Genomic DNA, 115,343 nt, shown 5'->3' on the forward strand with positions numbered 1-115,343 from the left:
TTTCAATCCACGCTCTCCGTGAGGAGAGCGACAGGCTATCACGTTGTCCGGGCCGACACCATTCCCATTTCAATCCACGCTCTCCGTGAGGAGAGCGACGTCCCGTGGCGGAATTCAATATCTTCACCGATCCGCGCATTTCAATCCACGCTCTCCGTGAGGAGAGCGACCCGKTKTGAGTCGTCCGCAAGGTATGTATCATATCATTTCAATCCACGCTCTCCGTGAGGAGAGCGACCGACCTCATCGACGCAAGCAGCCAATGGCTCGCAATTTCAATCCACGCTCTCCGTGAGGAGAGCGACGTCTGTGGAAACTCGCTGTTGAATGTCATGCTGATTTCAATCCACGCTCTCCGTGAGGAGAGCGACTTGCGTGACCCATGGAGCGTTCATACCCTCGGTATTTCAATCCACGCTCTCCGTGAGGAGAGCGACTGTGATGAGTCCATCGTCCTCGGCCTTGCCTTCATTTCAATCCACGCTCTCCGTGAGGAGAGCGACGTGGCCAACCTGCTCAACCATGGCGTGGATCCGATTTCAATCCACGCTCTCCGTGAGGAGAGCGACGCTGTTGGTTCAGATACTTGTGGTATTCGTCGATATTTCAATCCACGCTCTCCGTGAGGAGAGCGACCCAAATACGCGAACCTCAACAATCCAGTCAAGGAGATTTCAATCCACGCTCTCCGTGAGGAGAGCGACGTCGGCGGACGGCTGACAAAAAGGAAACTATCATGATTTCAATCCACGCTCTCCGTGAGGAGAGCGACTGGTGCTTGCAGTCGTACCGGCAGTTTTCGGATGATTTCAATCCACGCTCTCCGTGAGGAGAGCGACGAACATTTATGGACATTCATTCTCAATAATAAACATTTCAATCCACGCTCTCCGTGAGGAGAGCGACCCTTAACAACGCCAGTCAAATAGTCAGTGACAATATTTCAATCCACGCTCTCCGTGAGGAGAGCGACGGCATCAACATGCATTTTGACTAAAATTGCGCATATTTCAATCCACGCTCTCCGTGAGGAGAGCGACTGCACAGATGGACAGCATGTTTCACATTGTGGAACATCTATCCTTCGTACGAGTCCAAGAGTAGCAGGGTTTGAGGTCAAAACCTGTTATTCTAATCACTCGACCAAAAAATAATAACGATTCTTCTCTCTGAAATTATCAAACAGCAAAGGAAAGTCGACTTACTTTTCGATTCCAAGTTCTATCCAAGTGCGAAGCTCGCCTTATCCGATGAGAGCTTCCACTTCGCACAACGGCGGACTTCGGTGCCTAGATCATCATTACATCGTCCACAGGAAGATGCCGTTGCACACCATAATATTCAATCTTCTCAGAATATTTCGTTCCTAATTTATATAAGCGTAGGCTATCCTTCTCTTGATCCATGATTTTCATCACTTCATTTATTAGAGTTAGATAATCTGCTGGAGTGACCGAGCACTCGAACACACTATTCTGCACTCGCTGCCCGTACTTCATACAAGTCTTCGCAACGTTACGCAATCGTCTCTTTCCCGCAGTTGTCTCGGTATTGACATCATATGCCACGACCACCATCATGTCTTATCACTTCCACATAAATGGTGGATAAGCGTCTATGTCCCCGCGTAGGAAGCGCGTTAATAAAAGTGCTTGTACATATGGAACCAGGCCCCAAGAAATTCTTTCCTGCAGATATGGATGAACAATTTGTTCAGTTTTCTTCCTTTGCCAAGCTCCGAGCACTGCCTTTCTTCCTGTTTCTGAGAGGAACACGCCTCCATTTTCACGTTCTTCAAAGTCTTTCGCCTGTATCACACCGGTATTGACCAGAGTCAGAGCAAATCTATCAGCTATCACCGGACGGAACTCTTCCACTAAGTCCAAGGCAAGCGATGCACGTCCAGGTCGATCGACATGCATAAAACCCACGTAGGGGTCCAATCCCACTCCCTGTAGAGCCGCACAGCAATCATTGGTAAGTACGGAATAAATGAATGACAATAATGCATTCATTCGATCAAGTGGAGGTCTCCTTGTTCTCTCTTCAAAGAAAAAATCATCCTTACTTTTCAAAATCAGATCATCAAAAGCATAAAAATATTCTTTAGCTGCCATTCCCTCCAGACCACGCAGCGCACCCATGGAATTGCATTGATGGATTTCAGGTAGTCGTTGTGTCAGTCGATCACTTTGCTGAGAAATCCGTTCCACATTCACTCGCAAAGCATGATCCCGTTTTGTTCGTTCCAGTACCCACTTTGCGTTAAAGATCTTGCCAATAATAAATGATTTAGCGACAGGGAGAGCATCCATCTCATTATCTGCTCGACGGAATTGCTCCCTCCTCAACAGAACATTACGATTCTTCTCCCCCCATGATTGAACAATAATAATGCCCCCTCGGCGAATAGAAGGACATGTTAACGCCCATCTCTCCACAACGTCCCATAAGTGACGGAGATGCTCCCTTATATGAAAAGCATAGTATTGATTCAATGGAACGAAGTGGTATTTTCGCCAGAATCACATCTTCTCGATGCACAGCTACATTGTCATTTTCCAGTGCTAAGTATGCATCTTCGGTCATTACGAACAATGTGTTGAGAAGCTGTTTCATCGCAATGCCTCGATTCAGGAATTCATACCGTTAATTTGGAGATCAATATATTTCTGCGCAGACCTAGTTTTTGTTAACTCGGGTAAACACCAATTTCGCAAGGAGCATGCTGAGCACGCTTTTGTAGGTCTCACTTGTGGCGTATGAGCACGAGTATTCTATTATGCAATTCCTACTGAGCCATAGCCGGCATATTGAGACCTTGTCGAACGGCCCCAACGAAAACTCGGGACTAAAAGAAAACCGGAAGGGCGGGTTGCCGCAGGAATGAACCCGCGATAACCCGCACCTCCCGGCAACGCGACTGCTTCTCATAATGTGTGCTTGACTCACATGGATGGTACTGAGAACCATTCGCTCAACGATCTGCTCCCGCATGCATGACCGAACATACGCGCGGAATACAAATCAAGTCGTAGGGCTTAAAGCCAATGCATAACTGTAGCCGCACGGTTGAATAATCACAAATCCAGCCAACAGGCATGCAGATAGATGGCAAATACGTACATGCGAAGCCCCTATGTGAAAGGCGGCAAGCCACGCCCACACGGAACACGGCTTGCCGCCTAGATATGAGGTACATCTCACAGTCCAGTTCAGGCTTTGGCAACCTCAACTGCCAGTTCGGAGCCTTCGGCGCCGGCCACAATCTCGAAGGAGGTGGCGAGCGTTTCGGAAGCCACGAGGTCCTTGAATTGCTCGACCTTCGCCACGTCACCCGCCGGAACGGTGAGCTTCAGGGCGATGCGGTCGGAGATCTCCAGATCGGCGGCCTTACGGGCATCCTGTACGGCGCGGATTACGTCGCGGGCGTAGCCTTCGGCGATCAGGTCGTCGTTCAGCTCGGTGTCGAGGATTACGAAGCCACCGGTCGGCAGTGCGGCGGACACGGAGTTGGCGGCCTCGTCGGCGTTCTTCTCCTCCACGCTGTTGATTAGTTCGTATTCGCCCTCCTCCAGCGCAATGTCGCCGTTCGGGGTCTCGCACACCGGAACACCGGAAGCGTCAACATGCCAGGCACCGGACTTGGAGGCCTTGATGGCAAACTGTACGTCCTTGCGCAGGCGCTTGCCGGCAACGCGGGCGTTCACGCGCAGCTCGTTGATGATCTTCAGACCACGGGATTCGGCATCCTCAAGCGTGCACAGCTCAACGTCCTTGACGTTGAGCTCGGACTTCAGGATTTCGGCATAGGCGGCCACGGCATCCGGATCAGACACGATCACGGTCAGCTTGCTCAACGGCTGGCGCACGCGGATCTGCTTCGCCTTACGCATGGACAGGGTGCTGGAAACGACCTCGCGCACCTTCTCCATGGCGTCGACCAGAGCCGGATCGTCGACGAGCACGCGACCGAGCTCGGTCGCCTCACCGGAAGTCGGATCGGCGAGGAACGGCCAGTCGGCCAGATGCACGGATTCGCCGCCGGTCAGGCCACGCCACACGGCCTCGGCCTCCATCGGGGCGAGCGGGGCGATCACACGCATGAACGCCTCAAGCACGGTGTACAGCGTATTGAACGCGTTCTCGTCTTCGTTCCAGAAGCGGTCGCGATTGTTGCGGATGTACCAGTTGGTAAGCATGTCGATGAAATCGGACACCGCTTCGCAGGCATCGGAGATCAGGAAGTCATCCAGAGCGGACTGGGTCTTCTCGATCAGACGGCGGGTACGTGCCAGCAGGTAGCGGTCCATTTCCGGCAGCGAAGCCACTTCGTCGGCACGCAGCGAACGTGCATCGAAACCGGCGCCGCCCTTGGCTGCATTGGCATACAGGGTAAAGAAGTAATAGGAGCTCCATACCGGCAGCATGACCTGGCGCACGGTATCGCGGATGCCTTCGGCTGTCACGATGAGGTTGCCGCCGCGCAGGATCGGCGAGCTCATGAGGAACCAGCGCATGGCGTCGGAACCGAAGTCGTTGAACACACCGTTCACGTCCGGGTAGTTGCGCAGGTGCTTCGACATCTTCTGACCGTCGGAGCCGAGCACGATGCCGTGGCAGATCACGTTCTTGAACGCCGGCTTGTCGAACAGGGCGGTGGCCATGATGTGCAGCACGTAGAACCAGCCACGGGTCTGGCCGATGTATTCCACGATGTAGTCGCACGGGAAGTGCTGTTCGAAGGTTTCCTTGTTCTCGAACGGATAGTGGTACTGGGCGAAGCTCATGGAACCGGATTCGAACCAGCAGTCCATCACATCGGTGATGCGGCGCATGTGGCTCTTGCCGGTCGGATCGTCCGGGTTCACGCGGGTCAGCTCGTCGATATACGGGCGATGCATGTTGACATTACCCTCGTGGTCGCGCGGATAGTCGCCGAAGTCGGCCTTCAGCTCCTCGAGCGAACCATACACGTCAACGCGCGGATATTTCGGATCGTCGGACACCCACACCGGAATCGGCGAACCCCAGAAACGGTTACGGGAGATGGACCAGTCGCGGGCGTTCTCCAGCCACTTGCCGAACTGGCCGTCCTTCACGTTGCTCGGAATCCAGTTGATCTGCTGGTTGAGCTCAAGCAAACGGTCCTTGATCTTCGTGACGGACACGAACCAGGAGCTCACCGGCTTGTAGATCAGCGGGGTGGCGCAACGCCAGCAGTGCGGGTAGGAGTGCACGTAGCTCTTCTCCTGGAAGAGGATTGCGCGCTGCTCTTCCGGCACACGTGCCAGCGGACCATCGCCGGCGCGCAGATTGCGCAGGATCGGCAGATTCGCGTCGAACACGTACTGGCCTTCATAATCCGGGCACAGCGAGGTGAACTTGCAGCCAGCGTCGAGCACGTCCACGCTCTTGATGCCCTTGGCGTTGAGCGTGTTCATATCGTCCTCGCCGTACGGCGCCTGATGCACCAGGCCCGTACCCTCGACGGTGTCGACATAATCGGCGGTGAAGATCTGGTAGCCTTCCGGCCCTGGAACCTGGCCTTCGGCCGCATGCTCTTCGCCGGCGAAGTACGGGAAGACCGGGTAATAGCGCCAGCCTTCCATTTCGGAGCCCTTGAGTTCGCGCACGATCTCGTAGTTCTCGCCGAGTTCCTTGGCGTAGGAGCCGAGCAACGGCTTGCCGAGATAGAACTTCTTGCCGGCGAACCTGCCTTCGGTCGGGCGCACTTCGACATAGTCGATGTCGGCGCCGACCACGATGGCGAAGTTGGTCGGAACGGTCCACGGGGTGGTGGTCCAGAACACGGCGTAGGCGTCTTCCTCGTCACGCAGCTTTACGGCCACGGACACGGTGGTGTCCTGGCGGTCCTGGTACACGTCGGCATCCATGCGCAGCTCATGTGCGCTCAGCGGCGTCTGGTCCTTCGGGCAGTATGGCAGCACGCGGTAGCCCTGGTAGGCCAGGCCCTTGTCGTACAGCTGCTTGAAGGCCCACATCACGGATTCCATGTACGGAATGTTCAGGGTCTTGTAGCCATGCTCGAAATCGACCCAGCGCGCCTGACGGTGCACGTAGTCCTTCCACTCGTTGGTGTACTTGAGCACGGAGGCACGGCAGGCATCGTTGAACTTGTCGATGCCGATCTCCTTGATCTGCTCGACGGAGTCGATGCCCAGTTCCTTCTGCGCTTCGAGCTCGGCCGGCAGGCCATGGGTGTCCCAGCCGAACACACGGTTGACCTTGCGGCCCTTCATGGTCTGATAGCGCGGAATCACGTCCTTGGCGTAGCCGGTCAGCAGGTGGCCGTAATGCGGCAGGCCGTTGGCGAACGGCGGGCCGTCGAAGAAAACGAATTCGTTCTGGCTGTGGTCTCCGGACGGACGGCGCTCGACGGACTTGGCGAAGGTGTCGTCCTTCTCCCAATAGTCAAGCACGGACTCCTCCAGCTTCGGGAAGCTGGGGTTCGGCGCGACGTTGGCGCTCTGCTCACCGGCAGCAGCCTTCGGATACACATGATTGGTGGTTTCGCTCACCGTATGCTCCTCGTTTGGCAGATTTCCTGTTCTTCTTAACTACCTACGAGGACGACGACTTCCGTACGGCTTGCCGCACGTCCGCCACCGCGGTACCACCTCGCTTGCCGCTCTCCCCTGCGTACTGCGCAGTGCGATTACGACCGCTTGCGTTCGGCTGTTCGGGCCGATCCCGCCGGTTCTACTGGGCCTGCGACTGCTTCTGAGGGTTCGTACCCTGCAATCGCCGCCGTTCTTCCGGAAGCTCCCCGCTGATAACGGATCACAGCTATGCATTTCAGCAGTTTAGCCTAGCACGCAGTGCGAACGTTACCTATGGAAGGAGCCGCATGGCGTCCACCATGCGGCTCCTTCAACCCACGAATCGCATACCGGTTGCGATCAGGATTCGGACGGCTCCCCCTGCGCGAGCTGCGATTCGAGCTGCCTGACGATGTCATCGTGCATCTTTTCGCTGATCTTCACCTTGAAAAGGAAAACGAGCAGGCTCAGTACGATGACGGCCAACGGCACGTAGAAGGCGCAGATCTGGAAGGTATGGATGTTGGAAGCGGTCATGTCGGCGGCCGTGGCGTTGCCGATCATGCCGGCGGCCACGGCCACGAAGCCGACGATGCCGTTGGAGCAGGCGCCTGCGATCTTGTCGAGCATCGGGCGCACGGACAGGGTCACGGCCTCGTTGCGCTTGCCGTTCTTCAGCTGACCATATTCGATGGAGTCGGTCAGGGACAGGATGGCGGTCATCTGGATGAAGGTCTGCGGCAGGTAGAAGAAGACCAGTCCGACGGTGACCATCGGCAGGCTGGACGAGCCGATGATGAACAGCAGATAGCCTATGATCATAAGCGCCATGCCGCCGAGATACAGGTAACGGCGCGGAATGCGCTTGTTGAGGATCGGGTATGCCGGAGCCATGATCAGACCGGTGATGACCGGAATGACGCCCACGATGGAGTATGCGCCGGAATTGTTGAGGATGTACTTGAACAGGTACATGAGCACGCCGGTGGTGGCCACGTTGGCGATGGCGTACAGCAGGTAGCTCAGGGCGACCCACAGCAGCTGGTCGTTCTGGGCGAGGGCCTTGAACGCGGCGAGCGGGCCGCCGTTCTCCTCGGCGTTGGTTCGCAGCGTGCTGGAGCTTTCCTTGGTGCCGAACGCCACGGAGCATACGGTCAGAATGCCGAGAATGGCCACGATGATGGCGAAGCAGGTCCAACCGCTCTGGCTTTCCGTCCGATTGCCGGTGAACACGAAACTGAAGTAGGTGACGATCGGGATGACGATGATGGTCAGGCCGTTATAGCCGATGGAACCGCCGAAAGAGCCGAGCGCGGTATAGGTGGAACGCTCATGGGAGTCATTCGACAGCGCTGGGATCATGCCCCAGTAGGAGATGTCTCGCAACGAGTAGAACACGTCGAGCACGACGAACACCACCACAAACAGCACGATGAACCAAGTGGTGTTGACATTGACCAGACCGAACAGGCCGGTGTACACCACGACGAGCAGCAACGCGGAGACCGTGCCTCCGATGAGCTGCCATGGCTTGAAACGGCCCCACTTGGTGTTGGTGTTGTCGATGATGTTGCCCAGCAGCGGGTCGATGAAGATCTCCGCAATGCGGATGATCACGACGAGGCTGGTGATGATGCCGATGAGTTTGGTGGCGATGCCCTTGTCGACGCCCGCGAACAGCGAACTGGTCACATACACGATGAAGTATGTGCTCAGGGCGTTGTAGAACGCGGACTGGCCGACATTGCCGAACGCATATGCCATACGGGATTTCAGGTTTGAGCTCTGCTTATCCACGGTGAGGGTTTCTTCCATCGTTACTTCTCCTTAGAAGTTTCCGTGCAGTCTTCCTTCGACTCATGTGTCAGTATATGGCATAACCCCTGTTTAGTAAAATATGACACTAATCATTACGCATCGTCGGCGTGTCGCATTTTGTTCGATAATGGTAGAAAAGACCACACATCATGCGCGTTACACGATTGATTCGACCATCGAAGCAAACATGGACGCACCATGCCACACATACGACGCAACGCACTTGCATGTTTCGATAACGAAAGTTACTATTTATTAGTAAAGGATTTTACATCCTTCGCACAGAGCCGTGACATCACAGAAAGAGGGCAGGCAGATCATGTCGCATATCTTTTCCGCAACCGAAGCACAGGAATCGTGGCTGACCGATCCCACCGTTTTCGCGGTCAACCGCCTTCCGGCGCATTCCAGCCATCGTTGCTACGATCATGAACCGCTCATGCATGAACCGTCAGGACTCAAACAACGGCTCGACGGGCAGTGGCAGGTCAAGGTCGTCGATATGGCCGAAGCGGGATTTCCCACCGGCTTCGCCCAGGCCCGATGCGCCGAATCCGGATTCTCATCCATCGAGGTGCCATCGAATCTGGAGACCAAAGGCTTGCTGAAGCCGCAATACGTCAACGTGCAGTACCCATGGGACGGCCATGAGGACCCGCAGCAGCCGAATGTTCCACGGCATAACCATGTGGCGCTGTACCGCAGGGAATTCACGCCGTCCGCATCCGTGGCCCGCGCCATCCGAGAGGGTCGTCAGGTCACGCTTACCTTCCATGCCGCCTCCACCGCCATCTATGTGTGGCTGAATGGTGCATTCATCGGCTATGCCGAAGATTCCTTCACGCCGAGTGAATTCGACGTGACCGACGCCATCCGGGAAGGTCACAACACCCTCGCCGTCGCCTGCTTTGAATTCAGCAGCGCCGCATGGCTCGAAGACCAGGATTTCTGGCGCCTGCACGGACTGTATCGCAGCGTCGAACTCACCGCCATCCCCGCCGCGCACGTACGCGACTGGAAGATCGACCCCGATTTCGACGCCGCGACCGGCAATGCGGCACTCGCCTTCGTCGCGTCCATCAGCAATGCGGACGTTGCGTCCAAGGCCGTCGCGACGCTGTACGACGCCGACGGCGCCATCGCATGGCAGTCCGAACGGCTGCCGGTGAACGAAACGATCACCGCGGAAGCCGCAATCGCGAACATCAGGCCATGGAGCGCGGAGGAGCCGAATCTGTACACGCTCGGCCTGACGCTGTACGGCACGGACGGCGCAGTGATCGAAGTCAGCCGCGAGCGCATCGGCTTCCGGCATTTCGCCATCGAAAACGGTGTGATGAAGCTCAACGGCAGGCGCATCGTGTTCAAGGGCGTGAACCGTCATGAGTTCGACGCCCGTCGCGGCCGTGCGGTGACCGAGGAAGACATGCTGTATGACATCACGTTCTTCAAGCGGCACAACATCAACGCCGTGCGCACTTCGCACTATCCGAACCAGGAACGCTGGTACGAGCTGTGCGATGAGTATGGCATCTATATGATCGATGAGACCAATATCGAGACGCATGGTTCATGGACCGCACCGAGCGACTCGGTCACGCCGGACACCAACGTGCCGGGCAGCAAATCCGAATGGCAGGAGGCGTGCGTGGACCGCATCGAGTCGATGATGCGCCGCGACTACAACCATCCGGCCGTGGTGATCTGGTCGTTGGGCAACGAATCGTATGCGGGTACGGTGTTCAAGGCGATGAGCGATTTCGTGCATGCCAACGATCCACTGCGTCCGGTGCATTACGAGGGTGTGTTCTGGAACCGTGAGTTCGATGGCATCTCCGATATGGAAAGCCGTATGTACGCCAAGCCGGCGGAAATCGCGGAGTATCTCGAATCCAATCCGAAGAAGCCGTATATCTCGTGCGAATACATGCATGCCATGGGCAATTCCGTGGGTGGCATGCATCTGTACACCGAGCTGGAGCGTTACGAGCAGTATCAGGGCGGCTTCATCTGGGATTATATCGACCAGGCGCTTTTCCAGCGTCTGCCGGACGGCACCGAACGCCTGACGTATGGCGGCGACTGGGACGACCGCCCGAACGATTACGAATTTTCCGGCGACGGCATCATCTTCGCGGACCGCACCGCCTCTCCCAAGGCGCAGGAGGTCAAGCAACTGTATGCGAACGTGAAGATCGAGCCGGATGCGCACGGTGTGACGATCCGCAATGAGAATCTGTTCATCTCCACCGCCGACTACGTGTTCACGGCACGCGTGCTGGTCAACGGCGAGGAGCGCTGGCAGGCCGATTACCGTTTCGACGTGGCGGCCGGTGCGAGCGGGCGCTTCGACATCGCGTTCCCGACCGCGGACGATCTGATGGCGGGCCGTTGCGGCGAGGCGTTGCCGAACGGCTCGATCGAGGTGACGTACGAGGTCGACCAGCGGCTGGCCGGGGCCACCGCCTGGGCTCCCGCAGGATTCGAGCTGACGTTCGGACAGTACGTGCAGGTCATCACCGATGCCGCCAACACGGATGCCACCGATCCGGTAACCGCCATTCATGCGCATGACGTGACGGTCACCGACGGCCGATGGAACGCCGGGGTGAAGGCGGGCGGCCGCGAGGCATTGCTGTCCAAGGCACAGGGAGGACTCGTCTCCTTCACCCGCGACGGCCGTGAAATGCTGTCGCGCAGGCCGAGCCTGCTGACCTTCCGCCCCCTGACCGACAACGATCGCGGCAACGCCTCCGGCTTCGACCGTGCGCAATGGTTCGCCGCCGGCCGTTACGCCAAGACCGTCGGCGCCGAAATCGTCCGCAATGGCGATACGGTCGTCGGCACGTACACGTATGAGCTGGCGATTGCGCAGCGTACGAAGGTCACCGCGCGCTACGAGCTGTCGGGAGACGGACGCATCCATCTGACCCTCACCTATCCGGGTGGCATCGAGGCGGCTTCGCTGCCGGCGTTCGGCATGGAGTGGATGCTGCCGGTCGAGTATTCGAATCTGCGCTTCTACGGTCTGGGACCGGCCGAAACCTACCGCGACCGTCTGCACGGCGCCAAGCTCGGTGTATTCGAGAGCACCGCCGAAGCGGACAACGCACCGTACCTGGTGCCGCAGGAAACCGGCAATCATGAGGCGCTGCGCTGGATCGAGGTGACCGACCGGTACGGCCACGGCCTGCGTGTGAGCCAGGCTGGCGAGGAACACTTCTCGGCAAGTCTGCTGCCCTACAGCACGCTGATGTTGGAGGAGGCGACCCATCAGGAGGAGCTGCCGGCCCCACGCCACATGTTCCTGCGTCTGCTCGCGGCGCAGATGGGCGTCGGCGGCGACGATTCGTGGGGTGCGCCGGTGCATGGGCGGTTCCAGCTGCCGGCCGACCGACCGCTCACGCTTGACGTGATGCTGGAACTGTTCTGATGTTCCGCAACCGCTGAAAAACTCCGAACGTCACCGTTCCGCCGGCACGAAGCTGTCACGCACGACCAACGAAGTCGACAGATAGGCGTGCTGGCGGATGGTCCGCTTGCCCGCGATGGCATCCGCCAACGTCAGGATCGCCACGCGGGCGAGTTCGCTCTGGTCGATGGCGAACGTGCTCAACGGCGGCGACGTAAGCTGGGCGATTGTCTGGTTGTTGATGCTGATCACGCTGATGTCACGCGGCACGAGCACCCCGGAGGCATGGAAGGCCTGCAGTACGCCGACCGCGATCACATCGGCGGCGATGATCACCGCATCCGGCAGCGCACCGTTGTGGTCGTGCACGAACCGTTCGCCAAGCCTGCGTCCGTTTTCCACGGTGAACAGGCCATCCGAATAGATCAGTCCCTCGGCGTCCAATCCAAAATGCTTGATTTCACGCTGAAAATAGGTGGCACGGTTCTCCTCGTCCAGCTCATAGAAGTTCATCAGGCAGCCTTTGCCGCCAATGAATCCGACGCGTTCCATCCCCTTCGCCGCACAAGCCGCAACGGCATCGTGCACGGTCTGCTGCAGATCAGGCTGTACGGAGTCAAACAGGCTCGGCGCCGGATTCACATCGATGAACACGCCATACGGCATGGCGTCATGCAGCCGTTCCAGATCGTCTTCGACGATCCTGTCGGCACCGATCGCCATGAAGCCGTCGAATCTGTCGCTGTCGGCAATCATGTCATCAAGATTGCGGAACACGGTCAGTTCCATACGCTGCTGCCCCGCATTGCGCTCAAGCGCCGCACGCAAATCGGTGAAATAGGAATCACGCAACGTCTCATCGGATTCCTCGTTGTCAAGCAGGGCCACCTCATGCGGAATCACGATGCGTTTGGTCTGCATACTGTAGCCCAGTTCCTCGCTGACCTGAATGATCCTGCGACGCGTCTCCTCACGGACGGACAATGTGGGATCTCCATTGAGCAACCGGGATACCGTAGCTTGCGAGAATCCCGTCCGTCTTGCGATTTCCTTGATGGTCGCCATTGATGCCCCTCATTCAGTGAAGTAAAAGCTTTACCAAATCAGGGTACCTCATCTTCCTATCAAAATGGTAATCAAAAGCACCCTAACGCATGGTCGCACCGCGGGCCGCACATTGCCGGTCATCGACCTTCAGCAGCACCGTCATCAGCACCGCCAACGCGGCGAAAACGGCACCGACCGGACCGAGCCAACGCAATCCGACGGTATCGTAAGCCACGCCACCAACCGCGGAACCAAGCGCGATGCCGAGATTGCAGGACGTGGAATTCAGCGATGAGGCAAGCGTGCCGCAGCCGGGATAACCGGTTTCGGCCACATATGAATACAGCACCTGCGAAGGCGAGTTCTGCAGATAGATCGTAAGGCCCAGAATCACCAGCAGCACGGCCCCGAGCACTGCGTTCGCCGCGGCAAGGGGAAGCAGCAGCATGCATACGAACTGCAGCGCGTAGGCCTTGCCCATGCCGACAAGCGGCCAGATGCCGGTGCCGCGCGTGGCGAGCCTGCCGCTGTACAGGTTGCTCCACAGGCAGCAGGCGCCGAATGCCACGAGCGCGATGCTCACGTAGGCCGCGGGCACATACAGCTCGTTGGTGAACATGGGGGTCAGGTAGGTGTACCACACATAGCTTGAGGCGAGACCGAACACCACGGTGAGCACGCCGAGAATGATTCGGCGGTCGGAGAACAGTTTGAACTGGCTGAGAATCCTCACCTGCGAGGGCACCGAACGCTTCGGCAGCACCACGAACATGACGCCGATCATGGCCACCGTCAGCACGTCGATGATGACGAAGCTGGTGCGCCAACCCGCCAGTCCCGCAATCCACGTACCCATCGGCATGCCGAACACGGAGGCGATGGAAAATCCGGAGAACACCCACGACATGTATTTCGGCTGGTTTTCACGGCTCGTCACGTCCGGCCCGAAGGTGAGCGCCACCGCCACGAGCACTCCCGAAACGGAGGCGGTGACCACGCGAGCCAGCAGCAGCATCGGATAGTTCATGGCGAAGGTGCAGAGCACATTGCCGGCGAGGAATACGAGCAGCAATGCGATCAGCGCGTGGAATCGTTGGAATTTCGAACAGATCGCGGCGCCGATCGGCGTGAGCGGCGCATACACGAACGCGAAGATGGCCACAAGATTGCCCACCATGGTCACGGCGATGTTGAGATCGGCGGCGATGTCGGGCAGCACGCCCACGATGATGAATTCGCTGGTGCCGAGCAGGAAGCTCTGAAAGACCAGAATGGCCACAGGAAGCGTGAAAAAGTGGCGCGATGCCATATTCGTATCTCTCCATCACTATAGAAAATCTTCTTCTTTATATGGAGAGAGTAATATTTATCAGTATTCGGAACACACAATGCGATATCATTGCATTGTGTATAAATAGCAAAATCGTATCGTATTGCACGGAAGACTCCTCGAAAGCGGGAATGGATGAAGCAACGTCAACCGTTACAACCTTTGGCGGTATTCTCGGATCTTTCCGAACGCATCTACTACAATCAGCCCGATCTGCCGCTGTATACACGCAATGATGCGCTCTCCCGCTTCGACTTCAGCATGGCCTGCCACTGGCATCGTGACCTGGAGTTCGTACATGCGCTCACCGGATCGATGAAGTACTTCGTCAACGGCGCGATCGTCGACATTCCGACCGGCGACGGACTGTTCGTCAATTCGAATCGGCTGCATTACGGATTCTCACCGACCCGTGAGGAATGCCATTACCCGGCGGCCGTAGTGAATCCTTCGCTGTTCGAATCATTATGGCGACCGGCGAGCGCTGAACTGGACATGCTATGCGGGCCGGGCGCACCGGATTACATGTTTTTGGATCATACCGACTCGCGGCATTGGCGCATTCTGCAACTGATTGACGATACCGTGCGGTTCAACGTGCCGAATGCCGATGAAGCCGCCAATCCACGGTCCGATACGATTCAGGCGATCGGAACGGCGATCCAATTGTGCGGCGCGGCTTTGGCGTTGGTTCGGGAAAGCATGGCGAAAGCGTCCGGTCGTCCGGCTGCCGGACGACCGGAGCCGGCACAGGACCGGCGATCACCATCCTCGGATCATTCGGTCGCGCACTCCCCCGCCAATAATCGTGATTTGATGAGTGCGTTGACCATGACCGGCTTCATTCATCAGCATTTTCCGGAACGGATTACCTTGGCCGACATCGCGGCGGCGGGTACCATGAGCCGCAGCCAATGCTGCATCGTGTTCCGCGAGTATGTGAATCGCACGCCGAACGAATATCTGACCGACTATCGCATTGAGCAGGCCATGCACATGCTTTCCGGCACTGCCTCCGACGTGGCCGAGGTGGCCCGTGCCTGCGGTTTTTCGACGTCCAGCTACTTCATCCGCGTATTCCGCAGGCGCACGGGCCTCACCCCGCAGCAGTGGCGGCGGGCGCACTGAACCCATACTTGTCCGTATGATCCGCCATCCGCCGTTGGCAGACGGCCGATGACGGAACACAAACGTCGTTGTGGCTCGATTGGGGCAAACCCAATCGGGCCACAACGACGTGAGCGGTCAGAGGGGTCGTCGGAGTCCGGTCCCGTGGGAATCCGTCCAATCCATCCGGACGGGCAATCAGCCTTCCATGTCCTCCAAGGCGACGCCCTTGGTCTCCTTCATGAACTTCAGCACGAAGAAGAAGGATACGAAGGCGAAGAAGGCGAACAGTCCGTAGATCAGGCCGACGTTGAAGGCCAGCAGCACCGGGAAGCTCACCGTGACGATGAAGTTCGACGTGTACTGCACCGCGGTGCCGACGGACATGCCGGCCGAACGCATGGAGTTCGGGAACATTTCGGCGAGCATGGCCCACGAGACGGTGCCCCAGGTCAGGCCGAACGCGATCACGAATCCGTTGGCGCACACCAGTGCAAGCGGACCGGTGATGCCACCGAGCTGCGGAGCGCCGTTCACCAAGGGCGCGGTGCCGAAGAGCAGCGCCAGGCCGCCCTGGGTGATCACCATGCCGATGGAGCCGGCCAGCAGCATCGGACGGCGGCCGACGCGGTCGATCAGGAACGTGCCGCCGATGGTCGCGGCGATGTTGATCAATGAGGTGATGGCGGTGATGGTGAAGGAGTCCTTCTCGGTGAAGCCGACCGCACCCCACAGGGTGTTGGAGTAGTAGAAGATGACGTTGATGCCGGTGAACTGGTTGAGGATCATGAACCCAATGGCCACCCATACGATCGGCTTCAGGCGGCCGGCCGGAGTGATGAGGTCGCGGAACGACGGCCTGTGGTCGATGCCGATGGAGTAGCGGATGCGCCCGATCTGATCGGGGATCGGTGCCGGGTCGATGCTGATGCGGCTCAGCACGGCGGCCGCCTCCTCATCGCGATGTTGCGCCACCAGATAGCGCGGCGATTCGGGGATGGTCATGGCCAGCAGGAAGTACAGCACGGACGGCACGGCCATGCACAGGAACATCCACTGCCAGGTTTCGAGCGGTCCCATGGGCACGCTGGCGCCGCCGGAGATGTGCACGAGCAACGCGTTGACGAGCAGTGAGATGAAGATGCCGATGACGATGCCGAGCTGCTGGAACGCTCCGAGCACGCCACGCTCGTCGGTAGGCGCGATTTCCGCGATGTACACGGGTGCGACCATGGCCGCGACACCTGCCGCGAAGCCACCGAGTACGCGGAAGATGACCAGCACGATGATGTTCGGCACGATCGCGCAGCCGATCGCGCAGATCAGAAACAGTACGGCGGCGATTTTCATCATCGGCACGCGGCCGATCCTGTCGGCGATCCGGCCGGCGAGCAATGCGCCGATGCCGCCGGAGATCAACGCGGAGCCGACGGCGAGGCCGAGCAGGGCGTCGCCTGTGGCGAATTCGGTTTTGATCGCATTGGTGGCGCCATTGATCACGGCGGAATCATACCCGTAGAGCAGGCCGCCAAGCGCCGCGATCAGCGCGAGACGACGGGCCACGGATCTGCGGGACTTGATGGTCGACTCGCTCAGGGCGGCCGGTTCAGCCGCATTCGCTTCAGCTGAAGACATGATAAGGTCCTTCTTCCTTGAAAGATGGTGAATTGTATGGGAAATAGGTCCCTCTCGCCAAGAATAGGGAGGGATGCCGGCCCGAGCGGGTATCCGGAGTTCAAACGGAGAAATCGGAGAGATCCAAATCCGTTCGGACCGGCAGGCATTGGCGGCGTGGCCTACCGCTATGCGAGGAGTGCGTCGCGACGGGCCAGCAGCGCATCGATGGCTTCGGCGCCGTCGAGTACGGTGAAGGTGACGGTCTTGCGTTCGCAGGATTGCGCGGCGAGCGTATGCAGATTGCCACGTTCCTCATGCCAGCCGCGTCCGTACACCTTGGAATTCGAAGGTTCGAGACCGACCACATAGTCGCCGGAACCCATCGACTTCCATTCCATGAAGTGCGGGAAGTCGGCCACGTTGAAGTCGATGACCACGCCCAGGCCGAGTTCGCGGTTGACGATTCCGGCGAAGCTTCCGCCGTCCGCGTCGGCCGCCAGCTCGTGGATGTACACGCTTTCCGGCTTGTTGGCCTCGGGAGCGCCGATCTCGTTCCACGGCGTGGTGTCGGCCGCGGTGGTTTCGTCACGCGGGGTCGCGCCACGGCTCGGAATGACCACTTGCGCGCCTTCGGCCAGCAACGGCCAACCAAAGTTGCAGTGGTACATCCACATGAGCGGCTCCTCACGGAACGACTCGTTGGCCACCTCATCCTCGACCGTGATCGACGGCCTGCCGTACACGGAACGGATGCGGCGGCGCAGCACCATGTTTTCACCGAACAGTTCCGCCTCACGCATTTCACCGGACACCTCGAGCACATAATCGTCGCCATCCCAGTAGGCGTCGGAGCTCACATGTTCGGCCGGCGTGGTGCGGATACGGCCATGCATCGGGTAGTCGCCGGCCGGGTACCGCGAACCTTCCGGCGTGGTGTACGGGCCGCAGATGTTCTCGAAACCGCAGGTGAAGAACAGGCCTCCCATGATGGAACGCAGCGCCTCCTGTCCGTTGGTGTCGAACTGGTTGCGGCCGTTCAGCCCCGGCTTCGACAGGAAGGTGAGATTCTCGCCCCTGTACTCGAACAGCGCCACGTCAAGGGCCTTGTCGGCCATCGACATGAAACGCAGTGGCCCGTTCTTGACTTCGACCGCCTTCAGGCCGTGCGTGCGGCCTTCCTGGTATTCGATCGGACGAACGTAGGCGGCTTGCTGCATGCTGCCGACGTGGGCGAGCATATCGGAACGCTTCATCTCAATCCTCCCGCAGTTCCGCCGGGTATTCCGGCCATGCACCCTGCTGGGTGCATACGAACGCCGAAACCTCGACCGCACGTTCATGGGCGGCGCGCAGGCTGAATCCGCGCAACCAGTATGCGAGGAACGCCCCGGAGAAGGAATCGCCGGCGCCGACGGTGTCGGCGACCTCGACCTTCGGCGTCGGCAGCATCGAGATGGTCTCGTCGTCCATCACCAGACTGTAGGAGTCGCCGGCGGTGAGAATCACCACGTCGAGATCGAACATCTCCTTGATGGCCTTGACGCATTCGGTTTGCGACGGCACCTTGAACTCCGGTTCCTCGATGCCGAAGAGCCGCGCCACGATCGGCAGCTCCTCGTCGTTGATCTTGAGAATCGTCGCACCGTTCAGCATGCGTTCGAGCACGTCGTGGTCGGCAAAGCCGGAACGGATGTTGATGTCGAAGAAACGCACGGTGTCGGGTCCGGCGGCATCGATCATCGCGTAGATCGCGTCGCGCGTGCCGTGTGGTTCGCGGGCCGCGATGCTGCCGTAGCAGATGGCGTCGGCGCTCTCGACCAGCTCGCGTACCTGGTCGGTGAAGGCGATGTGGTCCCACGCACGATCGCGCACCACGTCATAGGAGGGAATGCCGTTCTCGTCCAGGGAGACGGCGGTGATTCCGGTTGCGTATTCGTTGACCTGCGCGGCCACGTTGACGCCACGTTCGGTGAGCAGCTGCACCAGTTCGCGGCCGAGTTCGTCGTCACCGACCGCGGTGACCGCGGTGGCCTCCACACCGTTCTGTGCGGCGTGGTAGACGAAGTTGGCCGGTGCGCCGCCGGGTTTCTTGCCGTCGGGAAGCATGTCCCACAGCAGTTCGCCCATGGTAAGCACGGATTTGGATTGCGCGTTCATTGCGAATGTCCTTGTTTTCGGGTGAGTTTGGCCAGAGGTACGGCAGTACGGCCGTACCTCCGCAGTGATGATGGGGAAAGAATCTCAGTCTTCCTTGGCTGCCGGATACTCGTTGCAGAGCAGACGGTAGGCGGACTCGTCCTCTTCGATCTTCGGGAAGCGGCCAAGCGGCGCGAAGAAGCGGTTGTCGGTGTTGTCGTCGTTGCACATGGACACCTCGCCGACCAGCGTCGGGACGGAGTCCTCCTTGATGTAGTACTCGTGGTAGGTGTACGGGTAGAAGGTCAGGGACTCGCCTTCGTTGAGCTCGATCGGCTCTCCGGCCGGCACATAGTAGCGGCGGCCGTCGCGGCACACCAGCACCGGGGTGTCGAGCTTCTCCTCGGTCTCCGGGTCGGCGTTGTACAGGTGGAACACCGCGGTGCCGCCGCCGCGCACGATGATGTCTTCCATCTTGTTCCAGTGGAAGTGCATCGGCGAGACCTGGCCCGGCATGCTCATCATGATCTTCTCGGCGTACACCTTGGTGTATTTCGGGTCCTTCACGTTGCCGTTGCGCAGGGTGATCAATGCCAGGCCCTTGTGTTCGAAATCGCCTTCGCCGTAATCGGTGATATCCCATCCCAGGGCGTTATCGCGGACCTCATCCCACTCATGCCCCTTTTCGGCCCATTCCTCCGGGGTGAAGCTCAGATACGGCGGGATGCGGAACTTGTACTGGTCGAGCAGGGCTTCGAACTGCTTGATGACTGCATTGACTTCAGAACGCTTCATGGCGAAAACTCCTTTGTCATAAACTGCGACGTTTACGCGTCCGTTGTTGTTTACTTTCGATTGTTGCGTGTTTTTTCGTTTTCGAGCGGTTCGCCTTTCGGCGTGTCGTTCTCGACAACAAGCATTTTTCGATTGATTTCGTTTTACTTGCGATTTCTTTCGTTTTGCTTGTTGACAACAACATAACACAAGGTTACGATAGTTGTCAACACCAAAACGAAAGGAAACGAAATGAAATTTTCGCCATAACGATAAGTATCGAAAAGCGATTGCTAAGATGGATGGCAGCATCCAGTCCGGCGGCATACAGCAAGGAGCCTGCACGATGATGAAAGCCGAACGCCAAGAGCAGATCTTGAGGAGGATCGACGCCAACGGCCGCGTCGTCGTCACCGATTACGCCAAGGAGCTTGGCGTCACCGAAGCCACCTTGCGCAAGGACCTGCAGGAACTGGACGACCGAGGACTGGTGCAACGCGTGCACGGAGGCGCGATGAAGCCGGATACCGAACTCAGCCGATTCGAGAACCGAGTCGATCTGGGCAAGGACGTCAAAATGAGGCTGGCAGCGGCGGCGATGGATGAGATCGCCGAGAACCGCGTCATCTTCATCGACGGCGGCTCCACCAACTATCTGGCCGCACAGGCGTTCCCACGCGACTACACGGGAACCATCATCACCAACAGCCCGGCCGTGGCCCTATGGATGTCCGACTACGACAATGTCGAGGTGAATATGCTCACCGGCACCATTCACCATAAATCCAAGGAGACCGTCGGCTCGGCGGCACTGGCGATGCTGCAGCAGCTGCACTGCGACCTGGTGCTGCTCGGCGTCTCGTCGATCGACCCGTCGCACGGCATCACCACGCCATACCTGGAATCCGCCGAGACCAAGCGTGCGCTGATCAAAGCCGGAACCAAGGTGATGAGTCTGATCACCCCGGAGAAATTCGGGCATGTCTCCACTTACAAAATCGCTGATTGCAACGCGCTGGACGTCATCGTGACGAAAGGCACTCCGGAGTGCGCCGACGCACTCATCGCCATGGGAGTCTCATTGCGCATCATCCGCTGATTCGCAAATCCCCTCGGATAATCCAGAACCGACCTCCCACCCATCCGAGATGCGGCAATGCCGCACCTCCGGGCAAGCACACCCAAAAACATCCCAAAGACAGCCATCAACGGACTTTTGTCAACGATTGACAAGGAGCACACCATCATGACCGCACCATTCAGCGATCCGCACTTCGCCATTTCGCTGTATTGCAGCGATTTCCGCAACCCCGCCGCACAGGTCGAGGTGTTGAACAACTACGCCGATTCCTACCATGTCGACATCATGGACGGCCACTTCTCCCCCAGCATGGGCCTGTGCACCACCTGGATCGAGCAGATGATGCCACTGTGCTCGCTGCGCAAGGAAGTGCACATGATGGTCACCGACATCGACCATTGGATCGACCAGCTGGTCGCCGCGGGAGCCACCATGCTGACCCCGCACGTCGAATCACTGGGCGCGCACGCCTTCCGCACGCTGCGCATCATCCGGGAGAACGGCTGCGGCGCCGGCATCGCCGTCAACCCGCTCACCTCGTTCTCCGAAATGGAGAATCTGCTGGAACGCATCGACCTCGTGACCGTCATGACGGTGGAGATCGGCTACTCCGGCGAACCGCTGATTCCCGAAACCCTGAACAAGATCGAACGTCTGGCGCAGTTCCGCGACGCGCACGGACTCAACTATGAGATCCAGATCGACGGTTCGTGCAATGAGAGGAACTTCAAGCGCATGCGCGAAGTCGGCGCCGACACGTTCGTCCTCGGCAACACCGGCATCTTCAAGCGCTCCCCCGACATCGAAGAGGCCTGGCACATGACCATGGCGGCCTACGAGGAATCCACCGGCGAAAAGGTCCGCATCCGCTGACCGGCCGTTCCATTCCGCAATCCGCCTCATCCCGCAATCCCAGATCACGCACATACACCACACATACGTAAAGGAAATCATCATGACCACCGCAACCTCTTTCCGTGAATGCGAGCGCATCATCGTCAACGAGCTGGCCGACGTGCTCGACAACGTCGACGAGACCCAGATCGACCGGCTGGTCGACATGATCACCGGCGCCCGCAAGGTGTTCTTCGTGGGCGTCGGCCGCGTCGAACTCGCCCTCGAGGCCATCGCCAAGCGCCTGGCACACCTTGGCATCGACACCGTGATGGTCGGCCAGATCACCGAGCCGGCCATCTGCGACAAGGACCTGCTGATCGTCGGTTCCGGCTCCGGAAAGACCGGCTTCCCGCTGTTCATCGCGGGCAAGGCCAAGTCGTTCGGCGCGAAGGTGGCACGCATCGGCATCGTCGAGGACTGCCCGATGAAGGAATATACCGACCTGTTCGTGCATGTGCCGGCCGCGGGCAAGCCGGGTTCGGGCACCAAGCCGAGCGAGCAGCCGATGACCAGCCTGTTCGAGCAGTCGTTGCTGCTGGTCGGCGACGCGATCGCCATGAGCCTGGTGCGCGGGCGGGGCATCGACCTCGACTCGCTATGGGAGTTCCACGCGAATCTCGAGTAGTTTTCCGCGCTGTTTCGGCTTGGTCGCCTGCGTAGCGACCGGGCCGAAACGGCACCCGCCGCAACGACAATGGCCGTGGCCCCTGCCGATTCACATGGGTGAATCCGGCGGGGGCCACGGCCATTTCGGTCGGTTTGGAGTTCCGGCCAGCCGAACCGAGCCTACTCCAGTTCCACGGCGCCCGTGTACAGCTGGTAGTACTCGCCCTTCTGCGCGATGAGTTCGTCATGCGAGCCGCGCTCGATGATGCGGCCATGGTCGAGCACCATGATCACATCGGAGTTGCGCACGGTCGACAGGCGGTGTGCGATCACGAACACGGTACGTCCCTTCATGAGGTTGTCCATGCCGGCCTGCACCACTTCCTCGGTACGGGTATCGATGGACGAGGTCGCCTCGTCGAGGATCATCGCCGGAGGATCGGCCACCGCGGCTCGCGCGATGGAAATCAGCTGGCGCTGGCCCTGCGACAGGCCCGAACCATCGCCTTCAAGCACGGTCTGGTATCCGTTCGGCAGCATGCGGATGAAGCTGTCGGCATTGGTCAGGCGTGCGGCTTCGATGCATTCCTCATCAGTGGCGTCGAGCCGGCCGTAACGGATGTTGTCCATCACGGTGCCGGTGAACAGGTTCACATCCTGCAGCACGATGCCGAGCGAACGGCGCAGATCCGGCTTGCGGATGCCCTTGACGGAGATGCCGTCGTACAGGATCATGCCTTCCTGAATGTCGTAGAAGCGGTTGATCAGATTCGTCACCGTGGTCTTGCCCGCACCCGTCGCGCCGACCAATGCGACCTTCTGACCGGGCTTCGCGAACCAGGTGATGTCATGCAGCACCGGCTTGTCGGGACTGTAGCCGAAGGTCACGTCGGTGAAGCGTACGTCGCCCTGCAGCAGGGTCAGGCGGCCGTCAGGCGAGGTGATCGCGTTTTCACGGGCCTTCATCGCCACCTCGGCGGCGCGCGGGCTCAACGCGTGCGCGGCCTTGAGCGAACGGGTGCCGTCGTCGCCTTCCTCACGCTTCCATGCCCAGTGGCCGGTTTCATGGTCGACCTCGGTCATGGTGCGGCCATCGGAGGCGAGTTCCACATTCACCAATGTCACGGAGCCGCCGTCATCCTCCGGCTTTTCATCCATAAGCATGAAGATGCGGGAGGCGCCCGCAAGCGCCATCATCACCATGTTGAACTGCATGGAGACCTGGCCCAGCGGGTTGATGAAGGAACGGGACAACGTCAGCAGTGAAATCAGCGAGCCAAGCGTCAACGTGCCAAAGCCGGACAGCCCGAAGTTGCCGACGCCGGACAGCGCCATGAAACCGCCGACGACGGCAAGCAGGATGTACAGCATGTACCCCATGTTGCCGACGATCGGCATGGTCACGTTGCCCCACGTGTTCGCTTCCGCGGAGGCCTCGAACAGTCGCTCGTTCCTTACGTCGAAGTCCTGCTGCGTGGCGTCCTCGTGATTGAAGACCTTGATGACCTTCTGGCCGTTGACCGATTCCTCGACGAATGCGTTCACGTCGCCGATTTCGATCTGCTGTTTGACGAAGTAGCGGCCGGAACGGGACACTATCCTGCGCACCACCGCGAACAGCAGCGCGGAGAAGACCAGCACGAAGACGGTGACCGGCACGGAAAGCCACAGCATCGACACGAGTGCCGCGATTGCGGAGATCGCGGACGAGAACATCTGCGGGAACGACTGGCTGATGGCCTGGCGCAGCGTGTCCGTATCGTTGGTGTAGCGGCTCATGATGTCGCCGTGCTCATTGGTGTCGAAGTAACGGATCGGCAGACTCTGCTGATGCGCGAACATGTCGTCGCGGATCTTCTTGAGCGTGCCCTGTTCGACGGTGACGATCAGCCACTGCCACAGCCAGCTGCAGAAGATGCCGGCCGCATACAGGCATCCCATAAGCGTCAGCGCACGCAACAGCGGGCCCCAATCGGGATCGTCGGCCCCGACCATGGGCAGAATGTAGCTGTCGATCAGTGATTGCAGGAATAGCGCGGACCCGGCCTGCGCCGCGGCTGCGATCAGAATGCACAGCACCACGATGGCCACACGCCACTTGTATTGGAAGATATAGCCGAAGATGCGTTTGGTGGTGCCGGGAGCGGCTTTCTGCATCGGGCCGCCAGGTCCGCCCTGCGGCCTTCCCTGCTCACGCTCGGCGGTCTTCAGTTCGTCGACCGCCTCCTGGCGCTCGTTCATCTCGGTTTCTTCATCGATGATCATTTCAGTCATTGCTCACTCCTCCTTTCACTGAAGTTCCTCAGGACGTGCCTGGTTCTTGGTCTGCGATTCGTAGATGGACCGGTACTCGTCGCAGCTTGCGAGCAGCTCGTCGTGCGTGCCGGAGGCCATGATATGGCCGGCATCCATGACGAGAATCATGTCGGACTCCTGCACCGAAGCCACGCGCTGCGCGATGATGATCTTCGTGGTATCGGGAATCTCGTTGTGGAACGCCGCACGGATCAGCTGGTCGGTTTTGGTGTCGACCGCGGAAGTGGAGTCGTCGAGGATGAGGATCTTCGGCTTCTTCAGCAATGCACGGGCGATGCACAGGCGTTGGCGTTGGCCTCCGGAGACGTTGGTGCCGCCCTGTTCGATGTACGTATCGTACTTATCGGGGAATTCCTGGATGAATCCGTCGGCCTGGGCCAGCTGGCATGCATGACGAATCTCCTCGTCGGTGGCGTTCGGATTGCCCCAACGCAGGTTTTCGGCGATGGTTCCCGAGAACAGCACGTTCTTCTGCAGCACCATGGCCACCTGGTCGCGCAGCACTTCGAGGTCGTAGTCGCGTACGTCGACGCCGCCGACCTTGAGCGAGCCTTCGCTCACGTCGTACAGTCGGGGCACGAGCTGCACCAGACTGGACTTGGCGGAACCGGTGCCGCCGACGATGCCGACGGTCATGCCGGAACGGATCCTGAGATTGATGTCGTCCAGCACCGGCTTCTCGGAACTGTCGGAATAGCGGAAGGTCACGTGATCGAAGTCGATCGAACCATCGGCGACCTCCCTGACCGGATCGGCCGGATTGGTGACGGTGCTTTCCTCATTGAGGATCTGGCAGATTCGCTCGGCGGAGGCCTGGGAGATGATGAACATCACGAAGATCATGGAAAGCATCATCATGGCCATGAGGATCTGCATGGCATAGGTGACCAGTGCGGTCAGATCGCCGGTGGTCAGTCCCAACGCCGCATTGTTGCCGGAGGCGACGATCTGCTGCGCGCCCATCCATGCGATGAGGATCATGGTGCCGTAGACGCAGATCATCATCAGCGGGTTGTTGAAGCTCATGATGCGTTCGGCCTTGGTGAAATCCTTGAAGATCCGCTCGGAAATACGGCCGAACTTGCCGATCTCATGCGATTCGCGGTTGTACGACTTGACCACGCGGATGCCCTGCAGGTTCTCATCGACCACGTTGTTGAGCTCATCATAGGTGTGGAACACACGCTCGAACACCGGGTGCACGATGATGGCCAGACCGCACAGGCCGATCGCGAGAATCGGGATGCAGGCGAGGAACACCAAAGAGATCGACGGGCTGATGCGGAACGAGAAGATCCATGCCACGACCACCATGATCGGGGCACGTACGCCCATGCGAATCATCATGCCGTAGGCGTTCTGCAGGTTGGTCACATCGGTGGTGAGCCTGGTGATGATCGAACCGGTGGAGAACTTGTCGATGTTCGTGAAGCTGAAGCCCTGGACCTTCTCGAACTGATCCTTGCGCAGGTTCTTCGCAAGGCCCGCCGCGGCGATCGCCGCGAATTTTCCGGCAAGGAACCCCGATGCCAGAGAGAACATCGAACACACGAACAGGATCACGCCGAATTTGATGATCGCCGGCATGCTGCCACCGGAGATGCCCTGATCGATCAGGGACGCCATCACCGTCGGAATCAGAATCTCCAGCACGCTTTCCACCGCCACGAACACGGGCGCCAGCACGCTGTCCCTTCGGTATTCGCGCAGGGATCTGCCCAGCGTGCGTATTATATGCTGTTTCGGTTTCGGCTGGTTCTTCACGGCCGAAACCGTTTGCGCTGTCACGCTCACTCCTCTTCCTTTCCTTCGTTTCCCGCCGGCGGATCGCAGATCGCCAGACTGGAGTAACGGCTTTCGTCTCCGATCCTGCCCGTCTCCACCAAATTGGATTGCATCATGTCAAGCACCTGCATGAACCGACGGATGTCGTCGTCGCTCAGTCCCTGCAGCAGTATGCCTTCCATGGCGATGGCGCTTTCACGCAACGCTTCGGCGATGTCACGGGATTTCTCGGTCAAGACTATTTTCTTGAGCCGTGCGTCCCGCGGCACCGATTCGCGCGCGATCAGCCCTTTTTTCTCCATGAGTCCGAGCACTCTGCTTGACGTCGATCTGGTCACGCCGAAGCGCCGCTCCACATCCTGCGGAAAGATCTCACGCTCCGAATGGCGAGCGAGGAAGGTGATGATGTCGATGTTGCCACCGCTCAATCCCTCCACCTGCTCGGGATGCGTCGCCGCAAGATACCGGTTGATGACGTTGTGCAGCGATCGGATGGCGACGCTCGGCGGCTTGCATACGCCTTGGTCCCACGCTTCGGCGAACGCCGGGTTCACCGAAGCCGTCCCGTTGTTCCGTTCATCTGTCACGCGTCACATGATAACCCGTTGCACATACAACAGTTGCACATACAACATTCCGCGTGTCGCCGGAGCGAGCGTCCGGCGAGGCCATCCGTGCGACCATTCATGAACCTCGCGCCGCCAAGCGGCCAGGGCACCTTGGAATTACATGACAGACAGGGTCACGCCGCGTCACGCGCCCTGATGCGCTCCATGAATCCGGTGCGGTCCTCTTCCGTGATCTCACGCAACACGCGCGCGGGATTGCCGACGGCGATGCAGTTCGCCGGAATATCGTGCGTCACGACGGCGCCGGCACCGATGACGGCGCCATCGCCGATGGTCACGCCACCGAGCACGGTCACATGGCCACCCAACCACACGCCGTTGCCGATCACGATCGGCTTGGCCTGGCATGCGCCGTTCCTGCGCTCCTCGAAATCCAAGGCGTGATTGGTGGCGAACAGGCCGACCATCGGCGCGATCCACACATAGTCGCCGAGTGTGATCGGCGCGTTGTCGAGCATCACGCAATCGAAATTGATGTAGGCATGCGAGCCGATGGTGATGTTACGGCCGACCTCGCAGCGGAAGTTCGGTTCGATGAACACGTCCTCGCCGACCGATCTGAACAGCCGCTCCATGATCCCGCGCCGGCGTTCGACATCCTCGTAATCGGTTCCGTTGTATTCGACGAACAGCTTCTTCGCTTCGGCGCGCTTGCGTTCGATGTCCGGATGCGAGTCCTGGTACACCTCACCGGCCACCATCAGCTCCCACTCGTGGCGACCAGCTTCGCTCATGCCCGCCGTTTCGTCAATCTCGGTCATTGTGCCTCCTTGCATGCACTCGTCGTTCCGCCCATATTACTTGTACTTGGGCGAAACGCCACTCACCAGCGGATACGCCGGTGGATTTCTCGGTAATGGGGAAGGCCGGGAGCCTGGTCCGCACCGGTTCATTCGCGGACCAGACCCTCGGCCTAAGCCTGTTTGGGATTCCTCTCGACCGCCCTACTTGGCGACCTTGGCGTATTCGTCGAGCATGAATGCGGTGATCTTCTTGCCGCCCTCGCTCATGAGCATCGGCATGGAATTGATCGGCATGGACTTGAGGAACATGCGCATCATGTCGTTGTCGGGCATCTTCGGCAGATTGCCGGCCTCACCTTCGGCATACACGGATGCGACGATCTTGGAGCCGGTCGGGTCCTCGGACCATTCGCCGAAGGTGGACCATTCGGTGAGCGGCTCGGACTTGCCGTCGCCGTCAAGCTCGACCACACCGGTGCCGGCGATGTCACGGCTGGAGGTGCCGACCTCGACGGTGTACGCGCCGGATTCGACATGCCAGCCGTTGAATTTCTCGGACCAGTAGGCGAAGGCGCGCTCGTCCAGGTCGAAGCTCACCTCGGCGGATTCGCCCGCCTTGAGGAACACCTTCCGGAAGCCCTTGAGCTCGTGGACCGGGCGCGCCACGGAGGCCTTGCCCGGAGCGACGTACACCTGCACGGTTTCGGCGGCGTCCACGTCGGAGACATTCTTTACGACCGCGCTCACGGAAGCGGTGTTGTCTCCGGTCCTGGCGACCTTCACGTCGGACACTTCGAAGGTGGCGTAGCTCAGGCCGTAGCCGAACGGATAGTCGACCGCCTTACCGTAGGTGTCGTAGTAGCGGTAGCCGACGAACACGCCCTCACCGTAGTCGACGTGGCCTTCCTCACCCGGCCAGTTGATCATGCTCGGATCGTCGTTGATGTCCATCGGTACGGTCTGCGCGAGCTTGCCGGAGGGGCTGACATGTCCGAAGATCACGTCGGCGAGCGCCGGTCCGCCGGCCTGGCCGAGCAGCCAGGATTCGAGGATGCCCTTGGCATTGGCCGCCCACGGGGCCACGGAGACGACGGAGCCGTTGGAGAGCACGACCACGATGTTCCTGTTTTCGGCGGCGACGGCTTCGAGCAGTTCGATCTGCTTGGCCGGAATGTCAAGGGTTTCGCGGTCGAAGCCTTCAGATTCCGCGGCTTCCGGCAGGCCCAGGAACATGAGCACCACGTCGGCGCCCTTGGCGGTTTCGACGGCCTCGGCGGCCATTGCGGCGTCGGCCGGCTCGAGGTCGAGGGTGAAGCCCGGCGCGAACCTGACATCCACACCGCGTGCGGTGAGCGTGTCGAGGAAGCCGGTCATCCTGGTCGGGGTGATATGCGAGGATCCGCCGCCCTGATAGCGCGGGGTGCGGGCGAATTCGCCGATGACGGCGACCTTCGCGTCGGAGGAGACCGGCAGGATGGCGTCGTCGTTCTTGAGCAGCACCATGGACTCCACGGCGGCCTGGTGGGCCACTTCGTCGTGGGCGTCCACGTCGAAACGGTAGCCCTCAACGCTCATGGCGGCGCGGGTCTTGTCGACCAGATCGATCATGCCCTGCGCCATCCTGTCGAGCTGTTCGGGCTGGATGCGGCCGTCGCGGGCGGCGTAGACGATCTGATCGTCGGTGTAGCTCGGCGGCATTTCGAGGTTGAGCCCGGCATTGAGGGAGGCGACGCGATCATGATCGGCGCCCCAGTCGCTCATGACGATGCCTTCGAAGCCCCATTCGTCACGCAGTACGTCGGTGAGCAGCCAGTGGTTCTGCGCGGAGTGCACGCCGTTGATGCGGTTGTAGGAGCACATGATGGTCCACGGCTGGGCCTCCTTGACGATGTGCTCGAAGGCCGGGAAGTAGATTTCACGCAGCGCGCGCTGGGAGATGTTGGCGGAGACGCGCAGGCGGTCGGTTTCCTGGTTGTTGGCGGCGAAGTGCTTGAGTGAGGTGCCGACGCCCTTGGACTGCACGCCCGATACGATGCCGATGGCCTCGTGGCCGGCCAGATACGGGTCTTCGGACCAGTATTCGAAGCAGCGGCCGCCGAGTGGGTTGCGTTTGATGTTGACGCCCGGGCCGAGGATCACGGCCACCTTTTCCTGGATGCATTCCTCCGCCATGGCCTCGCCCACTTGGTGGATGAGTTCCGGATTCCAGGAGCTGGACAGACCCGCGGCCGGCGGGAAGCAGGTTGCCGGCACGGAATCGTTCAGGTCGGTTTCGCCGGTGCTGGATGCCAGCGACTTACGCAGACCGTGGGGGCCGTCGGTGATCATATAGCCGGGGATGCCCTTGGATTCCACGCCCTGCAGATGCCATGCGTCGCCACCGGAGGTCAGTGATGCCTTCTCCTCGAGAGTCAGGTCGTTGACTTCAGGGTAGGTGCTTTCGCTCATGCGAACCTCTTTCGTTTGCTCGGCAAGAATTCAACCCCGAATTCTTTACCAACCGATTGGTAGGTACTTTATCAAAATTAGATACACGACACGCCAATCATCTTTGGAATTTCAACCAACCGACCGTAAGGTAATCCCAGCTTCCCCGCTTTGGCGAGGAGTACCAGCTGAACTATCTAGGAGAGAACATGGCCAACGACGAAGTCGACCGCAGAAGAGAGATCCTTGAGGCGGCGGTCGAACTGTTCGGCACACTCGGCTACTACGGAACGTCGCTGCAGAAGATAGCCACCATGGTCGGCCTGACCAAGGCCGGCGTATTGCACTACGTCGGCAGCAAGGAAGGTCTGCTGCACGCGGTGCTCGACGAGATGTACGATCGGGAAACCGAGGACCTCACCGCCGGCATGGTACGTGACGAACATCCGAATATCGCCGAAATGTGGCGTAAGACCGTGGCGATCAACGCCAAACGCCCCAAGCTGGTGCACATGTTCTCCACCTTGAGCGCCGAGGCGCTGAATCCGGACCATCCCGCGCACGACTACTTCGCCACGCGCGAGGAACGCATCGTGGACGTGGCCGCGAACATCCGCTGGCATGTGCCCGAAGGCGTGGACGCAGAACGGGTGCTACGTGCCGGATTCGCGATGATGGACGGCGTGCAGCTGCGCTGGCTTCGCAAACCCGGCCAGGATCTCAACGCCATGTGGGCCGAATGCGAGGACGTGCTCTTTCCGCTGCCTCAGTGGGATGGCTACCGCTAGACGCCAAAAACCTCCGCCCACTGGAACAATCACCCCGCTAAGAAGCATCCCAGCGGGGCATGACCTCCAGTGGGTGGAGGAATCAAGACGCGGAAGACGAAAGCACAAGGCGGCGCGCGACCCGTCCCACGAATCACCGCAGATCCACCGAAGACCGGTGTCTACAACGTCACCATGGCGCCTTCATCCGCCGCCTTCTTGACGGCGTTGAGCACCTCCAGCGATCTGATGGCGTCTTCCGGAGTGACAATCGGTTCCGCCTCGCCACGCAGCACCTTCAGATAGTGCGCCAGTTGCAGGCGATGCGGCAGTCCCTCCTTCACGCCCTGAATCTCACAGGTGAGCGGCTTCGTCCAGTCGCTCACGCCGTCCCGATAGGTGAAAAGCCGCAGCCTCGGCAAAGACAGCGACCCCTTGGTGCCCATGATGAGGTACGCGTCGGTGTCGAACGGCGCGAAGAACGGGTTCTCACGCGCGGTCGCCTCCCAATTCCACGGGCTGGCCGCCGCATCGGAAAGCGTGATCGACCCGAGTGCGCCGGATGCGAAACGCATATTGACCACCGCGGAATCCTCCACTTCGAATCCGCGGGTGCCGTTGGCCGACATGCCCTGTATTTCGGTGGGCTCCCCGATCAGGTAGCGCATGAGATCCACGTCATGCACCATGTTCACGAGAATAGGGCCGGCGCCCTGTTGCCTGCGCCACGGAATGTCGTAGTACGTGTCCGGCTTGTAGATGTTGTAGTGCACGGAAACCGTCACGATGCGGCCGAGCACGCCGGAATCGATGATTTCCTTGGCACGCTGCACTTTCGGATTATGGCGTCGATGCTGGCCGACAAGCACCGGCAGGCCGATTGTGCGAGCTTCATCCGCGAATGCGCGGGCGTCGTCCAGGTCGTCGCTGATCGGTTTTTCCACCAGCGGCGGCACGCCATGTTCGAGCGCCGCGCGCGCCATGGACAGATGCAGGCCGTTCGGCGATGCGATCACCACGCCGTCAAGCGCCACATGATCGAACATGTCATTGCAGTCCGCATACCATTCGACGCCGATGGATTTCGCCAATTCCTCCGACTCGGGCATCGGATCGGCAATCGCCACCAGTTTCGCGTCGGGATTGTCCTGAATGTAGCGGATATGGTCGCGCCCCATGGCACCGGCGCCGATTACGGCAAGCTTGAGCTGTCGCGTCATAAGAAACCCCTTTGTTTGCATTGTTTCGCAGTGTTTCACTGTCGGATTGTTCTTCGGACCGTTGTCGGATAATCCTTCGGATCATTCCGAGGTCGCACCCTGCCTGCGTTTCGGCATCATGGTGCCGGCCTTCCTGACCCTCGCCGCAAGCAGCAACGTGACGGCGAGGCCGACGAGGGTGATCGCGGCCGCGGCATAGAACGCGTTGCGGTACCCGACCGTCTCGTCGAACAGGCTGGTGGCGATGCGCGGGCCGATCCATGCACCCAGCGCGTAGCCCAGGAACATGATGCCGTAGTTGATGCCCAGATGCTTCGTTCCGAACGTCTCGCCGGTCAGCGGCGGATAAATCACCAGCAGGGCGCCGAACGCGAATCCGAGCACGATCACGCAGGCGATGAAGAACGGCGCGTTCACCGCGAACGACATGGCCACCATCGCCAGCGCGGTGGCGACCAGCATCACGGCAAGGCACCTGAATGCGCCCAATTTGTCATAGAGGGCGCCGAACGCAAGACGACCCACGAAATTCGACAACGTGTTGATCGACACCACCATCGCCCCGAATGCGGCTGCGGTCATCGCACCGACCTGACCGACCTGATACTGGGCGATCGAGGACAGCGCACCGACAAGCATGGTGCCGGCGGTCGCTGCGGCCGCGTAGACGAGCAACAGCACATAGAATCGCGGCGAGGCGAGCATCGCCTTCCAATCGAAGCCGCCATCGTCTTCGGCATTGTCGGCGGAGGTTGCGGAAGTAGGCGGATTCCAGCATTTCGGACGGTACCCTTCCGGCACCGGCGAGACGAACAGCGATCCCAGCGTGATGGCGATCCAGAATGTCACGCCAAGAATCTTCAGCGCGGTGGAGACACCGAACGTGCTCGACAGGAAGCTGGCTATCGGCGACAGCGTGGCCGGCCCGATGGCGGCCGCGGCAAGCAGGATGCCGGACGCCTTGCCGCGGATGTCGGGGAACCAGCGTTGCGCGGTGGTGAGCGTCGGGTTGTACACCAGGCCATTCCCCATGCCGGCGATCACACCGTGGCACAGATACAGCATCGGAATGCTGGTGGCCATGCCGGTCAGGAACCAGCCGAGGCCGAACACCAGACCGCCGACGAGCATGACCTTGCGCGGCCCGAATCTGTCGGAAATACGGCCCGAGAAGATGCCGGTGACGGCCATGACGGTCTGGAAGATGGAATACGAAAGGCTCACATCGGTTTTGCTCCACCCGTTCTGTTCGCTCAATGGCGTCAGGAACACGCTGAACAAGGCGATGGACGCCACGAAGAACATGACCACGAACGCGGCGGACAGGATGCCGTAACGGTTGGGTTCCTTGGTTGCGGTTGCCATAGGGCTTTCCTTTCCCGCAGTCTCCTGCGATTGACGACTGTCGTCGTTTGCCGGCACTTACAGCAGTCCGCGTTGCTTGAGCGAGTTGATGGCGAACTGACGGCGGCCGCCCGGCTTCGGCGTCAGGTCACCCATCATCAGATGGAAGCCGCCATCGACGCTCACCTCGTCGCCGTTGACGAAATCCGAACGCGGCGACGCCATCCACGCCACCGCGTTGGCGATGTCCTGCACTTCGCCGATACGACGGGAGGCGATCAGTCGTTCGCGATCCTTGGTGACCTGTGGGTCGGCGTAGAACGAGGCCGACATCGGGGTCTTCACGAAGCACGGGCACACGCAGTTGGAACGGATGCCGAACGGCCCCCATTCGGCCGCGATCATCTTGGAGAGCATGCCAAGACCCGCCTTCGCGCAGGAATACGCGCCGGAGAATGTCTCCGGAGAGTGCGAGGCGACCGTGGAGATATGCACGATCCGGCCGGATTTGTGCTGCAGCATCACCTTGCCGAACGCCTGTGAGAGGATGAACGCGCCGGTCAGGTTGACGTCGATCACGTCCTTCCAGTCCTGCAAAGGCAGATCCTCAAGCGGCGCGAACCGCAGGATGCCGACGGCGTTGACGAGCACATCGACGGTGCCGAAGTCCGCGACGATTTTATTGCGCAGGATCTCCACGTCGGCGGCGTCGGAGACATCGCAGCCATAGCCCTTCGCCTCCACGCCGTAGGTCTGCGTGATTTCGGCGGCAAACGCACGGGTGGTCTCCTCGCTTACATCCACCAACGCCAGTCGGGCGCCGGCTTTGGCAAGCTCGCCGCAGATGGCCGTGCCCATGCCACCGACCGCACCGGCCACCACGCATACGTCACCTGCCAGCCCCAGCCAGTCACGTTGCTCCGGAGCCGCATCTTCGATCATCTTTTCAGCCATAAGGGATTCTCCTTCAAAATTTTCCTCCAGTTCCACGTCTTTGTCGGAACAACCAGCACCGATGATAGACTTTGCCCCGAGGGCAAGGTCAAGGAGGACGGCATGGGCGCGGATGACGAACTGCTGACGATCGGCGAGGTGGCCAGACTGGACGGCATCACCACCAAGGCGCTGCGCTATTACGATGCGCACGGCATCTTGAAACCCGCGGCTGTCGATCCGGTGACCGGATACCGCTACTACACGCCCGACCAGATGCTTGACGTGGATGTGATGCGTATCTGCGTCTCTTCCGGAATCCCACTGGAATCACTGGAGCGGTACCGCTTTGAAAACGGTTCGCTGGATTGGCGAAGCGTGCTGGAAGCCGCGCAGTCACAGGTCGACAACCGCATCAAGCAGCTGAGATATCTGCAGACCACGATCAGCGATTACGCCGGCGAGCTGGTCCGCAAGGCACACTCCCCCGCCGACGGCGTGGTCCGTTCCGACCTGCTCCCGACATGGCTGGCCGCAACCGACTGGCCCATCGACTCCCCCTGCGACATGAAACGGTATCTGCGCACGATGACGGCCCTGCGCACGGCGATCCATGATGCGTCGGCACCGTATCTTCTACGCCGGGGCATACTTGTGGATCTGGAGCGGCGGCGGGCGTACGCCTTCCATCAGTTCGCGCCTTCGCAGCGCATGCTGGACATATTCCATTCAGGCGACCGTTCGCAAGTGGTGTGCGACTGCGATTTCCCCGGTGACGTGACCGTCATCAATCCTCCCGGAGGCCCCGCCGAAAGCCAGGTCATCGAACGCGATTCACTCGCGCGATGCTTCGACGACGGCATGACGACGGCCCAGGCGCTTACCCCTGAGGATTGGCCGCACGTCACCATGACGGAGATCTGGGGCAGCCACGCGCCCGACGGCTCGGTCCGCATCCGCCTCACCCGCCATCGCTGCACACCGCTCTATGCTTTGCAGCCGTAATTAAACTGGCACAGGACGATCCGTCAATACGGCTGGTATCCGTTGAACGGCTCTACCAGTAACGACGCCATCAACGTATGCAGCGCGGAAAGGGCAACGCCGTGCGCACCCAGCTACTGGCCGTCCGCGAAACCATCCATGTCGGGACCGTCGAAACCATCGTCGAAACCCGGAGCCTCCGGGGCGGGGCCACCGGGACCACCGATGAATTCACGGGCCGACATGCCGTTTTCCTTACGGGAGACGTCCACGGCCTCCTGCAACATCTGCCGGACTTCGAAGCCACGCACGATGTTCTTCAACACCACGACGCCATTGCCGGACGACTGGTCACGCGTGTCAAGAACCAGCGTACTCATGCCGAATAGACGCTGCAGGAGCGAACGCTCGACACTGATGTCGACGATGCGGAACAGTTTGATCAGATTGAACTTCTCGTTCAGTATGCCCGTTTTGATGCTCATCTCCTTATCGGTGAGCGTGTACACGGTGAAGGTGAACGGCGTACGGCACCAATTGCGCTTACGCTGCCTCCACAGCACATTGCCGCTTGCAACTTTCATATGGGCTCCTTTGTCTCGTACAGAAATCGCCACAACACGACGCTTCACGCACATCTTACCGGCTACCGGCCAAAACGGCCCATATCATCCGCAAGTTTTCAACAATCGATGGCATCGCAATCCGTCGGACCATGGCTGACGGATCACGATGCCATAAGCGGACCGCAGCGCCATCAGCCCACGCGCCTGGAGAAGCGGAACATGAGCAGGGCGAACACCTCACCGACCACGGCCACGCCGAAGAACACCCACATACTGGTGGAGAAGCCCGCCACATAGGCCGATGACTGGCTCATGCCCGAGGCCATGTTTGCGCTCGCGAATTCAGAGATCAGCGTGGAGGCCACGGCCGTGCCGATGGCGCCGGCAAGCTGCTGCACGGTGTTCATCACGGCGGATCCGTCGGCATTCATCGCGGCCGGCAACTGGTTCAGCGCATGGGTCTGGTCGGGCACGAGCACGAATCCGGAGGCGGCCATGAACAGCATGTAGGCCACGGCCAGCGCCCATTCATGTGAGCCCGTGCACATCATCGCAATATCCATAATGGCCACGCCCACGAATCCGCAGGCGATGAATTTCGGCGGGAAATGGCCTTTCAGGGCGCTGCCGATCAGCGGAGCGGAAATCGCGCCGATCACGGCTCCCGGCAGCAGGATCAGGGCCGCGACCATGCTGGTGTGGCCGAGGCCCCGCTGCAGCAGAATCGGCAGCAGGAAGTTGACGCCGAGCACTCCTCCGGACGACATGAGCAGAATCACCATGCCGAACGTGAAGCCGGGATACGTGAACGTGCGCACCTCAATCAACGGGTGCTCCATCCTCAGCTGTACGACGGCGAACACCGCCAGCACCACGACGGAACCGACAAGCACGGCCCAGAACCGCCAATCGCCGTTCCACTGCGCGAAGAAGCTGGCCGCGACGATGATGCCGGCCAGACCGAGCGCGATCAGCAGCAGCGACGGCGCCGACAGATACCCCTTCTCGCCATGACGGATATCGGGAATGGTTGCGGTGCCGAGCACGAAGGAAATCACCAGGAATGGAATCATGGCATAGAAGATCCAGTGCCAGTCGAGGAATTCCATGACCAGACCGCCGAATACCGGGCCGATGGCCGGTGCGGCGCAGGTCACCAGGCTGACCAGGCCGAGCATCATGCCACGCTTGTACAACGGCGCCTTCTCCAGAATGATGTTGGTCAGCAGCGGCAGCGAGACACCGGTGCCGAGCGCCATGATCAGACGGGCCGCGAGCAGCATCGGGAAGTTCAATGCGAGCGCGCCGATCAGCGTGCCGGCCGAAAACAGCACGACGGCGATGATGAACAGCATCTTCGTCGGGAAGCGACGCACCAGGAACGGGGAGGTCGGAATCGCCACCGAAAGCAGCAGCAGATAGCCGGTGGTGAGCCATTGCACCACGTCGGCGGAGATGGCGAACTCCCCCATCAACGTCGAGTAGGCGATGTTCAACGACGTTTCGGACAGGATGCCAAGGAACGTCAGGATGGCGAGCGCCACCACCACAACGATGAGCCGCCTCTCGTCCATGTATCTGCCGGATTGCCGTTCCGTCTGCGCCGCTTCCATCGGTCGTTCCCGCCGTTCCTTACTTTCCGTCATGGTTTGCCGTTCCTCTCTTTTCCATATGCGCGATGGCATCGTTTGTTCGCACGGTTCGATTTTCCGTGCGACCTACCGTTTCGTCGTATGCGATCGGGTCTCGTCATCCGTCATCAGTGTTTCGACGCGTGCCGGCCAGGCGTCGGCCACCTGCGTGGCCCATTCCCCTCCCCCGATCCGCACCCATCAGCCGATGCATGGCCCGCAGCGTGGCGACCGTGGTGGCGGCGTCCTGCGCACTGACGTCGGACAGCACGCCGCGCAGGTGTTCGTGGAACTGGCGTACGTACAGTTCGCGGATTTCCTCGGCGGCCGCGGTCAGGCTCAACGTCACCGCACGACCGTCGATGTCGGACGAATGCTTGACCACAAGGCCTTTGCCGGCCAGCTCGTTGACCAGTTTCGTAATGCTCGGCGCGGTCACTCCAAGGAAGGCGCTGATGCCGCTGACCCGTGCGACCGGGGTCGGGGATTCGGCCTGATGATTGAGATTCCAGATGGCGTCGATGACGTGCACGTGCCGTGGTTTCATGCCTTTCGGCAGTTCCGGCAACGCTTCGGTGATACGTTTCGCCGTCCAGCATGCGTCGATCAGGTCACGCACGTCATCCAGCGACAGTTGCCGTTGCCCACTCCGCGATCCCGTCATGACGCCTCCGCACATCGTTACCAATAGTCATTACCAAAGGTAAGTATTATGAATGCTCTAGACAAACGGCGGGCGGGGTTCATCCATCGGCCCTTGCATCTGGATTCGGAAGAAAGCATGATGCATCAATGACCAAGCGCGCACCCGCTGGATGCGCGCCTGGATTTTACGGAAGATCCCGAACTCAGGAAGCCCAACGCTACGCACGGCGGGCGGCGAGCTCCCTGCCGACCTGGCCGATGCGCCCGTCAAGATCGTAGAAGAAGAGCAGTACGGCCATGACCACGACCATGGCGACCGGCACCCATACGAAGGTGTTGACCATGGCGGACACGGTGGCGGCGGACTGCGTGGCCCGCGAACCGTCATAGCCGCTGGCGCCGAGGACCCATGCGATGGCGGCCGAGGAGACGCCCATGGCCACCTTCATGGAGAAGCTGGACGAGCTGAACACGATGCCGTCGGATCGCACGCCGCTTTGCCATTCGCCGTATTCCACCACATCGCCGCTCATGGCATTGAGCGCGGCGTTCATCGGGATGATGCCGATCATGCGCACGATGATGGAGACGAAGAACACCCACAGATTGCTCGGATCGATGAATACCAGCAGACTGCCTGCGGCGACGAGCACAAGGCCCGCCATCGAGGAGTTGCGCTTGCCGAATCTGGCCACGAGAGGCCCGGCGAACGGCAGGCCGATGACCATCGGGATGACGGTGGCCAGGCCGATCACGGCGGTCAGATTGGAATTGCCGAGCACATACTTGGCGATGTAGGCGGCCATGCCGTTGGCGATGCCGTTATAGGTCCACAGCGCGAAATTCAATCCGAGCGTGAGCCACCAGTACCTGTTGCGCACAAGCGCCTTGAAATGGCCGCCCACGGACACCTTGCCGGATTTGCCGCCAGCCGGTTCGGCGGATGCGATCTCATGCGTGTTCGCGAAGGTGAACCAATAGCCGAACGGAATCATGACGGCGATCACGCCGAAGAAGACGCTCCAGCCGATCGACGTTCCCCCGAACGCGTTCACGACCGGCATGGCGAGCACATAGACGAGCATGGCACCCACATTGGCGATGGTCATGCGGAAGATGTTGAGCTGCGTCTTTTCGTCGGAGTCGGCGGTCAGCAGCGAGGTGAGCGAGGCATACGAGACGTTCACGGTCGAATAGGCCACGTTGACGACCGCATACACGGCCCACGCATAGATCACGCCGGCCAGGGAGTTGCCGAACGGGTCGAGGAAGAGGAACAGGAACGCGATGCCGTAGGCGATGCCGCCGAACAGCATCCACGGGCGGGCCTTGCCCCAACGGGACTTGGTCTGATCGACCAGAATGCCGACGGTCAGATCCCAGAAGGCCACCACCAGACGCACGACGAGCAGCATGGAGGCGACCATGGACGGCGAGAGCCTGACCACGTCCGTGTAGAACATGGTCAGATAGGTGGCCATGGCGATATTGCCGATGGACGTCCAGAAATCGCCCATGCCGAAGGCGAATTTCGTCAGGAACGTCAGTTTGCCCTGGGGCTTGATGGTTGCAGGCATAGTTCTTCCCTCATGTCGCTCGTTACGGAAGCCGGGATCCTCCCTCGCCGGAGGGAGGATCAGGGCATGATTCAGGCCTTGCGGATGCGCACGGCCATGTACTGGCGGCCGAGATCGACGCGTACGGAGCCTTCGTAGGTGTTCGGCAGCGTCTCGACGGTCATGTTCCACGTATCGATCACGTCAACGGCATAGCGATTGCCGGACGGCAGCGGGATCTCACGGTACTTCGGACGGAACCAGCCGAAGTAGATCAGCTGATAGTCGTCGCCGCTGCGCAGCACGGGAACGTCCCAGTACTGCGCGGCCTTTTCGACCGCCGGCGCCACCTCGATGGAGCCGTTGATCGGATTGGCGATCGGCCATGCCTGGTCGGCGGCAAGATCGCCGTCCAGCGGCGTTGCGTCGAACGGAACATCGTCGAAGATCGAACGCATGAACGCGATGCGCTCCGGAGCGTCGCCATGCAGTTCACCGCCATGCGCCCACCAGATCTGCTCGCCTTCATCGATGAATGTCTCGCCGTGGGTCACGTAGCCGCCGCGCATGGCGCCTTCCCAGAAGCGACGCATGAGCTCCTCGCCGGTCAGGTTGCCCCAGCCCCAATAGATATTGCCTTCGTATCCGGGCTCATCGCATACGACCGGCTTGCCGTAGGCCCTGCGCCAGTCGGCGATGCATTCGGTGGTGCGGGTCACGTCCACGCGCTGGATGGAGCAGTGGGTGCACCATGGCTCGTTGTAGTCGTAGATCGGAATGCAGTTGTGGATGGAGCGCAGGTGGCCGAACGCGTCGTTGGCCATGACCACGCGTGCGTATTCGCGCCAATCCTCAAGCGACTTCTGCGGCATGAGATCGTATTCGTTGGCCAGCGACCACCACACGTTCCTGTAGGCGCCGTAGCGGCGGGCCATGTAGGCGAGGTACATCTCGTCCTCGGCCTTGGTCATCGAGGAAAAGCCCCAGTCCGGCTTGTCATACGGGTGCAGCAGGATGATATCCGCCTCGATGCCGAGATCATCGAGCTGGGCGATGCGGCGGTCGAGGTTCGCGAAGAACCCCTCGTCGAAACGGGTGTGGTCGAAGCCGGTTTCACGGGTTCCCGGATAGGCGTAGGCCCACGGATCGGCGGTGTTGAAGTCGTAGAACTTCGGGAACACGCACATGCGGATCTTGTTGAACGGCGCCTTGGCGAGCGTGGCGACGGTACGGTCCTGCACGTCGGCCGGCTGGCTCACCCACGCATAGCAGGTGGTGCCATACGGCTGGTATGCGGTGCCGTCCTCATAGACGAAGCGATATCTGAGTTCGCTGTCGTAGGCTTTGCGGGCGTCGCCGGAGAGCGCTTCGGATGCGGTGAGCACGCGACCGTGGTTGCCCTGCGTCGCCGCGGTCACGGTGAAGATGCCGGTCTGGCCGTCGATCGCCGGATCGTCGCTGCGGGTCACGAAGGACCACCGCCCCGTCGTCGATGCCATGAAACGTACGGAGTAGTTGCCATCGCCCCGGTAGAAGCCGCCGACGGAAACAAGCTGGCCGGTTTCGGCATTGGTGAAGTCGGCGGTCAGCTTTACATCCTGATACGGATTGCCCTCCGCCGTTCCGATGAGATCGATCTCGAACAGCCGGTACTGCTCGACCTGAGTCTTGAATTCTGCCATGATTGCTGCCCTTTGGTTGGTCGGTGCCGCACGACGGCGTGCGACGCGTTGGTACATATTGATTGTTGCAACCAACAGCAACCGGACACCGGAACAACAATCCGCTTGTTATTGATTACTAACCAATAACTTACTGATTGATAACTTATCTGTCAACCCACGACACGCCCAGAGGCACCCACGCACCGGCCAGAGGTCGGCCCCGCCCTGCCTCCCAAGCGAAAACCCAGCGCACCGACACCTTCCGCGCGAGCCCTCTTCAGACGTCACCTATACCCATCCCACTGCGGCGACGGGAACAGATACGCCTCATACCTTTTCCACTCCTCCAGATAATCCACACCCTCCGGATCGGCGAGCCACCGCCCCTCAAGGCCATACATGGCGGCATTGGCCAACTGATACGCCAGCATGCCGTCCACACCATCGGGAACCGCCCACTCGAACTGCGCGAAATTGTCCCACATGCCTTTGGTGCGCTCCACGAAATATCGGTGCGCCGGATGTTCGGCCGACATGGCCTCGGTATTGAGCATCTGAAACAGCCTCACCATTTCAGGCTGACGCACATTCTGCTCGACCACCGCGCGCAACGCGGACGGAATGCGCGGACGCTCACCCGCCCTGTCGCCGCCGGCACGGAAATGACCCAGGTATTCAGACTCCGCACCCGACATGTCGTAATAGCGCTCCACCACCAGCACCAGCAGATTATGCTTGCTTTTCACACGATGGATCACGGCCGTCTGCGTCACGCCGATTTCGGAGGCGATGTCCTGCAGCGACAGTCCGTGGTACCCCTTCTGCCCGATCAGCCGCACGGCCACGTCGATGATCTGGTTGAGACGCTCCTCGGCGCTCATCCTCTTCGATACCGTCTTCTTCCTCGGCTTCGCCTCCGCCATCAGCGCGGTGATGGCCGATTTGTCGAGCACGTCAAGATCGTCGGCATCCGTCTTGGCAACCGCCATGTCAAACCTCCCCATACATTACGAAACCAATCATAAGTTACCCATTACTAATGATGTCGCAGCAGCATGTGCAAATCGCCTAAAATCAACGAGACACACCGTAATCACATTCAGGATTTGACAACATAGTTACCGATAGCTAACTTATAAGTTATCTGGTAGTAACCAGTAACCGGAACAACGAAGTCATCCTACAAACCAACTGCAACAAACACCAAGGAAGGTGTATACAACATGGAATCGCAGACCATCGCCGCCGAGGAGCTCGCCCCCGACACCGGCAAGCCGGTAAGCAAACTCAACCTCGGCCGCTTCGGCGCAGGCTTCATCTTCTTCTGCATCGTCTTCATGATGTCCGGCACCATCGGATCCACCGTGCTGCTGCCGGCCCGCTTCAACACGCTGGGCATCGGCCAAGGCGAGACGATTCTCGGCACGATGAACTCCATCGGCATCATCTTCGCCCTGATCTCCAACGTGATCTTCGGCGCACTGTCCGACGCCTCGCATAGCCGTTTCGGCAAGCGCACGCCATGGATCATCGTCGGCGGCCCGATCGCCGGCCTCGGTTTCTACCTGACCTCCATCTCCCCCACACTGCCGACCATCGTCGCCTCCTGGTCGCTGCTGCAGATCGGCCTGAACTGCATGATCGCACCGTGCGTGGCGATTCTGTCCGACCGCGTTCCGCAGAAATACCGCGGCTCCATGTCCGCCTTCTACGGTGCCGGCCAGATCGTCGGACAGTCCATGGGCACCATCATCGGCTCCGCGTTCATCGACGCCCCGAAGACCGGCTTCATGATCGGCACCATCTGCTGGTGCCTGTGCGGCATCGGCACCGTGCTGCTGCTCCCGCGCGAGCTTTCCGCGGCCACCGATACGGCCGAGAAATTCGACATCAAGCAGGTCGCCATGCAGTTCCGCCCGCCGACCAAGGGCGCACGCGATTTCTACCTGGCCCTCATCGGCCGCCTGATGCTCATCTTCGGCTACAACATGATCGTCGGGTACCAGCTGTATGTGTGCATGAAGTACATCGGCCAGGATGACAAGGCCGCCGCGGCGACCGTGTCCACCATGGCCATGATCACCATGGTCGTCTCGCTGGTCGTTTCCCTGGTCTCCGGCCCGATCTCCGACAAGATCGGCAAACGCAAGCTGCCGGTGTTCGTCTCCTCCGCCATCATCGCCATCGGCATCGCCGTGCCGTGGATCCTGAAGTCCCAGTTCTCCATGTTCGTCTACGCCGCGCTCATGGGTCTCGGCTACGGCATCTACATGGCCGTCGACCAGGCGCTGAACGTCGACGTGCTGCCGAATCCGGACGAAGCGGGCAAGGACCTCGGCATCCTGAACCTCGCCAACACGCTCGGCCAGGTCATCGCCCCGATCGTCGTCTCCTCCATCGTGGTCGCCACCGGCGGTTACTTCCTGGTGTTCCCCGTCGCCATCGCCGCCGTGATGGCCGGCGCAGTGGTGATCCTGTTCATCAGGAAGGTGAAGTAGGCCCCGGCCGGCCGATCCCGGCCATCCACCACAAGCCCGTTTTCCGCGATGGTTTCATTCTCTTCGCCATCGTGGAAACGGGCTTGCACCGTTGTCACGAGCCTTCGCCGCATCAGGCAGGGAATCGCAATGGTAACTTGCGGAGCATCATCGGAACTGGTAAACTACCAAATGGTAACTAAAGGACATCGCTTCAATGAGGAAAGTGAGCAATCCCATGACCGGCAATACCACCGAACTGCCATACAAGAACCCCGAACTTCCCGCCGAAGAACGCATCGCGGATCTGCTCGGCCGCATGACCCTCGAAGAGAAGGTCGGTCAGATGATGCAGCTTGACGCCCGCAGCGGCGATCTGGACGACCTGATCGTCAACAAGCACGTCGGCTCCATCCTGCACACCTCGCCGTCCGACCTGCCCCGCGCGGTCGAAACCGTGAACACCAAGACCCGCCTCGGCATTCCGCTGGTCATCGGTGACGACTGCATCCACGGCTACTCCTTCTGGCCGGGCGCCACCATCTTTCCGGAACAGCTCGGCATGGCCGTCAGCTGGGATTCCGACAAAGTGCAGGCCGCCGGACGCGCCACCGCCGAGGAAGTATCCACCACGGGCGTGCACTGGACCTTCTCCCCCGTGCTGTGCATCGGTCGCGACACCCGTTGGGGACGCGTGGGCGAAACCTTCGGCGAGGACCCGTACCTGATCGGCGAAATGGCCTCCGCCATCGTCAAGGGCTATCAGGGCGGAGCCAAGGCCGGCGAGCCGCTCGCCAAGGATGCGATCCTGGCCTGCGCCAAGCATTTCGCGGGCTATTCCGAAACCCAGGGCGGCCGCGACGCCTCCGAAGCGGACCTGAGCCACCGCAAGCTCGAATCCTGGTTCCTGCCTCCGTTCGAACGCGTAGCCAGGGAAGGCTGCGGCACGTTCATGCTCGGCTACGAATCCATCGAAGGCGTGCCGGTCACCTTCAACAAGTGGCTGCTGTCCGATAAGCTGCGCGGCGCCTGGAACTATCAGGGCACGCTGATCACCGATTGGGACAACGTCGGCCGTTCCGTATGGGAGCAGAAGATCAAGCCGGATTACGTGCATGCGGCCGCCGATGCGGTCAAGGCCGGCAACGATCTGGTCATGACCACCCCGCAGTTCTACGAAGGCGCGCTCGAGGCGGTACGCACCGGCCTGCTCGACGAATCACTGGTCGATGCGGCCGTATCCCGCATTCTCGCACTCAAGTTCCGTCTCGGCCTGTTCGAGGATCCGCGCCTGCCCGACCAGGAACGCATCGATGCCGTCATCGGCTCCGACGAGCATCAGCGACTCAACCTCGAGCTGGCCCGCGAATCCGTGGCGCTGCTCAAGAACAACGGCTCCCTGCCGTTCGCCGCAGCCGATGCGAAACGCATCGCCGTGATCGGCCCGCTCGCCGACGACGCGCAGGCCCAGCTGGGCGATTGGGCCGGCAATTCGGGCCAGGTCAACTGGATGCCGGACGGCCATCCGCGCGACATGATCACCACCGTGCTTGACGCATTCAAGACGCTCGCCCCGGCGGACTGCGACGTGACGTATTCCCGCGGTGCGAACATCGTGGACCTCGTGCCCGATCCGGAAGGCGAATGCTATCCGGATGGCCAGCCGCGCCCGAAGATCGGCGTCTCCGCCGCAGTGGACCAGGCCATGCTTGACGAAGCCGTCGAAAACGCACGACGGTCCGATCTGGTCGTCGCCGTGGTCGGTGATGTGGTCCAGCTCATCGGAGAGGGCTGCTCCACCGGCACGCTGGAACTGCTCGGCGGGCAGAACGCATTGCTCGAGGCATTGTCCGGCGTAGCTCGCGAAACCGGCAAGCCGTTGGTCGTGGTGCTCATGAGCTCCAAGCCGATGGTGTTGCCGGCCTGCGTGATCGGCACCAATGGCGTGATCGTCGACGAATCCGCCGCCGAAGGCACCTCCGCACTGCTGTGGGCTCCAAGCCCGGGCATGAAGGGCGGTCAGGCCATCGCCGAGATCATCCTCGGCATCACCGAGCCGAGCGGACGTCTGCCGATCACCTTCCCGCGCCACGTGGGCCAGCTGCCGGTCTACTACAACCAGATCCGCGGCCAGCACGGCAACCGCTACGCCGACCTCACGCAGGATCCGGCATTCGCGTTCGGCGAGGGCTTGGGCTACACCACGTTCGAGTACGGCGAGCCGGCCATCACCAACGTTCCGGACTCCGGCACCTTCACCGAAGCCGACACCGTGCATGCCGAAATCACCCTCACCAACACGGGCTCCCGCAAGGGTACTGAGGTGGTGCAGGCGTATATCGGCGATATCGTAACCTCCTACAGCTGGACCGATCGTGAGCTCAAGGCGTTCAAGCGCGTCGAACTCGAGCCGGGAGAAAGCAAGACGGTCGCATTCGACATTCCGGTCACCGACTGCACCATCGTCGATCCCGATGCCAACCGCATCGTCGAGCCGGGCGAATTCGAGTTGCTCGTCGGCCATTCCAGCCGCCGCGAGGATCTCAAGCGCGCCGTCTTCACGGTCGCCTGACGCTTTTCCTTCGCATAGTGGGTGAATGCGACGCATTCGCCCACGTTCCGACGAACACGATTTGCCGAAAATATCGTTTCCGGCAAATCGTGCTTTCTCTTTTTCCGACCGAAGACATATGTCCGAGGTTAATTTTTAATCTAATGATGATTGTTGAAGGATATTTGCGATCCCAATAGAAAAATAAAGGCAACATGGAAAGTTGGGAGCAGGGCTTCGGAACACGATTCACACAAGGTGCCACAATACCGAATCGTGCACGACCGACCAGCCCCTGCGGACTCAGCCAGATTCCGGCGATCCCGACCAGATCCCCATCGGAATCGCCCGCTCCAAACCCATCAGCGATACGCATCCCACAGCGGTGAGGGGAACAGCAGGTTCTCCATTTCGGACCACTCCGCGCACAAATCGACCTCCGGCTCGCGCAACCACCACAGCTGAACGCCATCCATGATCTCCATGGCCTTACGAACAGTCGGCCGCATACCCTCGTTCCACGAGCCCAGCTGAGGCGGAACCATCCACGGGTATCGCGAATAGTTCTCCCAAATGCCGTCCATGCGCGACATGAATTCGTCGTGCAATGGATGACCGGGGTTGAGCGATTCGGCCGCCAGCACCGTAAACAGCTGCACCATCATGCGACGGCGTGAATTATGCCGGACCAGATAACGCAGGTAGGCCGGGAACAACGGCGCCGTTGGATCGCTGCCGGGCATGCCCGACGCAAAGAAATCCTCCGGGGTGCCGGTGCCGTTGTAATACTCGCTGTATACCATCGCCAGCATGTGATCCTTATTGCCGACGTACCGCAACACACCCTGCTTGGAGATGCCGACCTTATCGGCCACATCCTGAATCGAAATGCCGTTGAATCCACGTTCGCTGATCAACTGCACCGCCGCATCCAGCACTTCCCCGCGACGCTCTTCCGGCGACTTGCGCACACGCCGAGCAACCTCTTCTTCAACCATAATTTCGAGTCTAGCGCCGATGCCGCTTCATTCCCGTTATTTCCCATCAGGCATTAGGCTTGATGCCATGGTGAACGTGAAGAACAACGCGCGTTTTCTGGCCACGGACCGGCGCATCGAAGCGGCCGCGCTGCAACTGATGGACCGCGCCGACGGCCCGCAGGTGAACATCGCCGCCATCTGCCGTGAGGCCGGCATCAACCGGTCAACGTTCTATGAGCATTTCAACGGCATCGACGACATGATCGACGCCATGCAGGAATATCTGTTCGGAGAGCTGCGCGAAACGTTCATCAGCAGGCGTACGGGCCACGATCCCCATGATTCCGGGGAAATGCCACTGTCGAACACCTCGGTCCGCATTTTTCTCGAACACATTCGCGAGCATCGCTATTTCTACCGGATCTCGTTGAAACAGGGACGCAACCTGCCATTCGACGTCGGCGACGCCGATGCCGAGCTGTGGAAACGGATCATCCTGCCGCGCTGCACCGAGATCGGCATTACCGAACCGAAGGATATGGAATACTTCCGAATCAGCCTCATCTCCGGTCTTTCGGCGATTCTTTGCCGCTGGGTGTCACACGGCTGCGAGGAAAGCATCGAATCGATCACCACCATCATCGTCAATTCCGTACCCGTGGTCTTCTCTCCGATCGTCACCGGCATGGGCGGGCAGTGACGCGACCACCATCATTATTCCGACACTTGTTGGTTTATTGATGGTTGTTTGCCCGGCGAAGGCATCGTAATGTCACTGTCGTGACCGATACGACCCTGCAATCCCCCATGCCCCAACCGACGAATGCGAATACCGTCGTAGACGGACCGGCCACCAACCATCGAATCATCAGCCGACGGCAACCAATCGACAAGGAGCAATCATGAACGACCATATCGCCAACGAGCAGGACCGCAACGACGCCGATCGGATTCGCCGCCAGTACGCGAATCCCGAAACCGACCCCATGAACCAGCTGCGCAAACTGGACGACGCCGTGAAAAGACCGGGACTCATCGCCTCCCTCACGTTGGGCATCATCGGCACACTGGTCATGGGTGCCGGCATGGCATTGGTCATGTCGTATGACAACATGACGCTCGGTTTGGTCCTGGGCATTCCGGGACTCATCATCCTAGCGGCCGCCTACCCGATCGGCCGCGCCATCACATCGCAGCGCAAGGCGCGGTACGCCGACGACATCCTGCGTCTGTCCAATCAGATCCTGCATTCCTGAAAACTCACTTCACCAGCAGCGAGACCTGCACAGTGAAGATCGGCGGTACGGCGGTGACGAGAACGTCGCCGCCGTACCGCTTGGCTATCCGCCGTATGCTCTTCAGGCCCAATCCATGCGCGAACGCGTCCGCCTTGGTGGTCTCCGGCAACCCATCGACCATCGTCAGCCCGCCTTCGAAATGATTGTCGACCGACAGCACGATCAGGTTTCCCCGCTGCCGGGCGCTCACCGAAATCACGCGCTTGTCCACATCATCGAAACGCATCACATAATCACAGGCGTTATCGAGCGCATTGCCGAGAATCGTATACAGGTCGACCACGTCGATCGCGCTCCAGTCGCAACCGGCCAACGAACAGGTCATACGGATGTCGTTTCGGGCGCAAAGGAAGTTGCGCTCCGTGATGAGCGTATCAAGCGCGTCATTGCCGGTGTTGGCCGTCGCGTCGTAGACGCTCAGCGATTTGCGCACCTCCCTGACCAGTTCGCTGCGGCGCGAGCCTTCCGTGTATTCCAGTGCGTCGATCTGGTGCTTCAGATCATGCGACTTGCGGTTGATGTAGTCGATATTCGCGGAAATCGTATCGAATTGGCGACTCTTCTGTTCGGCGAGCACCTCCAGCAGCATGCTCTCCTGCTGCAGTTCGAACGTGTGGTAGATCGCGTACTGGAACAGGAAGATGAGCACGGCCATCAAACCGGCCATGCCGGTGCTGAAATACAGTATGAAGCCGAGCAGACGCTCCCCTTCCGCATCGCCGCCGATCAGGCTTCGCAGTTTGCCGACGTAGCTCTCGCTGATGCCCATGGAGGCGTTAGACACCACATACAGCCCCACGAATCCGAGCGCGTACAGCAGGCACATCGCCTTCCCCGGCGTGTGAGGCATCACATCCCGCGCGAACAACGGCGCCAGCCATAAGGCCGCAGCCCCCAGGAGCACGCCGTAGGAGAACAGGCTGATCGCCATGTAGGCCAGAGGATGGTCGGTTTCGAAATCCCTGACGATCACCAGAAACAGCCAGTTATGCACGAACGACGTGATGAATCGTTCCACGCACAACCCCATCATCCAACGTGACATCGCATTCGTCCACGATGTGAGGAGGCACAGTCTGATCGCCACCAATGCCAACAGGAACACCGCGGCTATCCAGATCCGCACGAAATTGGACTGGCTGAACCAGGGCAACGAGACGACCGCGCCCGATCCCACATACAGCGGGTTCGCAACGGCCAGCAGCGCCCCAACCGCCATGATCACGCCGAGCCACGGGCGGTATCGGGTGCGCCGCACGGCCGATCCGCGCGCGAAAATCCATGTGGCGACGAGCACCGAGAATACGAATCGGAAGGAATCGAACCAGTTGCAGGCAACGTTCCAGTCGGCAGCGGTCATCGTTCCACGCTTCCCAGGAACCGCAGATATTCCTGCATCAGCGACGTCTTGTACGCCCGCCCGATCGGCAGGGCCGTTCCGGCGCAGTCAAGCCCGGCGGCACCCAGCAGCTTGATATGGCGCAGATTCACGCAGTAGCTTTTGTGGATGCGCGCGAATCCATACGGTTGCAGCGTTTTCGTCTGCTCGTTGATGCTGCCTCGCGCCTTGTACACACCGGATTGCGTATGGAACAGCAGATAGTGGTCAAGCACCTCGACGTAGTGGATGTCCCCTATCGCGAAGGAACGCAATCCGTCGACGGTATCGATTGTCACCGCCGTTTCGGCATGCCCCTTGGCCAGACGCAACGCCTTGGTGAACTTCAATTCAAAATCAAAATACGTCAGCGGTTTGACGATATAGTCCGAGGCCGCCACCTCATAGCCGTGGATCGCATACTGCGCCATATTCGTCACGAACACGATCGTCACGGCATCGTCCACCCGACGTATCCGGCGGGCGACCTCCAATCCGTCGGTCCCGGGCATTTCGACGTCCAGAAACAGTATGGCGAAACGCCCACGCCGATAGTCCGCCAGCAGATCGTCGCCGTTGGAAAAGCGGTCGATGTCGAAGCGCATGCCATGCTCCTCGCCGTAACGCCGGCAATGGCCATCCATCACGACGCGCATGGCCATGTCATCGTCGACGATGGCGATTCGCATGGCCACTCCTTTTCGATTTCCATCCTTTTTCGATTCTACGCAACACATTGTCGTTCGCGACAAAAAAAACGACGTTCACGACAATCCAGATCATGAAATTTTTCTGCGAAATACACTGAAACTACCACAAATTCCAATGATGGAAACATGTGGGAGCATGAGCATGAAGGAGAACACCATGACCCGCAAGGGCAAAGCGAAGAAGCCTCTGCCGCTGGCCGCGTCAATCGCCATGTACGTGATCGCGATCATACTGGCCGCAGCCACGGCGGTAGGCAATGTGTATGCCAACAAATATTCGGACCTGATCTCCGTCTATTTCAATCAGCCGACCTCCAAGGTCGTGTCGGCAAGCAATGAGACCACGGAACATTTCACATCGGATTACGCCTCCGACGAGGAGCGCGAACAGGCACTGGCCAACATGGGCACCGACATTCTTCGGGAAGGCGTGACCCTGCTCAGGAACGAGAACGACACGCTGCCACTGAAGAAGACGGCGAAGATCTCCGTGTTCGGCCAAGACAGCGTCGACCCCGTATACGGCGGTGGCGGCGCGGGGTCCATCGACACCTCCAAGGCCCGGTCGCTGATGGACGCGTTCGGGAAAGCCGGATTCGACGTGAATCCGACCCTGACCGAGTTCTACACCACGGGTGCCGGCAAGGACTATCGCAAAACGTCCATCGATGCCTATGGCAAGGGCGCATTCGCAGTCAACGAGGTGCCGGCCTCCGCATACACCGACGATGTGAGGAAGTCGTTCGCCTCCTACCATGATGCGGCGGTCGTGGTCATCGGTCGTTCCGGCAGCGAAAGCCAGGATCTGCCGACCGACAAGCTGGCATCCGGCTACACGTATCTGCAACTCGATGATGACGAGCGCGCCATGCTGAAGATGGCCTCCGACAACTTCGATAAGGTCGTGGTGCTGCTCAACACCCAGAATCCGATGGAGCTCGCCGACTTGGAAGACGATGCCGTCGATGCCGTCATGTGGATCGGCTCGCTCGGGCAGACCGGCGCCGACGGCGTGGCCGAAGCGCTCAACGGCACGGTGAACCCGTCCGGACACCTGCCCGACACCTACGCATACGACCTGAATTCCGCACCGTCCTCCGCCAATTCCGGCTCGTATGCCATCGCCAACGGCACCGACCGCTTCACCTCCTCCTACATGACGTATGCCGAAGGCATCTATGTCGGCTACCGTTATTATGAGACCCGTTACGAGGATGTGGTGCTCGGCAACGAAACCCGTTCGAACTACGATTACGCCAAACAGGTCGAGTACCCGTTCGGCTACGGCCTGTCCTACACCGACTTCACATGGTCCGATTTCTCGATGACGAGGACCGATGGCGGTTTCGACGTGTCCGTGAAGGTCACCAACACCGGCAAGACGGCCGGCAAGGACGTCGTGCAGCTGTACATGCAGTCTCCGTACACCGACTATGACAAGGCGAACGGCATCGAAAAGGCTTCCGTCGATCTGGTCGGCTATGCCAAGACCGGTACGCTGAAGGCCGGCGCAAGCGAGACCGTCACCGTCCATGTCGATCAGGAATCGATGAAGGTGTACGATTCCGCGGGCGAAGGCACCTACATCGTGGACGCGGGCGACTATTACTTCGCCGCCGGCACCGACGCGCACAACGCGTTGAACAACATTCTCGCGGCCAAGGGCAAGGCCACCGCTGACGGCATGACCGAAGACGGCGACGCCTCCCTGACCGCCAAGCATACCGTGCACTCGCAGGACGGCACCACCTACGCCAAGTCCGCCGCGACCGGCGAGGAGATCTCCAACCGGTTCGACGATGTTGACCTGGCCACTTACGATGATTCCTTCACGTACCTGTCGCGCTCCGATTGGACCGGCAGCTGGCCCGCCACCTACGCAAACGGCGAATGGACCGCCTCCCAGGAGTTTCTGGACGCGCTGAATATCGATACCGCACAAAGCGAGCCCGAGCGGAAGCCGACCACCGGCACCGAAAACTCCTCCTACGGCAAGCTGAATGCGTCAATGCTCATGGACACCGACTATGCCGACGAATCCTGGAATGCACTGATCGGGCAGATGAGCGTCAAGGAACTCGATCAGCTGGTGCGCATCGGCGGCTACGCCACTAAATCCGTGAACTCCACGCAGCTTCCGGCCACCACCGACAAGGACGGCCCGGCAGGCATCTCCTCCACCCTGGTCGGCGGCGAAAGCGGCATGGGATACCCGGGCGAAGTCGTGATCGCGGCAACCTGGAATTCCGATTTGGCCGAAGCGTTCGGCAAGGCGATCGGCGAGGACAGCATCGCTCTGAAGGTGGCCGTCTGGTACGGCCCGGCCTGCAACATCCACCGTAATCCATACGGCGGCCGGGCGTTCGAGTATTTCTCCGAGGATCCATATCTGTCCGGTGCGATGTGCGCCAAGGTGGTCGCCGGGGCCGGATCCAAGGGCGTGATTTCCACGGTGAAGCACTTCGCGCTCAACGACCAGGAGACCAACCGTATGGGCGTCGCGATATTCGCCAATGAGCAGACCATTCGGCAACTGTATCTGAAGCCGTTCGAGATGAGCGTGCGCGATGGCGGCGCCACCGCCATGATGGCCTCCATGAACCGTATTGGCTCCCGGTGGACCGGCGGCCATAAGGGCCTGATGACCGACACGCTGCGCGGGGAATGGGGTTTCAACGGTTTCGTGGTGACCGACCAGGCCTCCTACTCCGTGTTCGCCTATGAGGATCTGCGCGAGGGACTCGAGGCCGGCACCGACCTGTGGCTCAACACCGATGCCGAACTGTGGAAGTTGTCCGACAATGACATGACCGACGGCGTGATCGCCAATATGCAGCGCGCCGCGCACAACATCAGCTATGCGATCTCCCGCTCGAACGCGATGAACGGCCTGTCGGCCAACTCGAAGATCGTCAAGGTGACGCCGCTGTGGCGTTGGGGCGTGTATGCGCTCGACGGCGTGGTGACGGTCGGCTCGATCGCACTGATCGCCATCGCGACCCTGCAGATTCTGCGCCGACGTAAAGGCGCAACGGTGGCTGCGGAAACCGATGAGCCTGCCGTCAATGACGGCGAGTGATCACCAGTCTCCCGTCCATAACCAATAACCACATAACAAAAGGCGCGGATGGCCCTGCCCCACAAGGCCGTCCGCGCCTTTTCCGTCAGCAGGCGCCCGAAATTCAGTCGACCGGCTTGGTCTCGTCCGCCTCATAGTCGAAGAAATCAAAATCGGCGGTCTTCTCATGCAGCGAGGCGTCGGTGACGGCGATGCCCACCATCGTGCCGGTGAATTCGCCGTACTTGCAGTATTCGTCGGAGAACGTGGTGGTGTCGAAATCCGGACCGATCCTGGTCCAGGTCTCACCGTCATAGCCCCACTCGAACCAGGTGCGGCGGCCTTCGATCCTCAGGCGCATGTAGATCGGCTTGTCGTCCACGGCCACACGGGTGTCAAGCATCTCCGTCTTCTCGCCGTTCTCAAGGCGTACGATGGAGATCGCGGAGCCGCCGAGCGTCTCGGAGTGGTACTTGCGCAGGAAGATGTTGTTCATGTTGTCGTAGTAGATGGTCAATCCGGCGGAATGCTGGTAGACCTCCGGCAGGAACTCCATCTTCGTGGTGACGGTGGTGTACACGCTGGTCAGCTTGCGGGCGATCAGGCTCGTGCGGTTGAGCGACGCCAGCGACTCCTCGCCGCGGATGCGCAGCCAGCCGGGGCGTTCCGTCACATTCGCGAAGGTCGTCGGCATTTGGCGCGGCGAGTAGTACCAATTGCCGATGCTGCCGTCATCGAAATCGTCGTACCGCGGGATTTCCGGCATCGGCGCATCCGGCAGATTCGGCTCCTCGACCTCCGATTTGGCCAGATTGGATCCGTCCGCCATACGCAGCCAGCCGTCGTCGGTCCACGTCATCTTCTCGATGGCGGTCTCACGGCCGAGCGTGCAGCGCAGTTCCGGCACGAACGGACGGCTGGTCAGGTGCACCAGATACGTTTCGCCGTTCGGCAGGTCCACATACGATCCGTGACCGGATTTCTGCAGCACCGATTCCGGATTGAAGTAGCGCGGCTTCAGATGGTCGTCGTCAGCACGCTCGTTGGATTCCTTCGGCTGGGAGGTGACGAGCGGACCGTTCGGATCCGGCTCGTACGGACCCCACACGTTGCGGGAACGGCCCATGGTCACGGCATGGTTGTAGCCGGTGCCGCCTTCGGCGCACATGATGTAATACCAGCCATCGCGTTTGGTCAGATGCGGCGCTTCGATGCAGCCGCGGTCGGTGGCGCCTCGCCAGATGCGCTTCGGGTATCCGACCACGTGCCTGGTTTCCGGATCGTATTCCACGCAGCAGATCACGCCCGGCTTCTCATAGCCTTCGCGGGTCTCCCATTCGAGACTGACGATGTACTTCCTGCCGTCGTCGTCATGCAGGATGGATGCGTCGAAACCGGAGGAGGTCAGGTAGACCGGCTCGCTCCACGGGCCTTCGATGCTCTTCGACTTGATGAGGTAGTTGTTCACATCGAAGTAGCGGGCGTTCATGGAGTTCATGACGCCATAGATCACGTAGAACATGTCTTCGGCCTCGTCATAGGTGAGGCACGGGGCCCAGATACCCTTGGCGGAAGGCAGTTTGGTGAGGTCCGGCGTGGTGTCGTCGGTGAGCACGTGGGTCAGGAGTTCCCAGTGTTTCATGTCCTTGGAATGGTAGATCGGGATGCCGGGGAACCATTCGAAGGTGGAGACGGCCACATAGTAGTCGTCGCCTTTGCGACAGATGGCGGGATCGGGATTGAAGCCTTTGAAAATCGGATTGTGCAGCATTGCTTTTCCTTTTTTGATTTGCTCTTTTGATTACGGTTTCTTGCGATTTGCGATGTCAGCCGTGGTCCGAGGCGCTCTATTGCCGAGACATGCTCCGGGCCGCTCAGGCCAGGTCTTTACGGTCTTCAACAGAGCATCGCGGACCACGACTCGTTGCGTCGTCATGTTGCGGTAATGCAGCGTGCCGTCTTCTGGTGGGGATTACTTTTGGGTCGGGAACCAGCCTTGCGCGATGCAGCGGCCGAGATCCCATGCGTCCCAGCCGATCCAGCCGGGGGTATTGACGGTGTCGGTGAGCAGCTTGTAGTTCCAGTAGTAGAAGCCGCGGCCCTTGCCCCATGCGTTGAGCTGGGACTCGGCCACGCCTTGGTACAGGCTGCGCTTCTCTTCGGCGGACAGCGCCTCGACCTGCGCACCCTCCTCGCCGTTGAGCACGCTCTGGCCGCCATGGGTGTCCACGCCGCAACCGACGGAGTTGAACAGGCACCACTCACCCACGATCGTCGGGAAGTATTCGCTCATCTCCTCGATCATCGGAGCATAGGTGTTTCTTACGAAATCGTCGTAGCCTTCGACGGTCTGCGGGCAACCCATCATTTCGGCGGTCATCAGATACTGGTGGGTGTCGAGGATCACGTTCTCGAATTCCGGCGCCAACCCGCCGTCGGCCCCGCGCATGAAACCCTTCCACTGTTCGATGTCGAAACCGTCGTGGAACACCACGGCCTTGTCGGTCGGCAACGCGCCCTTGTCGGCGTCGCGCAGGCGATGGTAGGCGGTGACGTAGAAATCCTTCAGCCAGCCGAATTCAATCGGGCCGGTGCCTTCGGCCAGTTCCGGATCGACCGCCTTGTAGCGCTCGGTCACGTTCATCATCGGCCAGGAGGTGGTGGTGTTCGGCTCGTTGATGATTTCGATGCCCATCAGCGATTCGCGCCCGCCGTAGCGCCTTGCGAGACGTTCAAGCACGGACAGTACGAATTCCACCTCATCCGGCAGCTGCGCCCACTTGCACACACCGGAGATGCCGCCGTTGTCGAAGCCGTTCTGGCTCATCGGTGCGGTATGCAGGTCGATGAGGATGGTCAGACCGTACTTGTCGGCCCAATTGAACGCCTTGTCGAGCTCGTCGATGCAGCCGAGGAACGGCGCGCGGTCGCCGAAGATGAAGTACGGCACCGGGATGCGCACGGAGTTCAGGCCCCACGATGCGATGGTGGCGAAGTCGCGTTCGTTGATGTATTCCGCACGATGCGTTCTGATCCGCGCCTCGTAGACGGCCGGATCAAGCTGGGCCGGCAGATAGTATTCGTCGTCCGCGGTGGTGCCGTCGAACAAAGCCGGATTCATCCACTTCTCCAGAACCAGCCAGTTGCCGAGGTTCACGCCTTTGATATAGTCCAGATCCATATGCACTCCTTTGTACGCCAACCGTAGTTCCCATGTAGCTTCCATGTACTTAGTAACTACTTAGTTAAATCATAATATAATTATGTGCGACACGCAAATCCTTGCCGAACGGCACGGCGGCATCAGCCGTCGCACAACGACAAAGCCCCGGGCCATGGCCCGGGGCTTGGCGCTTGAGGCCGACGCCTCCCGTCACGCGTCCTTGGAGTGCCTGTCCCCGATCTGGAACTCATCCGCATGCTCGAACATGTACCTGACCGTCAACGGTTCCGAACCGGTCAGCTTCCGGAAATCATCGGTCCTGACGGCCATCTTGCCCTCACGGATCGCCTGGGCGAACGTGACCATGCCATCCGAGGAGAACGGCGCCTCCGATCCCTCCTTGAACTCACCATCGGTGGTGCGAGGCACGCCCATCGCATCGAAGACCCGATAGTTCTCCTCGTCGGTGATCTCCCTGTATTCCACATGGTTGCCGGTAACCGCATTGCCTATCTCGCAGAATTCCGAGATGGTCATAAGCTCCGGGCCGTTGATGTCCAGCACCGCCTCATGTAGATCCCGGGCGGCCAACGCATACGCCACGGCCTTGGCGCAATCCCTGCGGGAGATATACGCCATCAGGCCATCGCCCTGGCTGTTCGTCAGCGGACCACCCATATGTACATAGGTGAAATAGTTGGTGATCATGGCCTCCGCATACTGCGAATTACGCAGGAACACATAGTCGAGACCCGCGTTTCTGACGTACTCCTCGGTCCAGATATGATCCTTCTTCTCCACGCTTGGGTTCGTCGGGTCGGCGGCGTTCACCAACGACGTGTATACGATCTTCCGCACACCAGCGGCCTTGGCCGCATCCACGGCATTGCCATGCGCACGCTGACGTTTGACGCCGACGAACGGCATCGACACCAACGCCATCGCATCGCCGCCCTCGAACACCTTCTCGAGGCCTTCGCGCTGATTGAAGTCCGCGATGCGGGTCTGCACACCCAATGCCGCGTATTGTTCCAACGAGGCCGGGTCGTATCCGGTGAAGATCAAATCCTTGGCTTCGGCGATCTGAAGCAGATAATCCGCGGCCTGCCCGCCAAGATTACCGTCGACACCAGTAAGAACAAGCCTGCCCATGCAATCCTCCTTGATTAACGGACTCGAAATGAGTGGCATCATCGTATATCGCAAAGACTGGGCATTCACTGAGAAAAGTGGCATCCTTTCGGCCACGGACGTCGGTTCGTCCCGGAATCATGGGAGCCTCCGGCGATTTTATGGCCATGCCTCCCCGTCGCCCGGCTGTGCCATCCATCCGTTGCGCCATACCCGTGTCAGGTCCCATCCATCCAGATTGCCGCCGCGGCGTTCTCCCTCCGCCGCATCGCCGCCCAGCAACTGGTAGCTCCAGTAGATCTGCCCTGCGGAAACGTTCCACGCATCCAATTCGAGACGAGCCACCTCGCGATACACCGCCTTGCGCTCCGCCGCATTGCGCTGCCGCTGCGCGAGAGCATTCATCAGGCACCACTCGCCCACCATGACCGGAACATGCCGGGCGGCCCGCCGGATCATCGCCTTGCCGTATGCGACGAACAACCGGTACAGCCACATCGAGGGCACCGGCACGAACGTCTCCATGGCGATGATGTAGATATGCGTGTCCAGCATGACGTTCGTCATGCCTTCCTTCCCGAACCAGCTCCCCCAGGACCCCAACCGGAATCCGTCATGGAATACGATCACGCTCTCCGGCCTTAGGATGGCGCGCAGGCGCCGGTAAGCGTCACGATACAGGTTTTTGAGGAATCTCATGGGCACGTGTCCGCTGCCCTTGGCCTCCTCCCTGACTTTGGCGTGACCGGTGGACGGTGCCGTTCGATACACCAGCCAGCTGATCGGTTCGTTCAATACCTCCATGCCGTACAACGCCGGTTCGTCACGATAGCGTTCGGCGAGACGTTCCAGCACCGTCAGCGCATACTCCACGGCCTGCGGATCCCTGCACCACTTGCATACGCCCGTAATTCCGCCATTGTCGTAACCGTTCTGCGATCCCGGCACGGTGTGCAGGTCAAGCAGCACCCGCAATCCGCACCGCCCGGCCCAGGCAAAGGCCCGATCCACGTATTCGATGCATCCCGGATGCCCCTCCACATCACCGAAGACGAAATACGGAACGGGAATGCGCACCAGATTGTATCCACGCGAGGCGATGGCGATGAAATCCCGCTCGGTCACATACGATTCGCGGTGCCGCCGTAGCAGCGCCTCCAGCCTGGACGGCTCCATCGTGCGATGCATCCAGATTTCATCATCCTCGCCGCATTGCGCGAACAGGGACGGTTTCATCCATTTCTCCAGCACCAACCAGTTGCCGAGATTCACGCCATTGATCTTCTCGTCGACTCCCAACGTCATGTCGGTTCCTTTCACGGCATATTGCTGCCCGCAACGATTCCTCACCTGGCAAGGCGGGTCACGGGAAACGTCTCACCATGATATCCTGCGGACGGCGAAAAGGCGCTTGTCTGATGGAATCAATGACCGATTCCACCAGACAAGCGCCTTACAGCGCGACACCGGCTTCGAAGCCGGCATCCACGCTCAGTCCGACACGAACGTATTGAACGAACGTGGGGCCAGCGTCACCTTGAATCCGCGGGTCCCGGAAGAGGGATCGGCGAATTCGAACGGACGCTCCCCATCGAGGGCGTTCTGCGCCACGACCACCACCGTGCCGTCCGGGTTGCGGAAGGCGATGGCCATCGAGTTGAAGTGACCGGTGGTGCCGAGCACCTTCGCACCCGGCTTGACGTAGTGCGAGAAGTGGCGCATCACGTAGTATTCCGGATTGCGGCGCACCTCATGCCCGTCGGCGGTGATGGTGAACAGCGAGTTCTGCCACCAGCCCCATGTGGAATCCTGGTCGTCGAGGATCATGTTCCAGTAGGTGTAGGCGGTCGCGCCGTTGCGCAGATAGTGGTTGATCAGGTGGAACACGTATTCGGCGTATTCCCACGAGTTGGATCCGTCGCCGCATTCGGATTCCGACTGGATCAGCTCGATTTCCGGCCACGACTCATGCGTGCGTGCGATGCAGTTCTGTCCGGCCCACTGGTAGGCGATGCCCTTGATGTACCTGCGCGCATCGTCGTCGAAGAGGATGTTGTCGACGAAGCGGTTGTAGTTGTTGAGCTTCATGCCGTAGCCACCGCCGGTCCACGCCATGTCTTCCGGGCCGTTGAGCGTACCCAGCCAGATGTCGGTGTCAATCCCGGCTTCGTCGAACGCAGGGCCGAGGTAGTCGCGGATGAACACCTTGAGCGCTTCGGCGTCCCATAGGGCGCTCGGGAACTTCTGGTCGGCGAACACCTCGTTCTGCACATGCAGCTGGTTCACGGTGATGCCATGTTCGGCGTAGGCCTGCACATACCTGACGAAATACCTGGCGTAGGCGGTCAGGTTTTCCGGCGTCTGCACGAGACGGCCGTAGTTGTAGGCCTTCGGGCGCTTCATCCACGTCGGCGGGCTCCACGGGCTGGAGAACAGCTGCATGTCCGGCTGCCATTCCTGTGCGCGGCGAATGTACGGAATCAGGGTCTTTTCGTCGTGTTCGACGGAGAAATGCTCCATCCCGTAATCGCCGTCGGTCTCGTCGTAGCTGTACCAGTGATCGGCGAAATCGTTGGCACCGACGGGCGCGCGATTGAAGGTGAAGTTCATCTCGTCAGGACTGAACAACTCCTTGATGATCTGGTCGCGCTCCTCCTCGGCGACCGTCTGCAGCGGCAGCCAGCCGAGCTCGTTGAAACAGCCACCGAAGCCGCGCAGGGCCTGGTATTCGTTGCCGTCGAGCTGCAGGTCCGGGGCGGAAACCGAGTTGGTGGATTCGATTTCGGCAGTCCTGTCGACGAGTTTGTCGTCTTGCGTGGTCGCAATCCAGGTGGTCATTGGACGCTCCTTGATATCGTCGCTGATGATTGAACCGGCCATTCCTTCCGCTCCCTTTCAGGGAGGGATGGCCTACTTGACCTTCTTGATGGCCATGATGAAGAAGCAGCCGATGATGGCCAGGGCGATGGACGTCGGGAACGCGAAGTTGTAGCCGAGATTCACCACGAGGGCGGACATCACGATCGGGCCGCACATCTGGCCAAGGGTGGTGGCCATGTTCAGAATGCCCAGATCCTTTCCGGCCTCCTCCTTGTTCGGCAGCACATCGACGAGCAGGGCCTGATCGACTGCGGAATAGACCGCGTAACCGAGGCCGGCGATGCCCGCGAACAGGTACATGCCCATGGACGACGGGAAGATCCACGGCATGGCGATGCCGATGGCGAACAGCACGGATGCCACGATGACCGGAATCTTACGGCGACCGATGATGTCGGAGACCGGGCCCGCGATGAAGGAGCCGACCAGGGACATGATCATCATGATCATGGACACGACGGACACGGTGACGGCGGAATCCTCAACGGACTGTCCGATGTAGTTCTGAATGATGTACAGCTGGTAGACGGCGATCATCTGATAGGAGACGAGCATGCAGAAACGGCCGACGAACGCCTTGTAGAAGTCGTGGGCGCCGTGGAATGCCGGCGGGCGGAAGGAGGCGAGAACGTCCTTGAAGGAGCCTTCGTCCTTCGGCAGGAAGTCGGCGGATTCCTCCTTCGGTATGATGAGCACGGAGACGACGCCGCCAAGGAACATGAGCACGCCTGCAACGGCGAAGCCGGGGATGAGGTTCTTGATGAACAATGCGCCGAGCATGGTGCCGATCGGGGAACCGATGGTGGCGCCGGCGCCATAGAAGGCGGACATGGTGCCGCGGATGCCGGATGGTACGCGATCGGACAGGATGGCGACCATCGGGGCGATCATGCAGTTCAGGCCGAACATGCAGGCGCAGTAGAAGATGGTGAGCAGCACCGCGTTATGCGTGGTGCCGGTCAGGAACAGGGTGACGCCACCGAGCACCGCGCCGAACAGGATCCACGGGGTACGGCGGCCGTGCTTGGAGCGGGAACGGTCCGAGAAATTGCCGAACATCAGGTTGGCGATCAGGGAAGCGACCGCGGTGAAGGCGTTGACGATGCCGATCAGCGCATCCGGATTGACGCCTTCAATGGTCTTGTAATGCATCGGCAGGAGCACTGCGGAAACGATGCCGAGACCCGACATCCACAGCACGCCGAACACGATGAAACCGGCACCGAATCGGGCGATGGTGACCTTATCAAACGGCTTGCCCGTTGCCGGAGAGAGCGACGGATCCTTCTCCGCCGCCGCGATGTTGGCGTAGTACGCCGCCAGACGCTCTTCTTTGCTTGCGATTGCTTCACTCATGAAACTCTCTCCTTCGATTCATGCTTCAGTAGTGAAATATGTGAGCTGCTTTGCTCCGTTTTTCGCTAACTACCACCCGGTAATTAACTTGTTTTCATTATGGACCACCCTGCGGAAAAACGCAGGCCGGCGATGCCCGACCATCGATTTTCCTTAGGGATCGTCGTTGACCAATTCCCCGCAGCATCTAAGGTTTTACGTACTTAGTAACTGCTTAGTTAAATCATATTACAAAGATTGTCGACTATCGTTTTCGGCGTGTCACAACGCTTTTCCGCAATCCTTCCCCCGCTCTGCTATAACTTAGTAGGTACAAGAAGGAGAAGTCATGCGTCGCCGTGCGGAAACCACCACCAAGAAACGAATGAGCGCCGAGGCCCGCAGGAAAAGCATCCTCGAAACCACCATCTCGTTCATTTCACAGTTCGGTTTCTGGGGCTTCACCATCCGTGACGTAGCCCAGGCTCAGAACATCACCGAAGCGGGCCTCCTTTACTACTACAATTCCAAGGAACAACTGCTTGAGGAAACCCTCAAGTACGCCGATCGCATCAATCAGATCGCCATCGCGAAGCACTTGGGCGTCGAAGGCGTGACCGGCGAGGTCTTGCAGGACGGCATCGCATACCATTGCGATCTGGGGCTGAAGGCCATTTCCACAGGTACCGTGGAAACCAATGCCGACCGGCTGGAAATGGTCCGTCTGTACACGCTGCTCGAAAGCGAGGCGTTAAGCAAGGACCATCCCGTGCATGAGTATTTCGAACAGCGCGAAACCAATCTGCTCAGGGAGTATGCGTTCGCCGCGAAACGGGACGGGGTCGCCGATCCGGAGCGCACCGCCCTGCAGGTCCTCTCCGCCATGGAAGGCCTGCAGCTGCGGTGGCTCAACGGATCTCACGACATCGACTTCGTGGCCGAATGGAAGGCCCTCATCGATCTGATCATCCCGTAAGGTCGCCTACGGCAATCCGCTACCCGACGATCACCGCAAGGTCCAGCGGCCAATCGTCAGCTCATCGCCTTCGGCCACAGCCGTACCGGCCCCGAGCGGAACCTGGGCCGTGGCGGCTTCGTCGATTTCGCCACTGGCACCGATAACCTTCGGCGCAACCACCACCGTACCCGCAACGGGGCTTGCGACCGTGACCGGTTCGGCGGAGTAGTTAAGCAGATACGTCACGTGTTCGCCACGCACATTCACACCCTGGCGAACCGCGACCTTACCGGCGAGCGCGGTTCCCGCGCCGGCAACACCGGCATGTCCCACGGCCTCGCGCATCACCTCACGGATCGAATCCGCATCCAGCAGGGTGCCGATCCATTCCGCGTCGCCCTTGCCGAAGGCGTGGCGGGTCACCGCCGCATAGTCCTTCCACGCATAGTGCCCGTATGATGCGAGCACCTCGGTATCGTCGTCGGCGACGAGCAGTTCGATCAGCGCCTGCGCGTCAACCGCCGGCATTTCGGCGAGCGGGCCCGCGAATTCGACGGAGACATGACCGTTCGGACGCGTGAACTGATTGTAGGTCATACCGAATACGTCGGTGAGATGGTGCGGTGCACGGTCCGCCCATACCGTCACCTCGTCGTCGGCGACGAACGAGCGCATGGTGGAGACCAGATGGCCGCCGTTCGCCACGAATTCACGCAAACGGTCCGTGGTCTCCTGCGGCGTGGCATAGAGCGCCGGGGTCACGATCATCTCGTACTTGGCGAGGCGTTCGGCCGGGGCGTCGGCAGGCACGAAGTCGCATTCCACATTGAGTTCGAACAGCGCATCATACACGTTACGCACCACATCGTTGTATTTGAGGCTGCCGCCGAACGGGAAGCCTGCCTCGATGAGGAACCAGTCGAGCGCGGTCAGCGATTCGTTGCTCACCATGATGGCCACCCTGTTGCGCTTCTTCAGGTGAACCAACCGCTCCCCCACTTCGGGCCGGGCGATCTCTCGGCCGAACACGCCCGCCTCACGGTAGGTCGGGTTCGGTTCGAGATCGTGGCTCAGCAAGCCCTTCCAATAGGTTTCGAACGAGTTGTGAATGGAATGCCAATGCCAGTACTCCACCATGTCGGCACCGGAGGCAAGATGCGAATAGGCCTGCAGTCGCAGCTGGCCGGGGAACGGGAGCCAGCCGTGCTGACCCTGCGCCTCGGTCTCAAGCACCAGGTAGTTCCGGCCGTCTTTGGTGGAGCGGGTCATGTCGCCGCCGAATGCGATCTCCTTGCCGGTCAGGTCGTCTTCGGTCGGATGATAGATGTCCACGCCGGTGATGTCCACTGCGGTCGAGGCCTTGAAATGGTCGACGGCCGGCTGCACGCCGAAGGAGTAGCCCCGCCATTCGAAATCGAAATTCTGCGTGATGAACTGGTCATCATGGGCGTATTCGCGCACGATATCGGACTGCCATTGCAGGAATTCACGCACCTGGTCGCGGCGGAACCTGTCGAACTCCGCACCAAGCGACTCGTTGACGGTGGCGGTCACATCCGGGAAGTCCTCCCAGGAGTCCACACGGTTCGACCAGTAGTCGAGTCCGAAATGCCGGTTCAGCTCACCCAGATCGCCACCGAACCTGCGATGCAGATACTTGACGAACAGACGTTGCATGTCTTCGGAGACGGAATCGTAGTACTTGGTCTCATTGTCGACCTGATAGCCGATGACCGCCGGATGATCGGCGACGTGCGCGATGAGTTTTCGGATCACGCGCTCGCCGTAGAAGCGGTACGTGGCGTTGACGATATCCATGATCTGGCGTGAGCCGTACTTGCCAGGCCCGTTCGGGGTGACGGCGAGCACGCCCGGGTCGAGCTTGACCAACCAACTCGGCACGGCGTAGGTGGGTGTTCCGACGATTACGTTGATGCCATGACGCGCGGCCGCGTCGAGCGCGCGATCCACGTGGGAGAAGTCGAACACGCCGGGCTGTGGTTCGCAGGTGCTCCATGTGGATTCGGCGACGCGGATCACGTTGAGTCCCGCATCCTTCATCATCTGCATATCGGCATCGATACGGTCGATGCCCTTCATCATCAGGTACTCATCGTAGTATGCGGCGCCAAAAAAGAATATGATCCACTGATGTGCGGCCCATGGCCCCTCTTTCTGTTGTCTTCGTTGACCAATTTATCTAATGGTTATTAGATATGAACAATATATATCCATATAAAGCCATTGTCAAGAATGGCGTAATTACAGGCGTGTTTTATCTAATGGCCATTAGAAAGCGATGTCGGGTTTTCCGCCTTCGCGCCCGAACAGGGCCCGACGGATACCGGTCGACTTTGCCGGCGGACGGTGAATCTACCTATAGCCATCCCACACCGGCGAAGGGAAGATCATCCTCTCGAATACGAGCCATTCATCGTACAGATCGATCGGCGGCTTGCGCGTCCAGCGCAGCTGGATGCCATCCATGGCCTCCAGACAATGCCGCACAATCGGTCTCATGGCATCCCAGCCACCGATTTCCGGCGGGACTTTCCACGGATACTCCGAGTACTGCACCCACACCTTATCCGGCCTGTTCTCGAAGTAGTCATGTAGCGGATGCTCCAAGCTGAACGCCTCGGACTCCAGCACCATATATAACTGCAACAGACTGCGCCGCTGCGCGTTGTAGCGCACCAGGAATCGCAGATACGACGGAAACAGCGGAGCCTCCGGATCGCTGCCGGGCAAACCCGACTCCATGAAGTCCTGCGGCGTTCCATAGGCGTCGTAGTTATCGGTGATGAGCATCGACAGCAGCTTCTCCTTATTGCCGATGTAGTGCAGCAGTCCCGGCTGACTCATGCCGATCTCGTCGGCGATGTCCTTCAGCGACGTGCCGTAGAAGCCCTTCTCCCCTATCAGCCTGACCGCCGCCGCGACGATTTCGGCCTTGCGCTCCTCGGGAGACTTGCGCACACGTTTCTTCCCCGTACCAGTCATACGCCACAGTCTACCGGGCGGCATACACCCCACGCATCCGCGCAATCTCCTTCAGTATTCAACCGAGGTCGGCGCCCTATGCCTGGAACACGTCGGGATGCTTCGGATCGCCCGGCTCGTCGGCCAGCACACCCTCCAATCCCAGGAATTCCTGCCAGAATTCCAACGAATTGCCATAGGGGGCGGACTGGCGTCCCCGCGCCTGCAGATTCGCCTTGGCCTCGAGCACATCCTCTTCGCTGATGCCGTCAAAATAGGATTCGAGGCGTTCGCGATTCGCGGAATCGTAGAACAGCGAGCCGATGATTTCAGTAAGCCGTTCCGCACGTGCGATCGGCAATGAATCCCAATGGCGGAATTCGATGAAGTTCTTCAAGCGAACGTCATTGAAATGCGTGGAGATCACATGATTGACCTCATATGCGTTGAGCTCGCGGTCCGGATACACGTCATTCGCGTTCTCATAGAACGCAGGGTGGTGCAAATCGGTTCCGGGTGTGGCCAACGCTTCCGGCGTATGCGTCAGGTCGGCGAACATCAGCGGGGTGGACAGCACATCCACCGCGTAATCCTCCCAACCGAAGCGTGGGTCGAACAGCCCTGGAATCACGTTGGTGCGCTGGAAATCCAAATAATCCCACATGCGCTGGCGCAGCAGCGGATATGGATTCTCCCGCCCCTCGAAATACGGGGTGTTACGGAAGAACCACGCCAGGATCGGGCCGATGATCGTACCCAGGCGCAGCTTGGCAATCGCATCCTTTTCGGAAACGTAATCGATGCTCACCTGCGTGGAGGCCGAGCATCGCATCATGCATGGGCCGAATTGGCCGACGCGGCCAAGATAGGCGGTCATGGACTTATAACGGTCCTTCGGGTTGACCGGAATGTCGGCATAGCCCGATTTCGGCTGGTAGCCGTAGTTCACCAGACGGAAGTCCAACTCGTCAAGCACCGGATCGACTTCACGTCGGAACGCGCCGTACAGCCCGTTCAGCTCTTCGGGTTCATGCAAGACACCAAGCGAGCACTCAAGCTGACCGCCCGGCTCGAGGGAAACGGAGATGCCTTCGCGGCCAAGTCCGACGAGACGTCCATGCTCCCAATACTCCTTGTTCTCGTCATAGTATGGGCGAATGCGGTTCAGCAGCGTCTCAAGGCCGTTCTCTTCGTAATAGTTCACGGCGGTGTCGTCACTGTTGTGTACCGGAAGATGTTCTATCTCCACCCCGAAACCGCCGGTGCCGCGATCCTGGCAACCGGATTCGAAGAATCTGACCAAGCTTTCCACATGCTTCGGATTCGGTTCGGTAAGCAGGTGCGCGTACGTGATTCTTGGTGCTGTCATGATGGTCATCCTAACGAAAATCGGTACCCGCAACGCAGGAACCGCTATATGGAAAATCGATAACGTCCATCCATATGCCATCCCAATCCGCCGACGCCGGCGGCCCCTCACCGTCGGCAGCTTGGGCGAAATCCGAACCACCGATGCTCAGACCATCTCAGTGTCGGCGGATTGGAAGCAAGCCCAAACCACCGACGGTGACACGCTCCCACGCTCCCAGCGTCGGTGGTCTGGGAACTCCTCAGGCCGCAGGCTCGGCCTGGCGGGCCTTATACGCCTTCTTCGCCGCCGAAATCATCAGCTTGATGCGGTTGAGCTGATTGGCTTCGGATGCGCCCGGATCATAATCGATGGACACGATGTTGGCTTCCGGATGCAGTCTGCGAATCTTGCCGAACATGCCTCGACCGGTCACATGGTTCGGCAGGCAGGCGAACGGCTGTGCGCAGATCACATTCGGGCAACCCGACTCGATGAGTTCCAGGATCTCGGCGGTCAACAGCCAGCCTTCGCCGGCCTGCACGCCCACGGACGTGACCTCGCCGGCCTTCTTGACCAGCTCAGGCATAGGCAGGTCCTGAGAGAACTTGCCATTCGCCAGATCTATCGCCTTGCGCACGGGATTCAGATACAGGTCCAGCCCCTTACGCATCAGGGCATAGCCGAGCCTGCTGCCACCCATGCCGAGATAGTGCTCGTTCCAGTCGGAAATATACGGGCGGGTGGTCATGAACTCCATGATTCCCGGCACCACGGCCTCGCAATCCTGCGATTCGATCACGTCGACCACATGATTGTTGGCGTCCGGCTGGTACTTGACCAGAATCTCACCGACCACGCCGACGCGCACCTTGCGCGGCTCGTCCTTCAACGGCAGTTCGTCGAAGGACCTGACAATCTCCCTGACGAGTTCCTGATACGGCAGGTACCCCTTGCCGATGAACCTGCGCGCCGTCTTGGAGAAGCCGTGATGTTCGAGCGTTTCGCGTACGATGACGTCCCACGTCTCATACAGCTTGTCGGCACTGCCGGCAGTCACCTCATACGGACGTACACGGTACAGGCATTTCATCAGCAGATCGCCGATGATCAGCGCCTTGACGGCGCGATGCAACAGCGAGGGGGTCGCCTTGAAGCCCGGATTGTCTTCAATGCCCTGCGTGGAGATGGCGATGACCGGAATCTGCGGATACCCGGCGTCCACCAGCGCCTTGCGAATCAGGCCGAAGTAGTTGGTGGCGCGGCACATGCCGCCGGTCTGCGTGATGGCGAGCGCGGTGGTGTCCGGATCGTACTTGCCTTCCAGAATCGCGTTCACGAGCTGGCCGATAACCATGATGGCCGGATAGCAGGCGTCGTTGTTCACGTATTTCAGGCCGATTTCGACATCCTCGCGGCTGGCGTGCTTGAGAATGTCGAACTTGTAGCCGCCGGAACGGATCACGGATTCCACCAAGGAGAAGTGGATCGGGCTCATCTGCGGAGCCACGATGGTGTAGTCCTTCATGTCCTTGCCGAATGGAATGCGGTTCGCATACTTCGACATGGTGGCGGAATTGTGCGCCGATTTTTTGCCTTCCACGCTTTCGCCGATGCCATTTTCGGCGGCACGCTTGGAGGCGGCCTTCACGGCTTCGGTGAGCTTCGGATTGGCCTTCATCACCGTATCGAGCATGATCTGGCGGCCGGGGGTCGGGGCGGCGGAGCCGGTCTTGCGGAATCCATCCTGCCCGGCCTGCTTGACGGCCGCGGTCTCGGCGGCTCTGAGTTCGGCCTCGGCGGCTTTCAGTTGCGCCCTGGCCTCATCGAGCCTGGCCTTGGCGTCCGCCACGGCGGCGGCATTGCCGGGCCGATCCTGCTTGGTGGGCATGGTGGATGCCGCAACGGCACGCCTGTGATTGCGTTCGCGCTCCTCGACGGCTGCTTTGAGCGAACGCAGTCGGATCTTGGCCGCGCCCAGGTTGGTGACCTCGTCGATTTTCAGCATGGTGTACACGTCGGCCTTGTCCGCAAGGATCTCGGAGACCTGGTCCGTGGTGATGGCGTCGAGACCGCAGCCGAAGGAGTTGAGCTGCACGAGCTCAAGCCCCGGATAGGAGGCCACGAAGTTGGCGGCCGAATACAGCCGGGAATGGTAGGCCCACTGATTGGTGACGCGCAACGGCATCTTGGTCACCTTACGATCGCCGACATGCCGGAATCCGTTGGCGTTCTTCTTACGCGGATCCTCCTCGCCTTCGGCCAGATATTCACTCAACGCGAGTTTCTGCCCCGGTTGCAGTTCGCAGATCGAATCCTCGGAAAGCACCACCATACCAAGTGCGCAGATGGTTTCCGGAATACCGTGGTTGACTTCCGGATCGATATGGTACGGACGGCCCGCGAGCACGATGCCGCGGCAGTTGTGCTCCTTCATATAGGCGAGCGCCTTCAGGCCTTCCATCTGCACGTCGTGCTTGAACACCTCGTTTTCGGCGTAGGCGGCCTTGACCGCGATCTCGGCCTCCTCGCGGGTCACGTCGGCCCAGGCGAATTCCTCGACGATGCGGTCGACCATGAGTTCATGATTGGCCATGTTGAAGTACGGGCGCATGTAGCGCACGCCTTCCTCACGCAGTTCGGGCATGTTCGCGCCGATCACCACCGGATAGTTGGCCACGACCGGGCAGTTGTAATGGTTGTCGGCGTTCGGGACCAGGTTCTCCTCATATGACACGCACGGATAGAAGATGGTCTTGATGCCCTTGTTGAGCAGCCATTTGACATGGCCGTGCACCAGTTTCGCCGGATAGCAGATGTTTTCGGAGGCGATGGATTCGATGCCGGTTTCGAACAGCTCGTGCGAGCTGCGCCCGGAGATCATCACCTTGAAGCCAAGTGAGGTGAGCAGTGTGAACCAGAACGGATAGTTCTCGTACATGTTGAGCACGCGCGGAATGCCGATCTCGCCGCGGGTGGCCTTCTTGTCGGTGAGCCTGCGGTAGGCGAAGCAGCGCTTGTACTTGTAGTCGTACAGGTTCGGCCTGTCGGAGCGCTGCTTTTTGGCGTCGCCGCCGCGTTCGCAACGGTTGCCGGTCACGTAGCGGGAACCGTCCTGGAAGGTGGTGATGGTGAGTTTGCAGTGATTCTGGCACAGCTTGCACACGTCGCGTTCGGAGGTCATCGACAGGTGGTCGAGGTCCTCGCCGGAGATGATGTTCGATGCGGTATGCGTCACGCCGTCGAGCACGATCTGCTTGGTATCGGCGTTCGCCGCATCATCGGGCTCGCCGTCAAGGCCGTCGGATACGTCGGAGTAATGCATACGCGCGGTCAGGGCCGCTCCGTACGCGCCCATAAGGCCCGCGATGTTCGGTCGGGTCACCTCACGTTCGGTAAGCAGTTCGAAGGCTCGCAGCACGGCATCGTTGAGGAACGTGCCGCCCTGCACCACCACGGTGTCGCCAAGTTCGCCGGAATCACGCAGTTTGATGACCTTGTACAGGGCGTTGCGCACTACGGAGTAGCACAAGCCGGCCGCGATGTCTTCCATCGAGGCGCCTTCCTTCTGCGCCTGCTTGACGGAGGAGTTCATGAACACGGTGCAACGCGAGCCCAGATCCACCGGATGCGTGGAGTTCAGGGCCGCCTGCGTGAATTCCTGAATGGTCAGGCCCATGGATTGCGCGAAGGTCTGCAGGAACGAACCGCAGCCCGAGGAACAGGCCTCGTTCACGGCGATGGAGTCGATCACACCGTCGGAAATGGCCAGGTACTTCATATCCTGGCCGCCGATGTCGATGACGGCGGTAACGCCCGGGCTTACCATTTCGGCACCGCGGTAATGGGCCATGGTCTCGACCACGCCCTCGTCAAGGTGCAGGCCCGTGGTGATCAGGCCTTCGCCGTAGCCGGTCGCGCAGGAGCGTGCGATCCACGCACCTTGCGGCAGCTCGTTCTGAATCTTCCTGACGATGTTCACGGCGGCCGTCAGCGGGCTGCCTTCGTTGGTCGCATACGACGACCATACGATTTCACGGTCATCGTTCACCAACGTCGCCTTGATGGTGGTCGATCCGGCGTCGATGCCGAGGAAGTGCGGGCCGACCGCGCCTTCCAGCGTGCCGATGTGCACATGCTCGCGATGATGGCGCTCGTTGAACGCTTCCCGTGCCGCCTCGGTCGGGAACAGCGGGGGCATGGTCGGCGTGTTCGCCGGCAGATTCTTCAGATCCTCGAGACTCTCGAGAATGTCTTCGCAGGTGCGTGCTTCGAAATGAACGCCGTCCTCCAGCTGGTCGGGTTCGCCTGCGAGCAAGGCCGAGCCGAAGGCCACATACAGATGGGCGTCGGTCGGCACGATGAATTCGTCGACCTTGCCTTCAAGGGCGCGATGGAAGGCCTCACGCAGTTCGGACATGAAGAACAGCGGCCCGCCGAGGAAGATCACGGTGCCGTGAATCGGACGGCCGGAGGCCAGGCCGGCGATGGTCTGCGTGGCCACGGCGGTGAAGATGGAGGCGGCCAGGTCGGGTTTCGCGGCGCCATCGTTGATGAGTGGCTGCAGATCCGTTTTGGCGAACACGCCGCATCGTGAGGCGATCGGATAGAGCGTCTCGTAGCTCTTGGCCATATCGTTGAGGCCTGCCGCATCGGTGTCGAGCAGGGTGGACATCTGGTCGATGAACGCGCCGGTGCCTCCTGCGCACGAACCGTTCATGCGCTGTTCCGGCGTCGGCTTCAGGTAGGTGATCTTGGCATCCTCGCCACCGAGTTCGATGATCACATCGGCCTGCGGATATTCCTGATCGATGGCGCGGGTTTCGGCAATGACCTCCTGCACGAACGGTACATGGAGGTTGTCGGCCAGGGCCAGACCGCCGGAGCCGGTAATGGCCAGACGGATCGGCTCGTCTCCACGATTTCGGGCCACGAGTTCCTTGTGAACGTCTTCGAGCAGTCCCGCCACGGTGGCACGCACATTGGCGTGATGTCGACGATAGTCGGAGAAGAGCACGCCATCGAGCGCGTCGGTCTGATCGAGCACCACGGCCTTCACGGTGGTGGAGCCGATATCAAGACCTACACGCAACGGCTTCGTATCGCGGGCTTTGACCGCGGTATCTGCTGCTTCAACCATGTACACCTCTATGCCTGTTCGTAGTGCCGGAAGGCCTCCCCCCGTGTTCCCTTGGGTGACCTTGGCCCGGTTATCCAAGTATGCAATGGTAGTCTGTGCCCACGCCTAAGCGACCGTCATGCCGCATGATTCGCACGATACATCGCATAATTTAGACATTTATTTTAGTCAGCCTGTATAGTTTCCGAATTTTCAAGGGGTCACCCGTCAGGAGGCGTCTCCCTCCCCCGCGGCACGGTCCTTACCATAGATCTCCGGAATGACGCGAATCTGGTCGTGCAGTTTCGGCCAGATGACGATTTCGCCGGATTCCAGTGATTTCGGCACGTCGATGATGCGTTGGTTGGAGCTTCCGCGGAACTGCAGCAGCGAATCGTGCAGATCCTTGATATAACGGCCGTCGACAAGAATGTCGACCAGTTCGAGCAGTTCACGCTTGTCGGGGCTCTCGCCCTCGCGCATAAGCTCCTCCCACGTGTAGCCGGTCCAGCACCAGATGTCTTTGGTATGTCCGTACCGTTCGCGAATCCTGCGGGCCAGCGGAATCAGTATGCCGGTGTTGAGCATCGGCTCGCCGCCCAGGAAGGTGATGCCCTGCACGAAGCTTTGCCCAACATCCTCGAGAATCTGCGCCTCCAGCTTGTCGTTGTACTCGTGGCCGGCCTGGAAATCCCAGATCGAGGAGTTGTAGCAGGCCTCGCAGTGGAACGGGCAGCCGGAAACGTACAGCGAGCAGCGGATGCCTTCGCCGTCGGTCATGAGAAAACGCTTATAGTCGGCCACCATGTTGTGGCTCATCTTGTTCGTCCACTGGCCGGCCTTGGGGTTATTGGAGCGCGCGGTGGGGATGAACGGTCCACGATCATGTTCGTTCGGCGCGAAATCATGTCGCCTGATCGCCGTGCTGACGCTGCTGATCACATCTGCCTCCTCGACAAAAAAATATCCTCCCTCTGACGAGGGAGGCATATGCGGAACGTAACGGAGGGAGAGATCGGTGAAGTTCGGATTCCCGGTCCCTCCCCGTGCCCGGCTTCGCCGGGAGCCCTTTGTCAGAAAGGGCGTCTCAGTCCTACTTGGCCTCTTCGAACCATTCACGTTCAGAGCCATCCTGCAGCATGACACGGCCGGTCTCGCCGCCCATATGCTTGACACGATGGGCGATCTCCTCATGGCGTCCATGCACCATCGGGCGCTGCACCGGGTTGCCCAGATAGCCGCAGGTGCGCTTGGTCACATTGCACTTGTCCGGATCGGAGTTGCCGCACTCCGGGCACTTGAAGCCCTCCTCGGTCGGCTCGAAGTCACCCTGGAAACCACACACGAAGCAGTGATCGATCGGGGTGTTCGTGCCAAGGTAGCCGATGCCGATGTTGTAGGCGTAATCCCACACGGCCTCGAGCGCCTTCGGATTGGCCTGCAGGCACGGGAACTCGCAGTAGTTGATGAAACCGCCGGAAGCGAGATAGGGGAAATCCTTCTCGTAGTTGAGCTTCTCCATCGGGGTCGGCTGCAGCCACACCGGGTAGTGGAAGGAGTTGGTGTAGAAGTCGTGGTCGGTCACGCCCTCCACCTCGCCGAACTTCTCGCGGTCCATGCGGTTGAAGCGGTCCGTCAGGGATTCGGCCGGCGTGGAATACACGGAATAGTGGTAGCCCTCGGCCTTGCACCATTCCTTGCACAATTCGTTCATGCGGCGCACGATGGACAGGGCGAATTCCTTGCCCTGCGGATCCCAGCCGTGGTCGCGCATCCAGTTCTTGCCGTAGAACACGCTGGTCGCCTCATACAGGCCGATGTAGCCGAGGGACACGGTGGCGCGCTCGTTGCGGAAGAGCTGGTCGACGCTGTCGTTAGCGCCGAGACGACCGAACGCGCCGAAGCGGAACAGGGTCGGGGCGTTGACCGGCGCGGCCTGCTTGCATCGCATGATGCGGTACTGCAATGCCTGATGGGCAACGGCCATGCGCTCGTCGAAGATCTTCCAGAAACGTTCCTTGTCGCCGTGGGATTCCAGTGCGATGCGCGGAATGTTCACGGTCACGACACCGAGATTCATGCGGCCGTCCTCGACGTCCTCGCCGGTCTTCGGGTCGATCCAGCCCTGCAGGAAGGAACGGCAGCCCATCGGGGCCTTGAAGGATCCGGTGATTTTCACGATGTTCTCGTAGAAGATGACGTCCGGGTACATGCGCTTGGTGGCGCATTCGAGCGCAAGCTGCTTCATGTCGTAGTTCGGATCGCCTTCGTCGGCATTGATGCCGTGCTTGACGGAGAACACCAGCTTCGGGAAGATGGCGGTGTGATGCTCGGAACCGAGACCGCGGATGCGGTTGAGGAAGATGGCGCGCTGCACCTCGCGGGAGAACCAGTCGGTGCCCAGGCCGAAGCCGACGGTCACGAACGGGGTCTGGCCGTTGGACACACGGTTGGAGTTGATCTGGTACTCCATGGTCTGCATGGCATCGTAGATGGCCTTACGGGTCTGAATCTTCGCCCAGACCTCACGCAGCTGCTCCAATCGGCCGGCATCCTTGTGGAACGGCTCGTCCATCGGCAGCGGAGCGCGGTCGGCTTCGAAGTGCAGGCGCTTCGGCTCGACGTTCTTGGACAGCATGACCTGACGCTCGGCGATTTCGATCGGCAGGTCGTCGGGCATGATCTCGTGGGCCTGCTCAAGGAACTTGGCGTAATCCTTCTTGGCGTATTCGGCCAGATGCTCGTCGGCACGGTTGGCGGTCTGCCCACCGTACTGGCTGGAGGCCACATCCTTCATGATCTGGGTGATCTGCGTGGCCGCGATGCTGATGCTGTTCGGCGAGCCCATCGGGGCGTTGCCCAGGGTAAAGCCGTTGGCGAGCATGTCCCAGTAGTTCGGCAGCGAGCAGTTGGATTGTGCGGTGAACGGCGAATAATCGGCGTCATGGAAGTGGATGTCGCCCTTCATATGCGCATTCGACACGGCATCCGGCAGCATGGAGAAGGCGGACGCCTTGGAGACCGCACCGGCCAGCAGGTCACGCTGGGTGGAGTACACATTGGAATCCTTGTTGGCGTTCTCGCGCACCAGGGATTCGTCGCGGTTCACCAGTCGGCTGACCGCCTCGTTGATGTCGGTGGCCTTGGCGCGCTCGATATCCTTATTCAGACGGTAGTTGGTGTAGGTGCGGGCCACGTCATACAGATGATCCTCGATCAGGCCATGCTCCACCAGATTCTGAATGTCTTCGATCTTGGCGGGACCGTTGTAGCGATCCTTGATCTCGGCCTCGACCTGATTGGCGATGTCACGGATCATCTGCTCTTCCTGCGGACCGATTTTCTTGTCAAGATCGGCGAAGGCGGACTTCACCGCGCTGATGATGTTGATCGGATCAAAGTCGACCACACGACCATCGCGCTTCTCGACGAGCACCTTCTCCGCTGCGGTCGCGGAGGTCGCGTTCATCGCGTCCAGAACCTGAGTTTCCATTCCTCGTCCTTTCCGAGCCGGGCCTTCCGACTGGTCTTCATGCTTCGCATCGCATGTCCTGTTTTTGTATGACTTCAAGTACTCTACGTCATCCCCAGCACTATATCTAGTGGCGGCACGCCGCCACGAAAACTAAATATGGATTTTTTTGGCTTCATTCCGCCATTATCCGATTTGTGTGACAAAGGTAACGACAGCGGCACGGAGTGTCGTTTTGGCATTTGCTCCACAGAGGACTATATACGCGGGGGCAGGCGCACGCAACCGCGTGCGGCCCATACCGTGACGCACGTCGACACCGCCCGGCATTGTCCGCAAGATGGAGGAATCTTGACATCATGACTTGGACTCCGGGATACAACCCCATGGCAACGCAGTCACAGCCACATCCGGGCCTCAAGCAGCCCGAACAGCTTCCCCGCCTTGCCAGCGAAACCACAGCGGACAATCCCTGGCCGGTAAGTATGCTCAGCGAGAAATTCCATATGGCAGTGGAACGCTGGCCCTCCGTATGGGTGGCCGGCCAGATCACACAGATCAACACCCGCCGTGCGGGCAGCGCCTACCTCACCTTGCGTGACGACTACCAGGACATCGCGATGGAGGTCAACGGCTTCGGCCAGTTTGCGGCGGCCGCCACGCCGTTCGTGCAGGGCGACCGCGTAATCATCCACGGCAAGCCGAACCTGTGGATGAAACGCACTTCGCTTTCGCTCAGAGGTGACGCGATCATCGCGGCCGGCGCGGGAGGCAGCCTGAAGGCGATGATCGACGAACTGCGCAAAAAACTCAAGGGCGAAGGCCTGTTCGACATCGACCGCAAGATGCCGCTGCCGGAATTCCCCCACTGCATCGGCCTGATCTGCGCCCCTCAGGCACGTGCCGAAGGCGACGTGATCACCAACGTACGCCTCCGTTGGCCGATAGCGAATTTCAAGGTGATGCACGTGCATGTGCAGGGCGAGCAATGTCCGTCCGACGTGGTCGCCGCCATCCGGGCGATGGACGCCGATCCGGATGTCGACGTGATCATCGTGGCCCGCGGCGGCGGCGCCTTCGAAGACCTCATCGGATTTTCCGACGAGAACGTGGTGCGTGCCGCCGCGACGGCACAGACCCCTCTGATTTCGGCCATCGGGCACGAGGATGATTGGACCCTGCTTGATCTGGTCGCCGACCTGCGCGCCTCCACACCGACCGACGCTGCCAAGAAGGTGGTGCCGGACGTCAACGAACAAACGCAACTGGTCAACGTGAACCTGCAGCGCATGCGCATGCGCATCGACGCCACAATCGCCAACGAGATGCGACTGGTCGAAGGTTATGCGAACAGGCCGAGCCTGACGCAACCGCTGACCATGTTGGAACCGCACCAGCGGTTCCTTGACGACGCCAGGAACCGCATGAGAATCGGACTGACCCGCATCCTCGACGACGCAAGCCTGACCATCGAACGCTCGCGCGCATCACTGACGGCACTCAGCCCGCAATCCACCCTCAATCGTGGCTATGCGGTGATCCAAAGCGCCGACGGACACGTGCTGGACGACGCAGCCAACGTCAAACCGGGGGATGAACTCACCATGACCCTGAAGCATGGCGTGGTCGTCTCCGAAGTCAAAACCGCGACCGCATGAATCACCGAACCCATTAATTCCCCTTTTCTCCTCCCTTTGCCGAGGGAGAGACCGTATTCAAGGAGTCGACATGACCAGTGAAACCACCACCCCGGCCTCCAGCCTCACCGATAAGGAACGCGAGGCCATCGAACAGATGCCGTATGAGGAGGCACGAGACAAGCTTATCCAGGCAGTGCAGGCGTTGGAGGCGGGAGGCCTCAACCTCGACCAGTCCATGCGTCAGTGGGAAATCGGTGAGGCTCTTGCCCAGCGGGCCCAGAGCCTGCTGGGCGAGGTCCGGGCCAAGCTTGACGCGGCCCAGGCCGAGCAGGCCACCGCCGCGAATACCGCAGGCACGCAGGACAACCTGTCCTGAACTAGCCGATCTGCACCGTCGCCAGCAGGGCCTTATGGTCGGAGCCGTCAATCTTCTCCGACTTCACCTGCCCCGCCACCATGCCGGAGTCGAGCACGATATGGTCGATTCCGGCGAAGGTCGGCACATAATCGATATCCGCCGGCCACGAGAACACGAATCCGCCGGCGGCCTGCCGGGACGCGTCGATAAAGCGATCCCCCAGAAAATCCCTGAACGGCGTATGGTCATAGGTGGCATTGAAATCACCCATGAAAATGTAACGGGTATCGGTATTGAATTTCATGCGCGCCAGTTCGTCCAAGGAACGTTTCCACTGCTGCCAACGACTCCGGGTCGGCGAAGTGGTGTGCACAGAGACGAAGCGGACGGGCGTGGTACCGCCGTTGAAACCCACCGTGCCACCCGGCATGAACGAGGCGCTGGAATCCACATCGTCATCCGCAGGGTCGCCGAGCGGCGTCGCCGACCACAAACCATTGCCGTAGACGCCATCCGAGCTGGAAACCTGCGAGTACGGCAGATAATCGGCGATGCCGGCCCTGTTCAATTCATCCACGAAATCATCCGTGGTCTCCTGCAGGGCGAGCACCTCCACATGCTCGCTTTTCACCAGATCGACGATTTCCTGCGCGTCGGCCTGTCCTTTATATACGTTGCACGTCATCAGGCGGGCATATCCGTCATCCGTATTCGTGGCAGAGCCGGAAACCGCCGCGACCGCGGCCCGAGGCAACCTCGTCTGATTGTAGAAGAACGGATACTGCCACCATATCTGCAATCCGATCGCGGCAATCGCCATGATTGCGGCGAACCCACGTCTTGAGATCACGGCGAGGATCAAGGCGACGATGGCAAGAAGCGCGAACCACGGCACCAACGACACGACGACCGGCATGTAAGGCCATGCCTGAATCGACTCCGGAAGAATGTGGGTGACCGTACCGAGCAGGGAGGCGAACGCGAAGATCCCGGCCAGAATGCCGAAGATGAAGTTGCGCACATGATGCGATCTGCGCCCTTTCATCACCCGAATCGGCTGGACCGGTCCGGCCGATCGGGTCGTGCGTGGTTTCGCTGCCTGAGCCATAGTTCCTCCCTTGCGCATGCGGCATGATGTCGCGAATCCAGCCGATGACGGCGCGAACGCGAGCCGCGCAACGCCCCTACCCTACCGCATCACGGCGGAAATCTCGCCCGTATTCACCTCCTTTGCACATGCCACGTCCGCAAGGTGTGTACAATATATCTTCGTTGCCTCAGTAGCTCAGTGGATAGAGCACTTCTCTCCTAAAGAAGGTGTCGTAGGTTCGATTCCTATCTGGGGCACCAAGGCCTTGAAGCCCCTGGTACAAGCCTGTGGCGCCGGCCTCACTTCACAGAGCGACGCTTTTCACGCTTCATCGCCCGAAGTGCGGATTTCTTGGCGCTCCTGCGAAACAGGCCCCTGCCGGTTCCCACCGTGGTGAAGAAACCGCCTTCCTCACGCTCCAAGCGCCATTCATAACGCAGAAGACGCCCTTGCCGCTTGTTCACAGTAATCTGATACGCCACGATCCTCACCCCCAGGCATCGTCCAACATCGTGGGTCGTATTCCATGAGGAACGCTAGCACAGGATTATTCGTCCATTCCGTGGAAAATCCTGCTTAAGCCGCAGGCAAAGCCATGTATAGCAAAAATCCCGAGGAGCTGTGCTCAACTCGGGATTATAAAGAGTAAACGCGGCGACGCGCTACTCTCCCACACCCTTCCGAGTGCAGTACCATCGCCGTACTAGGCCTTAGCTTCCGGGTTCGGAATGGGACCGGGCGTTTCACCTAGGCTCTGATCGCCGCAAGAAGAAACAATACGCGAATCAACCCCAATTGCCAAATCACGGCGTGTCGCAGTCACGGATAAGCCCACAGAACAAAACCCACGGCATAGCGCCAGCCCCTTCCACAAGCATTCCCAACATCTCACGTCAATCCTTTGACACATCGAAATCAGAAAACGTTTTCCATTGACGAAGAAAGTGATATTGTTGTATTCGGTTCGACAACAGCCGTTGAACCAGAAAAATATAGCCAGGCAATGGAGGCTTGCATATGAGCGTTCGCGAACACATCACCGGAGTCGGTCACGTCGGCATTCCCACCAATGATCTCGAAGGCACCATCGCATACTACGAGAGGCTCGGCTTCGAATGCGAAGGCATCTACCCGAACGGCGAAGACCGCTGCACGTTCCTGCATCTGAACAATCTCACGCTGGAAGTGTGGACCATGGACCAGCCGGCGAACATGACCGGCGCGATCAATCATTTCGCGCTCGACGTCACCGACATCGACAAGGCGTTCGAGGAAGCCGGGAAGCTGGGGCTGAACTTCGTGGAAGGTTCGGTGCAGCATATCGACACATTCCACGAGAACGGCATCCGCTACTTCAACGTACTCGGGCCGAATCACGAAATCATCGAATTCTGCCAAGTGCTGTAGTCCGGCTACGGCAATGGCCGTCGCACAGCAGCATCACATGCCACCCATGCACCGACCAATCACCAGATAACCATAATCAAAAACCCTTCGATGCGCACCAAACGCAATGCACATCGATTTCGTTGGCCTAAGCAAACATATTGCGGGTTACGGCGACACTCCACCGGCGGGCGACACGCACAGTGCCTCACGCCAGGCGAACAACGTTGAAACAAACGCAACCGTAACGTTTAGGACCATCCCAAACCCCATACAAGCTACGGTTGCACATCACAGAAGAAGGCAACCATGACACGGCCAATCGACGCACGGACGATCGATGCCACCAACCCCACCGATCCCGCTTCCGAGGGCGTACAGCCAAAGAAGCAGCATTGGATCGAATTCCCCGACGGATATCTCGACCGCACCCCGGTACTGCAGTTCGCCATGACCTCGGTGCTGTTCGCCATCTGGGCGATCGCCTCGAGCCTGAACGACATTCTCATCACCCAGTTCAAAGCCGTGTTCTCCTTGAGCGATCTCGCCACCGCCTTCGTGCAAAGCGCGTTCTACGGCGGCTACTTCCTCATCGCCATTCCGGCATCGCTGTTCATCAAGAAATTCAGCTACAAGCTCGGCATCATCGCGGGTCTGAGCTTCTTCGCGGTGGGCTGCTTCATCTTCTTCCCCGCCTCGCGACTGGTCACTTACGAAGTGTTCCTGTTCGCCATCTTCGTGGAGGCGATCGGCCTGAGCTTCCTTGAGACCTCCGCCGACACATACGCCACGCTGATGGGACCGAAGCGGCTCGGCACCGTACGCCTGAACATCGCGCAGACCATGAACGCCCTCGGCCTGATCACCGGCATCCTGCTCGGCAAGTACCTGGTGTTCCAGGATTCCAATCTGCACGCCACGATGGCGAAGATGGCCCCGGCCGAGGCCAAGGCGTATGGCGCCGAACAGCTCGCACGCACGCTGGAGCCTTACAAGTACCTGCTGATCGCGCTGGCCGTGCTGATTGTGCTGTTCGCCATCACCAAGTTCCCGAAGTGCCGCCCGACCACCGCCGCCAACGCCACCGGCACCGCCGGCGAGAACAAGGTCAAGCTGAGCGAGACCCTGCGCTATCTGTCCCATAACCGTCGCTTCCTCAAGGGCATCGGCGTGCAGTTCATCTACATCGGCGCACAAACCGGCATCTGGTCCTTCACCATCCGCCTCGCACTCAATCAGGGTGGCAGCTCGATGACCGACCGCAAGGCCGCCGATTTCATGATCTTCAGCTACGTGGTCTTCTTCGTGGGCCGTTTGCTCGCCAGCTACCTGCTGTCCCGCTCCCGTGAAACCCGCGTACTCGCCACGTTCATGGCGCTCGGCTGCGTCTCGCTGCTGTGCGTCGCGTTCCTGCCGGGCATGAGCGCCGTGTGGGCCGCCGTGGCCGTGAGCCTGTTCCTCGGACCGGGCTGGCCGACCATCTACGCCCGCACGCTGTCCACCGTCGAAGATCGCCGCCATACCGAAACCGCCGGCGCGATCATCGTGATGGCACTGGTCGGCGGTGCCGTACTGCCGACCTTGCAGGGCGCGTTATCCGACGCGGTCACCATGCAGTTCTCCTTCATCCTGCCCGCCATCGAACTGCTGATCGTCGCCCTCTACTTCGTCTCCGAATTCAAGCGCGACAAGTACACGCCGCAACAGCTCGCCGTGATGGCAGCCGCCGCGCAGCAAGAGGCCAAGTAAGCCATTACCCTGCCAGGAATGCCCCAATCCGGAACGGCGCGTTCGAGGATAGTCTCCCCGAACGCGCCGTTCCGCCATTCGGCAACGTTTATGAGATAGAGTTACTGGCAACAAACGCTTACGCACGATTCGAACGCCATTCGTACGAAAGAAGGCCAGCAATGACGATCGCCTCCTGCGGCTCGGTTACCGCACTCACCCTCGGCTTGCCGAACTCCGCCGCGATTCCCGCCGGGAAAGCGAACCTGCCGAAAGGACTGTTCGCCGCGAAGGCGCCGCTTTCCGCCAAGACGAAGCAACGACTGGTCAACGACATCGAAGCGATCACGATGATCGCGTTGCTGCGTGCCTCGAACATTTCGCTCGCACAGGGCGCGCGCATTCCGGAAATACTGGTGATCGGACTGCGTCTGCATGGCACAAATGCCACGATTCCGTCGGAAATCATCGAATTGATTGCGGCGCAACGCAAATCGGGCATCGTATTCACCTGCGTACGCGACGCCGATTTCGAAGGCACTACGCGGCAGGAATGCGCGTTTGCCGTCCGCCGAGCGCTTCCGGGGCGTGCCGGGCATACACCGACGTTCAAGGTGTTCTCTTCGGCATGGACCACAGCCGGAGAGGCGATGCTGCTGATCGACGACCTGTCGGTCGATTCAATGGACGCGCTATGGGAGTCGCTGTGCTCGCAGGTGATTTTCGAATCCCCCGACCCCGCGAATCTGGACGCGCGCATCGTGCGCCATACGCAGGTCGCGCAGTTGCAAGCCGATATCGACAAGCTCACACGCGACCATCAGCGCGCCAAGAACCCCGAACAGCGCAACGAGATCTTCGCCAAGCTCCATAAGGCCAAGAAGCAGCTCGAAGCGCTGAACGCATAACGCATCGATGCCGCTTGAGGTCAGAATCCCAATCTTGTGCGCCCGAACTGGTCAAGCCAGCGCAGAATCGCACCTTCGCGCAGAGCCCACGGGCAGATCTCGATCTCCTCGACGTCAAGCGCACGCATGATCTCATCAATCACCAAGCCGCCGCCGACGATCTGATACGTACGCTCCGGCGTGACGCCCGGCAATGCCACACGCTGATCCGGCGAGATCGAGGCAAGACGCGGCAACCAATCCTCAAGCTGGTCCCTGGTCATCACCGACGTGTCCACGCGGCCCGGCTGACGCAACACGGCACCGGCCAGGCGAGCCAGCGAACGAATCGTCTTGGACGTGCCGACCGCATGCATCGGATGCTTCGACTTGGGGAACGCCTCGACCATCGGATTGAGAATCTTACGAATCTGCTTGCGGGCCCTTTCAAGCTCCTCCACATCGGCGACGCCGCTCTCCGGCAGGAATTCACGGGTGACGCGGCCGGCGCCCGCAGGCACGCTCAGCGCCACGGTCGGGTCTTCATCGGAACCCATGGCCACCTCAAGCGACCCCCCGCCGATATCCAGCACGAGCAGACGGCCGGCGTCCCATCCATACCAGCGGCGAGCGGCCAGGAAGGTAAGCCGGGCCTCATCGACCCCGGACAGCACAGTGACCGGCTGACCGATGGCCTCCTCGATGCGACGCAGGATCCTGCCGCCGTTGGGCGCCTCACGCAATGCCGAGGTGGCGAGCACGAGCAACTGGGTGATCTCATACTCCTCGGCGAGTTTCATCGCCTTGTGCACGGCCTCGAGCACGGCTTCGACGCCGGCCTTTCTGATGGTGCCGTCTTCCTTGAGATACTGCATCAAACGGACCGTGCTCTTCACGCTCGCCTCCGGTTCGGGCCTGGCGCCCGGAGCCGCATCGACGATGAGCATGTGTACCGTATTCGAACCGATATCAAGCACGCCGAGTCTCGTGGCGTGCGAACGTAAGTTGACCATGCTTCCACAGCATAGCAACTTAAGCGATTAAGTGCCTGTGCGACATGCCCTGTCAAGACGATCAGGCAAAAATGTCACCTCTGTGCGGCACGCAACCCGGCCACAAAATCACCGAGACGTTTCAGCCCCTCACGCAAAGCCTCACGAGAGGCCGCATACGATAGGCGCACGTGCGTATCGGCCGTCGCCTCGCCGAAGTCACGGCCCGGGGTCAGCGCAATATGCGCCTCCTTCAAGGCACGCTCGCAGAACGTCCACGCGTCCAGCCCCGTACCGGAAATGTTGAAGTACGCGTAGAACGCGCCATTCGGCTCGACCTCCAGCGGCAGACCGATCTCGGCCAGACCATCAACCACGATACGACGACGCGCCAGCAGCTCCTGACGGCGCTCCTCACAAATGGCCAACGTCTCCGGAGTGAAGCATGCGAGCGCCGCATGCTGGGTGGGTGTATGCGCACACAGGAAGAAGTTGGTGGAAAGGTCGTCCATGGCTTCGAGCGCATACTCGGGCACGACCATCCATCCCAAGCGCCAACCGGTCATGCCGAAGAACTTGGAGAAGCTCGAGCAGACGATGGCGTCCGGGTCGCATGCCAGCACGGACTTCACCTCGGAACCGTCGGGCTCGCGGTCGGCCAGGTCCAGGTAGGTCTCGTCGACGATGCGCCATACGCCACGCTCACGGGCCAGATCGCATACGGCCTTCAACGTATCGAAGGCGATGGTGGTGCCGGTCGGATTGGACGGTGAGGTGATCATCACGGCCTTGGTGCGTTCCGACCAGTATTCCCTGCACAGCTCCGGCGTCAGGTGGAATCGGGTGGCTGCGGAAGTCGGCACATCCACCACCTTGCCGCCGAACGCGCGCACCAGCTCGCGATTGCACGGGTAGGACGGGTCCGCGATCAGCACCTCGTCCCCCTCGTTCACCGTCAGTGCGGCTGACAGCAGCAGTGCCGTGGATCCGCCTGCGGTGATCGCAATACGTTTCGGATCGACGTCGACGTGGTGACGCTCCCTGTAGAAGTCGGAAATCGCCTGACGCAGTTCCGGCAGACCCATCGCGGCGGTGTACGGCAGCGGGCGGCCATCGTACTGTTCACGCATCGCATCGCGCACCGCAGGTGGGGCGCCGAAATCCGGTTCACCCAGACTCAGCTTGACGACGTCGGTGCCGGCCGCAATCATCTCATCGGCCATCGCGCCGAAAACCATGGCGCGGAACGGATTGGCGATTTGCGCGCGGTACGACATCCGCGGCAATGCGGCGGCAGCAACGGTTTGTGCGGTATCTTCAGCGTTTCCCATATCTCGGTTCTAACTGCGAGACACGACAAGCCGTCTGCCATTCGCGGACGTTGCCCATATAACGCGCGAGAATCCTTCAAACATCGGGATTTTCACGCTCGGTATCGACGGCGCCATCATCCGGGTCGACGGCATTCCCCACGATCTCGCGATATAGCCGTTCGAGCCGTTCCTCGCGCACCTTCTTGCCGAGTTCGCATTCCCATACGACGATCACCTTCCAGCCCATCGCCTCAAGTTCGGCATGCTGCTTGATGTCTCGTTCACGGTTGCGCACCAGTTTTGCGCTCCAGAATTCCACGTTCGACTTCGGCATGGAATGCTTCGTGCATCCCTCATGCATATGCCAGAAGCATCCGTTGACGAACACGACGGTATGGTATTTCGGCAGCACCACATCGGGGTGCCCCGGGTATCGTTTGTCGTTCTTGCGGAACCGCAGGCCCTTGGCGAACAGGAAACTACGCACGAGCGTTTCGATCGACGTGTTTTCGCCCCGAATATGCGACATGATGTAGCTGCGGGTGCCACGCTCGTACTTTTCGACTCTTTTTCCTGCCACGGCCCCATTATGGCAAAGGACCCAGGATCATTCGGCGTAAACTGGTGCTTGGCAACGCGGCTTGACGGAATCGGACGGTTCAAGGAGGACTCTCATGGCACAGGTGAACGTAGCCATTCTCGGCGCAGGTCGGATTGCGCGGAGCATGGCCGATACGTTGGTGAAGATGGCGGCCGATCCGCGTTATGCGGATCTGGTCGCGCCGTATGCGGTCGCGGCACGCGACGGCGAGCGCGCAGCCGCCTTTGCCGCACAGTATGGCTTCCCTGTTTCATATGGCTCGTATGAGGAGCTTGCCGCCGACCCGAACGTGGATCTGGTCTATATCGCGACCCCGCATAACCTGCATGCCGAACAGGCCATGCTGTGCATGAGGGCCGGCAAGGGCGTGCTGGTCGAGAAGGCCTTTGGCGCGAATGCGGCGCAGACCCGCGCGATGCTGAACGTTTCGCGTGAGACCGGCATGCTATGCGCCGAGGCGATCTGGACGCGCTACATGCCGTCGCGCATGATGATCGACGATATCATCGCGTCCGGGGTCATCGGCGAGGTGACGGCCATCAACGCGAATCTGTGCTACCCCACCACGGCGAAGGCGCGCATCACCGATCCGGCCTTGGCCGGCGGCGCACTATTGGATGTCGGCGTATATCCGATCAACTTCATCGATATGATCATGCACAATGCGCCGATCGCGCGCATGGAATCGTCGATGCAACCATATGAGACCGGCGTGGATGCATATGATTCCATGACGTTCCACTATGAGAACGGCGTGGCGGCCACGGCGCAAAGCTCCATTCTGTGCCATTCCGATCGCATGGGAGCCGTTTGGGGAACGGACGGCTATCTGACCTGCGAGAACATCAACAACGTCGCCTCGATCGACGTGTATGACGGCAATCATCAGGTCAAGGCCCATTACGACGTTCCGCCACAGCTGACCGGTTACGAGTATGAAGTGGTGGCCTCCGCGCAGACCATGCTTGATGGCCATCGCGAATGCGAGGCCATGCCCCACGCCGACACCCTGCGCATCATGGAACTCATGGATTCGCTGCGTGCCGACTGGGGCTTGACATATCCGTTCGAAGTCTAGCAATACCCGCTAAAGTATCATCTCGGCGCGTTCCACGGCAGATCCACGATCCGCTCCGGGCCAGGCGAAATCTTCCCCGTTGTATCCTGGTCCTGATTTCCTCTGCTGAAGGGCGAAGGAGAGCGCCGTGACCAAAACAACCGCCGACGTGCAACAGCCACGCAACATCATCAACGTCGTGGGTGCCGCCATTGTGCGCGATGGCAAGGTGTTGTGCGCTCAACGTGGCGAAGGCAAATCATTGGCCGGTTTCTGGGAGTTCCCCGGCGGCAAGATCGAACCGTACGAAACCGCACGGGAAGCCCTGCATCGCGAAATCGAGGAGGAGCTGCTGTGCGAGATCGAAGTCGTCGATGAAGTGTGCACGTCCTCTCACGATTACGATTTCGGCACCGTCGTGCTCACCTCGTTCGTCTGCCATCTGCTGAGCGGCACTCCCCACCTGACGGAACATCATGCGATCCGTTGGCTTTCGCCAAGTGAGATGCTCACGTTGGATTGGGCGCCCGCCGACCGCGAAGCGGTGCGATTGATCTCCGCGATGGATTTCAACAGGAAGTGATGGCGGATGATGGTGGACGATGACCGGCAGCGGAATTCTTCCTTGGTCGAGGCACTTCTTTCAGGCTTCGTGGAGAAGAAAGATGATGTCGATCCACAATACGAGCCGACGTTGATTGCGAACCATGATGGCAGGACCATGGAGCATGCGATCAAGGATGAACTTGGCCGCAGTCAGGATTTCGACATGTCGGTCGCCTTCGTCAGCCAGGGCGCACTGCAGATGTTGAAGCAGAACTTCCTTGATTTCGCGGATAACAACGACCATCGTTCCGGTCGGATCATCACGTCCACCTTCAACTATTTCAACTCGCCAAAGGCTTTCGCCGAGCTACTGAAGCTACAGCGGGAGACAGGCATCCAGGTACAGATCTGGCAGCCCGGCCAGACGGATGGAACCGAAGCCACCACTGATTCCCCGTATCATCCGAAGGGCTACGTCTTTCACCATTCGGATGATGACGAACCACTCTATTCCACATATATCGGCAGCTCCAACCTCACCATCAACGCACTGAATTCCAATCGCGAATGGAACCTGAAAGTCGCAACCACCGATACCAGCGGTCTGGCCGAACAGCTCACCGCTGAAATCGACTCCCAAATCAGCGAATCGAAACCACTCACCGAAGCCTGGCTCAAACTGTATGAGGAGGATTTCAACAAATACGCACCACCGCGTCAACCGAGCCGCGGGCAAACGCACGGTTCCGACACCATCACGCCGAACGCCATGCAGGTCGAGGCGCTGATGAATCTTGCGCAACTACGCAAGCAGGGTGAAAGCCGTGCGATCATCATTTCCGCGACCGGCACAGGCAAGACGTATCTCTCCGCATTCGATGTCCGTCAATTCAGGCCAAAACGCATGCTGTACATTGCACAGCAGGAGCAGATCCTGAGGAAGGCAGAGGAATCGTATCGGAAGGTGCTCGGCTGTTCCGACGAGGAGATTGGCCTGTTTTCCGGCACCAGCAAGGAGCATGATCGCAAATACGTGTTTGCGACCGTGCAGACGATGTCCCGCCCGGAAGTGCTTGCGCAGTTCGGCAAAGACGATTTCGACTACATCCTGATCGATGAGGTGCACCATGCCGCGGCCGACTCGTATAGGCGGATCACCGACCACTTCACCCCCGGCTTCATGCTCGGTATGACCGCAACGCCGGAACGTACCGACGGAGCCAATATCTTCGAACTGTTCGGCAACAACGTGGCGTATGAGATTCGTCTGCAACGGGCGCTCGAAGAGAACATGCTCTGCCCATTCCATTACTACGGGGTTCACGAGTACATTCAGGAAGCCCCGGATGGCGATTTGCTTGGCAAACGAGTCAAAACGCATGACTGGACCGACCGGGAACGCAACGATCTGTCCCGTTGGATCGAGGAGCTCACCAGTGCGAACCGCGTGCGGTATATCATCGACAAAATACAGCTGTACAGCGAAGCCGGCACCGATGTGCAGGGCCTAGTCTTCTGCAGTCGACGTGAGGAGGCGAAACGCCTGTCCGCCTTGTTCAATCAGCAGGTCAACCAGCAGGCGGAACGTCCGTATCGCACAAAGGCGATTACCGGCGAGGATTCCCAAGCGGAGCGGGATCTCGCCGTCGAACAACTGGAAAACGGCGAGCTGGATTACATTTTTACGGTCGATCTGTTCAACGAAGGTGTGGATATTCCGCATATCAACCAGATCGTGATGCTCCGGCAAACGCAGTCAAGCATCATCTTCACGCAACAGCTTGGTCGTGGTCTGCGTAAGGCGAGTGGCAAGGATTCGGTTGTCGTCATCGATTTCATCGGCAACTATGCGAATAATTATCTGATTCCGATCGCGTTGTACGGCAATACCGGCGATCGTGACGTCGCTCGCAAGAACCTGCAGCGCGAGACGATCGGCATTTCTTCGATCAGCTTCGACGCAATCGCCCGCGAGCGCGTGTTGGCTTCGCTTGATACCGCCGATTTGTCGAATATGCAGCTGCTCAGTCGCCAATACCAGCAGATGAGGTACGAGTTGGGCCGCATTCCGATGCTGATGGATTTTGCGCGACGTGACGCTTCGCTGGTATTCACCATGGCCGCGAAGAATGATGATTATCTTTCGTTCGTGCGTTCTCGCGAGAGGAGTCTTTCCCGCGGTAGGCATGCGACCGTTTCGTATCTGGAGAGGCTTGAACCGACTTCCGATGTGCAAAATGGCATGTTGAAGATGCTGACCGCCACTCAGCTTCGTGGATTGAGACCTCATGAGCTGTTGATTCTGGCGGTGTTGTGCGGATTGGACTGGAGTGCGATCGATCCCGAGTGCAGCGGGCGGACGGCTGCGGCGTTTGATTTCGCCAGGACTTTGGATTCGTTGGGCATTGCCGATCTTCAGGAGTTGCTTTCAGAGCTTTTTCCTGGCGCCGATAACAGCGAGTCGCAGTGGCGTTCCGCGTTGGCAACGCTTGACTACTCGTATTTCATCGCCGCGAACAACCAGCGTTTCGGGCGGACTGCGCTTATCGCCGTCGATGACGGCGGGCGCTGCAGACTCTCCGACGCATTTGTGGCGCAGCTGGATAATCCGACGTTCAGATTGTTCTTTGCGGATACCGTCAAAGCCGGTTTGTACAACGCGCTGACTCTGGAGCGGAACGCAACGAAACGTCGAATCGTTCAGCATCATGGATTCATCTATGGCGAGAAATACAGTGTTTTCGACGTAATGCGACTGTGCGGCTGGCGGACCGAACAGGTTCCGCAAAACGTCGGCGGCTACAAGCTCGACTCCGCTACCGGCACATTGCCGATCTTCATCAAATACGAGGCGAGTCAATATGGCGACCGTTTTCTCGACTCCGGCGAAATAGAATGGTTCAGTAAGAACAACCGTTCACTGAGGTCCAACGAATTCCAATGGCTTCTTGACGGAACCGAGCATACTTCGGCATGGCAGGATCGCCATTTCGTGCCGATTTTCATCCGGCGCAAGGCGGAGGAAAAAGGAAACCTCATACTACTTCGTCGGCAATGCGGTGTCCTTGCACGATGTGCACGAGTCCGTCAATGTCGGCGAGGATGACAAGGAATCCAAGGTGGTCATCTCCACGCTCAAACTCATCAAGCCCGTCGACCCGGAACTTTATCGCCACCTCACCGGCAAATCCGCACTGTAACGCCCCCGCTCATCCATATCGAGATATCGAACCGTGGATATCGAAAAACCGACGGACGGCCTGCCCGCGGCGGCTTCAGCCACGCAGTGTGCACTTCAGTCGATGCAGGATGTTCGGTCACACAGGAAAATAACACATCATCACAGAATAAAAAGAACACGCTCAATGTTAACTTTTTCGCGATTTACATTACATCACACCAATCACTGAAATAACGGCGATTCTGCCCTGACTTCAACCACAAAAGGGTGAATTGCAACGATTCCACGCATTCAGAAGCATGCTATGGTTGTTCTCGGAAGCAATGAGCGACCACCGAAATAATGCATACAAACCGGATTTCGATGTTCGTTTTATATGCGAAAAGAACATCGAACTGAACGTTGATTTTGTGCATACAACGAAAGGAACATCATCATGGCAGATGAGAAAATCGTCATCAATGTGGATCTCGGCATGTTCGGGCAGGACGCCGACGCCAAAACCGCCGTGGCCAATAAGGTCGCCAAGGACCTCGGCATCAGCGACGAGGCCCTCGCTCAGGTCGAGGACTTCAAGCAGGCCCTCACCGACCATAACGCATGGGATCTGCCATTCATGGGCTATGTGAACGAAGACGGCTACGGCTACGCCTACGTGCCGGATGCGGCCATCACCATGAATCCATACTGGGATGCCCACAAGGAATTCATGAGCCTGCCGCATGACGTGCAGACCGCATTCGCCATCCGCATGCTGTTCACGCACCGCCCGGTCGACCGTTATGGCGCGGACATGTTCCTGCACTACCATCGTGGTTTCGAAGTCAATTTCGTCGGATCCGGCGCCAACAAGTACTGAGTTTCGCCGGCTCATCCACCAACGCGGCACAGTGGTGGAAGGAATATCATCATAGCGCGACGGAAGCCGTTTTCACGAGATGTTTCACACCTGATTCCCCGTGGATCTCCCTAGCGTCATACCATCTCATGATGTAGCCTGTACAGTGCATTGCCTGGTCTATAAGGGAGGGACGGGCGCATGAGCGAACACGGCAACATCAACCGTCGGCAGGAAGTCGAGGCTCTTGCCGACTATGTCAACAATGGTTGGCTGCGAACGGGGGAATTCGACGGTCCGACGTTCCTGTGGAACCATCTGATTCGCGAAGCCTCCCAAAAGGACGCCGAAAATCGCAATGACGTACCCGTAGCGCAGCTTTCCGACGCCGATAACGTGATCAGCATGCCCATGCAATGGTATTTCGATTCCATCGCCGCCATCGTGCCCACCGCCGAACGCACCGATAGCGGCGTGGAGATGCCCCGCATGGACATGCCGACCTTCCACCTCGAATCACAGGCCCTTTCCGGTGTGGATGCCGTGGTCGGCAACGCCGTGGTAAGTACACGTTGGCTTGATGCGGTCGGCAACCTCGCCAAGGCCGTGGAGATGACGGCCCGTTTTGTGGGCAACGTCGCGGATCGTGACAACGAGGGATTCGATTATCTGAAGGATCTCATCCAAAGCGTGCGCGTATATATGGATGCCGTGGCCTGCAACGCCGATCCGATGACCGGAGAGCAGTCGCTACGCATGATTACGCAGGTCGCCTGCAACGACGACTTCCGTCTCAACGCCATGCAAATGGTGGAGCTGCTCTCCTGCGGCCTGTCGTTCGCGCAATGGGACGATACGCGCATGTTCGCCTACGATGCATTGAACAGTGCGATGGACACGATGAGCGCATTCGCCGCCTCCGCCACGGACGCAAATACAACCATGAGTCCGGAATCCCGCGATGCCAAGGACTTCGGTAATTCCGACGAATGCACGCCTTTGGCGGAGCTCAAGACCGACATGGACCTTTTCAACACGGATGGCCCGCTTTCCGAAGAGGAGCTGAACAATCTCGCGATGCTCGACCCGGCGCTGCTGACGGAAAAGGAGATTGCCGAGACCGCGCAGAACCAGTTCGAGCATGCCGTGCAGTTCCTGCGCCACGACCTGATGCGCATCAGCGGCGATGCCGACGAAGCCGACCGGTTCCTATGGGATAATCACACTTCGGAACCCCTCGCCGACGCTTATGCGGCTCGGCTGATTGCTGCGGAACGTTGGCGGGACCTGCTGAATTTCGTGGATCTGGTGCAACGGGACAAACCGAACCAGTGCACGGTCATGTTCCCTGAAGAGGTTGTGCCCTATGAGTGGGAGACGATTCGCGAAGCGGCACTCGAAGCACTCGGACGCCGCGACGAATTGATCGCCATGTATCAGGAGCGCCTGGATGACACATATGATCCGAACACGGCCCTGAACCACATGAAGCTCGAAGCATGGAAGAACGCACCCGATAGGAATCAGTGATTCCGATAAGGAAAGGCGTGAACGGCATACGGCTGAACTGCACCCCGTTCGTTGGAAGAAGGGCGCTTGCCTTCCCGTCTTTTGGAAATCGTTCCCGGATGTTTAACGGGCATTGCGGCTTCGTTAAGCCAATTTTTCAGGGATTGCGAACAAGCAAAAGGACAGACTCCGACATAGCGTATCGCCGCCTCATTCAAAATCAAATAATCACTCGGGAACGATATTGTGAGAACCCATCATTAGTCCGGTTCATTATAGTGTTAAATAAGTCCCGAACAAGTCAGGATTTGGTTGCCGAGCTTGATAATGATTCTCTTGCCCTATCATCAATGTTCCGAGATTGCCTCCTTGGAATGGTTTGGTGACCTTTGACAAGAACATTGCCTGTCCGGGAACGCCATAGAAGGAACATGGGAAGATTCTCCTCGCATTACACATGCCGGGGCTGGACGCCACTACCGTTGCGGAGAAACGACACCGGCTATGCCACAACCGACCACGGAAGCCATGGTGCACAACCGACTTCGACGTGAGGTCCGGACCTGACGTCGGCAAAGAATCCCGCCGAGTCTGCGCGCTGGGCACCACGAGGGAAGACCGCACACACCACTCGTTTAAAACAAGGCAAAGTCACAGCCGCGGCCTCCCACGACATGGGTGCCGCCGTGGACATACCTTCCCTGAACGGCGATGTACAAGACCGTTGAGCTTGAACATTACGCCATCCACTGCCACGCTTTGTCATGGGGTTCCGTCCCCTCATCAGGTGCCCAAGGAAACATCATTATCCCGCTCCATGCGATATATGAATGAGGAATTTCGACAAACGCTGCACGTTTTCCCCTTTTTTTGACAGTAGACTCGTCATTATTGAATATATGCCGCAGCAATAACAATGGAGAGAGATCGGTGGCATTATGAATGGGGTTACATGCACACCGGACCCAAATCTGCTTGAGTCCATGAGGTCGGTTGGGTACAGTCTGAACACCGCCGTGGCCGATATTGTCGACAATTCGATTGCGGCCCGGGCACAACGGGTCAGCATCCGGTATTTCGATTATGGGGAAAACCCCTACATCGCCATCATCGATGATGGCGATGGCATGGACGAGCGCGAGACCATCAACGCGATGAAACTGGCTGGATCCAGTCCAAGTCGCGAAAGGAAGGCTAACGATCTGGGCAGATTCGGCTTGGGATTAAAGACCGCGTCCTTGTCACAGGCCAGGTCGCTGTTGCTGTGCAGCGTGAAAGACGGACGTCAGACGACGCTCCGATGGGATCTTGATCACGTCGCAGCCGTCAGGGATTGGGAATTGGAAGCTCTGGATGAACGGCAGACGGATCTCGCGCTTCCCGCGAAAGTACGTGAACTGATGCCCAGCACGCACGGGACATGCGTGCTGTGGCAGAACCTCGACCGCTTGGAAACGATGGCGGGAGACTCCCTGCGGGACATGGACCAGGCGATGTCGGAACTATCCGATTATCTGGGCCTTGTCTTCCATCGTTTCACCTATCCGTATCCGGATGACGGCACCCCGAAGATAGAACTGACTGTGAACGGCATGCCGGTGCCGAAAAGGGATCCTTTCCTCACAGAGAACTTGGCGACGCAGCCGCAGCGTTTGCAACGCATACCCGGAACGGAAGCGACGTTGTGCGGCTACACACTCCCCTACCAGAACAAACTGACCACCGAGGACAGGAGGCTACTGGGCCTCACGTCCGAGAAGGGACACACCCTATTCGACACGCAGGGATTCTACGTCTACCGCGCGCATCGTCTGATCACCTGGGGCAGCTGGTATCGTCTGCTGCCACGCAAGGACGGGACGAAGCTTTCCCGCGTGAGGGTCGATATCCCCAACAGCATGGACGCCGAGTGGACATTGGATATCAAGAAATCACAGGCGACGCCTCCGAAGGCGATCCGCGACGCGATGAAACGATACGTGTCCAAACTTGCGACTCCCAGCCGGAAGACCCAGAAATGGCGCGGACGGAAAACCTCCGAGCAGCCGGAGGCCCGTATCTGGGATGTCATCAGCGACCGAGAGGGAACGTTCCGGTACGAGATTAACAGGGACAATCCCTATATCAGGAACTTCATCGCAGCACTGTCGGACAAGCAGAGGCGCGATTTCGCCGAAATGATGAAGATACTCGCAGTGGCCTTCCCCTATGACGATATGCAATCCAGGCTGTCCGGCGACCAAGCCAGCGAGGAACCCGATCTCGCCGATGAAGAGATCCGTGGAATGGCGAGGGACATGTGGCTGTTCTGCAGTCAATGCAAAGGGCAATCGCCGGAAGATTTTGTTGATTCGTTCAAAGACAAAGAGCCTTTCTCGTTATGCAAAAACGGAGAGGATGTTCTACTGGAGGTGACGTATGACCAACGCTGAAGAATGGAAAAAAGTCAAGCGATCCGTTAAAGGACTTGTGTTCAATGAGGACGAGCCAAGCGAGGAACTCATCCGGAGTGCGTTGGAGCTCATTGCGCAATCTCATCATCTTGGAGATGATGAGGACGGATTGGAAACTGCTTTCAGAGAACTCCGTTCGGAATTGATTCTCAAGATTGATGAAGGTATTACTCTCACTGACAAAAGCGATGTGTGGAAGCCTTGGTTCCCTGACCTGCAGGCCGACGAGAAATGGGACACGCCACGTTCGACTTCCTATTATCAGTATTTGATCCAAGATAGGGATTCCGAATACGCGACGCTTGACCACACCGCGAACGAGGTCATAGAGCTGTTGTCCGATCCGCGGCGAACACAACCCCCCCGTACGCCGCAAAGGCCTGATTCTAGGCGACGTGCAGTCAGGAAAGACGCGCACCTATATCGCTCTCATGCATAAGGCCGCGGATTGCGGGTACAAGCTCATCGTCGTGCTCACAAGCGACAACGAGAATCTGCGTCAGCAGACCCAGACGAGAATAGACACTGATTTCATCGGCTACCATAACGGGAGGCAAGCGGGTGTTGGCAGATATCTGGCCATGCGGAACGTCCCGAGATCCTCTCCATTGACGAACGATAATGATTTCGTCAAGGCCTATGAGGGCGCATTCAAGAACTTGGCCCGTCCCACATGGAGTGCAATAACCCCATACGTCGCCGTGATCAAGAAGAACGCCTCGATCCTCTCAAAATTCAACAGGTGGCTCAAAAATCCTGAATTCGATTCAGATCTGCCTGTCCTTGTCATCGATGACGAGAGCGACTACGCATCAGTCAATTCCGCGAAGGTGGATAATGAGCCCACCCGCATCAACAGGCTGATACGCGAACTCACCATGATCAGCTCACGTACCTCGTACGTCGCTGTGACGGCAACGCCCTTCGCGAACATCTTCATTGACGACGAGATCGAAGAGGACCTGTTCCCGCAAGATTTCATCCATATCCTACAATCCCCGAACGAATATATCGGCGCGAAGAAGCTGTTCGGCGACATGGATACGAAGCCCGAGAATTTCCCCTGCGTCCAAGAGCTCGACGAGGAGGACCTCGAGACATGGCTTCCCGTGACCCACAGAAAGACGTTCGACATCGTGGATCCCGGATTGCACGAAGCGGTGAAATACGCGATCGACTGTTTCGTCATCGCGTGCTGCCTACGGCCGAACGCGGACGCATGCCGGCAGTCGATGCTAATCCACATGTCGCGCTTCACGGAAGTGCAGCGGCAGATCGCCGACCGGGTCTACGATTACGTCTGCTCCTTGGAGAAGGCCGTCCGTTTCCATTCGCAGGACGACCCACGGGTCGAAAGGCTCCACTGCGCCTTCGTCAGGGAATACGAATGCAACTGGCAGACGGGCGGTCAAACATGGGAGAAGTTCTATCCGCGCGTCCGCAGATTCGTCCTGTCCGGCAGACTGCGCGTCCGCCTCGTTAATTCCGATGCCGCCGAATGGAGTCTCCAACACAATGTTCTTGACGATCCATCCTCGAACGAATGCACCTTGTTCGTCGGTGGAAACCAGCTTTCCCGAGGTATGACACTTGATGGCCTGATCTGCAGCGTGTTCTACCGCCGCGTGACTGCGTCGGATACCCTGCTGCAGATGGGCCGCTGGTTCGGATACAGGCCCCATTACGCGCAGCTGCAGCGTATCTGGATGCTTCCGCAGTCGGTGCTCGACTACCGATACTCGTGCTCCATCGTCGAGGAGCTGAAGCAATCCGCACAGCATATGAAGCGCCAGGGAATGACCCCGAAGCAGTTCGGCCTAGCGATCAGGAAGAATCCGAACCGCGGTGTGCGCATCACCAATGTCGGGAAAATGAGGAATGCGGAGGAAGGCGAACAGTTCCAAGAATTTGATCTTTCCGGAGAAATCATCGAGTCTATCAAGCTAACCGTGGACGGTAAGCAGCTGGAGAGGAACGACCGAGCCTTGGAAGAACTGCTCAGGGGGCTGCACGCCCCGGGGGTCGTTTCAGGTGAATCTCCCATGGCGCATACCCAAGTCTTCACTGATGTGCCGGCCAAGGCAATCGTCGATTTTCTCACCGGATACAAGGCGGGGTACGGCGACAAATTCGGATTCACCGTCTTCACCTATCCGAACCGCGACATCGAGTGGGACAGCTCCCTCGTCGAGAGATATGCCAAGACGCAAATGGAGGAAAATCCATCAATCACATGGAATGTAACGTTCATCAACGGTGAGGGCGGCAAAGTGGAGAATCCCGACGATCTGGATTTCGCTTGGAAGAAGGTCGTACGAAAAAGCTCGTACAACCCGGACAAAGGCTATTTCCAGATAAACGACAAGAGGATGCGCCTCGGATCAAGGACGGATGTGCTCAAGGTCGCGAGATTCGTATACGACGGGACGATCGACGATCAATCCAAGTCGGAACGCGACTATTATCTCACGGAATATTTCGGCAACCATCCGAGTCTCTTGCTTTACCGTGTCCAAGTCAAGAGCATCAAAGGCTGGCATCAGAATCTCGTTCCCGAGGACGGTCCGGGCCTTCTGGCCGCGAAACTGATAGTCCCGGTCGACAGGAAGGACACCAGTCATAGACTGGGTAAGGCGGTCTACGTATACAACACGGTCGCGCAACGGAACGAGTACGAGCGTCTCAGGCAAGAGGAAGCCTACGGGCAGGATGAGGACGACTGATGAGATACCGGATTGACGAAATCATTTCATTCTGGAGGGAGGGACTGCGGTACCCGGGCCAGACCAACCGCGAATTGGATACATCCCTCCAACTACCCGTCGTCCTTGGATGCACGGCGGAGGGGCTCCCCTACGCTATGCTATTGACGGACAGCCGCCCGAAGGTCCCGAAAAGGATGGAGGCGATCGACGTGCGGGTGGGCAAACGTTCCGGTGCCGGGCCCTCCGAGGCATGGTCGCTGACGTTCATACTCCAAGATCAGAGTCTGGTGCATGCCTTCGCGGAGATCTGCCTCGCGTTCGCGGAACGCATCGCCGAGGCCTCTTCGAAAGATGCTGCGTTGAGACAAATCTACGTGACCGTCGACCAATGGCAGCGTCTGCTGAAGAGCGGAAGGGACGCGGATGTCGTCAGGATCCTGCGTGGAGCTTTCGGGGAGTTGGCTTCCATATTCGAAATCTCGGAACGTACAGGGAAGAGCATAGAGGATATATGCGCGTCATGGACCGGCCCCTATGAGAGACCCCAAGATTTCATATTCCCGGATGACGGCAGTGCTTGGGAGGTCAAGACTGTCCGTCCAGCCGCTGAATGTATCAGGATATCCTCTCCGGAGCAGCTCGACACGTCAAGGTACTCCATCAGCCTCATCGTCGTGGAGATGAAGGAGAACGCCGACGGATTGACTCTCCCGGCGCTTGTGGACGCCCTAAGGGGACAATCCTCAGATCCCTCCACGGTGACGGGGTATATCGATGACGGCCTGAGCAAACTGGGACTGAGCATTTATTCCGGCTTGGTCTCACAGACGACCTTCGAGATCAGCCGGATATCGGTCTACGCTGTCAGATCCGATTTCCCACGCATGGAAGCGAAGGACGTGCCGGAGAACGTGCTGGATCTGACGTACAGTCTCAACCGCGGCAGAATACGTCCGTTCATGCTCCACACAGGCGTCTTTCAGATCAAAGATTCGGAGTAATGATGCTTACCGTTGAAGAATACCGCCATGAGCTCTGGAGAGAAGTGACGGAGAGGGCCCAAGACCATGAGATATACGATCAGGAGGCCTTCTTCGAGACGACCTGCGAGATACTAAGGGACAGCGAGGCCATAACCGCGTACCATCCCGCGTACACCCGTTACAGGATGGGAACGTCCCAAGCCCTCGCCATCGACGGATACGACCAAGATGCGTTCGAAATGGACGAGTCCATCGTGGTCATAGCCTGCGACGACAAATTCACGCTGGACGAGGATGACACGTTACCGACCATCCAAAGCAACGAATGCAAGCGGTACTTCAATGCTATGCATCGTTTCGTCGCCTCGGCATGGAACGGCACCTACCAAGCCCGTGCCGAGGAAAGCAGCGAGACCTTCGAGTTCGCCCAGTTCATACACGAGCATCGGACCTCAATAAGCCGTATCCGCCTGTACTTCATCACGGACCGCGAGTACACGGGCCGTGATGACTCGTCCAAAAGCCAGATCGATCGGTATACGAAGGACGGGGAGGATTACAAGGTCAGCTGGGAGACCCACATCTGGGACATACGGCGTCTGATGGAGTCCTCGCGCGCGGGACTCATCGAGCATACGTCGATAGTCCTCGAGAACGGGTTGCCCGCGGTCAAGGCCTCTGGCTACGACGAGAGCATGGATACGTATCTTCTGTTCGTCACCGGAAACATGCTGTCTAAATGGTATAGGAAATACGGTTCCAAACTCATGGAGGCCAACGTCCGCTCCTTCCTTTCGATGAGGGGAAAGGTCAACAAGGGCATCCGCCAGACATTGAATGAGAATCCGGACCGATTCGTCGCGTACAACAATGGTCTGACCGCGACCGCCACCTGCGTCAAGCTCAACGAAAGGGGATGTATCACCCGGCTCGACGACCTGCAGATCGTCAACGGCGGGCAGACGACTGCGTCCATCTTCTACACGGAGCAGAAGGACAGGACCGATCTTTCCCGGGTCATCGTCCCTGTGAAGCTCGTCGTCGTGCATGAGAGCGTAGCAAGGGAACTGGTCCCGTACATCTCGCGCTTCACCAACAGCCAGAACAAGGTAGCGGAAGCGGATTTCTCGTCCAACAGCGAATACCAGGTGAAACTGGAGAGGCTTTCCCGGGCGACGCTCACTCCGCCTTTGCCCGGGGCGATCCAGACGCACTGGTATTACGAGCGTGCACGCGGACAGTACGAGAGCGAACGCGACCGATTAGACACCACGGCCCGGAAATCTTTCGAAAGGGCGAATCCGAGCAAGCAGCGCATCAAGATGGTGGAGGCCCCCAAATATCTGATGTGCTGGGATCAGCAGCCTCAAGTCGCAAGTCTCGGCCTTCAGAAGTGCTTCGCCAAATTCGTTAATTCCCAGAAGGATGATGCGGCCTCGAACTTGGACGCCGACTTCTACAAGCGTCTGGTATGCAAGAAGATTGTCTTCGATACCGTCTACAAGCATATCAAACACACGGACTGGTTCCTCGGCGCTTATCAGTCGAACATCGCGGAGTATGCCGTCGCGAAATATTCGCAGGATCTGAAGCGTGCGGGAACTGAATGCGACTTCTCCGCCATCTGGCGCAGACAGTCCATCGATCCGGAGATGCTGGGCTGTCTTATGAAAGCGGGACAACAGGCGAGCAAAGTGCTCAATGATCCGCGACGTCCGGTCCAGAACGTGTCCGAATGGGCGAAAAAGGACCAATGCTGGGCCAATCTGAAGAAGCACCCGTCCTGCTTAGATGCCGACCCGGTCGAACTCGCGGTAGAAAAACCGAGGCACGCGAGCCGGAGAAAGACGAATCCGTCCACAACTTCCGACATAGTCACGCCGCGGCATGGAGCCATGAACGACAGCCAGACGACTGTCGATGAGGAGCTCATTCATGATTGGAGGAAGCTGACCGCCGAATCCTGTCGCCGTCTTTACGACTTCGCCTCCGGAAAGGCGTTCCTGAGTCCCAAATCAGAAGCCTCACTCAGGGCTTTGATGGACGGACGTGACGACTCCATCAACGTGAATTCGCTCAACTATCTTATCTCCTTGTGCGTCAAGGCAGGTTTCCCTTTAAGCTCCCTGTCCGGAAGGAACGACGAAGGACCTACCGACGGACAAGGCGTCTCCCCATCGTCCGACGTCCACAGGATGACCCACCGCGAATTCCTTCTGGCTATTCCGGAACAGAATTGGAGCACCATCATCGACTGGGGCAGGAGTCATTACCTGATATCCGACGATACGATGGCTGAGCTCGCGAAGCTCAGCCGTGGAGGTTCCCTTTCCGACCAGGAAATAGATTCCCTGTGGCAGCTGCGGGAAAGAATAGTCAGGAACGGTTTCCCAAGGTCCGTGTTCGCGCCGCGAGCGTGAGCACGGTTATCGGAGGAACGCGCGCGCGGGCCTGTCCATCCAGTCCGCGATGATGACCGCTATCTGCTGAGCGAGCAGCGGAGGCACCGCGTTGCCGACTTGGCGGTACTGGTCGGTCCGGTTTCCCTCGAAAAAGTAATCGTCGGGGAAAGTCTGCAATCGTGCTGCCTCCCTGACTGTCAGGCTACGGCACTGCCTCGGATCGGGATGGATGAAATAGTGTCCGTCCTTGGCTATATGTGATGTCACCGTCGTCGAGGGATGGTTTGCCAGCTGCACATGGAAACGGTCCGGAAAGACTATCTCCTTCCCCTCCAGCACGCCTTGGACGTTCCGGTGATTTGGGAGCAGTGCTTTCGGGAAATTGTAGAGCTTCGCGCAATAGCCATTGTGTTTGGCGAACGCGGCACAGAAAAGATAACGGTCCAGATCGGAGCTCATATGGTTTCTCGACGTGTCCTCCGGAAGGATCCTGTTTTTCCCAAGATGGCAGCGGTACCAAGCGAACAACGGATTACCGGGTTCGTTTTCCCTCACATGGGCGCCTGACTGCGATTGAGGCAGCCGTCTCGCGGCCACGATGTCCCCCAACTCCGCCGAGAGCACACTGCCCTCAGGGGTCCGAAGGAGTCTTTCCGCTGCGGTCGAAATGTAATCGGCCCAATCCATATCCGCATGGGCCCTCGCGGAGAACCCGCTACGGAGGGCGGGCATGTTCCCGAGAACCTGTCCCACAGTCACTTTCTCCCTCTTCCGCAGGATCTTGGGCACCGGATGCTCAATATCGTTCCGCGTACCCAGAAGGATGACCCTGTGCCGAGCTTGGGGAATCCCATATTCATCGGCATGGACGATGTAGTCGTGAGGATTACCGGGTTCGTTTGTCACCAACGAATGAAGCGTATACTTTTTATCCTGCATATCCTCACGGATATGGCCAAAGACGCCTTGTCCATAGTTACGCGCGGATAGTAGTCCCTTCACGTTCTCCATCGCGAAGGCGGCTGGACGCAACTTCTCGATAAATCTGAGATAGCACTTATATAGGGTCTGCTTCTCATCTCGTTCCAAATCATCCTTTTGATGCGTACGCCTTGCTCTGCCGGCGAGGGAATACGCTTGGCATGGAGGGCCGCCGATCAATACGAAATCCTTTACGTCGTATTCCGCGTAGTGCTTCTCGAGCCTTTGCTGGGCCATTGTGACGTATGTATCGTCGTCCACGACCAATTTACCCTGCACCGCTTCGATGTCGGCCGCTTTCCATTCATCCGGATATACGTCCCGGAGCGTCTGCATATTCTCTTTGGTTGGGGAGGAGATATAGGCGATATACTCATCGGGCAGTAGACCGTTCTTCATGATGGATCGTGCGAAAGAGCGAAGCCGCAAGGTCGCGTGCGCGGTCCTCTCCATCTCGACCGACATGACCACCTTGAAAACAGGTTTCCCGTTTTCATCGAGAATGGTGCTGAATCCCTCGCCCAAACCGCCAGGACCGGCGAATAGGTCAATGACCGGTATTGGCTTCCACTGAGCACTCACAATGCACTCCCCTATTATGTCGGCGGTAGGTTCAAACTTTTAGTGTATAATATAACCTTCCATAAATGGAAACTGGGACCAATCATTAGATATGGACAGCCAAGTTTCAAGGGGATCTACACTTTCACGACCCCACGGATGTGGGGGATCCACAAGAAGCCCCTCTGGCAGGAGTCTACGGAAAAAACGACGACGGGAACGGAACAGGAATAAAAAATGGACCCCTTCCCCGGGAGCCCGACAGGCTCGACCGGGGAAGGGGTCCCAACGGTTGGATGCGGCGGCGCGTTACTCTCCCACACCCTCCCGGGTGCAGTACCATCACCGTGCCAGGCCTTAGCTTCCGGGTTCGGAAAGGGACCGGGCGTCACACCTGGGCCATGGCCACCGCAAGACCAAAAACAACGGAACAGGAAACCATCACGGAAACCGTTCCGGCATACGCTCCAACCCCGCACGGGACTGGAACCCGTGGCGGTTTGGGAACCGGCTAGTAGACGCGAGGCAAAGCCCATCGTTTTATCGTATTCGTGACCAATTCCGGCGCTATTGTCGCCTGGAACGATCCCGCAGCAGGAAAGACGCGGACCCGACCCAACCACAGGGGTCGGGACGTTATGTCGCCATCGCCCGTTAGTACCGGTCGGCTCCACCCCTCGCGGGGCTTCCACCTCCGGCCTATCAAACACGTGTTCCACATGCGGGCTACAACAGTTCAGGACTGTAAGGAATCCTAATCTCGGAGCAGGCTTCCCGCTTAGATGCTTTCAGCGGTTATCCCTCCCGAACGTGGCCAACCGGCCGTGCCGCTGGCGCGACAACCGGCAAACCAGAGGTTCGTCCACCCAGGTCCTCTCGTACTATGGGCAGGCCTCCCCAGGATTCCAACGAGCGCAGAGGATAGAGACCAAACTGTCTCACGACGTTCTGAACCCAGCTCGCGTGCCGCTTTAATCGGCGAACAGCCGAACCCTTGGGACCTGCTCCAGCCCCAGGATGCGACGAGCCGACATCGAGGTGCCAAACCATCCCGTCGATATGGACTCTTGGGAATGATCAGCCTGTTATCCCCGGGGTACCTTTTATCCGTTGAGCGATGCCGCGCCCGTGCGCCGGCACCGGATCACTATCTCCGACTTTCGTCCCTGCCCGGACCGTCGTCCTCGCAGTCAAGCCCGCTTGTGCGATTGCACTCGACACCCGATTGCCAACCGGGCTGAGCGGACCTTTGAGCGCCTCCGTTACTCTTTGGGAGGCAACCGCCCCAGTTAAACTACCCGCCAGGCACTGTCCCTGAACGGGATGACCGTTCGAGGTGAGACGTCAAACGAGAACAGAGCGGTATTTCACCTTGCGGCTCCACACGGGCTGGCGCCCGCGCTTCGAAGCCTCCCGCCTATGCTACACAATCCGCGACTGACGCCAATACCAAGGTATAGTAAAGGTCCCGGGGTCTTTTCGTCCTTCTGCGCTTAACGAGCATCTTTACTCGTACTGCAATTTCGCCGAGCTCCTGGTCGAGACAGCGGGGAAGTCGTTACGCCATTCGTGCAGGTCGGAACTTACCCGACAAGGAATTTCGCTACCTTAGGATGGTTATAGTTACCACCGCCGTTTACCGGGGCTTGAATTCACCGCTTCACCCCCAAGGGGGCTGACGGATCCTCTTAACCTTCCGGCACCGGGCAGGCGTCAGTGCATATACAGCGGCTTACGCCTTCGCATGCACCTGTGTTTTTGGTAAACAGTCGCTACCCCCTGGTCTGTGCCACCCCCACACGCTCCCGGAGCATGTCCGTTCACCCGCGGGGGTCTCCCTTATGCCGAAGGCACGGGAGCGGTTTGCCGAGTTCCTTGACCAGGATTCGCTCGATCGCCTTGGTATTCTCTACCTGACCACCAGTGTCGGTTTGGGGTACGGGCGGCAACGCGCCTGACGCCGAGGCTTTTCTCGACGGCCTGGACCACCGGATATCGGCCCGCAACGGGCCCCATCATCGCACCTCGCGCCCATGCACCACGGATTTGCCTATGATGCGCGCTGCGTGCTTGACCACGGAAAACCACCTCCGCGGCCGGCTCCCATTCCGTGTCACCCCTGCGCTCACCTACTGCGGCTGCGCCCCCAACGGGAACCCCGGCACGCGCCCCCGAAGGAACGCACGCCCGGAAACCCGGAGGTCGGCACCCACCGTCTCGGTCCTGTCGGTTCGCTGCCGGTACGGGAATATCCACCCGTTCATCCATTCGACTACGCCTGTCGGCCTCGCCTTAGGACCCGACTCACCCGGGGACGACGAACGTGGCCCCGGAACCCTTGGTCATCCGGCGGACGGGATCCTCACCCGTCTTCCGCTACTCATGTCTGCATTCTCACTCCCCTGAAGTCCACGGCACGGTCACCCGGCCGCTTCGCCCCTCAGGGGACGCTCTCCTACCCGGCACGCGCAAACGCGTGCCGCCGCGTCTTCGGTGGTGTGCTTGAGCCCCGCTACATTGTCGGCGCGGGACCACTAGACCAGTGAGCTGTTACGCACTCTTTCAAGGATGGCTGCTTCTGAGCCAACCTCCTGGCTGTCTATGCGGCCCCACATCCTTTCCCACTTAGCACACGCTTCGGGACCTTGGACGACGGTCTGGGCTGTCTCCCTCTCGACGACGGAGCTTATCCCCCGCCGACTCACTGCCGGCATACACATCGACGGTATTCGGAGTTCGGCTGCTGTTGGTACCCCACAAGGGCCCGCAAGCATCCGGTAGCTCTACCCCCGCGATGCAATAAGCCGACGCTGCACCCAAATGCATTTCGGAGAGAACCAGCTATCACGGAATTTGATTGGCCTTTCACCCCTAGCCCCAGGTCATCCCCCCGGTTTTCAACCCAGGTGGGTTCGGTCCTCCACGCGGTCTTACCCGCGCTTCAACCTGCCCAGGGCTAGATCATCCCGCTTCGGGTCCAGGACACGCGACTGAAAAACGCCCTATTCGGACTCGCCTTCGCTACGGCTGCCCCACCACGGGTTAGCCTCGCCACGCACCACTGACTCGCAGACTCATTTTTCGATAGGCACGCCGTCACCCCACAAAAGGGCTCCGACGGATTGTAGGCGCACGGTTTCAGGAACTCTTTCACTCCCCTCCCGGGGTGCTTTTCACCTTTCCCTCACGGTACTGGTACGCTATCGGTCAGACAGGTATGCTTAGACTTACGCCACGGTCGGCGCCGATTCACGCGGGATTCCACGAGGCCCGCGCTACTTGGGACACGCGATCGGGAGACGGCAAGCGTCCAGGTACGGGGCTGGCACCCTCTACGGCCAGGCCTTCAAGCCTGTTCCCCTGGCTAGCCGCTTTATGACTCCCGCCCGGCCCGTCGGGGCCGGGACACACGCTCCCGCAACCCCGGCCACGCAACCCCCGACGGGTATCGCGCGCGGCCGGTTTGGTCTGATCCGCTTTCGCTCGCCACTACTCACGGAGTATCCCTTCCTGCAGGTACTGAGATGTTTCACTTCCCTGCGTACCCCCCGCAACAAATGCGGTGCCGGCCCATGACGGCCGGCGGGTTGCCCCATTCGGAAATCCTCGGATCGAAGCCATGCTGGAGGCTCCCCGAGGCTTATCGCATCCTCAAACGTCCTTCGTCGGTACTGTCTGCCAAGGCATCCACCATACGCCCTTGCAAGCGACACAACGGCACCACGGCCATCGCCCCGCCCGCGGGTCTCCTGATAGCAGGATCGCCAGACGACAAATCATCACACTCAAAATGATCACAAAACGATCGATCTCGAAACCAAACTCGAAAAAGAAGAGTTTGGCGAAATCGCGATAAGCAAAGAGAAACACCAGGTTTCCCTTGCTCGCGTCCACTATCCAGTTCTCAAACCACCACGCGCCACCACTGTCACCCGACGTCCGAACGACGTCCAGGCCACCCATGATGGGCATCGAACCGCACCACAATCCAAGACTGTGGGGTGGCGGTCCGGGAACCCAAAAGCACACCCATACCACCCCCGCCACCCCGCAGGGGGACGGCAGGCCAGACGATCTCTTCCACACCAGCATCCCCACACGAAACCGTGGAACCATTCCACGCGCATGGGGCACACACCGGACACGAACCGTGCCCTGAATTCTCCGTAGAAAGGAGGTGATCCAGCCGCACCTTCCGGTACGGCTACCTTGTTACGACTTAGTCCCAATCACGAGCCTCACCTTAGACGGCTCCACCCCCAAAAGGGGTTAGGCCACCGGCTTCGGGTGCTGCCCACTTTCATGACTTGACGGGCGGTGTGTACAAGGCCCGGGAACGCATTCACCGCGGCGTTGCTGATCCGCGATTACTAGCGACTCCGCCTTCATGGAGTCGGGTTGCAGACTCCAATCCGAACTGAGACCGGTTTTCAGGGATCCGCTCCATGTCGCCATGTCGCATCCCGCTGTACCGGCCATTGTAGCATGCGTGAAGCCCTGGACGTAAGGGGCATGATGATCTGACGTCATCCCCACCTTCCTCCGAGTTGACCCCGGCGGTCCCCCGTGAGTTCCCACCACGACGTGCTGGCAACACAGGGCGAGGGTTGCGCTCGTTGCGGGACTTAACCCAACATCTCACGACACGAGCTGACGACGACCATGCACCACCTGTGAACCCGCCCCGAAGGGAAGACCCGTCTCCGGATCGGTCGGGAACATGTCAAGCCCAGGTAAGGTTCTTCGCGTTGCATCGAATTAATCCGCATGCTCCGCCGCTTGTGCGGGCCCCCGTCAATTTCTTTGAGTTTTAGCCTTGCGGCCGTACTCCCCAGGCGGGATGCTTAACGCGTTAGCTCCGACACGGAACCCGTGGAACGGGCCCCACATCCAGCATCCACCGTTTACGGCGTGGACTACCAGGGTATCTAATCCTGTTCGCTCCCCACGCTTTCGCTCCTCAGCGTCAGTGACGGCCCAGAGACCTGCCTTCGCCATTGGTGTTCTTCCCGATATCTACACATTCCACCGTTACACCGGGAATTCCAGTCTCCCCTACCGCACTCCAGCCCGCCCGTACCCGGCGCAGACCCACCGTTAAGCGATGGGCTTTCACACCGGACGCGACGAACCGCCTACGAGCCCTTTACGCCCAATAATTCCGGATAACGCTTGCACCCTACGTATTACCGCGGCTGCTGGCACGTAGTTAGCCGGTGCTTATTCGAAGGGTACACTCACCGGACAAGCCGGCTTGCTCCCGATCAAAAGCGGTTTACAACCCGAAGGCCTCCATCCCGCACGCGGCGTCGCTGCATCAGGCTTGCGCCCATTGTGCAATATTCCCCACTGCTGCCTCCCGTAGGAGTCTGGGCCGTATCTCAGTCCCAATGTGGCCGGTCGCCCTCTCAGGCCGGCTACCCGTCGTAGGCTCGGTGGGCCGTCACCCCGCCGACTACCTGATAGGACGCGACCCCATCCCATACCGATGAAATCTTTCCCGGCCCACCATGCGATGGGCCGGAGCATCCGGCATTACCACCCGTTTCCAGGAGCTATTCCGGTGTATGGGGCAGGTCGGTCACGCATTACTCACCCGTTCGCCACTCTCACCCGGGAGCGAACCCCCGGGATCCCGTTCGACTTGCATGTGTTAAGCACGCCGCCAGCGTTCATCCTGAGCCAGAATCGAACCCTCCACAAAAAAACCTTCATGAAGAGAACCAAACAATGACCCTCAAAAACAAAGAAAATCGACATCGCCTTATCAGGAAAGGCGCATCGCACGAAAACCCCGTCCCGTTCGACCGGTCTCCCGGCACCCGCGCAACGCGCGGGCCGTAGGACGGACTGGCAATCATTTGACCATAAAGAAGTAGTACAGATACGCTCTTGAGTTCTCAAACCACCACCGCACGCCCCGCGCGCACCCGGAAGGAACCCTCCCGGACCGCCCGCCGAGCGGCAGCAAGGGATAAACATACACGACCCGGCCGCCCCACGCAACCCCGCCCCACACCGACCGGGCCAAAACCATTGCGAACACACGCCTCAACCGGCGTGTCGCAAACACGGGCAAACCCCACCCAAAACCCGCCCGCACGGCCGGACAACACCACCGGAACCCCACGGGACGGCGGGCGCACCGCCCAAAACCGGACCCCCAACGGCGTGTCGCACACGCCACGGGACAGGGACGCCCACGGACGGACGACACCCACCGGCATGCCATCCCGCCACGCACGGAGACACGGCAACCCACACGCACCACGCAGGAGCCGCCGTGCCGTAGAACGCGCCTGTATGCTTGCTTTCCGCAACGCCCACGCACCACGCAGGAGCCGTGGATACGGTGAAGCACGCAGGCAAGAGAACCCTGCACACGGGCCACGGCCATCTCCCAATCAGACCGACATCCACCGACCGCCTCATCGAAGAGCAGGAACTGAAGTGGACGCACGAATCACGACGACAGCGGCGAACGGGGGCATCATTGGCCGCATCCGGCCCTTATAGACCACGATTCTCAGGAAGTACTCAGACTTCATGCAGGGGTATAACAGTATTGCGCAAGAAAACATACACGTAGTATGACCATCATGTTGGTACGGGACGCAACCGTGCGCTTTGGGCTTGCCTTGCTGGAGCGCGCGTCCCGGCCAACGTCGACGTCGGCATGCCGCTGGCGCAACAACACAGAGAACTGGAGAAGTACCGCATGTTCGTTCTCAAGAACGCATGGGCCGCACTCGGACGCCGCAAATGGCGTACGGTGCTCATCGCCCTCATAGCACTGCTGGTGTCGTTCTCGGCAGCCGTGGACCTAGCGGTCCTACGCTCCGATGACACAGCCAATAATGAAACATACCAGTCGCAGAAAGCTTCGGCGGTGATTCGGCCGAACGCGCAAATCAAAGCCAAACGCGACGGCGCTGACTCCAGCTATACCGACAACTATCTGACTTGGGCCAAGTACAGCGAATATGCAACCGCCGTACAGAACAAAAGCCTGACCTTCGAATACACGCTTGCCACTTCGGTACCGGTACGTCAGAGCAAATCGTTGACGGCAATCGCCGCGAAGACCGACACCAGCGAGGACAAGACCGGCGGCAATCTGACGCTACAGGCGTTCTACACCTTGGATGCGGCAAAGCTCAACGAATACGGCACCTATAAGGTGACCGAAGGTAAGCATCTGAGCTACAAGACTCAGGGCGACGGTGCACTGATCTCCCAGGCACTGGCCAAAAAGAACAATCTCAAGGTCGGAGACAAAATCACCGTCGGCAATCCGACCGACGCCTCCGAAACCTACACGTTCACCGTTCGCGGCATCTACGAGTACACCGATGCGGCGCCGTCCGGCTTCGGTTCCAACGCCAAGTACGCCAAAGACAATCGTGAAAACGTGATCTACACCTCGTATCTCACGTTCGCCAAGGACGGTCTGGACAACACGGACGCCAAGGGCTGGGCCAAGCCGGACCTGAACATCATTTTCACGCTGAGCAATCCGAGCGATTACAACACATTCGTCAAGCTGGTGAAGAAGGCCAAACTCGACACCAAGACGTATGAGATCACCTCGCCGTCACTTACCTCGTACAAGCAGTCCATCGCAAAGCTGGACTCCACCGCCGCCATCGTACGCAAGGCGCTGCCGGCAATGCTGATCGGCGGCGGACTGGTGCTGCTTGCGCTGATTCTATGGGCTGCGATCGCCGGCCGCCGAGACGAAATCGGCATGGCCATGGTGACGGGCGTATCCAAGGGACGCCTGGGATGGCAGTTCATGCTGGAGACCTTCATGATGACCGTTCCGGCCTGGGCGATCGGTTTGATTGCGGGGGCGCTGCTCGCCAAACCGCTGGGCACCGCGTGGGCAGGTGGCCATACAGTGGCGATCACATCCGCCTCGGTGTGGAACGTGATCTGGTGCGGTGTGGGCGTGTGCTTGGCGCTGGGCATCATCGCACTGATCCGCGTGCTGTGCTTCAACCTGAATCAACTATTTGAAAACCGCTCGGAGGTGAAGGCATGAGCGACAAGGACAACGAACTCAACGACAAGCTCGACGAAACCGCGGTCGAAAAGGATGACGTCGAAACGGACGCAACTGAAACGGACGTAACGTCAGACGCCGTCGTCGAGGCATCCACCGACGACGCGACCGATGTCGACGTGGCATCCATCGATTTCGACGTCGTCTATGACGATGACGACGAAAGCGACACCGCGCCCGTCGCCGAATCCTCCGAGACCGCAGATGCGCAGTCCGCCGCGGAGCAAAGCGACGAAGGGGCCGATTCGGACATCGTCACAGACAACGCGGATCATGTGAACGAGACGCTGGCATTGCGTAAGACCGACGACACCGAATCGTTGGACGCGCGTGCGACCGCGGCATCCGACTCCGCGACGAGCGTGTCCTCACGGCTGGATCGTGAAATCAAGCGCTCCAAGAAGAAAGACACCTTCTTCCTGAAGTCGAATCCGACATTCGCGCTCAATCGCGTGACGGTGACGAATCGCAAGACGGGACGTAACATTCTTGACGACCTGTCACTCGCATTCCAGTCCGGTGCAACCTATGCCGTGCTGGTGGATGCCGAAGACAACGAGCAGCACCAGGCGTTGCTTGCCACAATGGTGGGCATGATCCGTCCGGATCGCGGCAACGTGATGAACAAAAGCGCCAATCTGAACGAGGTGGAGCCGCTTGACGTGCTCGGACATCGTATCGGCTTCATTCCGCAACGTTTTGCCGTGCGTGGTGATCTCGACGCGGAGGGCAACATCCTCTACGCAATGGACGCTTCGAACCGCAACTTCCTCAGGCCGAAGCCGGTGATCGCACGCGAACTGCTCAAGCGGGTCGGCTTCACCGAGGCGACCTCCGGCCTGCCGATCGGCAAGCTGAGCGAGCTCGACCAGCGTCGCGTGGCGATAGCGCGCGCCCTGTGCTGCGAAGCCGAGGTGATCATCGCCGACGAGCCGACCGCCGGACTGGACCGTGACGACGCCACCGAGGTGCTGGCGTTGCTGGGCAAGTTCAAGCGTGATGCGGATCGCAAGCGTGCAATCATCGTGGTGACCGTCAATCCCGAAATCTCCGACGCGATGGAGCATAGCGTGGAACTTGAGTAGGTGTCTCTCCGGCCTATGGCATCCGTCTTATGCGTGACGGATGAATCGGCAATCCCGGATGCGAGATGTTGGAAATCGTTGGAAGACCGACAACTTTCGCATCCGGGATTGCCGTATTCGGGAGTCACGTAACGGAACGGACGGTTCCGGAAGAAAGCGGGACTCCGCCGCATATCGCACTAAGACGACTGCGTGCCTGTTCCGCGTGCCTATTCGACGACGCGCATGTGGTATTGGGCGGCCAGAGGCTTGACGTCCACGATGCCGTAACGTTCAAGCAGGTGCAGCCACTCCCGCTTGTTGGATTCACCGAAACGGGCGGCCTTGCGGGCGTAGGCTTCGGCGGTAAGGAACTTCGGCGGAATCGACTTGCTGTTGTACTTGTCGGCCACCATCACGACCTCCTGCTCGAGATTCATCGGCACGTAGTCGGCCGGGGGAAGCGGGAGATTCTGGGCGATCACGGCCTCCTTGGTAAGGCCGACACCGGTGTGGTTACGGGCAAATTCGGCGATGGACTCATCCACGCCCTCGCCCAACAGGTATTCGTAGCCCTTCAGACCATGCTGTACATAATGCGGACCGTCGAATTTGAGCGGCTCACCGTCGGAACCATCCTGCTTGAGCAGAAAGTAGGTGCCGATGTCGTGCAGCAGACCGCCGATCACCACCATGCGCTCATCAATCAGCCGCGGCGGAACCGTGCCGCCAGTGATGCCGTCGGTCGGCGGCACGGCCGGGATGCGGAGCATGCCGAATGATTCGGAGCCCGGAGCGGAAGATGCACGAATGGACTCGCCACGCTTGGTCTTGCTGGGATTATCGGATTCGTCGGAAGTCAGCGCAAGGCCGAAATCACCGGTCTTTTCGGGCGCATCCGAAGGCAGGGTGCACCGACGCATGAACAAGGCGTTCTGCCGACGGGCCATGCGGCGGGCGATATCGGCCACGACCACGCAATGGCCATGAATCAGGTCATAGGCGGCCTGGGATTGTGCGATCTTCTTATGCAACTCGTCCACTTGAGCGAGCGTAGGGATGTATCCGGTTGTCATATGGCCCATCTTAGGCGCCCGGAAACTCGGCAGGGATCAGATGGAGCGGACGCGGAATTCACCGGTACGGTTGGAGGCGACGATCATCTGATCGTTCTCGAGGCGGGTCCAGCCATCTTCCGCATGCTGCTCGAAACCGGAGCTGGCCACGACCACGCCCTTCGGCTGGGCGATGGATTCGGCGGAAACGGAACCACCCTCAGAGCCCTCGCCGAGCGCACGATAGCGCAAGACACGGTAGTCGTGCGCCTGTTCGCCGCGGCCGTACTGATCGTAGATTTCGACGATGCGCTTGGAGGTGACCTCACGGCCGGCCGCGCACAGGGCGATGAGCTGATCCTGGCTCTGGATCATGCAGTTGTAGCTCGACTTCGGGTAGCTTTTACGTAGCTCGCGCACGGCTTGGGCCACAGCCTCGTCAAGCGCGAAGCCGAAACCGATGTACTGCAGGATCACGGCGAAGAAGATGGCCGAATCGGAACGGCCGCCGGTGGACTGCACGATATTCGGATCGACCGGGAAGGAACGGTTGGTGATGATATTGCGCCCTTGGTCGTCGGAGATATCGCCATTGTGGATGAAGCTCAATCCGCTGGCGTAGAACGGTTGCTGATTTTCAAGAATCAGCGGCAGGTTCGAACTGGCCAGACGCAGATGCCACAGGCCGCCTCGGGCCGGGGTGTTGGCGAGCTCGTCGAAAATCGGATCATGACGGGCGGCGATCGTGTTCTTGTAGATTGCGGTGCCGGTTTCCGGGGTGGGCGCGCCGCCGTCGCGACGGTATGGGGATTCCTCCGGAACGGTGACCAAGGCGGCTCCCCAGCCATCGTTATGCACCTCACTGAGATCACGGAATTCGCGTACGGCCCGCATGCCGAGCACACCATTGAGACTGGTGTTGCTGCCTGCGGTCGCGAATCCAAGTAATCTGCACATGGTTAGAACCATACCGACCCCACATTTCGACGCGCGTACACTGCTATCAGCATTCCTTATAGCGGGCGGAAACGCAATGGGCCGTTCCGACTGGCGGAGTGGGGTGCGGATGGTCGGGGTGAGGGAACGGTCACACGCGCTTAAGGCGGGGCGGGCGTTCGGTGGCGAGGAACAGCGGCTGGACCTCGATCAATGGGTTATAGGGAGCGAGCCCGAACCATTTGACCGGGGAACCGGCCAGACGGCGAATCGCATACTTGATCTGCAGGGATACCGCACCACGTTGCGACACCTTCGATTCGGGCATCAACGCCTTGTGAATCAGCACATAACGGATCGGACCGATGTTGACATCGGCGTCGAGCTTCGGATAGCGGCTCTCCTGCCTCGGCAGGTCGCCCGACTTCAACAGATCGTTCATGATCTGATGAATGTAGGCCGGCAAGGACTGCGAAACCTTGAACCCCAGCCGGATACGCACACGAAACAGAAAATCCGTACCGAAATTCTCAACCGAGTATTCGCGGGTGAACGGCTCGTCGGACGTCTCCAC

Annotated in this window: 72 protein-coding genes, 1 tRNA gene, 4 rRNA genes, 6 pseudogenes and 1 CRISPR repeat array (1 of these 84 running past the window's edge); of the genes and pseudogenes, 31 read left to right on the top strand and 52 right to left on the bottom strand. The window is 59.5% G+C overall.

All coding sequences use genetic code 11. The features are described from left to right. The first annotated feature begins 66 nt into the window (after positions 1-66). Positions 67-1,040: a CRISPR direct-repeat array (repeat unit 33 nt; unit sequence ATTTCAATCCACGCTCTCCGTGAGGAGAGCGAC). Positions 1,041-1,289: 249 nt separating this feature from the next. The 4 genes and pseudogenes from cas2 to BMOU_RS02235 form a co-directional block, all read right to left on the bottom strand. Next, positions 1,290-1,580, bottom strand: a complete 291-nt coding sequence (gene cas2, locus BMOU_RS02225) for a CRISPR-associated endonuclease Cas2 (protein WP_034874510.1) — start codon at positions 1,578-1,580, stop codon at positions 1,290-1,292. 6 nt (positions 1,581-1,586) lie between these two features. Further along, positions 1,587-2,619, bottom strand: a pseudogene (gene cas1c / locus BMOU_RS10875) (type I-C CRISPR-associated endonuclease Cas1c). 596 nt (positions 2,620-3,215) lie between these two features. Then, the gene (ileS, locus tag BMOU_RS02230; protein WP_034874512.1) at positions 3,216-6,542 is read right to left on the bottom strand and encodes a mupirocin-resistant isoleucine--tRNA ligase; all 3,327 of its coding nucleotides are present in this window, start codon (positions 6,540-6,542) and stop codon (positions 3,216-3,218) included. 381 nt (positions 6,543-6,923) lie between these two features. Next, a complete protein-coding gene (locus BMOU_RS02235) occupies positions 6,924-8,378 on the bottom strand; it encodes a glycoside-pentoside-hexuronide (GPH):cation symporter (protein ID WP_034874514.1) in 1,455 nt (484 codons plus the stop codon). 322 nt (positions 8,379-8,700) lie between these two features. Here BMOU_RS02235 and lacZ point away from each other — a divergent pair, with 322 nt between their 5' ends. Beyond that, entirely contained in the window at positions 8,701-11,814 is a 3,114-nt protein-coding gene (gene lacZ, locus BMOU_RS02240; protein WP_034874967.1) for a beta-galactosidase, LacZ type, read from the top strand. Positions 11,815-11,844: 30 nt separating this feature from the next. Here the strand turns inward: lacZ and BMOU_RS02245 are convergent, their stop codons facing one another. Together BMOU_RS02245 and BMOU_RS02250 are read right to left on the bottom strand one after the other, a co-directional pair. Beyond that, positions 11,845-12,858 (bottom strand): LacI family DNA-binding transcriptional regulator, encoded by a 1,014-nt coding sequence (locus BMOU_RS02245; RefSeq protein WP_034874516.1) that lies wholly within the window; start codon positions 12,856-12,858, stop codon positions 11,845-11,847. Positions 12,859-12,940: 82 nt separating this feature from the next. Next, complete coding sequence (locus BMOU_RS02250) at positions 12,941-14,149, bottom strand: MFS transporter (protein WP_034874518.1); 1,209 nt, start codon at positions 14,147-14,149, stop codon at positions 12,941-12,943. Positions 14,150-14,305: 156 nt separating this feature from the next. On the opposite strand from BMOU_RS02250, the gene BMOU_RS02255 reads away from it, so the two are divergent. Then, complete coding sequence (locus BMOU_RS02255; protein ID WP_034874520.1) at positions 14,306-15,298, top strand: AraC family transcriptional regulator; 993 nt, start codon at positions 14,306-14,308, stop codon at positions 15,296-15,298. Positions 15,299-15,475: 177 nt separating this feature from the next. Here the strand turns inward: BMOU_RS02255 and BMOU_RS02260 are convergent, their stop codons facing one another. The 4 genes from BMOU_RS02260 to BMOU_RS02275 all read right to left on the bottom strand — a co-directional run bounded on the left by BMOU_RS02260 (position 15,476) and on the right by BMOU_RS02275 (position 19,825). Further along, complete coding sequence (locus BMOU_RS02260; RefSeq protein ID WP_034874522.1) at positions 15,476-16,912, bottom strand: sugar porter family MFS transporter; 1,437 nt, start codon at positions 16,910-16,912, stop codon at positions 15,476-15,478. Between the two features lie 167 nt (positions 16,913-17,079). Further along, the gene (locus tag BMOU_RS02265; RefSeq protein WP_034874524.1) at positions 17,080-18,147 is read right to left on the bottom strand and encodes an aldose 1-epimerase family protein; all 1,068 of its coding nucleotides are present in this window, start codon (positions 18,145-18,147) and stop codon (positions 17,080-17,082) included. Position 18,148: 1 nt separating this feature from the next. Next, positions 18,149-19,051, bottom strand: coding sequence for a carbohydrate kinase family protein (locus BMOU_RS02270; RefSeq protein ID WP_034874527.1), 903 nt, complete (start codon positions 19,049-19,051; stop codon positions 18,149-18,151). Between the two features lie 84 nt (positions 19,052-19,135). Next, positions 19,136-19,825: a D-lyxose/D-mannose family sugar isomerase gene (locus tag BMOU_RS02275; RefSeq protein WP_034874528.1), complete on the bottom strand. Its 690-nt coding sequence runs from the start codon at positions 19,823-19,825 to the stop codon at positions 19,136-19,138. Positions 19,826-20,102: 277 nt separating this feature from the next. Here BMOU_RS02275 and BMOU_RS02280 point away from each other — a divergent pair, with 277 nt between their 5' ends. From BMOU_RS02280 to hxlB, 3 genes are all read left to right on the top strand, one after another. After that, positions 20,103-20,903 (top strand): DeoR/GlpR family DNA-binding transcription regulator, encoded by an 801-nt coding sequence (locus tag BMOU_RS02280; protein ID WP_235143663.1) that lies wholly within the window; start codon positions 20,103-20,105, stop codon positions 20,901-20,903. A 147-nt stretch (positions 20,904-21,050) separates the two neighbouring features. After that, complete coding sequence (locus tag BMOU_RS02285) at positions 21,051-21,758, top strand: beta/alpha barrel domain-containing protein (RefSeq protein ID WP_034874532.1); 708 nt, start codon at positions 21,051-21,053, stop codon at positions 21,756-21,758. An 82-nt stretch (positions 21,759-21,840) separates the two neighbouring features. Then, entirely contained in the window at positions 21,841-22,407 is a 567-nt protein-coding gene (gene hxlB / locus BMOU_RS02290) for a 6-phospho-3-hexuloisomerase (RefSeq protein WP_034874534.1), read from the top strand. 161 nt (positions 22,408-22,568) lie between these two features. Here hxlB and BMOU_RS02295 read toward each other — a convergent pair whose 3' ends face one another. The 5 genes from BMOU_RS02295 to BMOU_RS02315 form a co-directional block, all read right to left on the bottom strand. Further along, a complete protein-coding gene (locus BMOU_RS02295) occupies positions 22,569-24,545 on the bottom strand; it encodes an ABC transporter ATP-binding protein (protein ID WP_137648335.1) in 1,977 nt (658 codons plus the stop codon). 132 nt (positions 24,546-24,677) lie between these two features. Then, a complete protein-coding gene (locus BMOU_RS02300) occupies positions 24,678-26,498 on the bottom strand; it encodes an ABC transporter ATP-binding protein (protein WP_034874538.1) in 1,821 nt (606 codons plus the stop codon). Beyond that, positions 26,495-27,076 carry a MarR family winged helix-turn-helix transcriptional regulator gene (locus BMOU_RS02305; RefSeq protein ID WP_235143664.1) on the bottom strand — a complete coding sequence of 194 codons (582 nt, stop codon included), beginning with the start codon at positions 27,074-27,076 and terminating at the stop codon, positions 26,495-26,497. The genes BMOU_RS02300 and BMOU_RS02305 overlap by 4 nt, the downstream gene beginning before the upstream one ends. A gap of 155 nt (positions 27,077-27,231) precedes the next feature. Continuing rightward, positions 27,232-27,879 (bottom strand): sugar O-acetyltransferase, encoded by a 648-nt coding sequence (locus BMOU_RS02310; RefSeq protein ID WP_081738459.1) that lies wholly within the window; start codon positions 27,877-27,879, stop codon positions 27,232-27,234. 183 nt (positions 27,880-28,062) lie between these two features. Beyond that, positions 28,063-30,309, bottom strand: a complete 2,247-nt coding sequence (locus BMOU_RS02315) for an exo-alpha-(1->6)-L-arabinopyranosidase (RefSeq protein ID WP_034874542.1) — start codon at positions 30,307-30,309, stop codon at positions 28,063-28,065. Between the two features lie 188 nt (positions 30,310-30,497). Between BMOU_RS02315 and BMOU_RS02320 the strand changes: the two genes are divergently transcribed. Beyond that, positions 30,498-31,076, top strand: a complete 579-nt coding sequence (locus tag BMOU_RS02320) for a TetR/AcrR family transcriptional regulator (RefSeq protein WP_034874543.1) — start codon at positions 30,498-30,500, stop codon at positions 31,074-31,076. A gap of 161 nt (positions 31,077-31,237) precedes the next feature. Here BMOU_RS02320 and BMOU_RS02325 read toward each other — a convergent pair whose 3' ends face one another. The 3 genes from BMOU_RS02325 to BMOU_RS02335 form a co-directional block, all read right to left on the bottom strand. Beyond that, the gene (locus BMOU_RS02325; protein ID WP_034874544.1) at positions 31,238-32,275 is read right to left on the bottom strand and encodes a Gfo/Idh/MocA family protein; all 1,038 of its coding nucleotides are present in this window, start codon (positions 32,273-32,275) and stop codon (positions 31,238-31,240) included. Positions 32,276-32,356: 81 nt separating this feature from the next. Further along, entirely contained in the window at positions 32,357-33,697 is a 1,341-nt protein-coding gene (locus BMOU_RS02330) for an L-lactate MFS transporter (RefSeq protein WP_326928882.1), read from the bottom strand. Continuing rightward, on the bottom strand, positions 33,698-34,573 hold the full coding sequence (locus BMOU_RS02335) for an SDR family NAD(P)-dependent oxidoreductase (RefSeq protein WP_034874546.1): 876 nt from the start codon (positions 34,571-34,573) through the stop codon (positions 33,698-33,700). Positions 34,574-34,675: 102 nt separating this feature from the next. On the opposite strand from BMOU_RS02335, the gene BMOU_RS02340 reads away from it, so the two are divergent. Beyond that, a complete protein-coding gene (locus tag BMOU_RS02340; RefSeq protein ID WP_034874547.1) occupies positions 34,676-35,557 on the top strand; it encodes a MerR family transcriptional regulator in 882 nt (293 codons plus the stop codon). A 113-nt stretch (positions 35,558-35,670) separates the two neighbouring features. On the opposite strand, the gene BMOU_RS02345 is transcribed toward BMOU_RS02340, so the two are convergent. The 6 genes from BMOU_RS02345 to BMOU_RS02370 form a co-directional block, all read right to left on the bottom strand. Then, positions 35,671-36,120, bottom strand: coding sequence for a PH domain-containing protein (locus tag BMOU_RS02345; protein WP_034874550.1), 450 nt, complete (start codon positions 36,118-36,120; stop codon positions 35,671-35,673). A 173-nt stretch (positions 36,121-36,293) separates the two neighbouring features. After that, positions 36,294-37,748, bottom strand: coding sequence for an MDR family MFS transporter (locus BMOU_RS02350; RefSeq protein WP_034874552.1), 1,455 nt, complete (start codon positions 37,746-37,748; stop codon positions 36,294-36,296). 103 nt (positions 37,749-37,851) lie between these two features. Continuing rightward, entirely contained in the window at positions 37,852-38,397 is a 546-nt protein-coding gene (locus tag BMOU_RS02355; protein WP_235143665.1) for a MarR family winged helix-turn-helix transcriptional regulator, read from the bottom strand. 199 nt (positions 38,398-38,596) lie between these two features. Beyond that, a complete protein-coding gene (locus tag BMOU_RS02360) occupies positions 38,597-39,955 on the bottom strand; it encodes an MFS transporter (protein ID WP_034874553.1) in 1,359 nt (452 codons plus the stop codon). Positions 39,956-40,026: 71 nt separating this feature from the next. Then, a complete protein-coding gene (locus tag BMOU_RS02365; protein ID WP_034874555.1) occupies positions 40,027-41,616 on the bottom strand; it encodes a DUF5605 domain-containing protein in 1,590 nt (529 codons plus the stop codon). A 266-nt stretch (positions 41,617-41,882) separates the two neighbouring features. Next, positions 41,883-42,587 (bottom strand): TetR/AcrR family transcriptional regulator, encoded by a 705-nt coding sequence (locus BMOU_RS02370; RefSeq protein WP_034874557.1) that lies wholly within the window; start codon positions 42,585-42,587, stop codon positions 41,883-41,885. A gap of 234 nt (positions 42,588-42,821) precedes the next feature. Here BMOU_RS02370 and BMOU_RS02375 point away from each other — a divergent pair, with 234 nt between their 5' ends. Continuing rightward, positions 42,822-44,096: an MFS transporter gene (locus BMOU_RS02375; protein WP_034874559.1), complete on the top strand. Its 1,275-nt coding sequence runs from the start codon at positions 42,822-42,824 to the stop codon at positions 44,094-44,096. Between the two features lie 217 nt (positions 44,097-44,313). Further along, on the top strand, positions 44,314-46,647 hold the full coding sequence (locus BMOU_RS02380; RefSeq protein ID WP_171002097.1) for a glycoside hydrolase family 3 N-terminal domain-containing protein: 2,334 nt from the start codon (positions 44,314-44,316) through the stop codon (positions 46,645-46,647). A gap of 341 nt (positions 46,648-46,988) precedes the next feature. On the opposite strand, the gene BMOU_RS02385 is transcribed toward BMOU_RS02380, so the two are convergent. Then, complete coding sequence (locus BMOU_RS02385) at positions 46,989-47,624, bottom strand: TetR/AcrR family transcriptional regulator (protein WP_034874562.1); 636 nt, start codon at positions 47,622-47,624, stop codon at positions 46,989-46,991. 67 nt (positions 47,625-47,691) lie between these two features. On the opposite strand from BMOU_RS02385, the gene BMOU_RS02390 reads away from it, so the two are divergent. After that, positions 47,692-48,306 carry a TetR/AcrR family transcriptional regulator gene (locus BMOU_RS02390; RefSeq protein ID WP_034874564.1) on the top strand — a complete coding sequence of 205 codons (615 nt, stop codon included), beginning with the start codon at positions 47,692-47,694 and terminating at the stop codon, positions 48,304-48,306. Positions 48,307-48,508: 202 nt separating this feature from the next. Then, complete coding sequence (locus BMOU_RS02395; protein WP_034874566.1) at positions 48,509-48,862, top strand: hypothetical protein; 354 nt, start codon at positions 48,509-48,511, stop codon at positions 48,860-48,862. Between the two features lie 4 nt (positions 48,863-48,866). On the opposite strand, the gene BMOU_RS02400 is transcribed toward BMOU_RS02395, so the two are convergent. Both BMOU_RS02400 and BMOU_RS02405 read right to left on the bottom strand, forming a co-directional pair. Further along, complete coding sequence (locus BMOU_RS02400; protein ID WP_034874569.1) at positions 48,867-50,264, bottom strand: sensor histidine kinase; 1,398 nt, start codon at positions 50,262-50,264, stop codon at positions 48,867-48,869. After that, positions 50,261-50,971 (bottom strand): LytR/AlgR family response regulator transcription factor, encoded by a 711-nt coding sequence (locus tag BMOU_RS02405; protein WP_034874571.1) that lies wholly within the window; start codon positions 50,969-50,971, stop codon positions 50,261-50,263. The genes BMOU_RS02400 and BMOU_RS02405 overlap by 4 nt, the downstream gene beginning before the upstream one ends. Positions 50,972-51,128: 157 nt before the next feature. Here BMOU_RS02405 and BMOU_RS02410 point away from each other — a divergent pair, with 157 nt between their 5' ends. Next, the gene (locus tag BMOU_RS02410) at positions 51,129-54,071 is read left to right on the top strand and encodes a glycoside hydrolase family 3 protein (RefSeq protein WP_235143666.1); all 2,943 of its coding nucleotides are present in this window, start codon (positions 51,129-51,131) and stop codon (positions 54,069-54,071) included. 103 nt (positions 54,072-54,174) lie between these two features. On the opposite strand, the gene BMOU_RS02415 is transcribed toward BMOU_RS02410, so the two are convergent. The 6 genes from BMOU_RS02415 to BMOU_RS02440 all read right to left on the bottom strand — a co-directional run bounded on the left by BMOU_RS02415 (position 54,175) and on the right by BMOU_RS02440 (position 62,580). After that, positions 54,175-55,821, bottom strand: coding sequence for a glycoside hydrolase family 43 protein (locus BMOU_RS02415; RefSeq protein ID WP_034874573.1), 1,647 nt, complete (start codon positions 55,819-55,821; stop codon positions 54,175-54,177). Between the two features lie 201 nt (positions 55,822-56,022). Then, positions 56,023-57,231, bottom strand: coding sequence for a glycoside hydrolase family 5 protein (locus BMOU_RS02420; protein ID WP_034874574.1), 1,209 nt, complete (start codon positions 57,229-57,231; stop codon positions 56,023-56,025). A gap of 192 nt (positions 57,232-57,423) precedes the next feature. Continuing rightward, the gene (locus BMOU_RS02425; protein WP_034874576.1) at positions 57,424-58,365 is read right to left on the bottom strand and encodes an NAD(P)H-binding protein; all 942 of its coding nucleotides are present in this window, start codon (positions 58,363-58,365) and stop codon (positions 57,424-57,426) included. 138 nt (positions 58,366-58,503) lie between these two features. After that, positions 58,504-59,649: a glycoside hydrolase family 5 protein gene (locus BMOU_RS02430; RefSeq protein ID WP_034874578.1), complete on the bottom strand. Its 1,146-nt coding sequence runs from the start codon at positions 59,647-59,649 to the stop codon at positions 58,504-58,506. 186 nt (positions 59,650-59,835) lie between these two features. Beyond that, positions 59,836-61,182 (bottom strand): glycoside hydrolase family 30 protein, encoded by a 1,347-nt coding sequence (locus tag BMOU_RS02435; protein WP_034874972.1) that lies wholly within the window; start codon positions 61,180-61,182, stop codon positions 59,836-59,838. A 72-nt stretch (positions 61,183-61,254) separates the two neighbouring features. Next, positions 61,255-62,580 carry an MFS transporter gene (locus tag BMOU_RS02440; RefSeq protein WP_034874580.1) on the bottom strand — a complete coding sequence of 442 codons (1,326 nt, stop codon included), beginning with the start codon at positions 62,578-62,580 and terminating at the stop codon, positions 61,255-61,257. Between the two features lie 328 nt (positions 62,581-62,908). On the opposite strand from BMOU_RS02440, the gene BMOU_RS02445 reads away from it, so the two are divergent. Continuing rightward, entirely contained in the window at positions 62,909-63,535 is a 627-nt protein-coding gene (locus BMOU_RS02445) for a TetR/AcrR family transcriptional regulator (protein WP_034874582.1), read from the top strand. A 30-nt stretch (positions 63,536-63,565) separates the two neighbouring features. On the opposite strand, the pseudogene BMOU_RS02450 reads toward BMOU_RS02445, so the two are convergent. The 7 genes and pseudogenes from BMOU_RS02450 to nrdD form a co-directional block, all read right to left on the bottom strand. Further along, positions 63,566-65,681 (bottom strand): annotated as a pseudogene (locus BMOU_RS02450) (beta-galactosidase). A gap of 209 nt (positions 65,682-65,890) precedes the next feature. Continuing rightward, complete coding sequence (locus BMOU_RS02455; RefSeq protein ID WP_034874974.1) at positions 65,891-66,520, bottom strand: TetR/AcrR family transcriptional regulator; 630 nt, start codon at positions 66,518-66,520, stop codon at positions 65,891-65,893. Between the two features lie 76 nt (positions 66,521-66,596). After that, positions 66,597-67,868 (bottom strand): glutamate-cysteine ligase family protein, encoded by a 1,272-nt coding sequence (locus BMOU_RS02460; RefSeq protein WP_034874586.1) that lies wholly within the window; start codon positions 67,866-67,868, stop codon positions 66,597-66,599. A gap of 241 nt (positions 67,869-68,109) precedes the next feature. Then, a pseudogene (locus BMOU_RS11790) lies at positions 68,110-69,444 on the bottom strand (activase); the annotation flags it as partial. Positions 69,445-69,759: 315 nt separating this feature from the next. Then, positions 69,760-72,987, bottom strand: a pseudogene (locus BMOU_RS02465) (acyl-CoA dehydratase activase-related protein); the annotation flags it as partial. Positions 72,988-73,194: 207 nt separating this feature from the next. Further along, on the bottom strand, positions 73,195-73,908 hold the full coding sequence (nrdG, locus tag BMOU_RS02470) for an anaerobic ribonucleoside-triphosphate reductase activating protein (protein ID WP_081738461.1): 714 nt from the start codon (positions 73,906-73,908) through the stop codon (positions 73,195-73,197). Between the two features lie 151 nt (positions 73,909-74,059). Next, positions 74,060-76,459, bottom strand: coding sequence for an anaerobic ribonucleoside-triphosphate reductase (gene nrdD, locus BMOU_RS02475; protein WP_034874590.1), 2,400 nt, complete (start codon positions 76,457-76,459; stop codon positions 74,060-74,062). Between the two features lie 338 nt (positions 76,460-76,797). Here nrdD and xseA point away from each other — a divergent pair, with 338 nt between their 5' ends. Both xseA and BMOU_RS02485 read left to right on the top strand, forming a co-directional pair. Next, positions 76,798-78,096, top strand: coding sequence for an exodeoxyribonuclease VII large subunit (gene xseA / locus BMOU_RS02480; RefSeq protein ID WP_034874592.1), 1,299 nt, complete (start codon positions 76,798-76,800; stop codon positions 78,094-78,096). Between the two features lie 70 nt (positions 78,097-78,166). After that, on the top strand, positions 78,167-78,454 hold the full coding sequence (locus BMOU_RS02485) for an exodeoxyribonuclease VII small subunit (RefSeq protein ID WP_034874594.1): 288 nt from the start codon (positions 78,167-78,169) through the stop codon (positions 78,452-78,454). A gap of 1 nt (position 78,455) precedes the next feature. On the opposite strand, the gene BMOU_RS02490 is transcribed toward BMOU_RS02485, so the two are convergent. Further along, complete coding sequence (locus BMOU_RS02490) at positions 78,456-79,544, bottom strand: endonuclease/exonuclease/phosphatase family protein (protein WP_034874596.1); 1,089 nt, start codon at positions 79,542-79,544, stop codon at positions 78,456-78,458. A 166-nt stretch (positions 79,545-79,710) separates the two neighbouring features. Between BMOU_RS02490 and BMOU_RS02495 the strand changes: the two genes are divergently transcribed. After that, positions 79,711-79,786: transfer RNA gene (locus tag BMOU_RS02495), tRNA-Arg, on the top strand. Positions 79,787-80,175: 389 nt separating this feature from the next. Here BMOU_RS02495 and rrf (BMOU_RS02505) read toward each other — a convergent pair. After that, a 5S ribosomal RNA gene (gene rrf / locus BMOU_RS02505) occupies positions 80,176-80,292 on the bottom strand. Positions 80,293-80,543: 251 nt separating this feature from the next. On the opposite strand from rrf (BMOU_RS02505), the gene BMOU_RS02510 reads away from it, so the two are divergent. The 3 genes from BMOU_RS02510 to BMOU_RS02520 all read left to right on the top strand — a co-directional run bounded on the left by BMOU_RS02510 (position 80,544) and on the right by BMOU_RS02520 (position 83,548). After that, positions 80,544-80,933: a VOC family protein gene (locus tag BMOU_RS02510; RefSeq protein ID WP_034874598.1), complete on the top strand. Its 390-nt coding sequence runs from the start codon at positions 80,544-80,546 to the stop codon at positions 80,931-80,933. A gap of 288 nt (positions 80,934-81,221) precedes the next feature. After that, a complete protein-coding gene (gene fucP / locus BMOU_RS02515; RefSeq protein WP_081738462.1) occupies positions 81,222-82,661 on the top strand; it encodes an L-fucose:H+ symporter permease in 1,440 nt (479 codons plus the stop codon). Between the two features lie 161 nt (positions 82,662-82,822). Next, positions 82,823-83,548 carry a DUF4391 domain-containing protein gene (locus BMOU_RS02520; RefSeq protein WP_034874600.1) on the top strand — a complete coding sequence of 242 codons (726 nt, stop codon included), beginning with the start codon at positions 82,823-82,825 and terminating at the stop codon, positions 83,546-83,548. Between the two features lie 20 nt (positions 83,549-83,568). On the opposite strand, the gene BMOU_RS02525 is transcribed toward BMOU_RS02520, so the two are convergent. From BMOU_RS02525 to BMOU_RS02535, 3 genes are all read right to left on the bottom strand, one after another. Continuing rightward, the gene (locus tag BMOU_RS02525; RefSeq protein WP_034874602.1) at positions 83,569-84,540 is read right to left on the bottom strand and encodes a Ppx/GppA phosphatase family protein; all 972 of its coding nucleotides are present in this window, start codon (positions 84,538-84,540) and stop codon (positions 83,569-83,571) included. Between the two features lie 74 nt (positions 84,541-84,614). Then, complete coding sequence (locus BMOU_RS02530; protein WP_034874604.1) at positions 84,615-85,850, bottom strand: pyridoxal phosphate-dependent aminotransferase; 1,236 nt, start codon at positions 85,848-85,850, stop codon at positions 84,615-84,617. Positions 85,851-85,926: 76 nt separating this feature from the next. Then, on the bottom strand, positions 85,927-86,412 hold the full coding sequence (locus tag BMOU_RS02535; protein WP_034874605.1) for a very short patch repair endonuclease: 486 nt from the start codon (positions 86,410-86,412) through the stop codon (positions 85,927-85,929). A 94-nt stretch (positions 86,413-86,506) separates the two neighbouring features. On the opposite strand from BMOU_RS02535, the gene BMOU_RS02540 reads away from it, so the two are divergent. The 10 genes and pseudogenes from BMOU_RS02540 to BMOU_RS02585 all read left to right on the top strand — a co-directional run bounded on the left by BMOU_RS02540 (position 86,507) and on the right by BMOU_RS02585 (position 102,125). After that, on the top strand, positions 86,507-87,511 hold the full coding sequence (locus tag BMOU_RS02540) for a Gfo/Idh/MocA family protein (RefSeq protein WP_034874607.1): 1,005 nt from the start codon (positions 86,507-86,509) through the stop codon (positions 87,509-87,511). 127 nt (positions 87,512-87,638) lie between these two features. Further along, positions 87,639-88,073: a (deoxy)nucleoside triphosphate pyrophosphohydrolase gene (locus BMOU_RS02545; protein ID WP_034874609.1), complete on the top strand. Its 435-nt coding sequence runs from the start codon at positions 87,639-87,641 to the stop codon at positions 88,071-88,073. Between the two features lie 9 nt (positions 88,074-88,082). Next, positions 88,083-91,236 (top strand): annotated as a pseudogene (locus tag BMOU_RS02550) (DEAD/DEAH box helicase). A gap of 417 nt (positions 91,237-91,653) precedes the next feature. Beyond that, positions 91,654-92,076, top strand: a complete 423-nt coding sequence (locus BMOU_RS02555) for a hypothetical protein (RefSeq protein WP_034874611.1) — start codon at positions 91,654-91,656, stop codon at positions 92,074-92,076. Between the two features lie 180 nt (positions 92,077-92,256). Beyond that, a complete protein-coding gene (locus BMOU_RS02560; RefSeq protein ID WP_034874613.1) occupies positions 92,257-93,585 on the top strand; it encodes a DUF6880 family protein in 1,329 nt (442 codons plus the stop codon). Between the two features lie 962 nt (positions 93,586-94,547). Further along, on the top strand, positions 94,548-95,996 hold the full coding sequence (locus BMOU_RS02565; RefSeq protein ID WP_051428883.1) for an ATP-binding protein: 1,449 nt from the start codon (positions 94,548-94,550) through the stop codon (positions 95,994-95,996). Then, positions 95,983-96,456 (top strand): hypothetical protein, encoded by a 474-nt coding sequence (locus BMOU_RS02570; RefSeq protein WP_034874617.1) that lies wholly within the window; start codon positions 95,983-95,985, stop codon positions 96,454-96,456. The genes BMOU_RS02565 and BMOU_RS02570 overlap by 14 nt, the downstream gene beginning before the upstream one ends. Further along, positions 96,413-98,740 carry a Z1 domain-containing protein gene (locus tag BMOU_RS02575; protein ID WP_152535077.1) on the top strand — a complete coding sequence of 776 codons (2,328 nt, stop codon included), beginning with the start codon at positions 96,413-96,415 and terminating at the stop codon, positions 98,738-98,740. The genes BMOU_RS02570 and BMOU_RS02575 overlap by 44 nt, the downstream gene beginning before the upstream one ends. Next, on the top strand, positions 98,740-99,723 hold the full coding sequence (locus BMOU_RS02580) for a PD-(D/E)XK motif protein (protein ID WP_034874621.1): 984 nt from the start codon (positions 98,740-98,742) through the stop codon (positions 99,721-99,723). Before BMOU_RS02575 ends, BMOU_RS02580 begins: the two co-directional genes overlap by 1 nt. 2 nt (positions 99,724-99,725) lie before the next feature. Next, positions 99,726-102,125 carry an AIPR family protein gene (locus tag BMOU_RS02585; protein WP_034874981.1) on the top strand — a complete coding sequence of 800 codons (2,400 nt, stop codon included), beginning with the start codon at positions 99,726-99,728 and terminating at the stop codon, positions 102,123-102,125. Positions 102,126-102,131: 6 nt separating this feature from the next. Here the strand turns inward: BMOU_RS02585 and BMOU_RS02590 are convergent, their stop codons facing one another. From BMOU_RS02590 to BMOU_RS02605, 4 genes are all read right to left on the bottom strand, one after another. Further along, complete coding sequence (locus BMOU_RS02590) at positions 102,132-103,670, bottom strand: DNA cytosine methyltransferase (protein ID WP_051428864.1); 1,539 nt, start codon at positions 103,668-103,670, stop codon at positions 102,132-102,134. Positions 103,671-103,945: 275 nt separating this feature from the next. Continuing rightward, positions 103,946-104,062, bottom strand: a 5S ribosomal RNA gene (gene rrf, locus BMOU_RS02595). Between the two features lie 222 nt (positions 104,063-104,284). Continuing rightward, positions 104,285-107,363: ribosomal RNA gene (locus tag BMOU_RS02600) — 23S ribosomal RNA — on the bottom strand. A gap of 456 nt (positions 107,364-107,819) precedes the next feature. Beyond that, a 16S ribosomal RNA gene (locus BMOU_RS02605) occupies positions 107,820-109,353 on the bottom strand. Together the 16S, 23S and 5S rRNA genes form the textbook arrangement of a ribosomal RNA operon. 1,014 nt (positions 109,354-110,367) lie before the next feature. Between BMOU_RS02605 and BMOU_RS02610 the strand changes: the two genes are divergently transcribed. Both BMOU_RS02610 and BMOU_RS02615 read left to right on the top strand, forming a co-directional pair. Further along, positions 110,368-111,693, top strand: a complete 1,326-nt coding sequence (locus tag BMOU_RS02610; RefSeq protein ID WP_034874624.1) for an ABC transporter permease — start codon at positions 110,368-110,370, stop codon at positions 111,691-111,693. Further along, the gene (locus BMOU_RS02615; protein WP_034874626.1) at positions 111,690-112,799 is read left to right on the top strand and encodes an ATP-binding cassette domain-containing protein; all 1,110 of its coding nucleotides are present in this window, start codon (positions 111,690-111,692) and stop codon (positions 112,797-112,799) included. The genes BMOU_RS02610 and BMOU_RS02615 overlap by 4 nt, the downstream gene beginning before the upstream one ends. Before the next feature lie 209 nt (positions 112,800-113,008). Here the strand turns inward: BMOU_RS02615 and BMOU_RS02620 are convergent, their stop codons facing one another. From BMOU_RS02620 to BMOU_RS02630, 3 genes and pseudogenes are all read right to left on the bottom strand, one after another. After that, positions 113,009-113,854: an HD domain-containing protein gene (locus BMOU_RS02620; protein ID WP_034874628.1), complete on the bottom strand. Its 846-nt coding sequence runs from the start codon at positions 113,852-113,854 to the stop codon at positions 113,009-113,011. Positions 113,855-113,890: 36 nt separating this feature from the next. Beyond that, complete coding sequence (locus BMOU_RS02625) at positions 113,891-114,790, bottom strand: class II glutamine amidotransferase (protein ID WP_034874630.1); 900 nt, start codon at positions 114,788-114,790, stop codon at positions 113,891-113,893. A gap of 66 nt (positions 114,791-114,856) precedes the next feature. Continuing rightward, positions 114,857-115,343 (bottom strand): annotated as a pseudogene (locus BMOU_RS02630) (KUP/HAK/KT family potassium transporter) (its annotated part continues 1,755 nt past the right edge of the window); the annotation flags it as partial.

Source organism: Bifidobacterium moukalabense DSM 27321 (genome assembly GCF_000522505.1).
Lineage (GTDB): Bacteria > Actinomycetota > Actinomycetes > Actinomycetales > Bifidobacteriaceae > Bifidobacterium > Bifidobacterium moukalabense.

What these genes read in the sequence shown, in the direction of transcription:
- cas2 (WP_034874510.1), bottom strand. Translation starts at nt 1,580, where the DNA reads ATGATGGTGGTCGTGGCATATGATGTCAATACCGAGACAACTGCGGGA.
- BMOU_RS02235 (WP_034874514.1), bottom strand. Translation starts at nt 8,378, where the DNA reads ATGGAAGAAACCCTCACCGTGGATAAGCAGAGCTCAAACCTGAAATCC.
- lacZ (WP_034874967.1), top strand. Translation starts at nt 8,701, where the DNA reads ATGTCGCATATCTTTTCCGCAACCGAAGCACAGGAATCGTGGCTGACC.
- BMOU_RS02245 (WP_034874516.1), bottom strand. Translation starts at nt 12,858, where the DNA reads ATGGCGACCATCAAGGAAATCGCAAGACGGACGGGATTCTCGCAAGCT.
- BMOU_RS02250 (WP_034874518.1), bottom strand. Translation starts at nt 14,149, where the DNA reads ATGGCATCGCGCCACTTTTTCACGCTTCCTGTGGCCATTCTGGTCTTT.
- BMOU_RS02255 (WP_034874520.1), top strand. Translation starts at nt 14,306, where the DNA reads ATGAAGCAACGTCAACCGTTACAACCTTTGGCGGTATTCTCGGATCTT.
- BMOU_RS02260 (WP_034874522.1), bottom strand. Translation starts at nt 16,912, where the DNA reads ATGTCTTCAGCTGAAGCGAATGCGGCTGAACCGGCCGCCCTGAGCGAG.
- BMOU_RS02265 (WP_034874524.1), bottom strand. Translation starts at nt 18,147, where the DNA reads ATGAAGCGTTCCGATATGCTCGCCCACGTCGGCAGCATGCAGCAAGCC.
- BMOU_RS02270 (WP_034874527.1), bottom strand. Translation starts at nt 19,051, where the DNA reads ATGAACGCGCAATCCAAATCCGTGCTTACCATGGGCGAACTGCTGTGG.
- BMOU_RS02275 (WP_034874528.1), bottom strand. Translation starts at nt 19,825, where the DNA reads ATGAAGCGTTCTGAAGTCAATGCAGTCATCAAGCAGTTCGAAGCCCTG.
- BMOU_RS02280 (WP_235143663.1), top strand. Translation starts at nt 20,103, where the DNA reads ATGGATGGCAGCATCCAGTCCGGCGGCATACAGCAAGGAGCCTGCACG.
- BMOU_RS02285 (WP_034874532.1), top strand. Translation starts at nt 21,051, where the DNA reads ATGACCGCACCATTCAGCGATCCGCACTTCGCCATTTCGCTGTATTGC.
- hxlB (WP_034874534.1), top strand. Translation starts at nt 21,841, where the DNA reads ATGACCACCGCAACCTCTTTCCGTGAATGCGAGCGCATCATCGTCAAC.
- BMOU_RS02295 (WP_137648335.1), bottom strand. Translation starts at nt 24,545, where the DNA reads ATGCAGAAAGCCGCTCCCGGCACCACCAAACGCATCTTCGGCTATATC.
- BMOU_RS02310 (WP_081738459.1), bottom strand. Translation starts at nt 27,879, where the DNA reads ATGACCGAGATTGACGAAACGGCGGGCATGAGCGAAGCTGGTCGCCAC.
- BMOU_RS02315 (WP_034874542.1), bottom strand. Translation starts at nt 30,309, where the DNA reads ATGAGCGAAAGCACCTACCCTGAAGTCAACGACCTGACTCTCGAGGAG.
- BMOU_RS02320 (WP_034874543.1), top strand. Translation starts at nt 30,498, where the DNA reads ATGGCCAACGACGAAGTCGACCGCAGAAGAGAGATCCTTGAGGCGGCG.
- BMOU_RS02325 (WP_034874544.1), bottom strand. Translation starts at nt 32,275, where the DNA reads ATGACGCGACAGCTCAAGCTTGCCGTAATCGGCGCCGGTGCCATGGGG.
- BMOU_RS02335 (WP_034874546.1), bottom strand. Translation starts at nt 34,573, where the DNA reads ATGGCTGAAAAGATGATCGAAGATGCGGCTCCGGAGCAACGTGACTGG.
- BMOU_RS02340 (WP_034874547.1), top strand. Translation starts at nt 34,676, where the DNA reads ATGGGCGCGGATGACGAACTGCTGACGATCGGCGAGGTGGCCAGACTG.
- BMOU_RS02345 (WP_034874550.1), bottom strand. Translation starts at nt 36,120, where the DNA reads ATGAAAGTTGCAAGCGGCAATGTGCTGTGGAGGCAGCGTAAGCGCAAT.
- BMOU_RS02350 (WP_034874552.1), bottom strand. Translation starts at nt 37,748, where the DNA reads ATGACGGAAAGTAAGGAACGGCGGGAACGACCGATGGAAGCGGCGCAG.
- BMOU_RS02355 (WP_235143665.1), bottom strand. Translation starts at nt 38,397, where the DNA reads ATGACGGGATCGCGGAGTGGGCAACGGCAACTGTCGCTGGATGACGTG.
- BMOU_RS02360 (WP_034874553.1), bottom strand. Translation starts at nt 39,955, where the DNA reads ATGCCTGCAACCATCAAGCCCCAGGGCAAACTGACGTTCCTGACGAAA.
- BMOU_RS02365 (WP_034874555.1), bottom strand. Translation starts at nt 41,616, where the DNA reads ATGGCAGAATTCAAGACTCAGGTCGAGCAGTACCGGCTGTTCGAGATC.
- BMOU_RS02370 (WP_034874557.1), bottom strand. Translation starts at nt 42,587, where the DNA reads ATGGCGGTTGCCAAGACGGATGCCGACGATCTTGACGTGCTCGACAAA.
- BMOU_RS02375 (WP_034874559.1), top strand. Translation starts at nt 42,822, where the DNA reads ATGGAATCGCAGACCATCGCCGCCGAGGAGCTCGCCCCCGACACCGGC.
- BMOU_RS02380 (WP_171002097.1), top strand. Translation starts at nt 44,314, where the DNA reads ATGACCGGCAATACCACCGAACTGCCATACAAGAACCCCGAACTTCCC.
- BMOU_RS02385 (WP_034874562.1), bottom strand. Translation starts at nt 47,624, where the DNA reads ATGGTTGAAGAAGAGGTTGCTCGGCGTGTGCGCAAGTCGCCGGAAGAG.
- BMOU_RS02390 (WP_034874564.1), top strand. Translation starts at nt 47,692, where the DNA reads ATGGTGAACGTGAAGAACAACGCGCGTTTTCTGGCCACGGACCGGCGC.
- BMOU_RS02395 (WP_034874566.1), top strand. Translation starts at nt 48,509, where the DNA reads ATGAACGACCATATCGCCAACGAGCAGGACCGCAACGACGCCGATCGG.
- BMOU_RS02400 (WP_034874569.1), bottom strand. Translation starts at nt 50,264, where the DNA reads ATGACCGCTGCCGACTGGAACGTTGCCTGCAACTGGTTCGATTCCTTC.
- BMOU_RS02405 (WP_034874571.1), bottom strand. Translation starts at nt 50,971, where the DNA reads ATGCGAATCGCCATCGTCGACGATGACATGGCCATGCGCGTCGTGATG.
- BMOU_RS02410 (WP_235143666.1), top strand. Translation starts at nt 51,129, where the DNA reads ATGAGCATGAAGGAGAACACCATGACCCGCAAGGGCAAAGCGAAGAAG.
- BMOU_RS02415 (WP_034874573.1), bottom strand. Translation starts at nt 55,821, where the DNA reads ATGCTGCACAATCCGATTTTCAAAGGCTTCAATCCCGATCCCGCCATC.
- BMOU_RS02420 (WP_034874574.1), bottom strand. Translation starts at nt 57,231, where the DNA reads ATGGATCTGGACTATATCAAAGGCGTGAACCTCGGCAACTGGCTGGTT.
- BMOU_RS02425 (WP_034874576.1), bottom strand. Translation starts at nt 58,365, where the DNA reads ATGGGCAGGCTTGTTCTTACTGGTGTCGACGGTAATCTTGGCGGGCAG.
- BMOU_RS02430 (WP_034874578.1), bottom strand. Translation starts at nt 59,649, where the DNA reads ATGACGTTGGGAGTCGACGAGAAGATCAATGGCGTGAATCTCGGCAAC.
- BMOU_RS02435 (WP_034874972.1), bottom strand. Translation starts at nt 61,182, where the DNA reads ATGACCACCTGGATTGCGACCACGCAAGACGACAAACTCGTCGACAGG.
- BMOU_RS02440 (WP_034874580.1), bottom strand. Translation starts at nt 62,580, where the DNA reads ATGAGTGAAGCAATCGCAAGCAAAGAAGAGCGTCTGGCGGCGTACTAC.
- BMOU_RS02445 (WP_034874582.1), top strand. Translation starts at nt 62,909, where the DNA reads ATGCGTCGCCGTGCGGAAACCACCACCAAGAAACGAATGAGCGCCGAG.
- BMOU_RS02455 (WP_034874974.1), bottom strand. Translation starts at nt 66,520, where the DNA reads ATGACTGGTACGGGGAAGAAACGTGTGCGCAAGTCTCCCGAGGAGCGC.
- BMOU_RS02460 (WP_034874586.1), bottom strand. Translation starts at nt 67,868, where the DNA reads ATGACAGCACCAAGAATCACGTACGCGCACCTGCTTACCGAACCGAAT.
- nrdD (WP_034874590.1), bottom strand. Translation starts at nt 76,459, where the DNA reads ATGGAAACTCAGGTTCTGGACGCGATGAACGCGACCTCCGCGACCGCA.
- xseA (WP_034874592.1), top strand. Translation starts at nt 76,798, where the DNA reads ATGACTTGGACTCCGGGATACAACCCCATGGCAACGCAGTCACAGCCA.
- BMOU_RS02485 (WP_034874594.1), top strand. Translation starts at nt 78,167, where the DNA reads ATGACCAGTGAAACCACCACCCCGGCCTCCAGCCTCACCGATAAGGAA.
- BMOU_RS02490 (WP_034874596.1), bottom strand. Translation starts at nt 79,544, where the DNA reads ATGGCTCAGGCAGCGAAACCACGCACGACCCGATCGGCCGGACCGGTC.
- BMOU_RS02510 (WP_034874598.1), top strand. Translation starts at nt 80,544, where the DNA reads ATGAGCGTTCGCGAACACATCACCGGAGTCGGTCACGTCGGCATTCCC.
- fucP (WP_081738462.1), top strand. Translation starts at nt 81,222, where the DNA reads ATGACACGGCCAATCGACGCACGGACGATCGATGCCACCAACCCCACC.
- BMOU_RS02520 (WP_034874600.1), top strand. Translation starts at nt 82,823, where the DNA reads ATGACGATCGCCTCCTGCGGCTCGGTTACCGCACTCACCCTCGGCTTG.
- BMOU_RS02525 (WP_034874602.1), bottom strand. Translation starts at nt 84,540, where the DNA reads ATGGTCAACTTACGTTCGCACGCCACGAGACTCGGCGTGCTTGATATC.
- BMOU_RS02530 (WP_034874604.1), bottom strand. Translation starts at nt 85,850, where the DNA reads ATGGGAAACGCTGAAGATACCGCACAAACCGTTGCTGCCGCCGCATTG.
- BMOU_RS02540 (WP_034874607.1), top strand. Translation starts at nt 86,507, where the DNA reads ATGGCACAGGTGAACGTAGCCATTCTCGGCGCAGGTCGGATTGCGCGG.
- BMOU_RS02555 (WP_034874611.1), top strand. Translation starts at nt 91,654, where the DNA reads ATGGCAGATGAGAAAATCGTCATCAATGTGGATCTCGGCATGTTCGGG.
- BMOU_RS02560 (WP_034874613.1), top strand. Translation starts at nt 92,257, where the DNA reads ATGAGCGAACACGGCAACATCAACCGTCGGCAGGAAGTCGAGGCTCTT.
- BMOU_RS02565 (WP_051428883.1), top strand. Translation starts at nt 94,548, where the DNA reads ATGAGGTCGGTTGGGTACAGTCTGAACACCGCCGTGGCCGATATTGTC.
- BMOU_RS02570 (WP_034874617.1), top strand. Translation starts at nt 95,983, where the DNA reads ATGACCAACGCTGAAGAATGGAAAAAAGTCAAGCGATCCGTTAAAGGA.
- BMOU_RS02580 (WP_034874621.1), top strand. Translation starts at nt 98,740, where the DNA reads ATGAGATACCGGATTGACGAAATCATTTCATTCTGGAGGGAGGGACTG.
- BMOU_RS02585 (WP_034874981.1), top strand. Translation starts at nt 99,726, where the DNA reads ATGCTTACCGTTGAAGAATACCGCCATGAGCTCTGGAGAGAAGTGACG.
- BMOU_RS02610 (WP_034874624.1), top strand. Translation starts at nt 110,368, where the DNA reads ATGTTCGTTCTCAAGAACGCATGGGCCGCACTCGGACGCCGCAAATGG.
- BMOU_RS02615 (WP_034874626.1), top strand. Translation starts at nt 111,690, where the DNA reads ATGAGCGACAAGGACAACGAACTCAACGACAAGCTCGACGAAACCGCG.
- BMOU_RS02620 (WP_034874628.1), bottom strand. Translation starts at nt 113,854, where the DNA reads ATGACAACCGGATACATCCCTACGCTCGCTCAAGTGGACGAGTTGCAT.
- BMOU_RS02625 (WP_034874630.1), bottom strand. Translation starts at nt 114,790, where the DNA reads ATGTGCAGATTACTTGGATTCGCGACCGCAGGCAGCAACACCAGTCTC.